Below are 115,343 nucleotides of genomic sequence, written 5' to 3'. Positions count from 1 at the left end.
CGAGGTTCCGTCGCCGGAGCCGCCCGCACCGGAGCCCGAACCTCCGGTCGCGCCCGCGCCCGACCCCGTACCGCCTGCGGCAGCCCCCGAGCCGGACCCCGCACCGGAGCCGGAACCTGAACCTCCGGCCCCGGCCCCGGAGCCCGAGCCGACTCCGCCGCCCGCCGAGCCCACGCCCTCCCCGGAGCCGCCGGAGCCCGAGCCGCCCGCGCCGAGCCCGACGCCGCCCCCGGAGCCCGATCCCCGGCCGGAGCCACCGCCTCCTCCGCCGCCGCCCGCGCCGACCGTCTACCAGGTCAGCGAGCTCCCGCACTCCCTGCTCGGCGACCACACCGAGCCGGAGGTGGTGACGGGGCGGAGCAGCTGGATCTGGCAGCGGTCGAACGTGTCGATCGCCGAGAAGCGGTACGCGCACGGGGTCACTGTGCACGCCCGGTCCTCGGTCACCATCCAGCTGAACCGCCCGTGCACCCGCTACGAGGCGATGGTCGGCGTGGACGACCTGACGATGGGGCTCGGCGCGGTCCGGTTCTCCGTCTACAACGGCGACGGGGCGCGGCTGTGGCGCTCGCCGGTGATGGCGGGCGGGGCGCCTGCCGTCCCGGTCAGCGTCGGGATCGCCGGGCAGTCGTCGATCCGGCTCGTGGTGGAGCCCGAAGGGCCGCTCGGCGGGGTGGCGCTGGCCGACTGGGCGGAGTCCCGTATCAGCTGCGCCTGAGCCCGGTGCCGTGGTGCCGGTGCCCGGTGCCGTGACCGTGGCGTCTGAGCCCGGTCTCGCGGACCCGGTGGCGCGTCACGGCTGTCGCGGGCCCGGTGGTGCGTCAGGGCTGGAGCGTGCGGCGGGACGGGACCACGCCGCCCGCCACCGCGCGCTGGCGCGGCGCCGCCGTGCCCGTCCAGCAGGTGCCCCGGCGGGCCAGCAGCCGGCGCAGCCACAGCTCGGTGGAGGCCAGTTCCGCCAGGCCGTCCAGCGGGAGCGGCTCGCCTTCGGAGGCGGCGCGCAGGGCCTTGCGGACGAGGCGGGCCTCGACCAGGCCCGCGTCGGCGAGGAGCGGTGCGTCGAAGAGGGCCATCAGGTCAGGCAGCGCGGTGCGCAGGCCGGTGCGGGTGACGGCGGTGGAGGTGGCCTGGGACGGGGTGCCCCAGCCGGGCGGCAGGTCGTGGATGCCGGCTCCGCCCAGCACCCGGCGCAGGATCGCGGCGCGGGCGCCGGGCTGGACGCGGAGGGATTCGGGAAGCGCGCGGGCGGCCCGGACGACCTGGTTGTCCAGGAACGGGGCGTGCAGGCGCTGGCTGCGGATCTCGGCCGCCTGCTCCAGGATGCGGTGGTCGGCGGCGGCGCGGGCGAGGGTGGCGCGGGCGCGGGCCTCGCCGGGGCGCTGGACGGAGGTGGGCCGGATCGCCGCTTCCTGGAGGCGAACCGATACTTCGGCGAGCGCCTCTCCGGTCAGCCAGCGGGCCGCAGGGCCCGGGCGCGACCAGGCGAGGGCGGCGAGCGAGGCGTCGGCGGGGGTGGCGAGGTCGGGGGCGTACCGATTGGCGTCGGGGAGGAGTCCGGCGGCGGTCTCCAGGCCGGTGCGGTACGACGTACGGGCCAGTCTTCGGGCGGCGCGGTAGACCGTCAGCGGGACGAACAGCGAGTGCGCCGAGGGGCCTTCGGCCTTGGTGAGCGCGGCGACCGGGCGCAGGAGGTGGCGTCTGCGCCGGTCCATCAGGAGGTCGGCGAGGCGGGCCGGGTGGGCGTCGAGGACCTGCCGGGCGCCGTGGCCCACCAGGTGGTCGGCGCTGCCCGCGGCGAGGCGGCGGCGGTGGCGTTCGGCGACGACGAGCGAGGGGCCCGGTTCGTCGGTGAGCGGTCCGGTCCCCAACGAGGCGTACGGGAGGGCCTCTTCGCCCGCCGCGACGACCACGTGGTGCAGGCGCGGGTTGGCGGCGATGGCGCGGGCGCGCTCCAGCTCGTCCTCGTGGCCGCGGGTGGTGAGGTCGTTGAAGGTGACCGCGAGCAGGCGCTCCCCCGCCCCCGTGCCGTGGCCGAGGAGGGTGCCGGGCAGTCCGGGCAGTCCGGCGGCGAGCAGGGCGAGGGTGGCGGAGGCGCTGCCGCCGGAGAGGTCGGCACCGATTCCGGCCACCGGCGCGCCCCGGGCCGCACGCCGGTCGGCGGGGCCCATGCCGGGGACGGGCCCCGGGTCCTGCGGCACGGTCTCGGGGGCGTGGCGGGGCGCGGTGAGCCGGGCGCGTACGGCTTCGACGAGCGCGTCCCGTACGCCTTCCACCGCGTGCACCGGGTCGGCCTGGGGCGCGGCGACGGCGAGGGAGGCGACGGCCTCGTACCCGGTGATCTCCCGCGAACCCTCCCGCAGGATCAGCGCGTGGCCCGGCGGGACCCGCTTCACCCCCAGGTACGGCGTGCCGTCGCCGAGCGCCTCCGGGCTCTCCGGGCAGGCGAGCAGGGCGGCGAGGTGGCCGATGTCGAGCTGGGCCTCGATCAGGTCGGCGAGCGGCAGGGCGGCGGTGGCGTAGGCGGTGCCGTTGGCCCACGGGGTGTGGAAGACGGGCCGGGCGCCGGCCAGGTCGCCGGCGACGGTGATGCGGCGGCCGATCTGGACGACGGCGGTGTAGCTGCCCGGCCAGGCGGTGAGGTGGCGCATCGCGCCGCCGCGCGCGGCGAGCAGTCCGACGCGCAGCTGTTCGTCGGTGGCCCCGCAGCAGCCGAGGACGGCGAGGCGCGCGGTGGGGGCGCCTTCGGGCGTGGCGACGCCGATGATCCGGATCTCGTCGGGGCGCCAGTCGCCGACCGCCCAGAGCGGATCCGGGTCGCCCCACAGGAGTTGAGAGCCCACCGGATGGACCGTGCGCCCCTCACCGCCGTTGCCGACGGCCCCGACGGTGCCGAAGCTCGCGGCGATACTGCTCCATCCCACCAACCAACGCATCGCCGCCTCCACAGGCTGTGGACAAGCGGCGCACTGTGCTGATCGCATCGCCGCTGCGGGACATGCTGCCACGACAGGGCCGCAGGAGAGGGGGTACGGGCAGCGCACGCCGGATGAGCATGCGCCCCTGGCAAAGGCCGGACACCCGGCTCGCCGTCGCCTTCACCGCATCCCCGGCAACGGAACTGCTGATTCCGGGAGTTAACGCCACGGGCGCGGTCGCCGGTGGCGCGGCATACGCATCGGACTCCACCATCGCCGCCGAAGCCACCGCACGGGGAGAGCGGTTGAAATCCGGCCATAGTCGGACCGTTGGCCAGACCGTCACCGGACGGTCGTTATTCAGCCATTCTCGTCAGGTTCCGCCGCCCGCGCACACCCGTCCGCGCCCCCGCGGCGGACCCTTCCACGCACAGTCCGGGAGGTGGGCCTCACCTCCCGGACCGGTCCGCCGCCCGCGGGGAATGGAGCGGCGGTATCCCCCAGCCCACTGAGTCCAGTGCAGTGAGCCGACCCACGCGGTACCCAGCCAAGCCGCTTCCGTACGGGCCGGGCCAGAGCGCACGGCCGGGCGCACGGCCACACGCCAGGGGCACGGCCCGCTCCGGCACGCGCACCCCCGGAGCGCGGACGCCGCCGCCCGCACGGACAACAATCCCGCCATACGGACGTCTGCCCCTTAACGGTAGGGATGGGGAGAACTACGCTGTGTTTGCTGGTGTTCTCAGCAGGGGGGCATATTCCTCGGGGCTCGGCCACATGCGTGTGCAGGCGGAGTACGGGGGTTCGAACCTGGGGAGCATCGGTACGAATGCCGCGCGCCGTCCTCGGTGACGCGGCGGCTGTCTGTGTGTCGAGGGGTGGCGCATGTCCAGGGAGCAACGCGGGCCGAACGAGAAGCTCGGCACGGTTCTCGCCCTCGCGGGAATCAGTAACGCCGGGCTCGCCCGGCGGGTCAACGACCTCGGAGCACAGCGCGGTCTGACACTTCGCTACGACAAGACCTCGGTGGCCCGGTGGGTCGCCAAGGGGATGGTGCCGCAGGGTGCGGCGCCTCATCTGATCGCGGCGGCGATCGGGGCCAAGCTCGGCCGGCCGGTCCCGCTGCACGAGATCGGTCTCGCCGACGCGGACCCCGCGCCGGAGGTCGGCCTCGCCTTCCCCCGGGACGTGGGCGAGGCGGTCAGGTCGGCGACCGAGCTGTACCGGCTGGATCTGGCCGGGCGCAGGGGCGGCGGCGGGATCTGGCAGTCGCTGGCCGGTTCGTTCGCGGTGAGCGCGTACGCGACCCCCGCGTCCCGCTGGCTGATAACCCCCGCCGATCCGTCGGTCGCCCGCGACCCGACGGCGGCACAGGCGGCGATCCTCGGCGCCCGCAGCGGCGGCCAGGACTCTTCAGCCGCACCCGGTCCGCGCGGACCGCAGGGCGCGCCGGACGGCCGCGGCGCACACAACCCGCACACATCCCCGGGCGCGCCGGGCGGCTCCGGCGCAGGCCCTGGCTCCGGCGCAGGCACGGGCTCCGGTTCCAGCTCCGGTTCCGGTTCCGTGCCCGTGCAGCCCGGCCCGGAGTCCGTCGCGGACGCCTCGCCGCTGCGCGTGGGCCACAGCGACGTCATGAAGCTGCGCGAGGCGGCCCAGGACGCCCGCCGCTGGGACTCCAAGTACGGCGGTGGCGACTGGCGTTCCTCCATGGTCCCGGAGTGCTTACGCGTCGACGCCGCACCTCTGCTCCTCGGCTCGTACACCGACGAGGTGGGCCGCGCGCTGTTCGGCGCGTCGGCGGAGCTGACCCGGCTGGCGGGCTGGATGGCGTTCGACACCGGCCAGCAGGAGGCCGCCCAGCGCTACTACATCCAGGCTCTGCGGCTGGCCCGCGCCGCCGCAGACGTACCCCTCGGCGGCTATGTTCTCGCCTCCATGTCCCTCCAGGCGACCTACCGCGGCTTCGCCGACGAGGGCGTCGATCTCGCGCAGGCCGCCGTGGAGCGCAACCGGGGCCTGGCGACCGCCCGCACCATGAGCTTCTTCCGGCTGGTGGAGGCCCGCGCCCATGCCAAGGCCGGCGACGCACCGGCCGCGGGGGCCGCGCTCAAGGGCGCCGAGAGCTGGCTGGAGCGGTCCCGGTCGGGCGACGCCGACCCGCCCTGGCTCGGGTTCTACAGCTACGACCGGTTCGCCGCCGACGCCGCCGAGTGCTACCGCGACCTGAAGGCCCCGCGCCAGGTGCGGCGCTTCACCGAGCAGGCGCTCTCCCGGCCGACCGACGAGTTCGTCCGCAGCCACGGACTGCGGCTCGTCGTCTCGGCCGTCGCCGAGCTGGAGTCGGGCAACCTGGACGCGGCCTGCGCGGCGGGCACCCGGGCGGTCGAGGTGGCCGGCCGGATCTCCTCGGCACGCACCACTGAGTACGTACGCGACCTGCTCCACCGCCTGGAGCCGTACGGGGACGAGCCGCGCGTCGCCGAGCTGCGGGAGCGGGCCCGCCCGCTGCTGGTGACCCAGGCCTGAGCCGGACGTCCGGAGCCGGGGCGTACCCGAGGTGCGCCACGGCCCGCCCGGGTGTGCGCCAGCTCCTGACCGAATGTGCGCCACGCCCCGCCCGGATCGGGTTTGAGCCCGTTGTCAGTGGGTCAGTGCACTATCGGGGTGGGAGGTGGCGTGATGATGACGCACGCGGCGTACGACTGCGATGTGCTGGTGATCGGCGGCGGGATCGTCGGTCTGTCGACCGCGTATGCGCTGCAGCGGTCCGCGCCGGGCACCCGGGTCACGGTCCTGGAGAAGGAGCACGGCCCGGCCCGCCACCAGACCGGCCGCAACAGCGGAGTGATCCACAGCGGGATCTACTACCGCCCCGGTTCGCTCAAGGCGCGGTACGCGCTGCGCGGCTCCGCCGAGCTGGCCGACTTCTGCGCCGAGCACGGGATCGCCCACGCCACCACCGGCAAGCTGATCGTCGCCACCGACCGCTCCGAGCTGCCCCGGCTGCACAGCCTGGTCCAGCGCGGCCGCGAGCACGGACTGCCGGTGCGGGAGCTGGGCCCGGCGCAGATCGCGGAGTACGAGCCCGAGGTCCGGGGCCTCGCGGCGATCCGGGTCGGCACGACCGGCGTCTGCGACTTCACCGCCGTCGCCACCCGCTTCGCGACCGAGGTCACGGCCGCCGGCGGCATCGTGCGGTACGGGGCGGAGGTCGTGGCGATAGACCGGCGCGCCTGGGGCGTGGCGGTGCGGACGGCGGACGGTCTGGTGGTCCGCGCCCGGACGCTGGTCAACTGCGCGGGACTGCACTGCGACCGGGTGGCCCGGCTGGCGGGTGACGACCCGGAGGTGCGGATCGTGCCGTTCCGGGGCGAGTACTACGAGCTGGCCCGCCCCGAGCTGGTGCGCGGCCTGGTCTACCCGGTGCCGGACCCGGCCTTCCCGTTCCTCGGCGTCCACCTGACCCGGGGCTTCGACGGCACGGTCCACGTCGGCCCGAACGCGGTCCCCGCCCTGGCCCGCGAGGGATACGCCTGGCCGGTGGTGCGCCCCGCCGAACTGCTGTCCACGCTGAGCTGGCCGGGCACCTGGCGGATCGCCCGCAGACACTGGCGGTACGGGGCGGGCGAGGTGCACCGCTCGCTCTCGAAGTCCGCCTTCACCGAGGCCGTCCAACGGCTGCTGCCTGCCGTGCGGGAGGAGGATCTGCGCCCGTCGCCCGCCGGGGTCCGGGCCCAGGCGGTGCTGAAGGACGGCACGCTGGTCGACGACTTCCTGATCCGCGAGGCCCCGCACACCGTGCATGTGCTGAACGCCCCGTCGCCCGCCGCGACGGCGTGCCTGCCGATCGGGCGCGAGGTGGCGCGGCGGGCGCTGCGCCGGGCTCGGGAGACGGGGTGGAGGCCGCCCGCCGTAGAATCGGGTCATTGTGTCTGAGCAGCCCTTGAACCCCACCCCCGCCCCGGCCCCGGCCCCGGCCCCGGAAGAGGCAGCCGAGGCCACCGTGACCGGCTCAGCCCCCGCCGCGACTCCCGAGCCGGCGGCGGCGACCCCTGTGACCGGGTCCGCGACCGGGTCCACCGCCGCCGACGTCACCCCTGAGGAGGCCGCCGCGCTGCGGGCCGCCTCCTTCGAGCGGGCGCGTCGGCTGCGCCAGGAGCCCCGCTTCCCCGGTGGCCCCGCCGCCGACCCGGCCGGCTCGCACCACGAGCGCCGGATCCGCAGCTTCCAGCCGCGCCGCAGCCGGGTCACCACCGGCCAGCAGGAGGCCCTGGAGCGGCTGTGGCCGAAGTGGGGCCTGGACATCGACGGCAAGCGGGTCCTGGATCTGGCCGAGCTGTTCGACGGGCTGCCGGTCGTCCTGGAGATCGGGTTCGGCATGGGCGAGGCCACCGCGCAGATGGCGGCCGAGGACCCGGGCACCGGCATCCTCGCCGTCGACGTCCACACCCCGGGCCAGGGCAACCTGCTGGGCCTGGCGGACAAGGCGGGCTCGACCAACGTACGGGTGGCCAACGGCGACGCGGTGATCCTGCTCCGCGAGATGCTGGCCCCCGAGTCGCTCGACGGCCTGCGGGTCTACTTCCCGGACCCGTGGCCCAAGGCCCGCCACCACAAGCGGCGCCTGATCCAGCCCGAGTTCCTGGACCTGGTGGCCCCGGTGCTCAAGCCCGGCGCGATCGTGCACTGCGCGACCGACTGGGAGCCGTACGCGGAGCAGATGCTGGAGGTGCTGACCGCGCACCCCCGCTTCGCCAACACGGCGGCGGACGGCGGATACGCGCCGCGTCCGGCGTTCCGGCCGCTCACCCGGTTCGAGGGCCAGGGCCTGGACAAGGGCCACGTCGTGCACGACCTGCTGTTCGCCCGGATCTGACACACCGCCCGGGCAGACCGCCGCCGGGTGAGGCGCGTCCCGGTCGAACACCGAACCACCCTGGCCGAGCACTGAACCGTCCTGGCCGAACAGCGAGCCGTCCTGGCCGGATGCACCGTCGCCGGGTGTCAGTGCTCCTCGTTAGGGTCGAGGGGTGTCCGACGGTTCCGTGCAGTACCAGCAGCGGCAGCCGGCGGTCCCGGTCCTCCACGAGCAGCGGCCCGAGGAGGTGTTGGGCGCCGTGCCGGAGCGCGGCCGTTGGCAGTACCGGCCGCGCCGCGTCTCCCTGGTCTGGCGCAGCAAGGTGTTCCGCCTGGGGACCGTGATCGTGGCGCTCGCGCTGTGCGGGCTGGTGATCCTCGCCCTGGTCCGCGAGCAGACGGGCCCGGAGGGGTTCCTCGTCGGCCTCGGCCTGGCGCTGCTGCCGGTACCGCTCCTGATGGCCGCCTTCCGCTGGCTGGACCGGGTCGAGCCGGGCCCCTGGCGGAACCTGATCTTCTGCTTCGCCTGGGGCGCGTGCGCCGCAGCACTCGTCGCGATCATCGCCAACTCGTTCGCCATGCGGTGGATAGCCACCGCGACGGCCGACCCGGCGAGCGCCGACACGCTGGGCGCGACGGTGATCGCCCCGGTCGTGGAGGAGAGCGCCAAGGCCGTCTCGATCCTGCTGATCTTCATCTTCCAAAGGCGGGAGTTCCGGGGCGTGGTCGACGGCATCGTGGTCGCGGGCTTCACCGCGACGGGCTTCGCCTTCACCGAGAACATCCTCTACCTGGGCAACGCGTTCGACGAGGATCAGCAGCTCGGCAGTTCCGGGATCGCCTCGGTGACCGCCGGGACGTTCTTCGTACGGATCGTGATGTCGCCGTTCGCGCATCCGCTGTTCACGGTGCTCACCGGTCTCGGCTTCGGCTTCGCGGCCATCAGCGCCCGCCACCACCGGGTCCGCCGGATCGCCCTGCCCGTGCTCGGCCTGCTGCTGGCGATGGGCCTGCACGCCCTGTGGAACGGCTCTTCGGCCTTCGGCCCGTACGGCTTCTGGGCGATGTACGGGATGGTGATGGTCCCGGTCTTCGCGCTGGTGACCTGGCTGGCGATCTGGTGGCGCCGGCGTGAGCTGCGGACGCTCGCCGCCGAACTGCCCGCGTACGCCACGGCCGGCTGGCTGACCCCGGCCGAGCCGCTGGCCCTCTCCTCGATGCGGACCCGGGGCGTGGCGCGCGATCTGGCCCGCCACTGGCACGGGAAGCAGGACCGGTCGCGGGGCCGGGCGGCGGCGCGCGCGGTGGCGGAGTACGAGTCGTTCGCGACGACCCTGGCCGGCCTGCGCCGCCGCGCCCGCCATGACGCGGTGGGCCCGGACTTCGCCGTCCGGGAGCGGGAGCTGCTGCACCACCTCTGGCAACGCCGCGCCATCGCCGCCCCGGCCCTCACCCACGCGGCCCAGATGACCGGCACCGGCCCGCGCCCACACCCGTACCGACAGCCGGCGCCGTACGGACAGCGACAGGAACACGGATACGGGCAGGGGCAGGCGCAGGCGCAGGGGCAGAGTTACGGGCACGGGCAGGGCTACGGCTACGGCTACGGGCAGGGGCACGGAACCGCGTACGGCAGCCCGCCCCCGCAGCAGCCGTACCCGTACGGCCGACAGAGCCCGTACGGCTCCACCCCGCCTCCCCCGTAAGGCGGTTCAGGCCGACGCCTCCGTCAGGGCCGCCAGCTCCGCCTCCGTCAGCTCCAGGTCCGCGACGGCCAGCAGCGCGGGGAGCTGTTCGACCGTGCGGGCCGAGGCGATCGGGGCCGCGACCGTCGGACGGGCGGCGAGCCAGGCGAGGGCCACCGTCGCGATCTCGGCACCCCGCTCCGTGGCCACCTGGTCGAGGGCGGCCAGCACCGTGCGGCCGCGCTCCGACTCCAGGTGCTCGCCCGCCTTCGCGGAGCGGGCGCTCTCCACGGTGGCGCCGGGGCGGTACTTGCCGGTGAGGAAGCCCGAGGCCAGCGCGTAGTACGGGACGGCGGCGAGGCCGGCGCGGGCGGCGGTCTCCTGGAGCGGGCCCTCATAGGTGGCGCGGGAGACCAGGTTGTAGTGCGGCTGGAGCGCGACGTACCGGGCCAGGCCCTCGCGCTCGGAGAAGTCCAGCGACTCCTGGAGGCGCTCCGGGCTGATGTTGGAGGCGGCGATGTGGCGCACCTTGCCGTCCCTCACCAGCTGGTCGAGGGCGGTGATGATCTCCTCCACCGGGACGGTCTCGTCGTCGAAGTGCGTGTAGTAGAGGTCGATGTGGTCGGTGCCGAGGCGGCGCAGCGACTGCTCGGCCGCGCCCTTGATGGTGGCGGCGGAGAGCCCCTGGAAATCGGGGTGGGCGCCGACCTTGGTGGCCACGACGATGTCGGAACGGTTGGCGCGGGAGGCGAGCCAGGCGCCGATGACGGTCTCCGACTCACCGCCCCGGTTGCCCTCGGCCCAGGCGGAGTAGGCGTCGGCGGTGTCGACGAAGTTGCCGCCGGCCGCGGCGTACGCGTCCAGGACGGCGAAGGACCGGTCCTCGTCGGCGGTCCAGCCGAAGACGTTGCCGCCGAGGGCGAGGGGGAAGACCTGGAGGTCGGAGCTGCCGAGCGTGCGCAGAGAAGTCATGTCGGGGTTCAACGGCAGCGGCGGAGCGGTGTATTCCGTGCCGGGGCCGCGCATTACGTGCCGGAGCCTCGTATTCCATCGCGGAGCCGCGCATTCCGTGCCTGAGCGGCGCATTCCATTCCGGAGCGGCGCATTCCATTCCGGAGCGGCGCATCCCGCGCGCCGGAGCCGCGCATTCCGCACGCCGGAGCCCCATGTTCCACCCCTGGACCCGCCGACCCGCCGGACGGACCGGCCGCCGGACGGACCGGCAGCCCTGACGTCGGGGGGTGAGCGTCAGGGCTGCCGGGGTTTCGGGTCCTACGGGCGCGAGTGCCTCAGACGGAGAGACCCTTGCTGTTCAGCCATGCGACCGGGTTCATCGCCGAGCCGCCCGCGGTGTGGACCTCCAGGTGGAGGTGGACACCGGTCACGTTGCCGGTCGCGCCCATGCGGCCGATGGTCTCGCCGGTGCTGACCTGCTGGCCGACCGAGACGTCGATCGAGGACTGGTGCGCGTACCAGATCTCCGTGCCGTCCTCCAGCTGGAGGACCGTGCGGTAGCCGTACGAACCGGACCAGCCGGCCTCCGTGATGGTGCCGCTGTGCACGGCCTTGAGCGGCGAACCGGCCGCTCCGGCGAAGTCCAGGCCGGTGTGCTGGCCGGAGGACCACATGGCGCCCGACTGGCCGTAGGTCGAGGTGATCGTGTACGAGGAGGCCGGCAGCGTGTAGCTGGCGCGGAGCTTGGCGAGGCGCTCCTCCTCGGCCTTCTTCGCCGCGGCCTCCTCGGCCGCCTTCTTCTCGGCGGCGATCTTGGCCTTGACCTTGGCCTCGGCCTCGTCCTGCTGCTTCTTCGCCTCGGCGGCGGCCTTCTCGGCCGCGGCCTTCTCCTCGGCGGCCTTGGCCTCGGCGTCGGCGTTGGCCTGCTGCTGCTCGGCCTGCTGGAGGATCCGGGCGCGCAGGGCCTCGCCGGCGTCGGTGGTGCCCTGCTCGGCCTCGGCGGTCGTGATGCCGGCGGAGGTGAGCGGAGCGGCGGCGAGGACCGGTGCGTCCTCGGCGTCGTCGGACATGAACGCCCCGACGCCGGGAAGGGACTTGGCGTCGGGGAGGTTGTCCGCGATGGAATCGGGAAGAGAGATGGAGACCGGCGGCTTGCTCTGGGCGGTGGCCATGCCACCCGCACCGACTGCCGCTATGACGCCGACCCCGAGGACGGTGGAGCTACGGGCGAGACCCCGCTGCTTGGACACGCGGTGCTTGCCGCGCACGGGACGGATGGACTCCGCGGTGGGGTTCCACTCCTCCCACGTCCGCTCCGGGCCACCGAGGCCATCGGCAGTGAAGGGTGACGGGGCCTCAGGGGCAGGGTGATTGGACGCCACGTGGGCGCGCTCCTTTCCTTCCTTCTCGCCTACCGGGTTAGCTGACGGGTTCGGAGCAGGAAGGTCTCCTACGGGCCCCTCTGCCTCACGATGGAGACACAGGCGTCCGATTCACCCCATGTAGGTGGTTCCCCGGTTCCCTTGCGGAATTCGGCGCTCGCGCACGGCGCCGTCTCTGACGACGGCTGGGACGACCGCGCTGCGTTATCGAACGTTAATAGACAGACGGGCCCGATTCCAAGCTGTTCCTGTTGATCATTAACGGCTTCGACGGGGACTTACCACCCACAAGCCGCCCGAATCGGACGGCTTGACGACCCCTCGCCCACACCTCTTTTTCTGATGGTGTGTCAACTGTTATGCGGAGCGGTGCTCATCGATTACGCACCGTGTCATCACCCCGGCCGACGATCTTCACCGTCGTCCGCCGCGGCGCCTGGCCCTCCGCCGGCCGGCTGACCGCGAGCAGCGCCATGTCGTCCGTCGACCGGCCGCCGGTGTGCAGCCGTACGTCGTCGGTGAGCGCCGAGAGCAGCTCCTCGGGGCCGGGGAAGATGCGGCCGCGCAGCCGGGCCGCCGGGTCGTAGAAGACGCCGTTCGCGTCGCGCGCCTCGGAGAGGCCGTCCGTGAAGGCGAGCAGCGTCGAACCGGCGGGCAGCTCCCACTCGTCGGACCGGTCCGGCCACACGCCGAGGTCCATCCCCAGCGGCAGCGCGGGCACGCTCGGGGCCAGGACTTCCAGGGCCCCGTCCGCGTGCAGCAGGATCGGCTCGGGATGGCCGCGGTTGACGAGGCGCAGGGAGGCCGAGCCGGGCGGGATCTCGGCCAGGACGGCGGTGATGAACCCCTCCATGGCATCCAGCCCGTACCGCCGCGTCCCCTCCCGCGCGAGCGCCCGCTCCAGCCGCTGCGCCACGCCCTCCAGGGACCGCTCCTGCTCGGCGGCCTCCCGGAACGCGCCGATGATCACCGCCACCGCCTCCACGGCGTCCAGTCCCTTGCCGCGCACGTCGCCGACGACCAGGCGTACACCGTACGGAGTGTCCGCCACCGCGAACAGGTCCCCGCCGACGAACTCGTCCGCCTGCGCCGCCTCGTACCGCGCCGCCACCTGGAGCCCGCCGATCCGCTCCGCCGGCGTCGGCAGTACGGCCCGCATGGCGGTCTCCGCGATGACCCGTGCCGAGGCCAGCTGCTCGTTGCTGCGGCGCACGACCCCGTTGATGACGAGGGCCAGGGCCGCGGCGGTGAGGACCGTGATCATCTCGATGACCGGGACGACCTGCGTGGACGTGCCGTCGGAGATCCGCATCGCGATGACGGAGAGGACCGAGGCCACTCCCGTACGGATGGTGCTGGCGAGCGAGAAGAACGGCGCGGCGATCAGCGGCGCGGCCACGAACAGCGGTACGGCGGTGAAGTTGGGCGGCGCGAGCGAGTCGAAGAGGAGCCCGCCGCCGATCAGCAGCACCGGCAGCAGCCGCACGAACCGCCGCGTCCCGGCGCTCCGCGCCACCACCGGCTTCCCGCGCCCCGTCGAGCCGGGCGCGGCCCGCCCGGGGATCCCGAGGCTCGCCTTCACGAGCCCGCGCCCCTTATCCGCCATCCCCACCACCTGTGCACTCCTGCTGCCCGGTCCGGCCACGGCTGCGGACGGTACCGCGCCCCGCCCAGGCTTCCCGGAGCCGCGCCGTGCGGCGACCCGTCATCGGCCGAATAGGGGGAAGCGGGCCTGGTGCCGAGGCCCTCCGTGGTCAGTCGGAGAGCCGGCGTTCGGCGTAGATCGTCAGTGCATCCCGTACGAAGGCGGCGGTGCCGTCCCCGTAGCGATCGTAGTTCTTTCCGAAGCGGGGATCGGCGACATACATCTCGCCGAGCCCGATGACGTAGGAGCGACCGGGCTCCTTGTCCGCCGCCCGGCCCGCCGCTCGTCCCGCCGCCCGGCCCGGCCCGCCGCCCGACGCGTCGCTCGCCGCCGTGGACGACGACAGCCACGCACAGTGCCGCCGGGCGATCTCCTGAGCCTGCTCACCACCGGCATCGGCCCCGGCCTCCCGGGCCCGTCCCCAGTCCCGCGCGATGGCTTCGTGCTCGGCGAGGAAGGCCTTACGCCCCTCCTCGCCGAGCCCACGCCACCACCGGTCGCCCTCCTCGTACGCCGCGCGCCCCCAGCGCTCGGTCACCTCCCGCTCATGAGCGGTGTGGTCGAACCCGTCGAACACTTCCTCGGCCATGAGTTCCGTCCCCTCCTCCGTCTTGTGGAGAGTGGTCCGCACCGAGGCGATCTGCCGCCCGATGCGCGCCTGCTCCTGTTCGAGCAGCCGCAGATGCGCCCGCAACGCCACACAAGTGTCCTGCTGCCCTTCGAGCACGTCCTTGATCGCGGGCAGCGACAGCCCGAGCTCCCGCAGCAGCAGGATGCGCTGCAGCCGGACGAGGGCGTCCTGGTCGTAGTAGCGGTAGCCGTTGCTCCCGAGCCGGCTCGGCACGAGGAGACCGAGGTCCCCGTAGTGCCGGAGCGTCCGGCTGGTGGTGCCGGCCTTTCTGGCGATTTCCTGGATGGACCACTCCATGCCGGAGACGCTAGATCTTTACGTAACGTCAAGGTCAATCCCGGAAGGGGCCGGGCTCCGGAAACGACTCAGGCCCGGTACGCGATCAGTGATCTGCGTACCGGGCCTGGATCTTCAGTAGCGGGGACAGGATTTGAACCTGCGACCTCTGGGTTATGAGCCCAGCGAGCTACCGAGCTGCTCCACCCCGCGTCGGTGAACACAACTCTACGCCATCGGAGCGGCCGCCCCGACCACACCGCCCGCGGCTCAGCTTGGGTTCATCGGCGGAGGGCCGCTGTCATACCCACCGACGAGACTCTCCTCATGGCCACCAGATCAGACTGGGCTTTGGAGTTGCAGCTCGAAGCTGCGAGAAACCAAGCCACCGTCCCGGAAGTAGCGAACGCCATCGACGCAGCCCTCACCCATACGGGGGGTTTCGGGTCAGGGAACCGTAGAGGGGGCAAACGGCTCATATCTCTGCTGGAAGAGGCTCGGTCGATCGCAGCGCGGGCTGAGCAATGGCAGACCGTACGGCTTCTTCAGGATTCACTCGACTACGCGGAAGGGCGGATCCTCAAGCCTGAATTCGAGGAGAGGTACCGGCTCTTCCAGGATGGTCAGCAACGGAACGACATCCTTCGTGACTATGTGTCGACGACCATATGGGCGGGCAGCAGATTTCTCAGCAGCAAGGGCAAGGAGTTCCTCGACAGCACTCCTGATGCCGGCGCAGCTGACCTGCTGGCCCATCTGCTGTCGCTGGGGCAGGACTCCCTCTTCCTGGAAGCACCGCCGGACCGCCCCGGGCGTTATCGAATTCCTCGCGGCCGATCCGAGATGGCCCTCTGGCTCGAACAGGTCATCAGGCGGGAGCGCATCGATGTCGACGATGCCGCGGCCGAAGCTCAGCGGATCGTCACCTCGCCCGAAGCACTGGCACTTCTGGCAGCCGACGCCGACGGGCAGATGATCTTCAGGGCGGCGGAACTCCAACGCCGCGCCGCCGGCCTGGATCGGCTCCGAGCAGTGGCGGAGGATCGAGCTTCGACCGAGCACGACCTCCAGGCCGCGCTGGAGGGCCAGCACTGGATCTTCGGCGGCCGCTTCGTGGGAGAGGCTGCGCAGCGGAGGCTGGTACCCGGCGACGAGATCGACATTCCCCTTGTCCGCGGCGATGGCAGCCTGCACGTCGTGGAGCTGAAGCGAGCCATGAGTCTGCGTGGACCACTGGTCAAGAAGCATCGCGGCGCCTGGGTTCCCGTCGCGGCGGTACACGATGCCGTTGGCCAGGCAATCAACTACCTCGTCGGCCTCGACGAGAATCGTCAGACGCTCCATCGGGACCTGGGCATCGAGACCCGCCGCGCAAGCGCGGTCGTTCTGATCGGCCATCCCGGCGTACAGCCCGACGTCCCGGAGCCGCAGATCAACGAAGCGCTGAGAACGTTCAACAGCCACATGAGCCGGGTCGAAGTCCTGACCTACAAAGAGTTGATCGACAACGCGGAGCGGTCCCTCGGAACACAGGACGCCGACTCCTCTCCAGCTTCCCGCCATGCGGGAAGCCAGAGAGCGTCGACCGACTGGAGGCTCGACCTCATGAGGCTGCACAGCCCTGTCACGCCTGAGGACCGGTAGAGCAGACCCTCGGAACAGAGCGGGTCAACCGCCCTACGGGACCAAGAATCTGGTCGCCACTGCCTCGTCTGCGCGGCGACCGAGATCCTTCGCGGTGTCGGCCTGCGCGAGCCCGCTGCCAGAAGAGTCACCGGGAGGAGAGACGCCTGGGCGAAGTCGCCTACGCCACGAGCAGGGGCAGCGGCGTGAGCAGGCTCGGGGCAGCTGTCCCGAGCCTGGTGGACGACGGAGTGCCCCTCCGGCCAAGGCCGGAGGGGCACTCCACCGCAGGTCCGAGGGTCGCCCCTCCCCTGCTGTCAGTAGGCCGTGTGGGACTCGAACCCACAACCAACGGATTAAAAGTCCGCTGCTCTGACCAATTGAGCTAACGGCCCCTGCAACATCACCCCCGAGCATAGCCCGCCCGATCCCGGCAGCCGATCCGGTATCGGTGTCGGGCCCTGTCGCGCCCCCGTCCTGTCCGTTTCGCGCCGGTTCACGCTCCGGAAGGCAGCAGGGGAGGCGCAAGGGGAACAGCAACAGGGCCCGTACGTCACCGAGTCGGTTCGGTGGCGTACGGGCCCTGCCGGTCTGTCAGGCGGACCTGCCCGGCCGGGAGTCGGCCGGGGCGGGGTCAGCCGTTGCGCTTCCAGCGCGGCTTGTCGTCGCGGCGGCCGAAGGTGCCGGTGTTGGTGCCGGTGTTGGCGCCGCGGTGGTCGTCACGACGGCCGGTCGGGCGGTCGCTGCCGCCCGAGCGGAAGCCGCCCGCGGGGCGGTCGTCGCGACGGTCACGGTTGAACGGGCGGTCGCTGCCGCCGGAGCGGAAGCCACCTGAGGGGCGCTCGTCACGACGGTCGCGGTTGAACGACGGACGGTCGTTGTCACGGCGCTCGAACGGACGGCCACCACGGTCGTCACGACGGTCGCCACCGGAGCGGAAACCACCCGAGGGGCGGTCGCCGCCGCCGGAGCGGAAGCCACCGGAGGGGCGCTCGTCACGGCGGTCGCGGTTGAACGACGGACGGTCGTTGTCACGGCGCTCGAACGGACGGCCACCACGGTCGTCACGACGGTCGCCACCGGAGCGGAAACCACCCGAGGGGCGGTCGTCACGGCGGAACGACGGGCGGTCGTTGTCCCGGCGCTCGAACGGACGGCCACCACGGTCGTCACGACGGTCGCCACCGGAGCGGAAACCACCGGACGGGCGGTCGTCACGGCGGTCGCTGTTGCCGCGGTAGCCGCCACGGTCGCCACCGCGGTTGTCGCGGCGCTCGTAGTTGCCCCGCTCGTCGCGGCGCTGCTCCTCACGGGCGGCCGGCTGCTCGGGCACGGAGATGGCGGCCACCAGAGCGGCCTCCGCCTCGGCGGTGACCTCGGCCACCGCCGCCTCCGGGTCCTCGCCCCGCTCGCGCGCGGCACGGGCGACCAGGCGGTCGGCCTCCTCGCGGAGCTCGACGGCGCGGCGCTGGACGCGCTCCAGCTGCTTCGTCAGGTCGGCGGCCTCGCGCTCGGCCTGCTTGGCGGCGTTGTTCGCGGAGTCGGCCTGGACCTCGGTGAGCGAACGGGCGCCGGTGATCTCGGCGACCTCCGGCTCGAAGACGCCCGCGCCCTGGACGATGTGGCGCGAGGCGTCGACGCCCGCGTCCTCCATCAGCCGGAAGATCTGGCGGCGCTGGTGCGGCAGCGCCAGCGAGACGACGACACCGGACCGGCCGGCACGCGCGGTACGGCCCGAGCGGTGCAGGTAGTCCTTGTGGTCGCCGGCCGGGTCCACGTTCAGGACCAGGTCGATGCCGTCCACGTGGATACCGCGCGCGGCCACGTCGGTCGCGACGAGCGCGTTGACGTAACCCTTCTTGAAGTCCTCCAGGACCCGCGTACGGGCGCCCTGGGTCATGCCGCCGTGCAGCGCGTCGGCCTTCACGCCGGACTCGATGAGCTGCTCGGCGATGCGGTCGGCGCCCAGCTGGGTGCGGACGAAGATGATGGTGCGGCCCTTGCGGGCGGCGATGGCGGCCGTGACCGGCGCCTTGTCCTTCGGCTTCACGACGAGGACGTGGTGCGACATGGTCGTGACGTTGCCCTGGGCGCTGTCGACCTCGTGCGTCACCGGGTTGGAGAGGTAGCGCTTGACCAGCGTGCCGATCTCGTTCTCCATGGTGGCGGAGAAGAGCATCCGCTGACCGCCGGCCGGGACCTGGTCGAGCAGCTCGGTGACCTCGGGCAGGAAGCCCAGGTCGGACATCTGGTCGGCCTCGTCGAGGACGGCCACCTGGACGTCCTCCAGCGAGCAGGCGCCGCGGTTGATGATGTCGCGCAGTCGGCCCGGGGTGGCGACGAGGACGTCGACACCGCGCTCCAGGGCGTAGATCTGGTTGCCCATCGACGTACCGCCGCAGACGACCTTCATCTTGAGGCCGAGCACGTCGCCGTACGGCTGGAGGGCGTCCGCGACCTGCATCGCGAGCTCACGGGTCGGGGTCAGGATGACCGCGCGGGGCTTCTTCTTCTCGGTGCGGCCACCGGCCAGCGCGGCCAGGGTCGGCAGACCGAAGGAGAGCGTCTTGCCGGAGCCCGTACGGCCACGGCCGAGGATGTCCTTGCCGGCCAGGGCGTCCGGGATGGTCGCGGCCTGGATCGGGAACGGGGTGGTGACGCCGTTCTGCGCGAGCTTGCGGACGATGCCGTCCGGCAGGCCCAGGTCGCCGAAGGTGACGGTCGGCTCGGCGTCGGCCTCGGGGGCCGCGTCAACCTCGGGGGCCGCGTCAGCCTCGGGGGCGGTGTCGGCCTCGGCCTCGGGGGCCGTGTCGGCCTCGTCCGAGTCCGCCGGCTTGTTGTCCTCGGTGATGAAGTCGGCGACGGACTTCTCGGCCGCCTTCTCTGCCACCGGAGCCTGCTCGGCTGCGGCGGCGGCCGCACCCGCCGGGGCCTCGGTCACAGCGGACTCGACGAGCTCGGTGAGCTCGGCGTTGTCGATGTTCTCGGGCATGACGGTGCGGTCAGAACTGGAAATTGACATGCGAAATGCGAAACCTTCCGGAGTCTCGGCACGCGCCCATAACTCCGTGATTCGCAATTTCGACCGCCTCAATGCGGTCCAGCCACGGCAAGGGAGAGTACGCGCCACACGGCGCTCTTCTGTGTCGGCGCCGGGCAATGGGATCAAACGATCTACTACCATACGCACTCTCACCCACCTTGCGCAACTCGGCCCCCTCGCCGCCTCCGCTACACCGGCCTCACCTGCGGAGACGCCTCCGGCGTCCGCAACGGCCGGCTCTCCTCCGCACCGCCCATCGACTGCGTCCGCAGCTGCGCGGCGGGCGAGGCGGAAGGCGGCGGCTCGGCAGGTTCGGTGGGCGCGGGTGGTTCGGGTTCCGGGTCCGGGTCGGGCGCAGGCGGCGGAGCGGGCGGCTCCGGAACGACCGGCGGCGGCTCACCCGGGCCCGGCGCGGACGGCGTCGGGGCCGTCGGGCGGCCGGGGCGGGAGGGCTGCGGGGCGCCGGGCTCGGGGCGCGGGCCGCCGCTCTTCGGCGAGGCCGACGGCGCGGCGCCGGACGCCTTCGGGCTCGGCGTGCCCTTGGGGTTCTTCGGGTCGGCGTCGGCGGCCCCGGCGGTGTCGGAGTCGGAGTGGGTGTGGGCGTCACCGCCGCGGTGGCCGGCGCCGCCGGATCCGGCCACCGTCCCACCGTCCGGCTCGACGGCCCGGCCCTTCGAGCCGGAGGAGCCCGAGCCGGAGGGTCCTGGATCGGCGCCGCCGTCGCCGACGCTCATACAGCCGGTGGACGCGGCGATCGTCAACGCGGTGACGGCTGCCCAGCGGGCAGGAACGGACAACTTGCGCACGGGTGGCACCTCCGGGGCGAGGGGAGCGGGGGCGGAGAAAGGGGCTGGGCGGGGGGAGCCGTACGGCACGGAGTACGGGAGTGCGGAGCACGCACCCCGTACGCGGTGGCGGTTTCCGTGCCCAACTCCCCGTACGCGGTGGCGGTTGTCGTGCCCAACTCCCCGGACCCCGCCGGAGACACGCCCGCAGCGCCTCGGACCGAACCCGGAAGCCCGAAGCCCCGGCGCCACAGGGCCGGCCTCCCTAGGGCCTGTCGTCAAACTGCCGCCTGCCGCGCGACGCCTGGCCCTACCCCGCCCAGCCCCCCACCAGCTCAGCCCCCAGAAACACCGCCCCCAACGCCACCAGCAACGACGCCACCACATTGGCCACGGCCAGGAAAGCCCGGCCCGTCTCGGCCAGGCGCAGGGTCTCGTACGAGAACGTCGAGTACGTCGTCAGCGCCCCGCACAGCCCCGTCGCCAGCAGCGCGTGCACCGGCGAGGAGACCGCGGCCCCGGTCAGGATGCCGAGCAGCAGGCTGCCCGCCGCGTTGGCCGTGAACGTGCCCCACGGGAAGGCGTACGCGACGCCCCGGCCCTGGTGCGCCTGGACCGCCCGGTCCGTCAGGTAGCGCAGCGGCGCGCCGACCGCCCCGCCGGCCACCACCAGCAGCCAGTTCACGCGACCGGACCCCCGTCCCGTACGCCCGGAGCGCCCCGGTCCAGCAGCCGCCTCGTCGCCACCGCCGCCACCCACACCGCCGCCAGCGCCGACACCGCCGTCCCGGCCATGTACGCCACCGCCGCCACCCGCTCCTGACGGACCAGCAGGCCCGAGACATCGGCCGCGTACGTCGAGAAGGTCGTGAACCCGCCGAGTACGCCGACCCCGAGGAACGGCCGGACCAGCGGATGCGTCACCCGGCCGCGCTCCACGGTCAGCACCATCAGGACGCCGATCAGGGCGCAGCCGGTCACGTTGACGACGAACACCGTCCACGGGAAGCGGCCGCCTGCCACCGGCCAGAGGACCAGCGCCCCGTACCGCGCGAGCGCCCCGAGCGCGCCGCCCGCCGCGACCGCTCCCAGCACCAGGGGCTGCGCGGCGGCGGGCGGTCCGGGCTCCGGAAGTTCCTCCGGCGCCTGCTCGCTCACCCGTAACCCAGGGCGTGCAGCCGCTCGTCGTCGATGCCGAAGTGGTGCGCGATCTCGTGGACCACGGTGATCTCGGTCTCGGCCACCACGTCCTCGTGCGTCTCGCACATGCGCAGGGTCGGGCCGCGGTAGATGGTGATCCGGTCCGGCAGCACCCCGGCGTACCACTCGCCGCGGTCGGTGAGCGGCGTGCCCTCGTAGAGCCCGAGCAGGTCCGGGTCGCCGGGCTCCGGCTCGTCCTCGACGAAGACCGCCACGTTGTCCATCAGCCGCATCAGCTCCGGCGGAATCCGGTCAAGTGCCTGGCTCACCAGCTCTTCGAACTGCTCCCGCGTCATCTCCAGCACACCGCCATTGTCACGTACCGGGGCCCGCCACGGGCAGGTGGCGGTGGACCGCGCCCGGCTCTCCGCATGGCCGGGCCCTGACCGGGGCATACGCGCCCAATGGTCCGCGCCCCGTTCCGTGCCGCAGCCGACCGCGTCCGGCACCTCCTCAGCCCGTCCACCCGCCCGAAGCCCGCGTCACGCAAGCCCGCCCCCGGCGACCTGACGGAATCCGGCCATCCCAAGCCGTACGTACGCGCCCTCTCGATGCTCGCCGTCGTCGTGCTCGGGGCGTGGCTCGGGCTGCTCGCCGTCGGGTCCATCCGTACGCCGGTCGGCCCCATGGACACCAACATGACCCTGCGGCCATCCCTCACCGGCGGCAGCAAGATCAACGTGTCGCCGCTCGGCGCGCTGGAGCTGGACTCGCACATCGCGCCGCTCCGCCTCGACGTGGACGTGGACCGCCTCGACCCGGTGCGCTCGCAGGCCCTGGTGGACCAGCCGGAACGGTTCTCCGGCCTCCAGGACGAGGTCACCCGGGACGTCGCCGCCGGCACCCGGGAGCTGGCCGTACGTTCCTGTGTCGCCGTGATCTCCGGCGCGACCGCGCTCGGCCTCGTCGTCTACCGCCGCCCGCGCCGCGCCCTGGCCGCCGGCGGGCTGGCGCTCACCCTGCTGGCCGCGTCGGGCGTCAGCGCGTACGCCACCTGGAACCCGAAGTCCGTCCTGGAGCCCAAGTTCTCCGGCCTGCTCTCCAGCGCCCCGTCCCTCGTCGGCGACGCGCGCTCGATCGTCACCGAGTTCGACATCTACCAGCAGGAGCTGGCCCGCCTGGTCACCAACGTCACCCGGCTGTACGACGCCACCTCCACGCTCCCCGTCTACCAGCCGGACCCCGGCACCATCCGCGCCCTGCACGTCTCCGACATCCACCTGAACCCGGCGGCCTGGCACATCATCGCCTCGCTCGTCGAGCAGTACGAGATCGACGTGATCATCGACTCCGGCGACACCATGGACCACGGCTCGGCGGCGGAGAACGGCTTCCTGGACCCGATCCGGGACCTCGGCGCGCCGTACGTCTGGGTGCGCGGCAACCACGACTCCAAGGTCACGCAGGCGTACCTGGAGAAGTTCCGGAACGTGCGCGTCCTGGACAACGGCCGGGCCGTGAACGTGGCCGGACTCCGCATCGCCGGCACCGGCGACGTCTCCTTCACCCCGGACCGCACCCGGCCGGTCGGCGGCAAGGCGGCCGCCGAGCTGGAGGGCGCGCGCCTGGCGACCTCGCTCCGCGACCAGGAGCAGGCCGGCACCCCGGTCGACATCGCGGTCGCCCACGACCCGGCCACCGCCCGGCAGACCGACGGCACCGTCCCGCTGGTCCTCGCGGGCCACCTCCACAACCGGATCAACAAGCAGCTGAAGCTCGGTACGCGGCTCAAGGTCGAGGGCTCCACGGGCGGCGGCGGGCTGCGCGCGGTGCAGAACGACAAGCCCGAGAAGGTACGCGCCTCGGTGCTCTACCTGGACCGCGAGAGCCGCCGCCTCCAGGCCTGGGACGAGATCACGCTCGGCGGCCTCGGACTGACGACGGCCGAGGTCAGCCGCCATCTCCCGGAGGAGAACCTGAAGGAGGACACCCCCGGCTCCCCCTCCCCCACGCCCTCCCCGACCGGCTCTCCGGGGCGGCCGACGCCCTCGCCGTAAACCGTTTTGGCGATAGCTCCACCCATCCCATATGCTTCTCACGTCCCCGACGCGCTGCAAAGCGAACCGGCGGGCCAATAGCCCTCATCGTCTAGTGGCCCAGGACGCCGCCCTTTCAAGGCGGTAGCACGGGTTCGAATCCCGTTGGGGGCACGTTTCACCGTGTGCGAGACTTGTTTCGCACATTGCTTGGTCCTGTGGAGCAGTTTGGAGTGCTCGCCACCCTGTCAAGGTGGAGGCCGCGGGTTCAAATCCCGTCAGGACCGCTGCAGTCTCTGTGGCTGCGTGGCTGGGTAGCTCAGTTGGTACGAGCGATCGCCTGAAAAGCGATAGGTCGCCGGTTCGATCCCGGCCCCAGCCACCTCTCGAAGGCCCCGTCCGCTGGACGGGGCCTTCGCCGTTCTCACCCCTCCCGGGCCTCCCCGGCCTCCTTCACCGCCGGCTCGCGCCGCCGCCAGGCCCGTACGCCGAGAACCAGCAGCACCACCAGCACCACGGCCCCCAGCAGCACCGCGTCCGGGACGCGCTCGCCGAGCTTCTGCGCCCACTGCTCCACCGCGAACGAGCTGTCGACCCCGAGCAGGCCGGGGAGCGCGGTCGTCCCGTCGTAGACGAGGAAGAGCGCGCCCAGGCCGATGAAGAACAGGCCCGAGAGCAGCGACGTGGTGTGCAGCTGGAACCGGCCGCCGAGCTGGACGGTCCGGCCGCGCAGCCAGGTGCGGCGGCCCAGGTCGAACCGCTCCCAGAGCAGAGCGAGGACGAAGAGCGGTACGGCCATCCCGAGCGCGTAGACCGCCAGCAGCAGGCCGCCGTAGACCGGGCTGCCGCTGACCGCCGCCACGGTGAGGACGCTGCCGAGGATCGGGCCCGCGCAGAAGCCCGCGAGGCCGTAGACCGCGCCCAGCGCGTAGACGGAGAACGCGGTGGTGGGGCGGATGCGGCCGCTGATCTCCGCCATCCGCTTCGACGCGAAGCCCAGGCCGACGATCTGCGCGACGCCGAGCGCGATGATCAGCCAGCCCGCGCCGGTGACCAGCGCGTCGCGGTGGCCGTAGAAGAGCCGGCCCGCGTACGAACCGGCGGCGCCGAGCGGGACGAGGGTGGTGGCGAGACCGGCGTAGAAGATGCCGGTACGGGCCAGCAGGCGCGAGGTGGAGTCGATGGAGTACGCGAAGAAGGCCGGGAGCAGCAGCGCGCTGCACGGGCTGACCAGGGCAAGCAGGCCGCCGAGGAAGGCCGCGAAGTAGCCGATGTCCGGGGTCACTTCGCGGAGTCCTCGGAGCCCGTTGCCGGGTCCTCGGTGGCTCCTGCCCCTGCGGTGGTCCTCGCCTGCTCCGCCGCCGCCTCGATCGCGCGCGTGAACGTCTCCTTCGGCTGCGCTCCAGCGATCGGGCGGCCGTTGACCAGGAACGACGGCGTGGACGTGGCGCCGATCCCGTACGCCTGCTCCTGGTCCTTCGCGACGGCGGCGCGGGCGGCCTCGCCGTCCAGGTCCTTCATGAACCGGGCCAGGTCCTTGACCCCGGCCTCCTGCGCGAGCGCCTTGACCCGGTCTTTGGAGAACCCCTTCTCCTTCGCCCCTTCGGCGTAGGCGGCCGCGTGGAACTCCCAGAAGCGGCCCTGCTGACCCGCCGCCCAGGACCCGCGCGCGGCGTTCTCGGACTCCTCGCCGAAGATCGGGAAGTTGCGCCACTCGATGCGCAGCGTGCCGTCCTCCACGTACTCCTTGATCAGTTCGGGCTCGGTGTCGCGGGCGAACTTGCCGCAGTAGCCGCACTTGAAGTCGGCGTACTCGATCAGCACGACCGGCGCGTCCGCGCGGCCGACCGCCAGCTTGTCGCCGGCGTCGCGGCGGGCCAGCTTCGCGAGCTCCGGGTAGACGCCCGCCTGCGGGTCGGCGGAGACCTCGGCGGCGGGAGCGGTCTGCGTCGCGGGGCTGTCGGGAGCGGTGGCCTTGTAGGAGGCGAAGCCGAGGAGCGCGGCGGCGGTGACGATCACCGCGCCGTAGACGAGAGGCTTCTTCGATCCGGCGGTGGACTTCTTGGGCGTGGGCATGCGGGACTCCGTGCGAAAGGTGAGCGAGAGAGAAGGTGCGGGTCAGGCGGCGGGCCGGCCTACACCCTCAGCACGGAGAGCTCGACGGGGGTCGGAGTGGCGGGGACCGGGGCCCGGACCCGTATCCCCGGCGGCTCCTCGGCGGGCAGCGCGCCCGTCGCGGCGGGCAGGCCCCACGGGGCGAGGCCAGGAGCCTGGTCGTACGCTCCCCGGGCCCGGGCCGGGACGGCGGGCTCGCTGTCGTGGTCGCCGGGCTTCCCGCAGCCGGGGACGCCGGGGTCGGGGGCGGCGGCCGCCCGTACGGCGGTGGCCGGCGTGCCCGCGTCGACAGCCTTCACGGCGGGAGCCGGAGCCGCGGGAGCCGGAGCCGTGGGAGCCGGAGCCGCGAGGGCCGGAGCGGCTGCCCCTGCAGCGACCGCGACGCTCTCAGAGGGTGACGCGTCAGCATAAGAAGGAGCCGCGCCCACCGGTCCGCACAGCAGCCCCAGCACGATCGCGAGCAGCGCCGTCAGGCAGCACCACTGCGTACGGGACACGGGACCGGCACCTTTCGTGCGGGAGGCGGGAGTCGGGGCTGAGCGTTCGACTGCCCGAAATGGTACGTGGCACGTGACGCAGTCCGCCCGAAATGCGGTCGCCACTCCTCAGGCCCGGGTGAGATCCTGGGATCCGTATGTCTACTTCCTTCGCCGATCTCCAGTCCCAGCTCGGACAGCTCTCGCTCCGTGACGCGAACCGGCTCGGCCGGCGCCTCGAAGGAGCGCGCCGCATCCGCAAGCCCGAGGCCCGCCAGTCCGTGCTGGACGAGATCGCGGCCGAGGCGGGCAAGGCGGCCGAACGGCTCGCCACGCGCGCGGCCCGGCTGCCGGCCCTGTCGTACCCGGAAGAGCTGCCGGTCTCCCAGAAGAAGGACGAGATCCTGGAGGCGATACGCGACCACCAGGTCGTGATCGTCGCCGGTGAGACCGGGTCCGGGAAGACCACGCAGATCCCCAAGATCTGTATGGAGCTGGGACGCGGCGTACGGGGCATGATCGGGCACACCCAGCCGCGCAGGATCGCCGCGCGCACGGTCGCGGAGCGCGTCGCGGACGAGCTGAAGACACCGCTCGGCGAGACCGTCGGCTGGAAGGTCCGCTTCACCGACCAGGTGAACCCGGAGTCGACGTATCTGAAGCTGATGACGGACGGCATCCTGCTCGCCGAGATCCAGACGGACCGCGAGCTGCTGGCGTACGACACGATCATCATCGACGAGGCCCACGAGCGGTCGCTGAACATCGACTTCCTGCTCGGCTATCTGGCCCGGCTGCTGCCGAAGCGACCGGATCTGAAGGTCGTCATCACCTCGGCGACCATCGACCCGGAGCGGTTCGCACGCCACTTCGGCGAGGCGCCGATCGTGGAGGTCAGCGGGCGGACGTATCCGGTGGAGGTGCGCTACCGGCCGCTACTCGAAGGGGCCGACGAAGACACAGCGGACTCCGACCGCGACCAGACCACCGCGATCTGCGACGCCGTCGACGAGCTCAGCCACGAGGCCCCCGGTGACGTCCTCGTCTTCCTCTCCGGCGAGCGCGAGATCCGGGACACGGCGGACGCGCTGAACAAGCGGAACCTCAGACACACCGAGATCCTCCCCCTCTACGCGCGCCTCTCGCACGCCGAGCAGCACCGCGTCTTCCAGCGCCATACGGGCCGCCGCATCGTGCTGGCGACGAACGTCGCCGAGACCTCGCTGACCGTTCCCGGCATCAAGTACGTGATCGACCCGGGCAACGCCCGGATCTCCCGCTACAGCCACCGCACCAAGGTCCAGCGGCTGCCGATCGAGCGGATCTCCCAGGCCAGCGCCAACCAGCGCAAGGGCCGCTGCGGCCGTACGTCGGACGGCATCTGCATCCGGCTGTACTCCGAGGACGACTTCGTCACCCGGCCGGAGTTCACCGATCCGGAGATCCTGCGGACCAACCTCGCCTCCGTGATCCTCCAGATGACCGCCGCCGGGCTCGGCGACATCGAGAAGTTCCCGTTCATCGACCCGCCGGACCACCGCAACATCCGCGACGGCGTGCAGCTGCTCCAGGAGCTGGGAGCCCTCGACCCGGCGGAGAAGGATCCGAAGAAGCGGCTGACCCCGCTCGGCCGCAAGCTCTCGCAGCTGCCGGTCGACCCGCGGCTGGCCCGTATGGTCATCGAGGCCGACCGGAACGGCTGCGCGCGAGAGGTCATGGTCATCGCCGCCGCGCTCTCCATCCAGGACCCGCGCGAGCGGCCCTCGGAGAAGCAGACGCAGGCCGACCAGCAGCACGCGCGCTTCAAGGACGAGACCTCCGACTTCCTGGCGTACCTGAACCTCTGGCGCTACGTCCGCGAGCAGCAGAAGGAGCGTGGCTCGTCCTCGTTCCGCCGGATGTGCAAGCAGGAGTATCTGAACTTCCTGCGCATCCGCGAATGGCAGGACATCTACGCGCAGCTGCGTACGGTCGCCAAGCAGATGGGCATCACCGTCGAGGAGCCCAAGGACGAGGCGTCGATTCCCGAGCAGGCGGTGCACACCTCGCTGCTGGCCGGGCTGCTGTCGCACATCGGGCTGAAGGACACCGAGAAGAACGAGTACCTCGGCGCGCGCAGCGCCAAGTTCGCGATCTTCCCGGGCTCGGCGCTGTTCAAGAAGCAGCCGCGGTTCGTGATGTCGGCGGAGCTGGTGGAGACCTCGCGGCTCTGGGCGCGGGTCAACGCCAAGGTCGAGCCCGAGTGGATCGAGCCGCTGGCGCAGCACCTGCTGAAGCGCACCTACAGCGAGCCGCACTGGGAGAAGGACCAGGCCGCGGTGATGGCGTACGAGCGGGTCACGCTCTATGGCGTGCCGATCATCGCCCAGCGCAAGGTCAATTTCGGCCGTATCGACCAGGAGGCCTCGCGGGACCTGTTCATCCGCAACGCGCTGGTCGAGGGCGACTGGCGTACGCACCACCAGTTCTTCCACGACAACCGCAAACTCCTCGGTGAGGTCGAGGAGTTGGAGCACCGCGCGCGGCGCCGGGACATCCTGGTGGACGACGAGACGCTCTTCGACTTCTACGACCAGCGCATTCCGGAGCACATCGTCTCCGGGGCGCACTTCGACTCGTGGTGGAAGAACAAGAAGCGCGAGGAGCCGGACGCGCTCGACTTCGAGCGCTCCATGCTGATCAACGAGAAGGCCGGGGCCGTCACCAAGGACGACTACCCGGACTCCTGGCGGCAGGGGAAGCTCAAGTTCAAGGTGACGTACCAGTTCGAGCCCGGGGCGGACGCGGACGGCGTGACCGTCCACATCCCGCTCCAGGTGCTCAACCAGGTCACGTCCGAGGGCTTCGACTGGCAGATCCCGGGGCTGCGCGAGGAGGTCGTCACCGAGCTGATCCGCTCGCTGCCGAAGCCGATCCGCCGGCACTACGTCCCGGCGCCGAACTACGCCGACAAGTTCCTGGACCGGGCGGTCCCGCTCCAGGAGCCGCTGCCGTTCACGCTGGCCCGTGAGCTCCAGCGGATGGTCGGCGTCCCGGTCACGGCCGACGACTTCGACCTCTCCCGGGTCCCGGACCACCTGAAGATCACGTTCCGGATCGTCGACGAGCGGCGCCGCAAGGTGGCCGAGGACAAGGACCTGGAGGCGCTCAAGCTCCAGCTGCGTCCGAAGGCCCGCCAGGCGCTCTCCAAGGCCGCCGCGGCGACCGCGGGACCGTCCGGCGAGTCCATCGAGCGCTCGGGGCTCACGGACTGGACGATCGGCACGCTGAACAAGGTCTTCGAGACCAGGCGGGCCGGGCAGCCGGTGAAGGCGTACCCCGCCCTCGTCGACCAGGGCGACACCGTCGCCGTACGCCTCTTCGACACCGAGGCCGAGCAGCAGCAGGCGATGTGGCGCGGCACCCGGAAGCTGATCATGCTGAACATCCCGGTGAACCCGGCGAAGTTCGCATCGGACCGGCTGAGCAATCAGCAGAAGCTGGCGCTGTCCCGCAATCCGCACGGCTCGGTGCAGGCCCTCTTCCAGGACTGCGCCACCGCCGCCGCCGACCGGCTGATCGCCGCGTACGGGGGCCCGGCGTGGGACGAGAAGGCGTTCCGGACGCTGTACGACAAGGTGCGCGCGGACCTGGTGGACCTGACCGTCCGGACGATCGACCAGGTGCAGCAGATCCTGGCCGCCTGGCAGGCCTGCGAGCGGCGGCTGAAGTCGACGAACAGCCTGACGCTGGTCGCCAACGTCACCGACGTACGGGAGCAGCTGGCCCGGCTCGTACCGCCCGGCTTCGTCACGGCCACCGGACTGCGGCGGCTGCCCGACCTGATGCGGTACCTGGTGGCGGCGGACCGCCGGCTCCAGCAGATGCCGACGGCCGTCCAGCGGGACACCACCCGGATGGCGAAGGTCCACGAGATGCAGGACGAGTACGCGTGGCTGCTCGAACAGCTCCCGCAGGGACGGCCGGTGGGCCAGGAGGTGCTGGACGTCCGCTGGATGATCGAGGAGCTGCGGGTGAGCTACTTCGCGCACGCGCTGGGCACCGCGTTCCCGGTCTCGGACAAGCGGATCGTGAAGGCGATCGACGCCCTCGCGCCCTGAGGAAGCGGCCCGGGAGGCGGTGACGGTGTCACCACCAGGAGTGAAGTCGACCTGGACCTCCCACCTCCTGTACAGTCTGGTTTCGCAGCAAGCCGCAAGGCAAGCGGCGAAAACCTGGTCCTGTGGAGCAGTTTGGAGTGCTCGCCACCCTGTCAAGGTGGAGGCCGCGGGTTCAAATCCCGTCAGGACCGCAGTGACGAAAGCCCGGATCGTTTCGATCCGGGCTTTCGCGCGTCTTGACGGCGCCTTCCGCCGCCGGTACCCCGTAGAGACGAGGCTGCCCCTGTTTCCCTCGGCGAGGGGCGGCCGGGTCCACCGGGAGGTGGCTCGCATGTCCGCGTCCACGGCACGACACGAGACCCGCGCACTGCTCCGCGCCCATCTGGCGGCCGCCTACGGCTACGGGCACCTCACCCGCCACTGCCCGGTCTGCCACCGGCTGCTGCGCCTCGCCATGGAGCCGGGAGAGGGCGGCGAAGGCGGCGAAGGGACCCGGAAGCCCGGCAGTGCGGCTCCGGAACCTCCGTACGAGCCTCAGGAGCCCCGGAGCCGGTCCGGCGGCCCCACGACCGCGGAGAGCGCCGCCGTACCGCCGGAGAGCACCTCCGTACCGCCGGAGAGATACGAGGACGGGCGCGAGGACGCGAACGAGGCCCGGGCCGGGGACGCCGATGGGGCCGAAAGGCCCTCCACTCCATGACCATCGGCCGGATGATTCCGCGTCCGGACAGTGGCACGCTCGGAGTTGGCAAGCATCAGGCGGTGTGACGGGTGTCACCGAAAGAGTTTTCAGACCGGGGTAGTTTACGCCTCCCCTACAACTGGCGAATTTAATATGTGCAATTGCACTGCCCCGACCCTTCGGCCGGACCGTTCCGTCCGGGGCTGTCCCACCGCGTCCGGGACGCTCACCCACACTCCCGCACAGACCCGCTCACAGACCCACGAACGGCGCGGGGACGGACGGCGCGAGGCCGGCCGGGCGGGCCGCGGAAGGCCCGGAAGCCGACCGACCACCCGGTTATCGCCCACCCGTTGCCGGGTCACCCGCGGGGTGTGGAAGGGGCGTACGGGGGCACGAGAGGCCTCGGTGGTGCGATGCCGGCCCAGGGGTTCCGGGCATAAAAAAGATCGCGCTGGACCCGGCGGAGTCCAGCGCGATCGATGACGACGTACCCGTACAGGCGTCCCGTACATAGGTATGACGCCCGTTGGGGCAGGCGTCCGTCGAGTGGAGCTGTATCGGGGCGGCCTGGGGTTGGGGGACCTGGCGGCTGCCCTGTTGTGATGCGGTGCTGCTACTGCGTTGAGCTGCGGGGCAGGGGTGTGTCAGGCCTCGCTGCGCTGCTGCGGAATACCCGCAAGCAGTGCGCGGACCTCTGCCTCGCGGTACCGGCGGTGTCCACCGAGCGTGCGGATGGACGTGAGCTTGCCAGCCTTGGCCCAACGGGTGACCGTCTTCGGGTCCACGCGGAACATCGTGGCAACCTCAGCCGGGGTCAGCAGCGGCTCGGCATCAGGGGTGCGAGCGGTCATGAGCGGCCTCCTCGGGAGAACCGAACCTTCTCGGTTCTTTCCTCTAAATTCTGCACCTTGACCCGCGTTGCCCGAAATGGCGGACGCGGGCCGAGTCGGTTATAGGACGAACGGCTTGTCCTCGGCACTACAACTACACCATCCGTCCAGCCGCGTCGGCCAAACCGATGGAATTGCCCTCCCAGGTGTTCATCAGCGACGGAAGCCGATGGACCATGCCATAGCGGACAGTCACACCACCGTGACGATCAGTCACAGAGCGATCAGGAGTCGTCAGACCCCCCATAGAGTGCAATGCTGAGTATTCCGCCCTTACTTGGACGGAAGGAGCCCTCCCCGGACTCCTTGTCCTATTTTGGCACGAGGAGTAGGGATGGACGCAAGGGCCCCGTTAGTGCTATCCATCACGCTTGAGGCAAAGGCCCGGTTCGGGACGTAGGTCCTGGGTCGAGAGGCGTACTCCTCCGCCCTACCCACCACACGTGTCCCACGGGACGCAGGTTCACGGCCCGTCAACTCCCTCCTCCTTCCCGCACTCCGCCCGGTCCGGCCGTCCTTCCGCCGGTCCATCCGGCCCTCCGGTCCGTCCTGGATGAAGGATGCCCCGGTTCCATCCCGTTGATGCCGCTGTGGGTCTTTTCACGTCAATTGGTGAACTGGCGATCACGCACGGCCCGCCACCGCTCCGCAAGCCGCGCGTACGCCTCCCCGGCACCCTCGGCGTCACCGTTCCCGAGCGCGGCGAGCCCTTCCGCCACATCCGCCGCCGACCGGTCCGCCGCGAGCTGCCCGGCCGGGAGCGCGTGCACCAGGCCCCCGTAGTCCAGCTCCACGAGCGAGCGCGGGTGGAACTCCTCCAGCCAGCGCCCCACCTCCACCAGCCCCTCGGTGAGCGGCCCGTCGGCGACGTTCTCCCGCAGCGTCCGCAGCCCCCGCGCCAGCCGGCGCCGGGCCTCCACCATCGGCGTCCGGTAGCGCAGCACCGGCTCCCCGCCCGCGCCGTCCGCCGCCACGTACTCCCGCTCCTCGTCCCGGAAGAGGACGAACCACCGCACCGGCACCTGCCACACCGTCGTCCGGATCCACGGCCGCGCGTCCGGGTTCCGGCGCAGCCAGCGCTCGTGGTCCGCCCGCGCCTGACCCCGCACCACCTCGGGCAGCAGCGCCTCCAGCACGTTGGCCGGAAACATCCCCTCCCGCGCGCCCGCCCCCTCCAGCTCCTCCAGCGCCAGCCACCCGCGCAGCCGGGTCCGCCACGGGCAGACGCACACCACCCCGTCCACCTCCGCCACGAACGCGTCACCGCTCTCGTGCACCGGCACCCCGACCGGCGGCGTCGGCACCAAGTCGGCCAACGCGCGGCGCAGTTCGTCCTGGGCGGTCGGGAGCACCGGGCGCTCCGCGTAACGGGCCCAGTGACTGCGCTCGGGCTCCGCGAAGGCGGCGAGCGGCTCGTACACCCGGAGGTAGGACGTGTAAGGGACGAACACCGAAGACACCACCGACATGCAGCGCATCGTGCCACGCGCGTACACCCCCTTGGGGTGATCCTCGGCACGGGGGCAGATCCGCGCCGCCGGAGGACTTACGCTCTTGCCCATCGGACCGGCCGTGCCGGCCGGACCGTGGCCTGTCCGACGACAGGTCCCGGGGCTCTCCCCACCCCTAGGAGGGCCTCCCGCCGCTTCGTACTTGGGAGTCACCACAGTGACCGATGTGACTAACGGCGTCCTGCACACCCTGTTCCACTCGGATCAGGGGGGCCACGAGCAAGTCGTGATCTGCCAGGACCGTGCCACCGGCCTCAAGGCCGTCATCGCCCTCCACAACACCGCCCTCGGCCCCGGCCTCGGCGGCACCCGCTTCTACCCGTACGCGACCGAGGCCGAGGCCGTCGCCGACGCGCTGAACCTGTCGCGCGGGATGTCGTACAAGAACGCCCTCGCCGGGCTCGACCACGGCGGCGGCAAGGCCGTCATCATCGGCGACCCCGAGAAGATCAAGACCGAGGAACTCCTCCTGGCCTACGGCCGGTTCGTCGACTCGCTCGGCGGCCGGTACGTCACGGCCTGCGATGTCGGCACCTATGTCGCCGACATGGACGTCGTGGCCCGGGAGTGCCGCTGGACCACCGGCCGCTCCCCGGAGAACGGCGGCGCCGGCGACTCCTCCGTCCTCACCGCGTTCGGCGTCTTCCAGGGCATGCGGGCCTCGGCCCAGCACCTGTGGGGCGACCCGACGCTGCGCGGCCGCAAGGTCGGCGTCGCCGGGGTCGGCAAGGTGGGCCACCACCTGGTCGAGCACCTGCTCTCCGACGGGGCCGAGGTCCTGATCACCGATGTCCGCGAGGAGTCGGTGCGCCGCATCACCGATCTGCACCCCGAGGTCACCGTGGTGGCCGACACCGAGACCCTGATCCGCACCGAGGGCCTCGACGTCTACGCGCCCTGCGCGCTCGGCGGCGCGCTGAACGACGCGACCGTGCCGGTACTCACGGCGAAGGTGGTCTGCGGCGCGGCCAACAACCAGCTGGCTCACCCGGGCGTCGAGAAGGACCTGGCCGACCGGTCGGTTCTCTACGCCCCCGACTACGTGGTCAACGCCGGTGGCGTGATCCAGGTCGCCGACGAGCTGCACGGGTTCGACTTCGACCGGTGCAAGGCGAAGGCCACGAAGATCTTCGACACCACGCTGGAAATATTCGCACGTGCGAAGGCTGACGGCATTCCGCCGGCCGCGGCGGCCGACCGGATCGCCGAGCAGCGGATGGCCGAGGCGCGCACCCGCTGACGCGCCCGCGCACGGCCCGGCGGTAGGCGGAGACCCGCGAGGCGCCGACGGGAGACCCTCGGAACACCGGCGGGAGACAAGACTCACGCCGGCCGGCGGGTCGTGCGCGCAGAAGAGGTTAAAATCGCAGTTGACCAGCGGGGACGGGGCTCCCCACTGGTCTGCACCGGGGCGCAAGACGCGGGCGGCGTACCGTATGGCCACGGAAGCAGGTACCGTTAAAGCCCTACGGGCGCGGTCTCTCTGTCGAGAGTCCGTCCTGAAACATGAACGCGTGTCAAGACTCTGGGGCCGTCGAGCCCCGTCACCGAGGGGGTCGAGCCATGGGGCGCGGCCGGGCAAAGGCCAAGCAGACCAAGGTCGCCCGCCAGCTGAAGTACAGCAGCGGCGGGACGGACCTGTCGCGTCTGGCCAATGAGCTGGGCGCATCGCCTTCGAGTCAGCCACCGAACGCCGAGCCGTTCGAGGACGACGACGAGGAAGATGACCCGTACGCACAGTACGCGGATCGCTACAACCAGGACGATGACGAGGATCAGGACGATCAGTCCGGTCCGTCGTCACAGCGCCGCGGCGCTTGACCTCGCGCTGACACATCAACCCGGTCCGGGCCTGCCCCGAGCCGGGTTCTGTGTGTCCTGACCCGGATCAGGACACACGCGGGTGTGTCCTGACGGTCGGCCCCGATGTGCGGTGCGCCGGGCGGGGAGACCGGCGCACTCACCGTACGTACGGTTCAGCGTGCGTAGCTGCCGGTCAGCTCGGCGCCCGTGGTGTGGTCACCGCGGCCGGTGATCTCACCCGCGACCCAGGAGTCGACGCCACGGTCGGCCAGGGTCGTCAGCGCGGCGTCCACCGAGTCGGCCGGGACGATCGCGATCATGCCGACGCCCATGTTCAGCGTCTTCTCCAGCTCCAGCTGCTCGACCTGACCGGCCTTGCCGACGAGGTCGAAGACCGCGCCCGGCGTCCAGGTGGAGCGGTCCACGGTGGCGTGCAGCCCGTCCGGGATGACCCGGGCCAGGTTGTTCGCGAGGCCGCCGCCGGTGACGTGGCTGAAGCCGTGGACCTCGGTGGTGCGGGTGAGCGCCAGGCAGTCCAGCGAGTAGATCCGGGTCGGCTCCAGGAGCTCCTCGCCGAGCGTCCGGCCGAACTCCGCGATCTCGCGGTCCAGGGTCCAGCCGGCCCGGTCGAAGACCACGTGGCGGACGAGCGAGTACCCGTTCGAGTGAAGACCGGAGGACGCCATCGCGATCACGGCGTCGCCCTCGCGGATCCGGTCCGGGCCGAGCAGCCGGTCCGCCTCCACCACGCCCGTACCGGCGCCGGCGACGTCGAAGTCGTCCGGGCCGAGCAGGCCCGGGTGCTCGGCGGTCTCGCCGCCGACCAGCGCGCAGCCCGCGAGCACACAGCCCTCGGCGATGCCCTTCACGATCGCCGCGACACGCTCGGGGTGCACCTTGCCGACGCAGATGTAGTCGGTCATGAAGAGCGGCTCGGCACCGCAGACCACGAGGTCGTCCACGACCATGCCGACGAGGTCGTGGCCGATGGTGTCGTACACGCCCATCTGACGCGCCAGGTCCACCTTGGTGCCGACGCCGTCGGTGGCCGAGGCGAGGAGCGGACGCTCGTACCTCTTGAGCGCCGAGGCGTCGAAGAGGCCGGCGAAGCCGCCGAGCCCGCCGAGTCCGGCGACCTCGGGACGCTGGGTCTTCTTCACCCACTCCTTCATCAGCTCGACGGCGCGGTCACCGGCTTCGATGTCGACGCCGGCGGCCGCGTAGGAAGCACCTGTTGTCTCAGACATGGCCTGGGATCTTTCGTGTGGAGAAACGGGGCTGGTGGGAGAGGCGGCGGCGCGTCCGGGTCACGGACGGCGCAGCGCGTCGGCCGCGGCGGTGGCTGCGGGCCCTGCCGCCAGCTCGGTCTCCAGCAGCTGCTTGCCGAGCAGCTCCGGGTCCGGGAGCTCCATCGGGTACTCACCGTCGAAGCAGGCGCGGCACAGGTTGGGCTTGTCGATCGTGGTCGCCTCGATCATGGAGTCGATCGAGATGTACGACAGCGAGTCGGCCCCCATCGACGTGCAGATCTCGTCCACGGTCATGCCGTTGGCGATCAGCTCGGCGCGGGTCGCGAAGTCGATGCCGAAGAAGCAGGGCCACTTCACCGGCGGCGAGGAGATCCGGATGTGGATCTCGGCGGCCCCGGCCTCGCGGAGCATCCGGACCAGCGCGCGCTGGGTGTTGCCGCGGACGATCGAGTCGTCGACGACCACCAGGCGCTTGCCCTTGATGACTTCCTTCAGCGGGTTCAGCTTGAGCCGGATACCGAGCTGGCGGATGGTCTGCGAGGGCTGGATGAAGGTCCGGCCGACGTAGGCGTTCTTCACCAGTCCGGCGCCGAACGGGATCCCGCTGGCCTCCGCGTACCCGATCGCGGCGGGAGTGCCGGATTCCGGGGTCGCTATGACCAGATCCGCCTCGACGGGCGCCTCGGCGGCCAGCTTGCGGCCCATCTCCACCCGGGAGAGGTACACGTTCCGCCCGGCGATGTCGGTGTCGGGACGGGCCAGGTAGACGTACTCGAAGACACAGCCCTTGGGCTTCGCTTCTGCGAATCGGGAGGTGCGCAGGCCGTTCTCGTCGATGGCGACGAGCTCACCCGGCTCGATCTCGCGTACGTAGCTGGCACCGCAGATGTCGAGCGCGGCGGACTCCGAGGCGACCACCCAGCCGCGCTCCAGGCGGCCGAGCACCAGCGGGCGGATGCCCTGCGGGTCACGGGCGGCGTAGAGGGTGTGCTCGTCCATGAAGACGAGCGAGAACGCGCCCTTGACGTCGGGGAGCACCTTGGCGGCGGCTTCCTCGATGGTCAGCGGCTTGTCGTCCTCGTCGCGCTGCCCGGCGAGCAGCGCGGTCACCAGGTCGGTGTCGTTGGTCGCGGCGACCTGGGTGGCGCGGCCGTCCTTGCGCGGGAGGTCGGCGACCATCTCCGCGAGCTGGGCCGTGTTGACCAGGTTCCCGTTGTGACCGAGGGCGATCGAGCCGTGCGCGGTGGCACGGAACGTCGGCTGCGCGTTCTCCCACACCGAGGCACCGGTGGTGGAGTAGCGGGCATGACCGACCGCGATATGGCCCTGGAGGGAACCCAGAGACGTTTCGTCGAAGACCTGCGAGACCAGTCCCATGTCCTTGAAGACCAGGATCTGGGACCCGTTGCTCACTGCGATGCCCGCGGATTCCTGTCCGCGGTGCTGCAGGGCATACAGTCCGAAATAGGTGAGCTTGGCGACCTCTTCACCCGGAGCCCAGACACCGAAGACGCCACAAGCGTCCTGGGGGCCTTTCTCTCCGGGGAGCAGGTCGTGGTTGAGTCGTCCATCACCACGGGGCACGGCACCGAGTGTAGGCGAGATCGACCACTGGTCCGAATTGGGGACCGGTGGGCGGAGGCGGCACGGAACACGGGGAACGGCTGCGGCCACCGCGGCGGGCGGGTGATTCGCGGGACTTCGAGCGGTGACGCTGTGTGACGTACGGGTGGGGCCGGCGGGGACCGAGGGCCGGCCCGAAGGCTCACTGCCGGGTCGCGAGGGCGGTTACCGGCCGGTAATGGCCGTACGGAACGGCCCGGCCACGGCCGGCCGGCCGTGGCGCTCGGTGAACCCGGCCCGAACCCGCCACGGCCGTCGGCCGAACGCTCGTTTCGTGGTGAGACTCACACCAGCGGCCGGGATTCAGCCAGGCTGCTCCTGGTCGCCTTCCCTCTGCTGCCCCCGGTCACCCCTCGCCCTTCGCCGGAGCGGCCGTCGCGCCGAGGCCCTTGCCGTCGTCGGCCGTGATGGTGAGCGTGGAGCCCTTGATCGTGTACGTCGCCGGGCCGTCCAGGGCCGCGAGGACCGCGCGCTCCGTCGCCATCTCCGCCTCCGGACACATCTTCCGGGTACCGGCCGGCGGGCTGAAGGTGATCGTGGAGCCCTTGACCGTCGCCTTGCCGTGGAAGGAGTTGCAGCCGGAGTTGCCGTGGACGGTGCCGTCCTCGCCGAAGGTCAGGTACGGCACCCGCTCCTTCGGGAGGTCGGCGGGCACGGACATCGCCGTCTCGCCGCTGAGCAGGGTGTTCACCGCCCACCGCGTGCCGACCAGCTCGGCCGGCTTCTCCTCGCTGAGCGCGATCGTGTCGCCGCCCTCGGTGGTGAGGGTCAGCTTCTCGCCGCTGAGCTTCGCGGTGAGCTCGCCCTCGAGGGCGGCGACGGCGGCCTTCTCGAACCTGTCGACGCCCTCCCCGCAGGCCATCGTCGTGGAGACGGTCCGGCTCACGGTGATCCGGTCGCCCTCCACGCGGGCCTCGCCGCCGATGCGGTTGCAGCCGAAGTCGGCTTTGACCCGGCCCTTCGGGTCGATCTCCAGCCGGGAGCCATCCGGGGCCCCGGTCCTCTTCCCGTCGACGGTCAGGGACTCCACGTTCCACGCGACCCCGGTGACCGGCACATCGCTCTGCACGGTGTCCCCGCCGTCCCCGCCACCGCCGCCGGAACCGGAACCCGGTTCCGTACCGCAGGCTGCGAGGGTGAGGAGGGCCAGGACGCTGACGCTGACTGCCATACGTTGTGTGTGCATGGCGATGGGACGGAACGGCCCCCCGATCCGGTTCCGTCGCCTCCGGTTCTGTCGCCTCCGGTTCCGTCGCGTGCGCTACGAGGCGGCTCAGCCCATCAGCGGCAGCAGCTCCGCCAGGTCGGCGCGCTCGCCACTCGCGCTGACCTCGGCGTCCGCCAGGGCCCGCGCCCACTCCGTACGGCCGGTGGCGAGCCGGATCCAGGTCAGCGCGCCGGTCTCCACGACGTTGGGCGGAGTGCCGCGGGTGTGCTTGGGGCCGCCGATGCACTGGACCACCGCGAACGGCGGGACGCGCACCTCGACCGAACCGCCGGGCGCACGGTCCGCGAGCGCGTCCGCCAGCAGCCGGACGCAGGCGGCCAGCGCCTGCCGGTCGTACGGGATCTCCAGGCCGAGCGCCTCGTTCAGGTCGTCCGTGTGGACGGTCAGCTCGACGGCCCGGGTGACCAGGAAGTCGGCCAGCCGCATGGAGCCGACCCGGGTCGGCAGCAGCCGGTCGCCGGTGCCGGAGGCCGGGACGTCCGCGCGGTAGGCCGCCTCCACCTCCTCGTACAGCGCGGCGAGGTCGGGGCGGCCGGTCGCCAGCTCCTCGACGTCCTCGGCGATCCGGGCGGCGTACGCGGCGGTGGCGGGCGGCCACTGGAGGAGCGTGAGCGCGGGCTTGGGTCCGGGCGGCTCCGGCAGGGCCAGGGACCGGCTCACGCTGCCGAGGACCATCGCCATGTGCGCGGCGAGCTCCCGCACCGTCCAGTCGCCGAGCCGGGTCGGACGGGCGAGTTGCTCGGGCGTCAACTGACGGACGGCGTCGTGGACATGGGCGAACTGGGCGAGGACCGCGGTCCGGGTCCTGAGGTGGTCGTAGGCGCGCGGACGCTTCTTGGCCGGAGGCATGGGGCCGAGATTAACCGGCCGCACCGACATCGGCGCCGACGGTGAAGGTCTCGCCGCCTGCCGGGACTCCGACGCCTCGCCAGGTGAACGGGACACCCCGGGCGGCGTCGAGGTCCGGGCCGTCCATCAGCTGGAGGTGGAGGTGCGGTTCGGAGCTGTTCCCGGAGTTCCCCACGCGCCCGATCTCCTGCCCGGCCCGGACGGTGTCGCCGGCCTTCACGAGGAGCGAGCCGCGCCGGACGTGGGCGTAGGCCGCGTACGTACCGTCGCCGAGGTCCAGGATCACGTGGTTGCCGAAGACGCGGTGCACGCCGAGGATCGAGCGGATGGCGCCTTCGACGAGCATCAGATAGGCGAGGGCGGGCAGCGAGTTGCGGCTCAGGTGGTCGCGCTGGCCGTCGCTCGCCCGGACGACCGTGGCGTCGGCCACCGCGAGCAGCGGGACGCCGAAGGCCGGGAAGGCGCGGTTGCGGCGGAAGACCGGCCAGACCCAGCGGAACAGCGGGCGGTCCGTGAGCTCGTCACCGGTCCCGGGCTCGGCCACGATGTCGATCGCGTACGTCTGCCCGTAGACGTGCGTCCCATGGCTCGGCACCTTGTCGGCCGGGCTGTTCAGGGCCGTCCAGCGGCCGGTCACCGGCGGGACGACCTCCACCGGGTCGCGCGGCTCGCCCCGGGGTGCGGCGGCGCGGGTCTGGAGGGCGCTGGTCGTCAGCATGAGCACGGCCACGACGGCCGCGGGCAGGAACGTGGTCGTCCACCCGGGTCCGGGCAGATCCGTGAGGAAGTCGGCGATCACCAGCGCGATCAGGACCACCCAGGACAGCCGCAGGGCGATCGCGAGGACAGTGCGGACGGACATGTTTCCCCCTGTTGGTGGCTGTTCGTTCCCGTGGGCGTCGGCTCTACGGCCGCGCCGCCGTCAGCACCACCAGCAGCGGCACCACCCGCGCGGCCGGCACCTCGTACCGGCCGCGGCCGGTCGTGTGCAGCCAGCCCGTGCCGGTCAGCTGGCGCAGGTGGTGGTAGATCTGGCCGGTGGTGCCGACGCCGTCGAGCGCGGCCAGTTCGGCGGCGGTACGGCGGCCGCCGAGGATCTCGCGGAGCAGGCGCAGCCGTACCGGATGGCCGAGCGCGGCGAGTGAGTCCGCCGTGGCCGCTCCGCCGTCACCGTCCTCGCCCTCCTCTTCGAGGAGGGCACCGGTGAGGGCTCCGTACTGCCACTCGTAACGCTCGCCGGTCGGCAGCCGGACCGCTCCGGTGAAGAGCACCCCGCCGTCGGCTCCGGCCTCTCCGACACCCGCGAGCTGCTGTTTCAGCCCGTCCAGCGCCCAGAAGTCGCCGTCGCCGAGGCGCGGCGACTCATGGTCCTGCCGCTCCAGCGCGGTGAGCCGCCGCTCCAGCTCGGCGACCCGCTGCTCCAGGTCCTGCTCCATGACACCAACCTTACGTAATTACGTAATTTCCATCAAGGGGTGCGTGCGGGAAAGCCGAAGCCCCCGCCCGGATGACCCGGACGGGGGCTCGAACGACACGCGGGCTCAGGCGAGCAGCGCCGGGATCGTCGCCTCGTGGGCCGTACGGAGCTCGCTCAGCGGGATGCTGAACTCGCCCTGGATCTCGATCTTTTCGCCGTCGACGACACCGATGCGGGCGACGGGCAGACCGCGTGCGCCGCACATGTCGGTGAAGCGGAGCTCCTCGCTGCGCGGCACGGCGACGACCGCGCGGCCGGCCGACTCGGAGAAGAGGAACGTGAAGGCGTCCAGGCCGTCCGGCACGACCAGCCGGGCACCCTTCCCGCCGCGCAGGCAGGACTCGGTGACGGCCTGGATCAGGCCGCCGTCGGACAGGTCGTGCGCGGCGTCGATCATGCCGTCGCGCGAGGCGGAGATGAGGATCTCCGCGAGCAGCTTCTCGCGGCCGAGGTCCACCTTGGGCGGCAGGCCGCCGAGGTGGTTGTGGACGACCTCGGACCAGGCCGAGCCGCCGAACTCCTCAGCCGTGTCGCCGAGCAGGTAGAGGAGCTGGCCCTCTTCCGCGAACGCGACGGGCGTACGCCGGTTCACGTCGTCGATCACGCCGAGCACGGCCACGACCGGCGTCGGGTGGATCGCGGTCTCGCCGGTCTGGTTGTAGAGCGAGACGTTGCCGCCGGTGACCGGGGTGCCCAGCTCCAGGCAGCCGTCCGCGAGACCGCGCGTGGCCTCGGCGAACTGCCACATGACGTCCGGGTCCTCGGGGGAGCCGAAGTTGAGGCAGTTGGAGATGGCCAGCGGCTTGGCGCCGGAGGCGGCGACGTTGCGGTAGGACTCCGCGAGCGCGAGCTGCGCGCCGGTGTACGGGTCGAGCTTGGCGTACCGGCCGTTGCCGTCGGTCGCCATCGCCACCCCGAGGTTGGAGTCGGCGTCGATGCGGACCATGCCGGCGTCCTCGGGCATCGCCAGCACGGTGTTGCCCTGCACGAAGCGGTCGTACTGGTCGGTGATCCACGCCTTGGAGGCCTGGTTCGGCGAGGCGACCAGCTTCAGGACCTGCTCACGCAGCTCGGCCGCGTTCGCCGGACGGGCCAGCTTGCCCGCGTCGTCCGCCTGGAGCGCGTCCTGCCAGGACGGGCGGGCGAACGGGCGGTGGTAGACCGGGCCGTCGTGGGCGACCGAGCGCGGGGGTACGTCGACGATCTGCTCGCCGTGCCAGAAGATCTCCAGCTGGGAGCCGTCGGTCACCTCACCGATGACGGTGGCGATGACGTCCCACTTCTCGCAGATCTCCAGGAAGCGGTCCACGTACCGCGGCTCGACGATCGCGCACATGCGCTCCTGCGACTCGCTCATGAGGATCTCCTCGGGCGAGAGCGAGGAGTCGCGCAGCGGCACGGTGTCCAGCTCGACGCGCATCCCGCCGGAACCGGCCGAGGCCAGCTCGCTGGTGGCGCAGGAGAGCCCGGCGCCGCCGAGGTCCTGGATGCCCGCGACGAGCTTCTCCTTGAAGATCTCCAGGGTGCACTCGATGAGGAGCTTCTCCTGGAACGGGTCGCCGACCTGGACCGCCGGGCGCTTGGCCGGGCCGGTCGACTCGAAAGTCTCGCTCGCCAGCACGGAGACGCCGCCGATGCCGTCGCCGCCGGTACGGGCGCCGTACAGGATGACCTTGTTCCCGGGGCCGGACGCCTTCGCGAGGTGGATGTCCTCGTGCTTCATCACGCCGATACAGCCTGCGTTGACCAGCGGGTTGCCCTGGTAGCAGGCGTCGAAGACGACCTCGCCGCCGATGTTCGGCAGGCCCAGGCAGTTGCCGTAACCGCCGATCCCCGCGACGACGCCCGGCAGGACACGCTTGGTGTCGGGGTGGTCGGCGGCGCCGAAGCGCAGCGGGTCCACGACCGCGACCGGGCGGGCGCCCATCGCGAGGATGTCGCGGACGATGCCACCGATACCGGTGGCCGCGCCCTGGTAGGGCTCGATGTACGAGGGGTGGTTGTGGGACTCGACCTTGAAGGTGACCGCGTACCCCTGGCCGACGTCCACGACGCCGGCGTTCTCACCGATGCCGACGAGCATCGCGTCGTTGACCGGGACCTTCTCGCTGAACTGCTTGAGGTGGACCTTGCTGCTCTTGTACGAGCAGTGCTCCGACCACATCACCGAGTACATGGCGAGCTCGGCGCCGGTGGGACGACGGCCCAGGATCTCCCGGATCCGGGCGTACTCGTCCTCCTTGAGGCCCAGTTCCTTCCAGGGCTGCCCGGCGTCCGGGGTCTCGGCCGCGTGCTTGACCGTATCCAGGCTCATGCGTTGACCAGCTTCTTGATGATCGAGGTGAAGAAACCGAGGCCGTCGGTGCGGCCGGTGCCGACGAGCGGCTCGACGGCGTGCTCCGGGTGCGGCATCAGACCGACGATGTTGCCCGCCGCGTTGGTGATGCCCGCGATGTCACGGAGCGAGCCGTTGGGGTTGCCGTCCAGGTAGCGGAAGGCGACCCGACCCTCGGCCTCCAGCTCGTCGAGCGTGTGCTCGTCGGCGGTGTACCGGCCGTCCATGTTCTTGAGCGGGACCTGGATCTCCTGGCCGGCGCTGTAGTCCGAGGTCCAGGCGGTCTCCGCGTTCTCCACCCGCAGCTTCTGGTCACGGCAGATGAAGTGGAGGTGGTTGTTGCGCAGCATCGCACCGGGCAGCAGGTGCGCCTCGGTCAGGATCTGGAAGCCGTTGCAGATGCCCAGGACCGGCATACCGGCCTTCGCCTGCTCGATGAGCGGCTCCATCACCGGCGAGAACCGCGAGATCGCACCGGCCCGGAGGTAGTCCCCGTAGGAGAAACCGCCGGCCAGGACGACCGCGTCGACCTGGTGCAGGTCCTTGTCGCGGTGCCACAGCGATACGGGCTCCGCGCCCGCGATCCGCACGGCCCGCAGCGCGTCCTGATCGTCCAGGGTGCCGGGAAAAGTGACGACGCCGATACGGGTGGTCACTTCTCCTCCTCCACCTTCACGACGAAGTCCTCGATGACGGTGTTGGCGAGGAAGGTCTCGGCCATCTCGTGAATACGGGCGAGGGCGGCGTCGTCCACCGGCCCCGCGACCTCCAGCTCGAAACGCTTTCCCTGACGAACGTCCGCGATTCCCTCAAAGCCCAGACGCGGCAGCGCACGCTGCACCGCCTGTCCCTGCGGGTCGAGGATCTCCGGCTTGAGCATGACGTCGACTACGACGCGTGCCACTGGCACTCCCGGTGTGGTGGTGTGGTGCGGCTGTCTCTCCGGGGGGTTCCCCAGACCCCCGCGGGTCCACTCAGCGTACCTGGCCGAAAATTCTACGCGGGTAGATATCGGGTGGAAACGGATGGCGGGCGCGGACGCCGCCGTCTCGGCGCAGATCACACCGCGATATCGGCCGCGACAACATGCGGGAAAAGTCCTGGGAAAAAATCATGCCCGGATTGCGTGCGGACACGCGGAAGTAATTGGCTGGGCTTCACAATGCGGTACCGACCGCTGTACAAATGATTACCGGGGAAAGCAGCATTGCTCCGGAACACCGAACGACCGGAACAACCCGGAATACACCGGAACAGTCGACATCAGTCGATCCGTATCCGCATCCGCCTGACAGCCGGAAGGCCGGCGCATCGGCGCACGCACGACGCGCCGACGCCGTAGGAAAGGACCGATATCCGTGGCTCAGCGCGTAGTGGTTACGCTCTCCGACGACATCGACGGGGGAACAGCGGCGGAAACGGTCACCTTCGCCCTGGACGGGAAGACGTACGAGATCGACCTCAATCCCGCCAACGCGAAGAAACTGCGCAAGGCCCTGGCCCCTTACATGGCTGCCGGCCGAAAGCAGACAAATGCTGGCAAGCACGGCAGGACCCCCGCGTCGTACCACCACACCTCCCTCGCCCCGGACCCCGCGGCCGTCCGCGCCTGGGCCCGCTCGCACCGGATGGAGGTGCCGGCCCGCGGCCGGATCCCGAAGAAGGTGTACGAGGCGTTCGACGCGGCGGGCTGAGCCGGGGGCGTGAGCGTCCGTCGCCGCTCGGCGGACGCTCCGTCAGGCGGGTTGCGGGCGGGGTGCGCAGGGGCGGAGCCGGGCCCCGGGGAGCCGGCCGGCCCCCCGGTCCGGGAGACCCGCCGGGAGCCGACTTGCGCGACACCCCCGCAGGTCGGCTAGAGTCTGGAGCACGCCGAGGGGCGAGGCCGGAAGGCCGGATCCCGAGCCGCGTGCGGGTGTAGTTCAGTAGTAGAACATCCCCCTTCCAGGGGGAAGGCGCAGTGTGCAATTCCTGTCACCCGCTCTGCACGACTCTTCGGACCACTCTGTTGGATCAGGTAGAGTAGTGCTCGCTCCACCGGTGAAAGCCGAGTGGCTGCACTGCGGACGTAGCTCAGTTGGTAGAGCGCAACCTTGCCAAGGTTGAGGTCGCCAGTTCGAACCTGGTCGTCCGCTCCGGAAACAAAGGCCCTGATCGAAATCGATCAGGGCCTTTGTCGTGTCCGTCTCCGCGCCCATGACGTTTGTCATGCGCAGTGGTGACAGCGCACACGGCTCGCGGGCCCGCTCCGGCGGAAAGCTTGAAGCATGACCAGCCAAGACTTTCTCAGCGACCGAACGACAGGTGGCCCGGCAGACGCGGAGACGGTGATCGCGGCGGACGGCGTCCGCCGCAGCTACAAGGACGGCTTCGAGGCCGTCTCCGGCGTCTCCTTCTCCGTGGCCCGCGGCGAGCTGTTCGCCCTGCTCGGGACGAACGGCGCGGGCAAGACCTCCACCGTGGAGCTCCTCGAAGGCCTGGCGCTCCCGACCTCCGGGACCATCAAGGTCCTCGGCCACGACCCGTACCGCGAACGCGCCGCCGTCCGGCCCCGGACCGGTGTGATGCTCCAGGAGGGCGGCTTCCCCTCCGACCTCACCGTCCTGGAGACCGCGCGGATGTGGTCGGCCTGCACCACCGGCGCGCGGCCCGCCACCGAGGCCCTGGAGATGGTCGGCCTCACGAGCCGCGCCGGGGTGCGGGTCAAGCAGCTGTCCGGCGGGGAGAAGCGCCGCCTGGACCTGGCGCTGGCCCTGACCTCGCGGCCCGAGGTGCTCTTCCTGGACGAGCCGACGACGGGGCTGGACGCGGAGGGGCGGCGGGACACCTGGGACCTCATCCGGGCGCTCCGGGACGGCGGCACGACCGTACTCCTGACCACGCACTACCTGGAGGAGGCCGAGGCGCTCGCGGACCGGTTGGCGATCATGCACCAGGGGCAGATCGTGACGGCCGGGACGACCGCCGAGGTCACCGCGTCGCAGCCGGCCAGGATCCGGTTCACGCTGCCCGACGGCGTACCGGCAGGGCACCTTCCGCTCTCGCTGCGGGCGGCGGCGGAGGGGCAGCGCATCGAGATCCGTACCTCCGGGCTCCAGGAGTCGCTGCACGAACTCCTCGGCTGGGCCCGGGAGTCGGGCGTCCAGCTGCTCGGGCTCGACGCGCGCTCCGCCTCGCTGGAGGAGGCGTTCCTCCAGATCGCGAACACGCAGCTCCGCTCCCGCGCCGACGATCCGCGCCGGGCGGGGACCAAGCCCACGGACGACACGACGAAGAAGGTGACGGCATGACCACGCCCACCGCCCTGACGGCCCCCGGCCGCTCCCCCTCCAAGGCCTCCGCCTCGGCACGGCGGCTCACCGCACTCGCCCGCGCCGAGCTGGTGCTGCTGATCCGCAACCGGTCCGCGATCTTCCTGGCCCTGGTGCTGCCGGTCGTGATGATCTTCTCGATCCGGGCCTCGCTCCAGCAGATCGACCTCGCCGGCACCGGCCTCTCCATCGCGGGCGCCGCCCTCACCGGCGGCATCGGCATCGTGCTGGTCCAGGTCGTCTACATGAACCTCGTCACCGGTTACGTCACCCGCCGCGAGGAACTCGTCCTCAAGCGGCTGCGCACCGGCGAGATCACCGACCGCGAGATCCTCACCGCCACCGCTCTGCCCTCCGTCGCGCTGGCGCTCCTCCAGTGCGTGCTGCTGGTCGCCGCCGGCGCGATCGCCTTCGACCTGAGCGCGCCGGAGCGGCCCGAGCTGTTCCTGGTGGGGCTGGTGGTGGGCCTGGTGATGATGTCCGGACTGGCCGCCGCGACCTCCGCGATGACCCGGACGGTCCAGACCTCGCAGCTCACCACGTTGCCGCTGTTCTTCGTCTCGCTCTTCGGCTCCGGGATCTTCGTCCCGCTGGACGTCTTCCCGGACGGTCTGGCCTCGGCGTTCGAACTGCTGCCGCTGACCGGTGTGATGACGCTCATCCGGCACGGCTGGCTCGGCGGTGTCGAAGGCGGCGACCTGCTCACGGCCACCGTGGCGGCGCTGGCCTGGACCGGGTTCGCGGTGTTTGCTGTGCAGCGGTGGTTCCGCTGGGACCCGCGCGGCTGACGACGCCGGCGGTCAGGGCCACGGGGACGACATGAAGGGGCTGGACGAGGTGATCGGTCGAGTACGGGGCTTGCGGCGCGGCTGGAACGAGCGGACCAAGCTCCAGCGCATCGACCTCTACACCCGCCTCACGCTCTGCGCGCTGCCGTGGGTCTTCCTCGTGACCTGGGGCCTGCTCCCGCTCGGCAAGGCCTTCGGCCAGGGCCCGCTGCCGGCCTCCCTGGCGGCGGCGTTCCTCGCGGTGAACGCCGCCCAGTGCGTGCTGAGCAACCGGAACGTGGGCCCCGCCTTCGCCCACTACCGGGGCGTGGAGCCGTTCCCGCTGCGGCGGCTGCGGCTCCCCGGGGCGCTGCTGGCGGTGCTGACCGGCCTGCTGGTGGCCCTCGCGGCGGTGGGCGGTGTCGAGGACGCGGGGCTGAGCCTGCTGGTGCTGGACCTGCCCCTGGCGTTCGTGACGCCGTACGTGCTCCTCGTCCCGGTCCGGACGTACCTGCTCCGCTGCGCGGTCTGCGCGGTGGCGGTGGTGGCGCTGCTGGGGGCCGTCGGGGTACCCGGCCGCACGCTGTTCGGGTCGGCCGTCTCGCTGCTCGTCGGCACCCTGCTGGTGCTCATCTCGACCCGGCCGAGCGCCTGGAGCCTGTCCGTGATGTGGCAGGCGGAGGAGGCCCGGGACATGCAGGCCCGCCTCGCGGTGGCGGAGGAGCGGCTGCGGTTCGGCCGGGACATGCACGACGTGCTGGGCCGGAACCTGGCGGTGATCGCGCTGAAGAGCGAGCTGGCCGTGGAACTGGCCCAGCGCGGGAACGCGAGCGCCGTGGACCAGATGGTCGAGGTGCAGCGGATCGCCCGCGCCTCCCAGCAGGAGGTACGTGATGTCGTACGGGGCTACCGCGAGGCCGACCTGCCCACCGAACTGCTCGGCGCCAAGGGCGTGCTGGAGGCCGCCGGGATCACCTGCACGGTGGAGGGCGCCGAAGGGCCGGCGGGGATCGGGGCGCCCCCGGCCGTCCAGGCGGCCCTCGGCTGGGTGGTCCGTGAGGCCGCGACCAACGTCCTGCGCCACGGTGATCCCCGGGTCTGCGTGATCCGGCTCCGGACGGTGGCGGGTTCGGTGGTGCTGGAGGTCGAGAACGACGGGGCGGGCGCGGCCGCTCCGGGTGAGGGCGGCTCGGGGCTGGCCGGGCTGCGGGAGCGGCTGGCGGCGCTGGGCGGGTCGCTGGAGGCCGGGGCGGCCGGGGACGGCCTGTTCCGGGTCACGGCGACGGTCCCGCTGACGGCTCCCCGTAACCGCTCCGAGGCCGCTGCTTCGGACGAACGCTCCGCTTCTTCGGACGAACGATGACCACCGAGGGGAACATGACCACCGAAGGCTCCGCGATGACCACCGAGGACTCCGCCGGCCGGCCCCTGCGGGTGCTGCTCGCCGACGACGAGCACCTGATCCGGGGTGCACTGGCCGCGCTGCTCGCGCTGGAGGACGACCTGGTGGTGGTCGCGGAGGCGGCGAGCGGTCCCGAGGCGCTCGCGATGGCCCTCGCACACCGGCCCGATGTCGCCGTCCTGGACCTCCAGATGCCGGGCGCGGACGGTGTGAAGGTCGCCACATCGCTCCGCAGCGAACTGCCCGCCTGCCGCACCATGATCGTGACCAGCCACGGCCGGCCGGGCCATCTGAAGCGCGCGCTGGCCGCCGGCGTACGCGGGTTCGTGCCGAAGACCGTCAGCGCCCGCCGGCTCGCCGAGATCATCCGTACCGTCCACGCCGGAAACCGATATGTGGACCCGGAGTTGGCGGCCGACGCGATCTCCGCCGGAGACTCGCCGCTGACCGTCCGGGAGGCCGAGGTCCTCGAACTGGCGGCGGACGGGGCGCCGGTCGCGGAGATCGCGGAGCGGGCCTCGCTCTCGCAGGGGACGGTCCGCAACTACCTCTCCTCGGCCGCCTCCAAGATCGGTGCGGAGAACCGGCACACGGCGGTGCGTCTCGCGCGGGAGCGGGGTTGGGTATAGTGAGCATCGCGCTTCGGCGCAGCGCGGACGTAGCTCAGTTGGTAGAGCGCAACCTTGCCAAGGTTGAGGTCGCCAGTTCGAACCTGGTCGTCCGCTCCAGATGATCAGAAGGCCCCGGTCGGTAGCGACCGGGGCCTTCTGCGTATCGCCTACTGCCTGCTTCCTACGACCAGTTGGAGCCGGTCAGGACCTCGTACGCCTCGATGTACCTGGCGCGGGTCGCGTCCACGATCTCCTGCGGCAGCGCCGGCGGCGGCTGCTCGCTCGCGCGGTCCCAGCCGGAGGCCGGCGAGGTCAGCCAGTCCCGGACGAACTGCTTGTCGTACGAGGGCTGCGCGCGGCCCGGCTTCCAGGTGGCGGCGGGCCAGAAGCGCGAGGAGTCGGGCGTCAGCACCTCGTCGGCGATGATCAGCCGCTCGGTCCCATCCTCGGTGGTCTCAAAGCCGAACTCGAACTTCGTGTCGGCGAGGACGATCCCGCGCTGGTGCGCGATGTCCCGGGCCCGCCGGTAGAGGTCGAGCGTGGTCCGCCGCAGCTCGGCGGCGGTCTCCACGCCGACCTCGCGGGCGATCTCCTCGTAGCTGACGTTCTCGTCGTGGTCGCCGACGGCCGCCTTGGTGGCCGGGGTGAAGATCGGGCCGGGCAGCTCGGAGCCGTCGACCAGGCCCTCGGGAAGGCCGATGCCGCAGACCGTACGGGAGTCGTTGTACTCGACGAGCCCGGAGCCGGTCAGATAGCCGCGGGCCACGCACTCGACCTGGACCATGCGCAGCGACGTGCAGATGAGCGTGCGGCCTTCCCAGTCCGCCGGGGCGCCGGGCGGCAGCTCGGTGGAGAGGACGTGGTTGGGCACCAGGTCGGCGAGCTGGTCGAACCACCAGAGCGAGAGCTTGGTGAGGACGCGGCCCTTGTCGGGGATCTCGGAGGGCAGGACCCAGTCGAACGCGGAGATGCGGTCGCTGGCGACCATGACGAGGTCGCCCGCCTCGTTCCGGTACAGGTCACGCACCTTGCCGGTGTGCAGGTGGGTGAGGCCCGGAACCTGCACGGGCTCGGGCTTTTCTACAAAACCGGACACGGTGCCTCCGCGTAGATTGATCCAGGAGCGGTTCCGATTGTCCCGTACGGAGAGGCCGGAGCGCGCGCGGGGCCCGGCCCGGTGTTTTCCGCCCTGGACGGACCCGGTCAGTCGCGCTTGCAGATCCGGTCGAGGAGGTTGGCCGTCGCCTGCTGGATCCGGGAGTCGGTGTGGCCCGGGCGGTCCAGGGCCGGGGACCAGGCGAAGGTGCCGGAGGCGAAGACCAGCGCGCCGGAGGGGGCCTGGTAGAGCGAGGTCTCCTGGTGGCGGGTGGCGCCTTCGGAGTCCTGGTACGGCGAGTGGGCGAGCAGGATCCGGTTGTCGTGCTCCGGCAGGCTCGTCCGGGGGAAGTAGCGGTCGGCCTCACCGGCGACCAGGCCCGGGATCTCGTCGCCGTCAGCCGCGTCCGTGGCGTCCCAGAGCCAGTGCTCGGCGTTGCGCACGACCAGCGGGCCGGCCTCGGGGACGCGGCCCGCGTACTGGATGCCCAGCAGCTGCTGCTCGGGCCGGTCCACCTCGCGCCAGAGCGCGGACTTGCCCGGGCCTCGGCGCTTGCGGCAGGTCAGCAGGCGGTCGGGGATGCCGGAGGCGGAGGGGGCGAGGCCCACCTGCCAGTACATGGTGTTGGCGGAGAGGAAGACGAGCGAGGTGCCCACGTCACGGGCGCGCTCGGCGGCCCGGCGCATGGGCAGCGACCAGTACTCGTCGTGGCCGGGGAAGACCAGGCCCCGGTAGCGGCTGGGGTCGATGCGGCCGGCGTGCAGGTCGCGGGCGTCGGCGTAGGCGAGGTCGTAGCCGTACCGCTCGGCCCAGCGGATGAAGTCGTACGCGTGTCCCACGTGCAGCGGCAGGCCCGCTCCGGCGTACGGGCGGTCGAAGGAGATCGTGACGGCGGCGTCCTCCTCGCCGAGCAGCCGGCCCTTCTCGTCCCACGCGTGGTAGAGGCTGGCGCCGGTGCGGCCGTCCTCCGGATAGAGGTTGTACGCCTGCCAGGTGATGTCCGGGAGCAGGAGCAGCAGGTCGGCGGGGTGGTCGTGGCGGACGGTGAACGGGATGTGCGAGCGGTATCCGTCGGCGGTCGTCAGGACCGCCACATACGCGCCGACCGACCAGTAGCTCGGGATCTGGAGCCGCCAGGACATCCACCAGTGGTGGCAGGAGACGGTCCGGTCGGCTGCGAGCGGCGGCGGCTGGACGATGCCGGAAAGGCGCGGGCTGGTGGTGATCTTGGCCGCGCCGTCGCCGCCGTAGTGACCGATCCGGTAGACGTCCACGGAGAACTGCTGCGGCGGGTCGACGGTGATGTGGAAGTCGACGGCCTCGCCGGGGGCCGCCGCCCCGGGCGAGACGAAGCCCTTGATCTGGCGGTGCACGTCGTCGGCCGGGCGGGTTCCGCCGCCGGTGGAGCGGCCGAGATCCGCGTACCAGGGGACGACCTGGCCGGTGTCGTCGAAGTAGTTCTCACTGCCGCGCAGCCAGGGCAGCGGGCCCTGTCCGAAGGGGTCGCTCACCGCGTGCGCAAGGGCGCCCGACTCCCACCGGCGAATCTGCTCCGCCCCCATGCCGCGCCCCTCCCTCAGGTCCCCCGGACAACTCCGGCGCGCACGATGTCAGCGCCGATCCCCAGCACATCACATAACGCACGCACTCCGTCACCCTTCGTCGCGAATTGACGTGAACGGAACCTTTCCTTCCGGCCGCTGTCCGCTGGTCGTCCCAGGGATCACACCAGGCGTACGGGCTTGTCGGAGCGGACGCCCACATCGGCCAGCCAGGAGCGCAGTGGGTCCGGGTCCCCGTCCTCGACGAGGCTGAGGACCGGCACGGCGAGGTCCGCCCGGCGTTCACCGTCGACGAGGAGCGCGGGGCCGTCCAGCCAGTCGAGGCCGGGGGCCGCGCCCGCCGTGTCCACGGCCGCGCAGCAGACCATGGCGGCGACGTGGTCGGCGAGCAGCTCCGTGCCCGTACGCGGCGGCTGGAGCGGGAAGAGGGGCAGCGGGTCGGGGCCCCAGAGGTCGAGCGGGTCCGCGCCGGTGCCGGAGGCCGGCTGCTGGGCCGGTCCTGGCGCCGGGGCCTGGGCGTCATCGCGGGCGACCGCCGCCCCGATACCGGCCGCGAGCTCCTCGCCGGGTCCGCCGGGACCGGCCAGATGTTCCATGACGCGGGCCAGCGTCGGCACCGCCGGATCGGCCGTGGAGGCCGGCGGTACGCCCATGGCGTCGAGCACCCGGTGCAGCCGGGCCGCCTCCGTACGCCACTTCCGGTCGACGACCTCGTCCGGATACTGCTGCCAGTCCACCGGCGCCCAGTCCGGACCGCTCTCCGCCGGGCCGCCGTGGAAGAGGCGGGCGGCGAGCAGCGATGTGGCCTCGTCGGCGACGCCGGGCTCCTCCAGCAGGTCGCAGGCGGGCCGCTCGCCGAGGCGCGAGGTGAAGCCGTCGGCCAGCCGGTCCCGGCGGGAGAGCTCGGTGAGGGCGGAGACCACGCCGGCGTCCAGCCGGGAGGGCCAGCGGCCCATCCGCCAGGCGGGCAGCGCGACCCGGGTCAGCAGCCGGTCCCAGCCGGCATAGGCGAGGCCGACCTGCTCCTGGGCGGCGATGCGGAGAGCGTAGTCGACGTCCTGAGCGCGCATGGAGGCCGTGACGGCCACGCACCGCTCCATCTCGGCGGCGTGCTCCCGGCAGGCGCGCAGCAGCAGCCGGGCGACCCAGCCGGTGAAGGCGGCCGGGACGGCGCGGAAGGCTCCTCGGCCGGGGGCGGCTCCGTCGGCCACCGCGGCGTCCAGACCGCGGACGAAGCGGCGGGCGGCGGCTATGTCGGGGTGGGCGGACGCGTCGGTGCCCGCCACGACGGGGGCGAGGACGGCGCGGAGCTCGGCGACCCGCATCCACCAGAGGAAGGGGGAGCCGATCACGAGGACGGGAGCGGTGTTCCTGGCCTCGTTCCCGGCCTCCGGCGTCGCTTCTCCGCTGATGCTGCTGCCGGTGCTGTCACTGCTGCTGCCGGTGCTGTCGCTTCTGCTGCCGGTGGTGCTGCCGGTGCTTCGGTGGGCGCGGTGGGTGCGGTCCTCCAGCCAGCTGTCGCAGTCCGGGGTCAGCGCTATGGCGGAGGGCGCGGGGACGCCGAGCCGGTCGGCCAGGTCGCGGACCAGCCGGTAGAGGTCCGGAGCCCCTTCCTCCGGCACGGGGACGGTCGGGCTCACGGCGGGCCGGGCCCGTGCGACGGAGACCGCGACGGCGGCGGCCGCCAGCAGCACCACGACGGCGACACCGAGCACCGCCCAGCGCACCCCGTCCCAGACGGGCCCGCCGAGGTGCCCTTGGGCGCCCGCGGCGAACAGCACGACCGCCACGGCCGCAGGCGTGATCACCACGGCCAGTGTTCTGCTGCGGATCCGCAGCAGGGCGAGCGCCCGGGCCTGTGCGGCCCGTGCACCCAGCTCCTCACCCACGTCGATACCGGACACGGCCGGATGTCACCCCCTCTGCCCCGCGACGGTTGCTCACTCCCCCACTGTGGCACCCGTCACTGACATCGCAATGCCGGTGGGCCAAGTGCCGGAACGCTTGCGCCGCACCCTAGTTGGGGTCCCGGCGGGCGTCATCCGTCTGGCCCAGTCGTCACCCGATGGAATGGCTTTGGGCAAAGCTGCTGACGTGTCCTCGTCCATAGGGCAGGGCTGCTGCTCTCTCCCCCGCACGGGACGGCCCCTCGCGCCTGCCCCGCGTACGTCGGTGGCGTTCGGGGGCGGCGCGAGGGGCCGGGTGGAGCGGGCGGACCGGCGGAGTCAGCCTCCGGCGGCCTTCAGGGCGATGTCCGTCCGGTGCTGGGAGCCGTCGAGGCGGATGCGGCCGAGGGCGGTGTAGGCGCGCTCACGGGCCGCTGCGAGGTCCTTGCCGGTCGCGGTCACCGAGAGGACCCGGCCGCCCGCGCTCACGACCGCGCCGCCTTCCGCGCGGGTCCCGGCGTGCAGGACGTACGCATCCGGCGCATCCTGCGCCGCGACCTCCGCGAGCCCGTCGATCGGGTCGCCGGTGCGCGGGGTGTCCGGGTAGTTGTGCGAGGCGATCACGACGGTGACGGCCGCGTCGTCGTGCCAGGTGAGCGGCGGGAGGACGTCCAGGGTGCCGTTGGCGGAGGCGAGCAGGACACCGGCCAGCGGCGTACGGAGCCGGGCCAGGACCACCTGGGTCTCCGGGTCGCCGAAGCGGGCGTTGAACTCGATGACCCGCACGCCGCGCGAGGTGATCGCGAGGCCCGCGTAGAGCAGCCCGGAGAAGGGCGTGCCCCGGCGGCGGAGCTCGTCGACGGTCGGCTGGAGGACGGTTTCGAGGACCTCGTCGACCAGCTTGGGGTCGGCCCACGGGAGCGGGGAGTAGGCGCCCATGCCGCCGGTGTTCGGGCCCGCGTCGCCGTCGAGCGCGCGCTTGAAGTCCTGGGCGGGCTGGAGCGGCAGCACGGTGGTGCCGTCGGTGATGGCGAAGAGGCTGACCTCGGGGCCGTCGAGGAACTCCTCGATGACCACGCGGTCGCAGGAGAGCGCGTGGTCGCGGGCGGCGGCGAGGTCGTCGGTGACCACGACGCCCTTGCCCGCCGCGAGGCCGTCGTCCTTGACGACGTACGGAGCTCCGAAGGCGTCGAGGGCCTCGTCGATCTCCGCGGGCGTGGTGCAGACGTAGCTGCGGGCGGTGGGGACACCGGCCCCGGCCATGACGTCCTTGGCGAACGCCTTGGAGCCTTCCAGCTGGGCGGCTTCGCCGGAGGGGCCGAAGCACGGGATGCCGGCCGCGCGCACGGCGTCGGCGACCCCGGCGACGAGCGGCGCCTCCGGGCCGACGACCACCAGCCCGGCGCCCAGCTCGGTCGCGAGGCGCGCGACGGCGTCACCGTCGAGCGCGTCGACCGGGTGCAGTTCGGCCACCTCTGCGATGCCGGCGTTGCCGGGGGCGCAGTACAGAGCGGTGACATCGGGGTCGAGGGACAGAGAGCGGCACAGGGCGTGTTCGCGGGCGCCGCCGCCGATGACGAGGACCTTCACGGGGTGCAGCCTAGCCGCCGGGGCCGGGGGGCCCGGACGGCCGCCGGTCCGTGGACGGCCTCGCCCGCACGGGGAAGCCGGGCCGCCGCCTTCCTGCTCCCCGCCTCACTCCTCCCCGCCTCACTCCTCGCCGCCTCCCTGCTCGTTGCCTCACTGCTCGTTGGTGAACTCCTCCACCACGGTGGCGCCCAGCTCGCGGACGATCAGCTCATGGCCGGAGAGGGCGGAGTCGACGAGATCCGGATCGTCGGCCTCCGCGAAGTCGTCCTCGGGTGCGACGGAGCGCGGCGGCTCGGAGGCGTACCCGCCGCGGGAGGGCTCGGGGGCGGAGGGAGCGGCGCTCCGGGCGGGCGGGGCGTGCTGGGGCTGGTGCTGCTGTTGCGGCTGCTGTGGCGAGGACGGGGCGGCGGGCTGCGGGGACTGGTGCTGCTGGGGGGCGTGCGCCGGGGTGCCTTCGTACGCCGTCGGGGTCGGGGCGGAGGGTGAGGGCGTCGGGGCGGGCGTGTACTGCGGGGCGGGGCGTCCGGCGCCGGGGGGCGGGAGGGCCGCGCCGCCGCCGGAGGTGTCGACGACCGCTTCGACCCGCCACTGGGCGTTGAACCGCTCGGCGAGCGCCTGCTTGAGGACTTCCTCGCTGCCGCTGCTGGCGAAGTTGTCCCGGGCTCCGGCGTTGATGAAGCCGAGCTGGAGGGTGGTCCCGTCGAACCCGCTCACCTGGGCGTTCTGGCTGAGCAGGATCCAGGTGAAGCGGCGCTTGTTCTTGACCGCCTCCAGGATGTCGGGCCACATGCTCTGGACCTGGCCGGCGCCTTGGGCCATGCCCTGGCCGCCCGGCTGCGGGGCGGCGGGCGCGGAGGGGGCCGCCGGGGTGGGCGCGGCCGGTGCGGGTGCGGCGGGCGGCGGGGTGGCGGGGCCGCTACCGGGGGCGGACGCGGTGGGCCAGCCGCCGGGGCGCCGGGCCTGCTCGCCACCGGCGGCGGTGGGCCAGGACCCGGGCCGCGGGGCGGGAGCTTCGGCGGGGGGCTGCGGGGCGGCGGGTTCGGGGGCGGCGGGTGGTGCGTAGGCGGCGGGCGCGGGGGCCGGCGCCTCGCCTCGTACGGCGGCACGGGCGGCGTCCGGACCGGCGGGGGCCACGGGTGCGGCCTGCGGGACGTGGGCGTCGGGCCCGGGGACGTACCCCATCGGCATCGTGGCGGCGGGCGGCGCCGCGAACGAGGCGGCAGCGGCGGCGGACGCACCGCGCTCCAGCCGGTCGAGCCGCGCCTGCATCGACCGCTCGTCGTCGAAGGCGGCCGGAAGCAGGACCCGGGCGCAGATCAGCTCCACCTGAAGGCGCGGCGAGGTGGCACCGCGCATCTCGGTGAGCCCGTCGTTGACCAGGTCGGCGGCGCGGCTCAGCTCGGCGGCACCGAAGACGGAGGCCTGGTCCTGCATGCGCTCGACGACATCGGCGGGGGCGTCGATGAGCCCCTTCTCCCCGGCGTCGGGCACGGCGGCGAGGATCACCAGGTCGCGCAGCCGCTCCAGCAGATCGGCCACGAACCGCCGGGGGTCGTTGCCGCCCTCGATGACCCGGTCCACGACCTCGAAGGCGGCGGCGCCGTCACCGGCGGCGAAGGCGTCGATGATCGAGTCGAGCAGCGAGCCGTCGGTGTACCCGAGGAGCGAGGTGGCCATGGCGTATGTCACACCGTCGTCGCCCGCACCGGCCAGCAGCTGGTCCATGACGGACATGGAGTCACGCACGGACCCGGCCCCGGCGCGCACGACGAGCGGCAGGACCCCGTCCGCGACGGCGCTGTTCTCCCTCCCACAGACATCGGCGAGATAGCTGCGCAGGGTCCCCGGAGGAACGAGCCGGAACGGGTAGTGGTGCGTACGCGACCGGATCGTCCCGATGACCTTCTCGGGCTCGGTGGTCGCGAAGATGAACTTGAGGTGCTCCGGCGGCTCCTCGACCACCTTCAGCAGGGCGTTGAACCCCGCCGGGGTGACCATGTGGGCCTCGTCGATGATGTAGATCTTGTAACGACTGGAGGCGGGCCCGAAGAACGCCTTCTCGCGCAGATCACGGGCGTCGTCCACACCACCGTGGGAGGCGGCGTCGATCTCGATGACATCGATGGACCCCGGCCCGTTCCGCGCGAGGTCCTGGCAGGACTGGCACTCCCCGCACGGGGTCGGCGTGGGCCCCTGCTCGCAGTTCAGACAGCGGGCGAGGATGCGCGCACTGGTCGTCTTTCCACAGCCGCGCGGCCCGCTGAACAGGTACGCGTGATTGACCCGGTTGTTCCGCAGGGCCTGCTGGAGCGGGTCAGTGACATGCTCCTGACCGATGACCTCGGCGAACGACTCGGGGCGGTAGCGGCGGTACAGCGCAAGGGACGACACATCTACGAGGTTATCGGGGCGCACCGACAACCGATCCCACACGGCCCGAACGCGGGCTCCGGCCGGGACTCCGTACCCGGCAGATCCCACGGGCCCACGGAACGCAAGGGCCCCCCACGCACCCGCCAGAGCCGACCTACCCTTGCTGCCTTCCGGCCCTGGGGGAGTTCAGTCAGATAGCGCCACGTGAGGGGCTGACGCCCACCTTAGCGGATCCCCACCCCCTCCGGTCCACCCACCCGTCCACCCACCCGCCCCGCCGGACGACCTGCACGGCCCTTCCGGACGATCTTCGGCGAACGTGTTCGCGAGCACCCTCCAACGTCTTGTATTGTTTGCGGCGGAGGATTCGCCTAGTGGCCTAGGGCGCACGCTTGGAAAGCGTGTTGGGGGCAACCCCTCACGAGTTCGAATCTCGTATCCTCCGCCATTGCTCTCACCGGGCAATACGTTGAAGGGCCCCGCAGCTTGCTGCGGGGCCCTTCGACGTTGGTGGTCTCAGTTTTGGTCTCAGTTGCTGCGAGGTGACGCATCGGCTCGGTTGCTGGTCCGCTCTCCTCCGCCGTGCACCCCCTCAAGGCCGACGAGCCAGAGCTCGCTCTCGTTGATCATGGGTACGAGTGGATGCCGATCCCGCGAGGTCCACGAGCCTCATGCTCCGCAGACGAAACAGATCACTCCGTTGAGCGCGAGCGACCCTGTGGATAACTCTCGTGGCCGAAATCCTCCCTAGTAGTGTCAAGACGTGGCCACTCCCCTGTTCTTCGACACCGCCCTCCGCACCCTCCCCTCAGTCCCCGAGGAGGCCGTGGAGCACGGCGAGGTGTTCACCCGGCGTTGGGTCGTCGATCTGATCCTCGACCTCGTGGGATACACCTCTGACAAAGCCCTCTGCGACCTGAAGCTCGTGGAGCCGGCCTGCGGGTCAGGAGCCTTTCTAGGAGCCGTGGCTTCGCGGATCAGCGCATCCTGCCGCGAGCAGAACCGTCCCATCAGTGACGCAAGCCATGCCGTGCGTGCGCTCGATCTGCTGGAGCGCAACGTCCGCAGGAGCCGCGAAGTCGTCGAGCAGCACTTGGTCGACGATGGCTGGAACCCCACAGATGCCCAGCAGGTGGCGGCGGCTTGGGTCGAGCAGGGTGACTACCTACTCCAGCCCGAAGGGACCCAGCACGCGGACTACGTGGTCGGCAACCCGCCCTACATCCGCCTGGAGGACGTCCCGGCGGACAGGATGGCTGTCTATCGTCACGCGTGTCCCACCATGGGCGGCCGCGCAGACATCTACGTCGGCTTCTTCGAAGTCGCCCTTCGAAGTCTCGGGGCAGGCGGACAGCTGGGTTTCATCTGCGCGGACCGTTGGATGCGCAATCAGTACGGCCGGCAGTTGCGCCATCTGGTGACCAAGAGCTTCAGCATGGACCTGGCTCTGGTCATGCACGATGCGGACGCCTTCGACGACCAGGTCTCCGCCTACCCCGCCATCACGCTGATCAGCAAGCGGCCCCAGGGCACCGCTGTGGCAGCGGACACCACGCGAGCCTTCGGTGCTCCTGAGGCCACCGCCTTCGCACGCTGGTACGCGACTGACCAGACAGAGTCGGTCACGACACCAGCGTTCCAGGCCGCTCGGATGCCGCACTGGTTCCCGGACGAGGACTCCTGGCCGAGTGCTTCACCTGCACGACTGGCAGTCCTCGAGGAACTGACAGAGCGCTTCGACCTGCTTGAGAGCAAGAAGTCCGGTACCCGAGTCGGCATCGGCATCGCCACGGGAGCGGACAAGGTCTTCCTCACCGACGACGGCACGTTGATCGAAGACGACCGGCTCCTGCCGATGGCCATGGTCCGCGACACCACGAGCGGCACGCTCAACTGGAACGGCACCTACCTGGTCAACCCCTGGACGGCCAACGGCGATCTGGTCGACCTCGCCGCGTATCCCCGGCTTGCCAAGTATCTCGACGAACACGGAGCCGCGTTGCGCAAGCGCTACGTGGCGGTCAAGCAGCCACACCGCTGGTACAAGACCATCGACAAGGTCGACCACGCGCTGACTCGGCGGCCCAAGCTGCTGCTCCCGGACATGAAGCTGACGATCCATCCGGTACTCGACGAGGGCGGACTGTACCCTCACCACAACCTGTACTTCATCGTCTCGGATGTCTGGGACATGCGCGTACTGGGTGGTCTGCTGCTCTCCAAAGTCGCAGAAGCCTTCGTGGAGGCGTACGCAGTCAAGATGCGAGGGGGGACCCTCCGCTTCCAGGCTCAGTACCTCCGCAAGATCCGCGTACCTGACCCTGCAGCGATCAGCGAGCGGGACCGAGAAGCCCTGTCGGCAGCTTTCGACAAGCGAGACGTGAGGGCTGCCACGGAGGCCGCCCTGCGCGTCTACGGACTTGCCGAGCTTCCTGACTAGGAGAACAGATCTTGACGGTCACCCGCCAGGACTTCGAGGACGCGATAGCGACCTACTGGGGCGCCAAGCAGTTGCAGCGGGAGCAGTCCGCGATCAAGGCTGCGGTCGGCGCCGGCACAGCCGGATCCGTACGCGGTGGCAAACACTTTGATGCGATCGCGATCCTCCTGTCCAAGTTCTTCCTCGAAGCGGGCTACCCGCCCGAGAGCATCCGGGTCACCAAGAAGCAAGGTCTGGAACTCCCTGGTTACTACCGCCCCCAGAAGCAGTGGGACCTCGTAGTGGTTCACGAGGGTGTGCTGGTTGCGGCGTGCGAGCTGAAGGCACTCGGCGGGCCGTCGTTCGGAAATAACTACAACAACCGGGTTGAGGAAGCGCTCGGCAGCGCGGTGGATCTGCGACGGGCCGCCTTGGCTGAGCTGTATCCGAAGGAGAAGCCCTGGCTCGGTTACTTCTTCATCATGGAGGACGGCAGCGGATCGCGGAGGCCGGTCAGCATCGCGGAGGGCGCGCTGCCTGCCGATTCAATCTGGCACGGCACTTCGTATCAAGGCCGATTCGGGATCTTCTGTGAGCGCCTTGTGGCCGAGCAGCTGTACGACGCCGCTTGCTATGTCACATCCTCAGCCGAGGACCCCAAGCCCGTCGAACTGGTGAACAGCCTTGACTGGCGGCACTTCTCGGCTGCCATAAACGCCCGCCTCACGTATCTGAAGGAGCTCGGGCTTCCCTGCTAGGAAAGACGAGCGGTGCCCCGACCGATCTGGTCGAGGCACCGCATTCGGCCCCCACCCTCGATCTTGCGTGACGGTCCGCCGCGGAGCCGGTCGGCCGTTTTCGTGTGGTGGGTAGAGGGTGGGCAGGTCGGGGGCCCAAATATCCTCTCGGGGTGGCGCAGGGTTCCACTGCTCCGGGGTGGTGAGGGGCTCTCGTGGGAACGGGGAGACCTTCTGGTCACCCGGGGCTCGGTAGGAGTGCGAGCCGTTCGAGGGCGTCGGTAATCACGGGGGTCCAGAGCCAGTCCTAACGGGGGACGGGGGTGTGCGTGCACTTCGTCTCACGGCGAGCCGCCGACGGGGCCGCCGGGAGCACCGGGGGCCGTCCCTCCGGCCGGGGGAGCGGGCACGGGTGGGGGTGGCATGGCGCGGCGCGGGCGCGGGAGGAGGCGGCGGGCGCGGCCTCGGGGGCGAAGGTGCGCTTCCACGGCGGCCATGTATCGCTCGCGGACATCCGCCAGCGCCCGCAGGTCGATGACCGACGTCGGGATCACCATCGCCGTGTCATCCGCCGCCGGGGCCGAGCGCCAAGCATCCTTCATGCTCTGCCCGGCCACCGTTCGCGTACGGGCGACGAGTTCGTCATACGCGGCGCCAACCTCCGGAGTCTCGAAACGGACCCACGCCTCGTGCCAGGTCAGCCTGGACTGGATCTCCCGCAGCTGCTCCGACAGACGGACCCGCTCCTCGGCGGCGGCGTCCGCGCGGCGGCGACGCACGGCGTAGGCCATCTCCGCGTACTGGATGCTCACTTCATACGCGCTCGCGAACAGTTCCTGCTTCCGCTCACGCAGCTGGGCGCGGCGGATGATCCACGCCTGGACGCCGAGGACGAGGCCGGTCACGAGTGCGGCGAGAACGGCGGCGTAGGGGCCGAATGCCTTGATCGCGTCAGCCAATGATCTGGTCCTGTTCGTCGAGCCCCGGCGAACCGTGGCCGTGGGGTGCTTCGAAGCCCGGCCAGATGCTAGTGGCGCGATAGGCGGACTCCCAGCGGAGATGGCGGACGATGATTGCGATGAGGAGCCGCCCGCCGTCACCGGTCGACCAGCGGCGCGAGGGGGCGTCCTTCGGGTACCAGAGGCAAAGGGAACCGTCGGGGTTGCGGTGGGCGGGGCAGTCGGGTCCGCGTGCGTGGACGCGGGGGAATTCCGGATCGCCGGGAGCGAAGACAATGCGGAGACTGTGTGAGGGCAGGATCTGCACGTGCGGGTAGACCTGGACGGTGAAACCGGACGCGAAGTCGGCGGGCCTGTCCACCTCGCGCACGTCGAGCCCCGTTGAGCGCATCCCGGTCAACAGCTTGGCGCGGGCCATGGGACGGGCGAACCAAGTACGGCGCGCGGGACGCCGGTCACCGCTCAACGGCCGCGCCCTCCCCCCACGAACGCGTCTTCGGGAGGAGCAGGCTCGCGCCGGCGAGACCGAGGCTGGCGGTGGTGCTCAGGGGAGTAGAGGCGGCGGAGAAGGCGCGTTCGCGTTCACGCATCGTCTTGGGGAAGAGCTGCTCCAAGACCTCCGCCACCGTGTCGATGTCGTCGGGGTCAGCTATGGCCTTCGCGAGCTTGTCGGCGGCGACCCGCAGCCGCCGCTCGGCGTCCGCTTCGGGGATCAGCGGCTTGAGGTCTGGCGAGACGGAGCGCGGATCCATGGTCGGCTCGCCGCGCTGGAGACGCAGGGCGGCCTCCAGCAGCACCGTGTGGACGGCGCTGACGAGGCCCATTCTCGGCTCAACGAACTCGTAAGCCCAGACGGAGAGTTGGTGTGAGGAGAAGCCCGGCTTCGCGGCCTGAGCATTCCACGCCTTGAGGATGCGGATGGCGCGGCGTCGGGTGCGCCGCAGGGCGTCGGCGCCGGACGTCAGCAGCTCTACGTGGCCCTGAGGGTCGCTCGCACTCCATGCCTTTGCGGAGCCCGGGGCCTGCTCCAGGTCGGGGATCCACAGCCCGCGCCTATCACGGCGGCGCAGCGCCACGATGAGATCGACCGTGACATCCGTGCCGTTGACCGGGGCGCCGAAGTGAATCTTGAGGCCCCGCCGGGACGTGCACACCCGCGCCTTGGGGTAGAACGGGGTGCGCTCTGGGTCGCGGAGCTTCGGGCCGATGAACGCGACAAGTTCGTCGGTGATGGTGTGTGGAGCCTCCCCTTCTCCGTCAGGACCAAGCTCCGGGTGCTGGACACGGTCCAGGATGATCCCGCCGTCCCCATCGCTGACGGCTCCCGCGTGCGGCTGAATGTGGGTGCGAACGGGGATCGAACCCGAGCTGTACGACGTACGGCCCTCGGGGTGCTGCTCGGCCAACCTGCGCGCTAGCACCAGACGTTCGCGCGTCGCCGCGAGGACGTCGGGATCTACGTTGATCAGAGTGAGCAGGTCGTCGAACTGATTGTGCAGATGTGCCATGACCGTTCCTTGCGGGCGGAGGTGCGGTGCGTGGACAGACAGCCGGCACGGGTGTGTACCGTGCTCCAAGTCTGACGCACGCCACTGACAACGCCCCCGTTCTGAGCGGGAGTCACAGCCCAGCGCGGCTCGGTCGATAAGACGGTCACCGAGGTCAAGCACCGGCACCGCCAGGTCTCACGACTCCCCAGAGTCATCGGGTTCTTCCTTGCCCTGGGTCAGGATCCGGCCTCCGACGAAGACCACAGCCAGAGCCAGCCCGGAACCGACACCGACCATGACCTTCTTCAGTAGACCGTCCACGTGGCGCTTGTGCTCAGAGTCCTTCTGAGAAGCAAGTCTTCCCGTTTCCTGGATGAGTTCGAGGAGGTGCTTCCTCTGTTCCCAGGTCAGGTCGCCTCTGTGGAGTTCTCGCTCGAAGATCACCCGGTTCTCCCGGAGGGCCTGGTAGACCTGATCCAGGCTATGCCTGCCGTCCGCGAGAGTGGCCTCGTGGGCCTTCTCGATGGCTCCGAAGGCATCCGTGGCGAACTTCCTGAACTCGGGGAACTGTTCGACGATCTTCATGGCCACTTCGGTGTCCATGTCAGGCATCATGGCCGCGAACTTGACCGCTTTCTCCTTGGAGAGATGCCTCCAGGTGTCGATCCCGAGCGCGCGCATGATCTCGGCTTCGTTCTTGTACTTCATGCCGTGGGGCCTCCATCGCTCTCCTTCGCAGCGCGTTCTTCCGCGCTGCGGGCCGCTAACTCTGCCCATCGCCGTGCGTGGCGGGATTACGCGCCCGGTCCACAGCCTGTGCGCACGCCTCCCCGTAGGCCGACGAGACCGCGTTCTCGTCCGTGCCACGCACGTGGGCCTCGATCTCCTGGCCTGGCCGACGAGAAGTGTGCCAGCGGACTGGCAGGTCCGTGTACAGATCGGGCTCGAAGTCCCAGGCCCATGTTGACCATCGGGCAGGACTCCCGACGTTGAGCCGTTCACCTCCCGTCAGGAACACGGCACGAGCGTGGTGCACCATTCGGCGGTCGGGAACCTCATGGCGGATGAGCTGGGCTCCACCTCCCGCCTCGGCCTCCCAGTGTTCCCGCCCCATCTCCTCGACCTGTGCCGCCTGGCCTGGCCGGTCCTCGCTCCACTGGGCAATCACTTGCTCCGCGTGCTCGCGGGCGGCGAAGGCCAGGCGTCGGCCGCCAAGGTCAGCGAGGTAGACAGCTGAGTCGACCGAGGCAGGGCCGCAGCGCACGGCGGCACGGGAGCCAACCTCCTCCGCGGCGTCCGCAGGCACGGCCCAGAGCAGGGCTCCGACCTTGGCAGCAGTCTGCTGCAGGACGGGGCCGGTCATGTGCTGGTAGCGGCGGCGCATCCGTGCGGACTTGCCGGGCTCCCAGCCCATGATGCTGTCGACGACGGCGTCGGAGATCCCGAGGATGAGCAGGACCGTGGCCGCCGTGTGGCGGGCGTCGTGAAGGCGGCCGTCGCGAACCCCCGCAGCCTTCAGCAGGTCCTTCCACCGGTGGAAGTCGGTGTTCGGGTTCAGGGGTTCGCCGACCGGCGAGGTGAAGACGTACTCCTTCTCCGTCCAGAGGTCACGAGCGAGAGCGCGCTCTCGGCCCTGCCCCTCCTTGTGCCGGCGGAGCAGGGTCATCAGCTCGTCAGGAACGCCGATTGGCCGCTGGCCGGCCCGTGACTTCACGTTCTTGGTCTCGCGCCGGACGTTGATCTTCTGCGGGCAGAAGCCGGGCTTGCGACCGCAGCGGTTCCCACATCCGTGCTCGTAGCGGGGCCGCAGGCGGCCTCGGCGGACGCGGATGACTCCGAGTTCGAAGTCGACGTCGGTCCACTGCATGCCGAGGACCTCGCCCTGACGGAGGCCGAGTGCCAAGGCAATGACCCAGCGGGCCGTATTGCGGTGCTTTCCCGCCTCCGCCAAGAGGCGCTGGACCTCCTCGACCGAATACGGCTCGACTTCGTCCTCTTCGAGCCGTGGGGCCTTCGCGATCGTGGCCGGGTTGCGGGTGAGATGGCCACGGCGCACGGCCTCGTTGAGAGCGGTACGGAGGGTGCGGTGTACCTGGTGGGCGGTGCCTGCGGCGCTGCCGGTCTCCTGCATCTTCTTGTAGAAGCGCTCCAGGTGTTCCGGCTCCAGCTTCTCAAGGCGGTGGGCACCCAGGCCGGGGACGAGGTGGTGATTCACCGCGACGCGGTAGCCGTCGATGGTGTTCTCGGAGACGTTCGGCGCGGCAATGTTCTCGGCCCAGTGGGTAAGCCAGGTCTCCAGCGTCCAGCTCTGTCCGGCCTTGCGGACCGAACCCTTGTCTCGTTGCCGCTCCAGCTCCCGTACGACCTTGGTGACCTCGGCTCGGGTCTTGCGGCTGACGTGACGGCGGTCGGGCTTGCCGTCGTCCTTCACGCCGACGGTGACACGGCCGTGCCAGCGCCCGTCCTTGCCGAGATAGATGCTGGAGGCTCCGTTGGGCTGACGGCTATTCGCCGTCGCGCCCCGCGTCATGCTGCGGTCCCGAAGTCGCTGGCCGTGAGGCGCCGAGCCAGGAAGTCGTTCACCGCCTCTGCTGGGATGCGGCGCAAGCTGCCGATCTTGACCGAGGCGATCTCGCCGGAGGTGACGTACTCGTACAGCTTCGTGCGGCCGATGCCGATCCGTCGCGCGGCCTCGGCGACGGTGAGGGCGACAAGGGTGGTTTCGTCTTGGGCGGGCCTACGTTCGGAGATCAGGTTCCGCAGGTCGTCCTCGGGGACGTCCAGCAGGTCGGCTATCAGGGCAAGCGGAAGTTCGCTTCGGTGCAAGGGAGGGTCCTCTCCTGGCAGGCCACGGGACGGCGAATCCCGGTAGGCCGACAAGTCGTTCAGGGATGGGCGTGAAGAGAAGGAACCGGAGACGGCAGGCCCTCGCTGTTCGTAGCAGCGAGGGGCCGAGTCAGCTCTGTTCGGACGGCGCGTCCATGCGCTCGCCGAGATAGCTGCGAAGCCGAGTTGGCGCTCCGAGGTGGTGATGGAACTCGCCGTTCGAGGCGATGGTCAGCTCGTGGGTCAGCAGAGCCTTGACCATGTCTTCCTGGTTGGGATTGGCGTCCGTGTACGCCGCGAGTTCGTCCTGGATCCGGCGCATGTCCTTGCCCAGGGTCCGCCATTCCTTCCATCTCGCGACGTAGTCGCCGACGAGACGACGGACCAGCGGGTTGGCTAGCTGGCCGGGGGGGCTGGTCAGCTCGTCGAAGGTCAGGTCGAAGACCTTGCAGAAGCCGAGCGCCTCATCGAGGTTGACCCGGCGGCGGGGCTTGCCGCTCTCGATGCGCCAGATCGCGGACTGGTTGACCGGGTGGCCGGCATCAGCCATCCGCTCGGCGAGCGTGACAGTGCTCCACCCGCGTGCCTCGCGTTCGAGCTTGATGCGCTCCGCGACATGCTCCTCGGCCGGCGGCCGGTCCGGCCCCGCTCGGGAGGCGCCTTCGTCACTGCTCATCACTGCACCTCCTTGCTGGGGCCCGACGGACAGCCGGGGCGATGGTGAAAACTAAACACCATTCCGGAGCCAAATGCAACCGTTGCGCTTCCGAAAACGTCAGGTACTGTAGACGTCCGCCCTCGAACGGCGGTGAACGCAAAAAGCCCCCGACGCTACGAACGTCGGGGGCCGAGCACGAACTCTCGTAGCCGCCCATCCCTGAACGATTGACCCGCGTGGCCTGGGATTCGCCGTCCCGTACGGCCCGCAAGTTGAGGAGCTCAATGTCCAGTATGGACGAACCCCGGCCGACCGCGCCACACCTCGCGGGAACCGGCCGCCAGCCCACGGCCGGCGACCTCACCGCGGTTCCGCCGCACGACGTCGACGCCGAGGCCGCCGTGCTGGGGGCCTGCATGCACAAGGGCGCGGTGATCGACGAAGTACGCCTGCTGCTCGACGCAGCCGATTTCTACCGCCCCGCGCACGAGACGGTCTGGCGTGCAATCCTCGCCCTGCACAGCGAGGACAAGCCGACCGACCCCATCGTCCTGTCGCACCAGCTGCGCACCCAGGACGACCTGGAACGGGTCGGCGGTGTGGTGTACGTCCACCAGCTCGCCGACGCCGTGCCATCCGCCAGCAGCGCCGCCTACTACGCGGGCATCGTGCGCACGATGGCCGACCTCAGGCGTCTGCGCGCCTCCGGCATCCGGACCGCTCAGCAGGCGATGGAGCCGGGCGCCGATCCGGATGCCATCCGCAGCGAGGTGGAGGCAGAGGTCCAGGCGGAGCGCGAGCGTGCGCTGGCCTCGGGACAGGGCCGACTCTCCCGGTTCATCACCGACGGATGGCGGTTCGTCACCGAGACCGGCACTGACACCGAACCTCTCTGGGGCACTCGGGAGCAGACGGCCTGGTCGTCGGGAGAGAGCCTGATGATCGTCGGAGCGCCGGGAGTCGGGAAGACCACGCTGGCCCACCAGGTGATCCTCGCTCGTCTGGGCCTGTCGGACAGCGTCCTGGACATGCCGGTCGCACCGAGCCGGCGAGTGCTCTACCTCGCACTGGACCGGTACAAGCAGATCGCCCGCGCCATGGCCCGCAGCGTCGGGCCCGAGCATGAGCAGCGCTTGCGCGACGGGCTCGCCGTCTGGCAGGGCCCCCTGCCCGCCAGTCTGGACAAGGAGCCCGACCTCCTCGCCGACCTCGCCGCAGCCCACCAGGCCGACACCATCGTGATCGACAGCCTCAAGGACGCGGTAAGCACCTTGGTCGACGACGCCCTCGGCGTCGCCTACAACAACGCCCGCCAGCGAGCTATCCGCAACGGCGTCGAGATCATGGAACTCCACCATCAGCGCAAGGCCACCGAGGGCGCTCCACGCGCCCAGAAGCCCACCCTGGACCGCGTCTACGGCTCCACGTGGATCACCTCCGGCGCAGGCAGCGTCCTCTTCATCGCCGGGGAGGCCGGCGACCTCGCCGTCACCCTGCACCACCTCAAAACCCCCACCGGCGAGATCGGCCCCCTCCAGGTCATCCACGACCACGAACGCGGCATCTCGACGCTCGACCCCGCCCTCGACCCGGTCGCCATCCTGCGACAGCGCCCCGACGGCCTGACCGTGCGCGAACTCGCCATGATCCAAAGCGGCCAGAACAACCCCGAGCGCTCGGCCACCGAGAAAGCCAGGCGCACCCTGGACCGACTCGTCAGGGCCGGACTCGCAGGCAAGGCCGAAGGCACCGCAGGCGGCACCGGAGGCGGCCAGCAAGCCCGCTACCGCGCCTCAGTCCGCCATATCGGCGCCGTCTCCTGACCTGATCGCCGAACGCCGGGACCGTACACGAGGGCGTACACGCACCCCTCCCCCGCGCACCGGCCCACGCCTCGCCGCAGGCGTACACGCCAAGAACGAAACCCCAGGTCAGACGATCACGCGATCGTTCACGCCGTACACGCACACCAGCGTTCACGCGTGAGCCCCCCTTTAGAAGGGGGCTCGCGTGTACGCCCCCTTGCGTGAACGCCGTGATCGCCTCCGCAGAACCACCCCGGAGAACCCGCATGACCACACCCGCCACGCCTCATGACACCACCCAGCAGGGCAACGCGATGCCCCACGCCGAGCACGTCCAGGACGTGAAGCCACAAGCAACGGCCCACCATGCGGCCGAGCGGTACGCCCTCGCCGCAGCCGGAACCGTCATCATCGCCCTCACCGCCGGCGGCTTCTGGCTCTCCTACGCACACCTCGCCCAAGTCGCCGGGCAGCATGGCCTGGGAAGCTCCCCTGCCCGGCAATGGGCCTGGCCCGCGACCCTGGACGCCTTCATCGTCGCGGGCGAACTGCTCATGCTCCGCGCCGGCCTCCGCCGAGTGACCGACTGGTGGGCGGTCACCCTGACCGCTACCGGGTCGGTCGGATCCATTGCGCTCAACGTGGCCGGTGTCAGCGGCACGGGGAACGCGAGCGTCGTGCCCTTGCTCGACTACGTGGTCGCGGCGGTTCCCCCGACCGCAGCCCTGCTGGCCTTCGGCGTGCTGATGCGGCAGATCCACCAGCTGGTCGACCGGCCCCTCGACCGTCCGGCACTCAATTCCGCCGAGGCACCGGAACCGCGGGCCACACCATCCGAACGCATCGCCAATCCGCAGGCAACCGACTCCAGCCGAACGCCGCCGCCCCGGATTTCAGAAGGCCAGCCGCGTGGTGGGCGTCCGGTCAGCGCGACGGTCGAAGAACTGGTTGAGATCGGACGGATCGCCGCGGCCGAGAAGCGCAAGCTCACACGGGACATCGTGCAACAGGCCATACGTACCAAGGGACATACGGTCGGCGGCCAGAGGCTGACCGAAGTCATGGAAGTTCTCCGGTCGGAACCCGGCTTCGGTCGGAACGTCGGCTGATCGGCCGCCATCCCGGTGGCCGGAACTCCTACGCCCACCGGCCAAGCGGTCCCCGCCTCTCCGCCGCCGTCACTCATCCACACCCCCGCAGTCGTAGCCGTGGCCTCCGCACGCCACCACCCGGCCCACACCTTCCGGAGAGCTATCCGTGACCCACGACCCGAACCACACTGACGGCTCGATCGATGGGCCGCCGACACTGACGAAGTCGCCTACGCTGACTGAACGTTTGCGGCGGGCGTTCGGACGGACGGCTCCTGGCGGAGCCAGTAGTACCCCGAGTCCGACTCATGGCCGTTCTTCGGGGATCTCCGCCCCGGGGGTGGCGGAGACAGCCCAGCGCCAGGGGGCGCCGGGCCGGGAGGTCGGGGCCGAGGGCGGCCCCGACCAGGACGTGCTCCGTACCGTCCAGCAGCAGATCCTCCACCCCACGCCCACCGCCGAGCGCGATGTGCAGAGCGTCCAGTCGGCAATCCGCCGCTTCACCGGCACCAAGCGAACCGTCCGCGTCGGCCCGCTGCGCTTCACCGACGACGAGCACGCCGCCCTCCAGGAGGCCGCCGCCGAGCACGGCTACAAGGGCGAATCCGGCTTCGCCGCCGACATCGTCCTCGCCTTCGTCGACGGCCGCTTCACCGCGAACCTTCCCCTGTCCGAGGACCGCCGCCGCACCCACATGTTCCGCGCCCAGGTGCTGCGCGAGCTCAACCGCATCGGCGTCAACGTCAACCAGATCGCCCGCGCCCTCAAGAGCGACTTCACCCCGCCCGACATACGTCACCGTCTTGACGAGCTGCACCACCTGCTCGCCCTGATCGCCGAGGCCCTGCGCCGGCCCACTGACCCGACGGAGGTCTGACCGGATGATCGCCGCCATCAAACCGACCGGATCCAACACCCGCGGCCTGCTCGCCTACCTCTACGGCCCCGGCCGGCACGACGAACACCTCGACCCGCACCTGGTGACCGGATTCGCCATGCTCGGCATGCCCGACCCCGGACGCGACGAGAACTCCACCCTCACCGAACTCGGCCGTCACCTCGACGAGCCCGTACACCTACGGAACAGCGAGTTCGGCAAGCCCGTCACCGACCACGTCTGGCACTGCCCCGTCCGCGCCGCACCCGAAGACCACCATCTCTCCGACACCGAGTGGGGCGAGATCGCCCAGCGCATCGTCCAGGCCGCCGGCATCGCCCCCGAAGGTGACGATCTGGCCTGCCGCTGGATCGCCGTACGCCACGCCGACGACCACATCCACATCCTCGCCACCACCGTCCGCGAAGACGGCCGACGCCCCAAACTCCACGACAGCGGCATCCGCGTCGGCGACGCATGCCGCCAGATAGAGAAGGACTACGGGCTGCGCCGCCTGAAGAAGGGCGACCGCACCGCCGCCCGGCGCCCCACCCAGGCCGAGATGCACAAGGCCGAACGCCTCGGCTGGGAGCAGACCAGCCGCCAGTGGCTCCAGGACCGCATCCGCGCCGCCATCCCCCACGCCACCAGCGCAGAGGAACTCCTCGCCTACCTCGAAGCCGACAACATCCTGATCAAGCCCCGCCGCGGCCCCTCCGGAGACCTCCTCGGCTACGCCGTCGGCCGCCCCGGCGACCTCAACAAGGACGGCGAACAGATCTACCACCCCGGCGGGAAGATCGCCCCCGACCTCACCCTGCCCAAGCTCAAGGCCCGCCTGGAAACCAGCGCACCCGAGGAACACCCCACAGCCCGCCGCGACCGACCCACCACCCCCTGGCATCAGGCCACCGAAGCCCTCGACACCCTCCACACCGACACCACCAACGCGAGCGCCGACGAGGACGCGCGGACACAGGCGAACATCAGCGCTCTGGGCGAACTGCTCGAAGCCACCGCCCAAGCAGCACCCGCCGACCACCGTGCTCAACTGTGCGCAGCAAGTGCGGCATTCGCCCGGGCACAGCGGTCACAGATCCGGGCCGAGGACCGTGCCGCCCACACCCTGCGGACCGCGGCCCGCGACATCGCGCACACCGCCACCGGCCCCGACGGCAGCGCTCTCGCAGCCCTGACCGCTGCACTGCTCTGGGCTGCCATCCTCGCTGCACGCTGGCACGAGGCCAAGGGCCACGCACACCAGGCCGACGCTGCCCGCCAAGCCGTCCAACACCTCCAGTCGGCAGCCGACGCCGCGCTCGCTCCGACGCTCACCGCACTCGAAGCCCGGCGCCCCAGTCAAGGGACCCGCCGCACTCTTGCCAACGACGTACGCGCAGCCATCCCCGAACACGCCGAGCGGATCCTCGCCGACGCGGGCTGGCCCGCCCTCGCCACCGTCCTCGCCAACGCCGAAGCCAGCGGCCACAAACCCCACCAGCTCCTCAAGGAAGCAGCAGCCCAACGTGAACTGACCACAACCCGCCAACCGGCCCGCGTCCTGATCACCCGCATCCAGCACACCAGCCGCAACCCCGCACCCAACCGCCGCGCCGAAGCAGCCCGCCGCCGCTCGACCCTGGGCCTCGCGCCCAGCGGACAGCAGGTCCGAAACCCCCAGCCCACCACGGCACCCGCGACCGCCACCGAGCAACGCCACCGAAGGCGCTGACAGCACAGAAAGCCCACGGCAGCCACCCCGCCCCACTAAGGAGATCCCTTATGTCTGCATCCGCCCCTCGCCCCCACGTCATGGCCCTGCTGTTCGACACGGACTTCAACCGACCGTCGGGTACCCGCGCCTTCCGCCACCTCGACGGACGCCCCTTCACCGAGGAGGAGCAGGCCCTCGCCGATGACGCCACCCTCGAAGAACTCCAGGCCGCCGGCGTCCACGTCCACAACTCCGAGGCCGGAGCTAAGGCCAAGGCCGCCGCGCACCACATGGCTGAGCTTCTGTTCAAGTACGTCCTCCCGCACGGTGAAGCCCTCATCCCCTTCATGACCCACGAGGACATGCTCGAGTACGGCCGGTTGGACAGCATCATCGCTGCGGGTGCCGGGCCTCTCCGCCCGCACAAGGACTGAGCACACAGGCACGGCACCAGCTACAAGCACCGGCAGCCGGTGGTCGGGAGAGCCTCCCGCCACCGGCCGCACCCCGTCGTCTGGTCTGCCTGCCACAGCGCGACCTCGATCCTCGACCGCCCTCGGCCAGCTCCACACTCATCCGGCTCCACGCACAAGCAGGAGAACCGGATCCTTCGAACCGAGCAGTCAACTTGAGGCGTTCACGGACTTCCGGACTGCGTGACGCTCCGAGCGAGTTGACCCACGACGTTCAAAACGCCCTGCCCGAAGCTGGTCGGAGCGATCAGCACGCCGAACACCAGCACCACGATCACGGTCAGCTTCTCGTCTGACCGGCTTCGGGCCTGGGTGCGTCGACGTAGTCGCAGGACGATGATGACAGCCAGTAGGACCGCCACGTTGATGGTCAGAATCACCCTGCCAGCCCTCCTGTCAGGCAACACATCGGGCATCCCAGCCTTCCTGCATGGTCGGAGCTGGTCGAGGAAATGGTTCGGTTACGAGTAGTTGGCAACAAAACGCCCACCCTGGGCTTGATTTGCCCGGCACCTGTCAGGCCATCGGGCAGGTGCATCCCCGCATCCCACGAGTCAGGACAGGGCAGTCGGCCGGCGTGGCGGTGGGATGCGGTCGAGCAGGTCCCACAAGGGGCGGGATCCTGCGGCCCAGTCGCCGAGCACCCGTCGGTCGACGAGGTGAATTCGGTGCTGCTTACCCCAGGGGATCGCTTTGGAGGAGAAGCGGCCGTTGGTGAGGACGACCGCGATGTCCGCTCCGTGGATCTGCCGTGCGGTGCCGTTGACCTGTTGCAGCACCCCAACGCCGACAGCAGAACCGCGGTCCCCATCCCGGCGGTGCTTGCACTGGATCGCCCAGACGCGACCGGCGGGGTCGATGGCGCGTACATCGCAAGCGTTGTCGCCAGCACCGCCGAGCTGCTCGGCCTTGCAGCCATCGCGGCGCATCAGGTCCCGTACGGCGAACTCGAACGCGCGGTGATCCAGTGCGTCGAGCTCGGCAATCCGCAGCCGCAAGGCTTGGGCGCGTACGCGTGCCCACGCTGCCCGCTGCTGCACCTTCTGGTACCAGAGGCCACCCGCAGCCGAAGCGGCCACGGCGACGATGACGAGGACCCACCAGTGCATGAGCAGCCACTGCACGACGGCGGCGACCAGGCCGACCGCCACGACCACACCCACGACCAGGGCGACCTGCTCGTCCTGCTTCTTGGATCGGCGGACCGGTCGGCGTCGGGCAGAGCGCCGTATCGGGCGGCGGCTCATCGAGTCCCGCCCAACTGCGCCGAGGTGGAGGATGCGGACAGGTGCGCCGTTAACGCGGCACCGTCTGCCGCAGCTGATCCCGCATGCCACCGTGACTGCGCCCACGCCGGAACGTCACCCCGAACGTCGTCCGCAAGCTGAACCGCCATGAAGGAATTCCCCCTCTGTCCACGGCCGTTGGTGCATCCCCGCGCCGGTCGTATGACAGCACGCACCACCGACAGCATGTAAGAAGTCGATCACCGGGAGTGATGGGTTTTCGGTCAGAAGAACCCCGCACCCCGTCCCTCGCTCGTCGTTCGACCTGTGCGTTTACGGCTCGACCTACCAGCTTCAGCCGTTTCGAGGCTTGGGTCGAGAACGATCGCTGCACGCAACTGCTATGCCGCCAGTGCCGAGCGCGTCGCCTCCCCCTCTCCCTCGATGAGGCGAGCGATCTCCGGCCATGGAGCGCGCAAGGCACCGAAGAGCGACCAGTAGTCGTAGGCGGCTCGAACCATGGCGCTGACGCCGAGGCGGGTGGCTTCGGGATCGATGGCGCCTATGACGCGCCGTGTGATTCCGCCGGCACCCCGGGCTGCGGGGGCGATCCCGTGGCCGAGGAGGAGTGTGGCGGTACGGATGGCATCCAGCGTCGGTGGTGTCGCCATCTGTGCGAAGCGCCCAAAGATCAGGGGGCGCCAGCTCGCCCTGGTGCGCGCCCAGGCCAGGCGTTCCAGCCCAGTGCCGAGGTCAACGGCCATCCCTTCCGGGTGATCCGTGTTCCACAGGAGGACGATGTCGCCGAGGGTGAGGTCCAGGTGGCGGAAGCGCAGTGTGATGCCTTCGACCTGCCGTCGGCGCCACGGGGCGAGCGTTCCGTAGATGCTCAAGTGCCGTGCGTGGAAGCCGAGTTGGGAGAGGACGGTCAGCCAGCCGTCGAGGATGGCGCCGTACTCGTCGAGGCCGCCTATGGGTTGGACTCGGGAGACGTTGACGAAGGAGGTCAGGAAGCCTTCCATCAACTGGCCTTCCGCGTCCCGTTGCCCGGTGAAGCGGACGACCGGCTGCGGGATGAATCCGCTTCGATACGTGCGGGGTTGGCCGTCCTTGAGGACCGGGTCCAGCGCCTGGACAGCGGAGATCGTCAGTTCGGTCTCCCTGCCCCACCGGAGTGGGAGGCAGGCGTCACGTGGGGCGCCGTCCCGCGCGAAGCCGGCTTCCAGGGAGTCGAGGATCTCCCTCCACGTGGGTGATCTGCGTGGCGGCTGGTAGGGGCTTCTCCGGTGCGGGTGAAGAATCTCGATGTGGGGGCCGTCGGCGGTGAACTCCCAGTGGGGGCCTAACGTGGCGCTCAGTACGCCGGGTATCCGCTGGGCCAGGTCGTCTCCGACGGTGCCGGCAGAGCGGGTCAGCACGATCGGGCCGACATCACCTGGAAGTGGCGCGCCGGGTCGAAGCGCTGCATTCCGATCGCCTGGACGCGCTGGTGGTCGAGGCTTTCCGCCTGCTCGATCGCCTCGGCGAGCCTTCGTGCCGCGGTCTCGTCCTCCTCCCTGGGGTCGACGACCGCAACCGCGCCCGTCTCGTCGCACAGGGCGGCGTGGGCGCAGGTTCCTTCGCGCCAGGTCAGGGCGGCCATGGGGGTGCCGGCGCGGAGGGATTCGCCGAAGACCGCGGCACCGGCTTCCACGTACGTGCGGGCGTACGTGTAGACGAAGACCGAGGCGTCGGCGATGGCAGCGGCCTTGGCGGGACCGCCGAGTTCGCCGATCCACTTCACGTGGTCGGCGCTGAAGAGCCGTTCGTGGCGTCGCACGTACGCCTCGTCGAAGACGGGGCCGACGATCCGAATGCGGCGCCCAAGGATCTGGGCCGCCCGCACGGCGATGTGCGGTGCCTTCTCCTCGTCGATCCGGCCGAGCCAGACGAGATCGGTGCCCGCGGTGGCCGGCGGCTCCTCCTCGTCGAGGCCGAGATGGACGGCGAGCTCAGGGATCGGCCGGTGATCGGCGTACCGTTCGATCATCTCGGGCGAGTAGCAGTAGAGCCGCGACCGCTGACCGTCGAAGGCGGTGGCGGTGTGCTGGAAGACGGGCGAGTGCTGGAAGGTGGCAACGTCGCAGTCCAGCTCGTTCCAGGTGCGCGTCCACGCGGGAAGCGACGGGTACTCGTGGCCGACGACCAGGAGGTCGTACCCCGTATCGCGCAGCTCGCGCTCGGCGAGCGATCCGGTGGAGATGTCCTCCAGGCGGACCGGCTTGCGGACCCAGTCGTGTTCCAGGTCCGTGAGCCAGCCCGGCCCGAGGAGGTGTACGTCGGCGCCTACGGCACGGGCGCCTACGGCGACCGCCCACAGCCATCGTTCGATCCCGCCGTAACCGGCGGGCGGAAAGGCGTAGCTACCAGGGAAGTCGCAGACGCCGACGAGCACGTTATGCCTCCGGTGTTCCGTCCGCCGAGATCCGGCGGAAGCCGAGGTACGGGAAGAGAGATTCGGGAAGGACGATCGAGCCGTCCTGCTGCTGGCACTGCTCCAGGAGCGCAGCCAGGGTGCGGCCGATGGGCAGGCCGGAACCGTTGAGGGTGGCGACGAGCTTAGGCTTGCCGTCCTCGCCTCGGGTTCGGATGTTCGCCCGGCGGGCCTGGAAGGTGCCGAAGTTGGAGACCGAGGAGATCTCGCGGTACGTGTTCTGGCTCGGGATCCAGACCTCAATGTCGTACGTGAGCTGGGCGGAGAAGCCCGTGTCGCCGGCGGGCAGCTTGATGACCCGGTAGGCGAGGCCGAGCTCCTTGAGGCACGCCTCAGCGTGGCCGACCAACGTCTCCAGCTCGGCGTCCGCCGTCTCCGGGTCGACGATCTTGACCATCTCGACCTTGGCGAACTGGTGCTGGCGGATCAGACCGCGGGTGTCACGCCCGTACGAGCCGGCTTCAGACCGGAAGCACGGGGTGTGCGCGGTGAACGCGAGCGGCAGCTCGGCGGGCGGGATGATCTCGTCGGCGTAGAGGTTGGTCAGCGGGACCTCGGCCGTCGGGATGAGGAAGAGCTCGCGGTCGGCGACACCGGTCTTGAACAGGTCCTCCTCGAACTTCGGAAGCTGGCCGGTGCCGGTCATGGTCTTGCGGGTGACCAGGTAGGGGACCGCGTACTCGGTGTACCCGTGACGACGGGTGTGGATGTCGAGGAAGAGCGTGGCCAGGGCCCGCTCCAGAGCGGCACCGGCGCCGCGGGAGACCGCGAAGCGCGGGCCGGACAGCTTCGTCGCACGGCCGAAGTCGAGGATGCCCGTGGCCTCTCCGAGATCAACGTGGTCCTTCGGCTCGAACGAAAACGCGGGAGGCGTGCCGACGCGCCGGATCTCGATGGCGAACTCCTCGGAGTCGCCATCAGGCGCGGAGTCGTCCGGCAGGTTCGGGATGCTCAGGAGCAGATCACGGAGCTGGGCCTGGATCTCTTCCTGCCCTGCTTCGATGTCGCGGACCTGCTCCTTGATCTCGCGGGCGCGCTCCTTCAGCTTGGTGATGTCGCCGCCCTGCTTGGCCGTCTGCTGAACCTCACTCGCCACCCGCTTGGACTCGGCCCGCAGCTCATCGGCCGAGCGGATGTTCTGGTTGCGACGAGACTGGAGGGACTCCAGCTCGGACAGGTCCAGGGAGTAACCGCGACGAGCGAGCCGACGAACCGCTTCGGCACCCATTTCAATCAGGGCGCGGGCATCATGCATGAGGAAGATCCTTCTGTTCCGGCGAGTGGTGGGATACGGGATCGACGGTAGCAACCGCGGCCCCTTCGCCGATCCGCATTACCTCCCTGTCACAGGAGCCGACCGCGCGATCGAGAACGCCAGTTTCAAGATCGTTCATCAGGGCCCCGATGAATTCCGGCAACTCGTCATCGGGGATGGCGACGGGCTCGATGTACGGGGCTTCCGGGAAGAAGAGGGGCATGGCCCCGCCAGGAGTCCGTTCGCGTTGCCACAGGAGCACGGAGACCAGCAGGCCGTGGGCCACCAGGACGCGGGGGCCGGGGTGCTCCAGGGCGGCGAGCACCCCGGTGAGCGTCCTGCGGATGCCCTCGCGTTGCGACTCACTGCCACCGGGCGGACGCTCGTGGGCCCCGTGCCCGTCGAGCCAGACGGCGTATTCCAGGAATGGGTTTCCCTCGAATTCCCCGTAGTCGAGTTCGTTCAGCCGCGCATCGGTGATCAGTTCCGGTCCGGGGACTCCCATCAGTAGGTTGGCGGTCTGCTGGGCGCGGGGAAACTCGCTGGCCAGCCACGTCTTCACGCTGTGGAGGGGAACGCTGCTCCAGCCCTTGCTCAGCGACCGACGGCCGTCCTCGCTCAAGCGGATGGGCTTGGTCGGGTCGCCGTTGACGAGGTAGCGCCGGCTGTAATTCGTCTGCCCGTGACGGAGGACGTAGGTCGTCATGATCGGTTCCTTGGGGTTGGCGCCGATAGCCATGCGAGGACGTCGGCCATCCTCGCTGCGCGCGGATCACCGGATTCGAGGTAGAAGAGCAGGCCATCCAGGGCCAGGGCTCGACACCACGGCGCCAGGACGGGTACGGGGATACGGGAGATCCGGGCGGCAGTGGCCAAGCGGGCGTCCGTGCCGTGTCCAAGGTCGTAGTACACGGTCCAGAAGGCCCAGTCGAAGACCGCGTCGCCCACCATCGGGAGGGGGTCGATCAGGCGAGGGTGGCCCAACCAGTCGAAGAGCACGTTCTCGCGGTAGAGATCCGCGTGCAGGACCGTCGCCCGACCGCCGTCCTCCTCCAGGGTCACGAGGGCCGGGAGAGCCGCGTCGACATGCTCCTGCCACTGGCCGGAATCGACCGATTCCAGACGGCGGCGCACCCTCGGACGTACCTCCTGATGCAGGTACGAGGTCAGGGCAGGAAGCTCACGCGGACGGCGCTGGCGCCGGCCGATGGTGTGGAGGCCCTGGAGGGCGGCGGCCACGGTCTGCAGCTCCCGGGGCGGCAGCTCGCAGCCGCCGGAGCGGCCCCCGACCATCTCCAGGGCCGCCACGGCCAGGTCGTCCGCCGCCTCGACGACCCCTGCCGTCGGCCCGCCCGCCCACAGGCGTAAAGCGGTGACCTCGTTGCGGAACCGGGTGGGATCGGCCCACGCCTTGAGAAGCAGCGGACGACCTTCGAGGGTTCCGGCCGTGACGACCACGGAGGCATGCCCGGCGTCGTGGTACGCCCCGAGCGTGAGCTTCCAGCGCTCCGCAGCCTCCTCCATCAAGGTGGGCACAGCATCGAGCCACCCGGAGACTTCGAGGCCGTAGTGCGTGATCAGCCGGCGCCGACATTCCGGGGAGACCTCTCCGAGCGTCCGCTTCTTCATCAGCTCAGCACGATCCCGTCGGAGACCAGCTCGTCGGTGAGCGCCGGGAACTCGCCCAGCGCCTCCGTCACCAGCGCCTGCACCTTGTCCACCTCGGCGTCCAGAGACGACAGACGGACGAGGACTCGCCACGGCTGGTCGAGGCGCTGCCCGGTGGTGCTCACGAGGTGGACCTCGGCGTGCCCTCCCGTCGCCTCGTGGAGCCGCTGGGCGAGCCGTCGTGCGGCGATGTTGTAGAGCTTGCCCACGTGGTAGACGGGGTTCTTGCCGTTGGCGCCCTCCAGGTTCATCGGCCGCAGGGGCGTGATGAGGCCGTTGACACGGTTGCCGCGGCCGACGACGCCCTCGTCACCGGACTCGATCGAGCTCCCGGTGTAGGTGAGGTACAGCTCGTCCTTCTCCGGCACGTCGCGCGCGTTGAGCCGGAAGCTCGCCTCGGCGCCGGGCAGGTGGAGGCCGGCGAGCCGGTAGCACTCGGCCAGGACGCTCTCGGTGTTCTGGACGTACTCCGCACGGCTCGCGACGAGCCGGGACTTCTGCGGCACACAGAGCACGACATCCGCCCGCTCCCCGTCCCAGTAGCCCATGAGCTTCACGTCCGACCCACACCAGGCGTGGGAGAGGGTGAAGTCGCTCTCCCCGGAGAAGTGGTCGACCAGATCCCGCACGAAGGACTCGAAGACGTTCTCCGGCGCCCAGCCGGTGCCCAGCGACGTGTCGTTGGAGAGCCGCACCCGCCGCTCCCGCAGGTCGTCGATCGACCGCGGGTTGAACCATCGCGTCCGGTCGGGCACCTCGTCGCCCGTGAGGACGGCACCGGGACTGGAGTTGCTGGTGATGTTGAAGGTGATGTCGAGGTGGTCGGAGACCTCCGGGAGCCGGCGGGCGAAGAACGCCCGCACCTCGGCCTCCACGATCTCCTCGACGGGGATCCGCTCACCGCCACACATGGGCGCGGCACGGCCGTTGACGAGTACCCGGACCGGGGCGGTCATGCGGCCGGCGCCGTACCGGACCTCGCTCGCTCCGCCCAAGAGGGCGAGCTTGTCGAAGTTGTGGTGCAGGACCGCGCCGAAGCGCTGCACGGTGTAGGCGCTGTACGCGCGGGACAGTCGCTCGGCCAGCTGATCGGCGAGGGTGTCCGGATGGCCGAGGCCCTTGCGCTCCACGATGGTCGTGGCGTCCGGGGCGGGCCCGCCCGTCTCGATGACGAGGTAGCTGTTGTCGAGGGTCGTGCTCGTGCGAAGCATCACGAACTCCCGTTCAGGGTGGACAGAAGGGGATGAGCGCAGGCGCAGAACGCCTGGACGAGCGGTCAGTGCCGTGTGTGGTGACGAGGTCGATGTCCTCGGTCCGTGGATGCCATCTTCCCGGCCCTCCAGGTCCTATTCGAGGGCTCTGACAGGTCATCAAGAGGACTTCCATAGGGCTTTGTTGGGCGTCCGTGGATGATTTTGCGCCGCGGCGGGGACATCGCATGTCACGCTCTGACGAGAACTCGTCCCCGGAGGAGATCCATGTCCCGTCCCGCTGGCAACACCCGACTCAAGTCCGCCCGTCTGGCGGCCGGATACAACTCACAACAGGCTCTGGCCGATGCCATCACCAAGACGGCACCCAAGCTGGGCATCAGGGGGCTCGCTGTTGGCGTGCGTCAGATCCGACGCTGGGAGTCCGCCACACCGCCCTGGCCTCAGCCTGACGTCCACCGAGTTCTGACCCACCTCCTGGGCCAGAGCATGGAGGACTTGGGATTCACCCCACCCTGGGGAAATGAGAGCCGCCACGCGGGCTCGACGGTCCGCAACACCCCTCATGCGCCTCTGAAGGGAGCGCGGCTGGCTAACGTCCCCGCCCAGGCCGGGCTCGCGACGCAGCCAGTCACAGTGGGCAAGGACTTCGAGGCCGTCACTCGTTCTCACCGGCACCTCTACTGGTCCGTAGCGCCCGCCGTACTGCACCCCGCAGTGCTGGAGCACGCCCGTCTGGGATGCGCTCTCCTACCGGAGACGGCGAACCCTGCTCGCCAGACCCTGGCCGGCGCCCTTGCCGAGTCCTATCTACTGGCCGGACGCATCGAGTTCTTCGACCTACGCCAGCCCGACCAAGCCTCGGAAACCCTCTTGCGTGCCCTGCAAGCGGCGGGCGAAGCCGACGACCCCGTCCTGGGATCGGCCATCCTCGCGCACATGGCCTTTATCCCCGGCTGGACCGATGACCGGGAAGCGGCGATCGAGCGCATGATGGCCGCCCGCACCTACGCTCGACGCGGAGACGCCTCCGCGGAGCACTGGGCATGGCTGGATGCAGTCGAGGCGGAATGCGAGACCCGATGCGGCGACCCTCGCGCTGCGCTCCGCCTGATCGGACACGCCGAGGACGCCCTTTCCGCGGGCTCCGAGCACCCCACCCCTGAGTGGCTGGACTGGTTCAGCCCAGTGCGCCTGTCCGCGTTCAAAGGGAACACGCAGCTGAAGGCCGGCCACATGCCACAAGCCCGCCAGACTCTTCAGGAGGTTCTCGACGACCTGCCGCCCGAGTCGGACAAGCAGCGCACGGTCGTCCTCGGTGATCTCGCCGCAGTCGAAGCCGCGGACGGCCACCCGGAGGCGGCATGCCGGTACGCCGTACAAGCCCTCGACCAGCTCGCCATCACTTGGTACGCCACGGGCATGGAGCGTATCCGCGAGGTCCGACGCACGCTCGCCCCATGGCAGAACGAGCAGTGCGTCCGAGACCTCGACGATCGTCTCTACGACTGGGGAACGACTGTCAGCGCTCTCCAGCGTTGAACTTGGCGATCTTCTCAGGCAGCTCCGCGAGCGAGTCGATGCGCATCGTGGTGATCGAGTCCGCATCCGGGTCACGTTGCTGAATCGTGCCCCAGGGCCCACGCCGAATCAGAGCTGTCAGAAGCCCGGCCTGCACGGCCGGACGGATGTCGTTGTCGAGCCGGTCCCCGACGTACAGGATCTCGCCCGGCTCGGCAGGCGTCGCCTCGATGACGTGGTCGAAGAACTCCACGTCCGGCTTCGACGCCCCCCAGTCATCACTGGTGGCGATCAGGTCGGACGGAAGGTCCAGCCCGCGGAGCAGGCCGCCCGCACGCACGGTCTGGTTCCCGGCGATGCCCACCCACAGGCCGGCCTCTCGCAGCGCAGCCAGCGTGGGGCGCACATCGGAGTAGAGGTCGTCCTCGCCGAACCATTCCGGCTTCCCGGCCGCCGCGCGCTTCTCGCGCTCTTCGGTCAGGTCGAACCCCGGGCGGAACTCCTGGAACGTCTCGCGGTAGTCGCGCCCCTGCGCGATGACCGCCCCGAACATAGCCGCGAAGGTATGCCGCGGCACCTCCAGCCAGTCCGCCCAGGTCCCGTACTCCCGGGTCTCGTCGACAAGACACTCACCCACGTCGAACACCACCGCACGAATCATGCTCCGCAGGTTAGACGGTGCAGCACCTGGAGTAGACAGCCCTGTCGGACCGCGGCTGAATATCCACCCCGTCCCTGACCTGATCAGGTCATATCGCCCGCGGTGTCCGTGGTATGGCTCACCATGGGTGGACGTGCTGTGATCAACGTGGGGGAAGAACCGTGATCGTCGAAGAGCCACGTTCAGGGCTGCCCATCGAGTTCCTGCGTGCCATCGCCGCGCAGTCCGGGCCGGATTCACCGCCCGTCGGCATGGCGGTGGCCCGAGCACACGAGCTACCTGAGGGAAGCGCGCGCGACGACCTCCTGCTCGCGCTTCTTCTTGGGGCGCTCAGTGCCTCCGCTCCTGAATGGATGCTCAGCGCCGCGATCGACAGTGACCTTCGACAGGAGGCCGCCTCCTACGCGAGCTATTCGATGCTTCTGTCCGCCGCGGCGCTCGGCCATCCTTCATGCCCGGACGAACTGCGCGCGGAGACGCTGCGCCGCTGCTCCGTAGCCCAACTCGGCGCACTCGGCCGACGGGACCGCGGGGCGACACTGACGGCGGCGGTTGTCACCGAGCTGCGCCGGCGTGGACCGCACGGCCAGCCGATGACGCCGGCGCTGCTTGAAGATCCCGGCACGGCACAAGTCATCCTCCGTGAGCCGAAGCTCGACGACTCGGTCTTCGCCGCCGCTCTTGGCCTGCTGCCAGTACTTCCCTCCTCCCCACGGCTGGACGAGGGGGACGGCGATGTCATTGCCCGATTCGACGCGTACATGGCCACCTTGGACGCGGGCAGCTCGATGTGGGAGGCGATCACGCGAGTCCATATCGACCGTCATCGTCAGTTGATCGAGTGGGCGCAGGGCACGCGAGCGAGCCACTACATCCGGAAGCACTTGCTCGGCACCATCCCTTGGGATGTCGAGGGCTCCCTCCTCGAAGAGATCGCCGTTCGCGACCTTGCGGACTTCCCTCGCGCCTCCCTGATCACGCGCATCAGTCGGCTACTCCGTGATGGCGCCTCGGAGGCGGATGTGCGCTCGCGGTTTGCCGGTGAGTTCGCATCCCTGTCCCCGAAGGAGCGCCGCCACGTCGAGGAGTTCTTCGACGAGTCCCCTGAAGTCCGCTCCGCGGGGCTGCGGGCCGCAGTCCTTTGGGTGGAGTCCAGGGCCGACACCTCCTGGCGCCACATCCTCACCCCGTCCGACGCCAAGGACCGATTCGGCCGCGCGCACACCTGGCGCGCGCTGCAGGAACTGCTGGTGACGCTCGGAGAGCGTTTCGCGACAGTAGCCGAAGAGGCTCTGGATCTCTGGGAAACCGACCCTGACCCCGGCCGACGGACTCCCCGCGATTTGCGATGGCTGCATTCCATGCTCCTTCACCTCCCTCATGTGACGAACGAGGTGAAGGACAAGGCTCGTGCTGTCCTACGGCATGCGAGACCACAGCCTCGTCGAAGCTGGGAGGTCACTGACCTCGCCACAGATCAGCACGATCGCGAGTTTGCCGATCTTCGCACTGCCATCGACCGGATCCTCGGGGACCCGACGACAGCTGCCCGCAGTTCGGCGCTCGGCGATCCACAGCAGGTCACCGTACGAGATCTGGCAACCGCTTCCGACGAAGTGCTGGACGACTATCTCTCCCGCCACGCCGGAATCGATGAGCTCGTCGAGACTGCGCTGCTGTCGTTCGTCAGTCGCGACAGCTACCGGCCGAAGCTCGGTTTCTCCGACGTGCTGGGACGGCACTCTTCACCACAGGAGGCGCTGCTCCAGGTCACCGCTGGCCTGCGTAAGCGCCTCGGGGGCGGCCCTCACCTCCGCGAGGCGTGGGTTCGGCAAGTGCTCAGACTCCCCGAGTGCGATACGAAACTCATCTGCGCGCTGCCCGCTTGGGCCGCATTGACCGTCGGTGGTCCCGAACACGGCACGGCTCACGCCGCGGTGGCGTCAGTCGTCACGGCCGCGCTCGGCGAAGACGAGGAAGCCTGGGCGCGTTTCGCCACCAGCCCTGCCTCCTACTCCGGGCCGACTGCCTGGCTGCGCCTGGGCGACATCCTCACCGCCGCGAAGGAGGGCACCGCGTGGCCGAAGCCTCCGAGCGGCCGGTGATCCCCCAGCCCCCGAGTGCGCGACGACAACACGGCGGCCATGGCTCAAAACACCAGAGCAGCGGTCTAACCCACGAGGGCGTGTCGGCTCCTGCATTCTGGCCGACAGCGGGTCCGGCTCCCCCAGAAGGCGCAGTCGGAAGTTCACGTCGTGGATTTGCTCGGCTGGCGAAGGCGGGAACATCGCCATTCTGCTTGTAGGCCCTCGGCGTGACCGGTACGACGGTCACCATGTACCGATGGTCGCCGCTCAACGATCGACAGCTGGCCTTGCTCACCCGCATCGGAGAGAGAACGGATCCCATCACCTCGGCGAGCCCGGAACTTGCCCACACCGCCCGTGCACTCCAGGGCCGGGGCCTCATCACCATGCCCAGGCATGGTGGGAAGTGGCGGGCGGAGATCACCGACGACGGTCACTTCTACCTGGAACACGGCCACCACCCGGACCGGCCCGAGCCAGCCCCGCGCAAGCAACGATCGGCAACCGCCGAGCCGACACCGGAGGCTGCGGCACCTCCCCGTCGGCGGGCGACGCCCCCGCCCGAGGCGAAGCCAGCGCCAGCACGCCCGGCGAAGCCGCCACGGCAGTCGCCGGCGGAAATCGGCGCGGCTTTGATCGCGGAGGTGCAGAAGGCCGGTCGGTTCCTTCGGATCCCGGACCCGAGCAACGAGGAGCGGGCCCGCTATCGCCGGGCGTTCGACGCCGCGCGGCAGTGTGCACCAGAGGGCTACCACCTGAAGTACAGCGGCCGGGCGAAGGGAGACTTCTTCCTCGGCCTGCTGCGAGTGACGGGTGAAGACGACACCGAATGGAACAGGATCCGCCTGGCACGCAGCCGCGTGATCACCGACGTCGAGGACGTGATCGCGGCGGTCACAGCGGATCACAGCGCCTTCGAGATCTCGGACGAGGTCCTCCCACGGGTGTTTTCTCTCCTTCGACTCCTCGCCGAGCAGGCCCTCGCGCGGCACGGCGATATCGCGGTGTCGAAGAAGCGTAGGCAGGTACGGCCGCTGCTCACGGTCCACGGCAGGACGTACGAGATCAGCTTCAAGGAACGGCAGAAGCAGGTCCGGTACGTGCCCACGCAGCCGGGCCGGCGGACGTACGAATGGCAGCGGGTCACCCCGGCCCACCGGCTCGAACCGTCCGGCGAGCTGGAGCTGCAGGTGGCCCAGCAATCGGGGTACAGCTACGGCTATCGCTACGGCTGGACGAAGGAGTGGTCCGACACCGCCAAGAAGCCGTTGGAGGACCAGATCGACGCCGTCCTCCGAGCGCTGAAGGCCCGCGCGGAGGAAGAGGAGCAGGCCCGGCTGACGCGGGAGGCGGAACAGCAGCGTCAGCGCGAGGAGCGGGAACGGCAGGAGGAGGAACGCCGCCTGCGAGAGGCCCAGGAAGAAGAGGAGCACCGCCGGCGGAAGGCGGGGAAGAAGGAGCGCACGCGGCGGGAGTGGGAAGCGGCGATCAGCGTCGCGACGATCAAGGCAGTGGACGCTGTACGGGTCGACCGGTTAGGCACCGCCCTGGCGCAGTGGCGGGCCGCAGGGGAGATGCGGGCCTTCTGCTCCGCGCTCGACGAGGCTGCCTCCACCTCGGACGACGCCCACGAAGACGAGCGGCTTCGCGAGTGGTCAGCGTGGGGGAAGGCGGAGGCTGACCGGCTCGACCCGACCGTGGCCGGCAGGAGCCTGACCGGCCACAGCCTCCACGCGGAACCCACGGACGACCAGCTACGGCCCTTCCTCGACGGATGGCACCCGCAGCGGCCAGAGAAAGAGAAGCCACCAAAGCAGGAAGAACCCAAGGCGGAGGCCGAACCGCCCAAGCCGGAGCCGGAGCGGTGGCGCGGCTTCACCGACGAACGTCTGGACCAAGGCTGGAGATATGGACCCCAAGGTCGCGCTCAATGGTGGAGGCGATGACGCCGTGCCCGCGGTCACGTAGGGCCTTCACCGACTTCTCCACGAGCTTCCCGAGCCGGACGACCTCCTCCCGCAGGGCGACCAGCTCGTCGTAACGCTCGGCCTTGTCCTGACCACACCACTCCCGGACGGTCCGCAGGACGGCCGCTTCCGCGTCCAGCTTGCGGTCGTCCCGGCGGCTGTAGGAGTACCAGGAGGACTGAGTGCGCTCCTGATCGATGGCCTGCTGCCTGCGGTCCACCTCCGGAATGATGTCCTCGGCAAGACGGCCGGCCACGAGGCGCGCGATGCGCTCGGTGACCGGCCACCCGGCCAGACACCTGCCGTGTCGGTTCTCGTAGATCATCGGATCGCCTCGCAGCTCCGCGGGATCCATCCCGGCAAGGGGAGCGCTGCCGTCGAGACTGCCCATCTCCAGAATCCCCGCGTCCGCGACACTGCGCCGCAGCCGCAGCTTGCTCTTCGGACGGACGAACCCGAGGATCAACCGCGCGGCCTCGAAGTCGGCACTCCCCCGCACGTGCCGCGACGCCTCGGCCAGAGCGAGCTCGCTCACGTCGTCCGCATGGAATGCCTCGACGTCCTCCCAGCGCGCCACGAGGGAAGCCACGTCGACCCACTCCTGCAGTCCGGCGTCGTCACCGTCGAGGAACCGCACGTGGAGCCAATCAGCCCGGCCACGACCGCCTACCCGTACGACCTCGACCCGACGAACCGAGCCGCCCAGTTCCTTCGGCCTCGCTCGGTAGGCCCAGTGCTCACCCATCTCCATGGGTCCATTGAGCCAGGTCTGTTGATCCACCTGCCCGGCGATTGCCAAAACCAGCAGATTCCCCAGGCCGTTCATCGCGCCGAGTGACAGCAGCGAAGTGAGCGCTCAGGCCGGCTTTCCCCCCGATCCGAGTTGACCATCAGCGGTCAGGTGCTCGCTGGCCTATTCGCGTCCGAGCTGGTAGAGAGACGAAGGATCTTGTCCCAGGTGACCACTAGCCCCGCCGCGGCGGCCGTGGCCAGGGCGACGCCCATAGCTGACGAAGCCAGGGCAAAGACGATGCCGGCGAGACACAAGGTGAACGCAGATCCCCGCAGCACCTGCTGCCGCCATGCTCTGCGCTCGCGGTGACTGTGCAACAGCCCGTCGGCGGATACGTCCCCAGGTGCGAGATCTTGCAGCTGGCCGCTGGAGAGCACTTTCAGGATTCGCTCCACTTCGAGCAGAGCACGCTTCGCACCATCGATCCGATCAAGCTCAACCCCGTCCCGAAGCTCACGCACGAGGGCAGCGGCTGCTGCGAACCGAGCCACGACCTGGGGCATGGGGTTACGGCCGTCAGGAAGCGCACGTTGCACGGCATACCTCTCCAGCGCGATGGCGAAGTCTTCCAACGCTTGCACTGCCGCAACGTGCGGAGAGTTGAAGGGCGATGCCGTCGGAGGCTCCTTCCCCGTTACCTCCAGAGGCTGGAGAAGTGCCTCATAGGCCCTACGCACCGTGACCGTCATGGCCTCGGTTGTCCACCGTTGCATGCCTTGGTTCGCGACAAGCGAGGCGATCACAGCAGTGATCAACATGGGCGTCACCAAGACCCCCAAGGCAACGGCGTCGCGCCAGACGTGCCAGCTTGTGCGTTGGATGGCTGCGGCAAGGGCGCCACCCGCTGAGACGGACATCGCGACGGGGACGACCATCTTGAGGGCGAGTGCCCTCCGGGACGCCTGATACAGGACGTCTTCGCGCTGCAAGTAGTCCAGCGTCGGACGGTCTGGACGCGTCGCCAAGGAGCTGTCGCGGACCTGGCGCACCAGGTGAGCGCGGCGCCGTCTCGCGCGTGTCCGCGCGTGAGCCCAGCAGATCCGTTCCAGGAGCGTTCTGTTACGTCGGCGCTGCGACGTTGCCGTCATAGTCAGGGCCCATATCGACATTGTCCAAGCGGCGAAGATGAGCGCCCCAAACTCGGCTTTCGACACGTCCTCCCCCTCCGGAACATCGTGGGGCACAGCCCCATCACATGCCCCTATGCCCTGGAGAGGTTCACCAACGCCTCACTGTCAGTACGAAACCATGTGCGAGCCGAGTACCGTCGATCTGGCCGTCGCGGGCCCGTGACCAGCTACAGAATCAGGCTGCCGATCTGGCAGACGACCCAGCTTCGTGGTCTCAGTTCTGGTCTCATTCGCCGCCGTCCGGCCCCGTCCGGACGGGGCCATCCTGAACGCTCCGCACCAGGTCAGGACGGGTGCGACCCCCGCCGGACCTCCGTACGAACATTTGGAAAGCGTGTTGGGGGCAACCCCTCACGAGTTCGAATCTCGTATCCTCCGCCATTGCTCTCACCGGGCAATACGTCGAAGGCCCCCGCAGCTCGCTGCGGGGGCCTTCGCGGTTGACGGGTACGGAAGTTGCCGCGATCAGGCGGTGGTCTCCGCCGGCTTCGCGTGGGCGAAGCCTCGGTGGTGCCAGACCAGGCCTCCGGCCGGGCGGCCCAGGCAGTCGGACGCGGTGACTCGGCCCACCAGGATCGAGTGGTCGCCCGCCTCGATGACGTCGTAGCGGGTGCAGGTCAACCGCAGAGCGCAGTCGGCCAGTTGCGGCGCTTGGTGTGAGGTCGGGCCGGAGGCGAGGGGAACGTTCTCGAAGCGCTGGTCGGTCGGGCCCGCGAACCGCTTCGCCAGTGCCTCGTTCTCCGGGCCGAGCAGATGGAGGGTGAAGGCGTCCGCCGAGACGAGCACGTCGTGGGTGCGGGAGTTCCGGTCCAGGCAGACCAGCAGCAGCGGTGGGTCCAGGGAGAGTGAGGAGACCGCGCTGGCCGTGAGGCCCCGGGGGGTGCCCGTCGCGTCGTAGCAGGTCACCACCGTGACAGGGGCCGCGAGGGAGGCCATGGCGGAGCGGAACTCGTCGGCCGCTATGTCGCCGGACGCCGGCGGGCCCGGGACCGCGGGCCCCTCCGCCGGTGAACCGCTCCGTGTCGTGGGGCCGAGCCGGGCCGACCGGGTGCCGGCGGACGCGGTCAGCAGGGAGGTGGCGTTCATCGGGTCGCTCCTTCCAGTTCCCGGACCGGTTCGGGGGCCGGGGCCTCCTCCGCGGGGAGGTCGGGCGCGGGCGGGCCGGTCAGCCAGCGGCCCGAGGGCTCGCCGAGTGTGCCCCGCTCCAGGTCCCAGGCGACGTGCCCGCCGCGTACGACGGTGGTGAACCGGCCGGTGAACATCCAGCCCTCGTACGCCGACCAGCCGCACAGCGACTCGACGTGGGACGCCGAGAGCTGCCAGCGGGCGGCCGGGTCCAGGAGGGCCAGGTCCGCGTCGGAGCCGACCGTCAGCCGGCCCTTCCCGGCCAGGCCGAACAGGTCCGCCGGACCCGTTCCCATCAGCCGGGCCAGGTGGACGGCGGCGGCGTCGGGGGCGATGCCTCGCGCGAGCATGCCCGTCCAGACCGACACGGCCAGTTCCTGGACGCCGGGGAGGCCGGGAGGCGCCTCGGCCGGAGGCCGGTTCTTCTCCTCGACGGTGTGCGGGGCGTGATCACTGCCGATCGTGGAGGCCTCGCCGCCGAGCACGGCCTGCCAGAGCCGGTCCCGGTCCCGGGGAGCGCGGATCGCCGGAGAGAGCCGGGTTCGGGGACCGCGCAGGGCGGTGTCGTGGTCGGTGAACGCGAGGTGGTGTCCGGTGACCTCGAAGCTGATCGGCAGCCCCTCGGCCGCGGCGGCGACGAGCAGGTCGGTCTCCTCGGCGGACGACACGTGCAGGATGTGCGTCTTCGTGCCGTACGTGCGGACCAGCTGGACGACCTTGGCGACCGCGACGATCGCTCCGGAGCGCGGCCGGTGGGGCTCATAGGCGTCGTACGACTCGGGATCACCGGCGCGGGAGTCGAGCAGGTCGAAGACGTGCTGGTCCTCGGCGTGCAGCACGAGGCGCACCCCGCCCCGCGCGGCGGCGGCGAAGGCCGCCTCCAGCTGGTGCGCCTCACGGAACACCACGGGTGCGGTGTGGTGGCCCGCCATGAACGCCTTGGCGGAGGTCGCCACCTCCGGGGCAAGGTCGGCGAGCACCTCCGGGTGGTCGGGGTCGGCTCCCATGTGGAAGCGGTGGTCCACGTAGGAGCGGCCCGCGATCTGCGCCGCCTTCGCCCGCAGGGTCGCCGCGTCGAGCGACGGCGGGCGCGTGTTGGGCATGTCCATCACCGTCGTCACGCCGCCGGCGAGCGCGGCCCGACTGCCGTTCTCCCAGGTCTCCTTGTGTTCCAGACCAGGCGTGCGGAAGTGCACATGGGAGTCGATGAGGCCCGGCAGGACGTACCGGCCCGCGGCGGGCAGACGGGGCCCGGCCGGCAGCGGAGCGCCCGGTGCGACGATCGCGGCGACCCGGCCGTCGCGGACGACGACGCTGCCTTCGATCACTCCCTCGGGAGTGACCAGGCGGCCTCCTTCCACCACCAGGTCGGCCGGGGAGGAGTCGGGGGATATGGGGGAGGGGGAGGTCATCGGGTCCACGGCAGGCTCACCAGTTCCTTGCAGAGGTCGTTGGTCGGTCCCATCAGGGCGACGGCCCGGGCGTCGCGCCCGAACCGGTTGATCGGATGCGTCTCCACGTAGCCGGCCGATCCCAGGAAGCGGGCCACGTCGGCCACCACCCGCTCCGCCGCCTGGGAAGCGGCCAGCTTGGAGTGGAGCGTGGTCATGCCGGGGTCGGCGGAGCTGCGGCGGGCGGCCCGCTCCACCACCGCGCGGGCGGTCTCGACCTCGGTGGCCAGGTCCACCAGTCGGTGGCGTACCGCCTGGTGGGCGTAGAGCCCCCGGCGGCCGGCATGGGCGTGGGCAGCGTCGAGCGCGGCCTGCGCGATGCCCACGGCGACGGCCCCGAGCGAGGCGCCGCTGTCGCGGACCCGGGCGATGATCGACGCCGCGACGCCCGTCGCGCCGAGGCGGGCGGAGTCCGGCACGACGCACTCCCGTACCGAGACGAACCCGGTGGCGGAGCCGCGCATCCCGGTCAGCCGCATCGAGGTGTCGGGCACGAGCCCCGGGTGTTCGCCCGGGACCAGGAAGAACGTCTGCCCGGCGGACCCGTACCCGGTGTCCCGCGAGGAGGCCGCTGCCGGGGCCTCGTCCGGCGTCTGGGCCAGGACGAGGTAGACGTCCGCCAGGCCCGCGCTGGTGGTGAAGGACTTGGCGCCGTCCAGGAGCCAGTCCCCCTCGGGGGTGCGGTGTGCCCGGGTCGCGAGGTTCTTCTTGTCGGCGCCGGCCCCGCTCTCCGACCAGGCGGACGCGGCCAGCCACCGGCCGTCGGCCAGCCTGGGCAGCACCTCCCGGTGCTGGGCGGGCGAGCCGTTCTCGACGATGCGGCTGGTCACGGCGCAGTGCTGGAACAACATGATCGCCGCTGACGCGTTCACCGACGCGACCTGCTCCACACAGGTGTTGAGCGCCACCGCGTCGGCGCCCGCACCGCCGTAGCACTTCGGTACGACCAGGGCCAGCAGCCCGCTCTCGCGGAGCACCGCGACGGCTTCGCGGTCCGGCTCCCCGGTGGCGTCGGCCGCCTCGGCGCAGGCCGCCAGTCGTTCCAGGGTCGGCGGCGTGGGAAGTACGGGAGCGGGGCGCGTGGTGACGTCGCGGGCAGATCGGCGGTGGTCGCCGTGGAACACATCCAGGGCGAAGGGGTCGGGCGTCACCCCGCGGCCGATGTCGTCGCGTACGGCGGTCAGGCTGTCAGCGGAACCCACGGGTTCTCCTCGGATAGGGGGGCGGCGGGGGGACGCGGGGCGTTCGTGGACCGGGGGCGCGCCAGCGGTCCCCGGTACTCGACCTGCTTCTCGGCGACCGACACCCAGGCGAGCTCGCGCCGTCCGTCGGGGCCGGACGTCGAGTGGGCGGCCACCCGGACGCAGCCGCCCGGGGTGCGGATCTGCAGCAGGGCGTCGGGGTCGCGGGCCGAGCTCCCGGCCAGCGACCACGGCACGGTGCCGGTGATGCCGGCGGCGGCGCCCAGGCAGATCGCACCGGTCAGCGCGACCGTGGGATGCCAGGAGGGGACCGAGACGGCGCGTACGTACAGGCCGCCGCCCTCCTGCGGGAGCACGGCCGCGATCTTGGGGAAGGCGCCGAAGGTATCCCAGCCCTGCGAGGTGCAGACCGCGATCCGCAGCCGGGTCATGGTGTCGAACAGGCCGGGCGTGTCGCCGAAGAGGGCGTCCGGCCCGTCGACACCGAGGTGCGAGGCGTCGACGAAGGCGTACGGATTGCCCATCGACACCAGGGAGACGGGCACGGACCGGCCCTCGAAGGGGACGTACGTCACCGGCTCTCCCGTCATCAGGAGCTCGGGCAGCTCCAGCGGCGGTGAGCAGAGGAAGTGCGCCGTGAACCGGGTGCCGCCGCCGGAGGTCTCCTCGGCCTCGCACACCACGTTGTCGCCGTTGTTGAGGACGTTGACCCGGACCCGGCACCCCGGCACCAGCGGCTGGATCATGCCGGTGCGGGCGGCCGCCTCGACGGCGGCCAGGATCGAGTGGCCGCAGGAGCCGCGGAGGTCGAAGCTGTCGTGGCTCTGCGGCAGGGACTGGACGAACCGGTAGTCCAGGTCGAAGAGCGGGTGCCGGGAGGGGCTCACGATGGCGTTCTTGAGCACGTCGGCCGAGCCCTGCCGGGTCAGGTCGGCCCGCAGGTCGGCCAGTGCGCTCAGCAGCTGGGGATCGGACTCCGGGAGGTCGCGGCCGTCCAGCACCACGGTGGGGCAGGGCGCTCCGGCCGCCTTGACCAGGGAGGCGATCATCCGGCCATCACCGCCAGCTCGCGGGTCTGCCGGGTCGCCCCGGCGGACGTGCCGAAGAACTCGCTGCGCCACATCTGATGCGACATCAGGGCCCACAGGGCCAGCGAAGTGCCGTCCGACGGCCGGGCCTCCTGCTCGGCGAACAAGGCGTCGACCACCTCGTACCGCAGCCGCCCGTCAGCGCGCAGGGCCTGCGCGGACAGGACGTCGCGGGCCATCGCCCACAGCCGCTGCCCCGGGGCCAGCATCGCCGTGATCGGCAGGGTGAAGGGCTGCTTGGGCCGGTTCAGGACGCTGTCCGGCAGGAGCCCCTCGGCCGCCCGGTACAGCGCGCGCTTGACGCCGACGCCGGGAACGGTGCGGTGCTGGTCGGGCAGGGACGCCGCGAAGCGCACCACGCTGGGCTGGCAGAACGGGAGCCGGGCCTCCACCGAGCTGGCCATCGAGAGGTGATCGACGCGGCGGAGGTGGTATGCGGGCAGCCGGTACCGCTGTTCGATGCTGGTGATGCGCTGGAGCCGGCTGCCCTCGCCGTGGGCGAGGACGTCGGTGAGACCGGGCGGCAGCGGGGACGCGCCGGGGGCGTGGACCCGGGCGGCGTACTCGGAGGTGTACAGCTGCCGGCGCAGGGAGTCCGGCACCGCGGCCAGGTGGTCGAGGTAGGGGCCCGCCCAGTCGGCCCCCTCGGGTGCGGCGAGCGCCTGGGTCATGCGGCTGTAGCCGCCGAAGAGTTCGTCGGCCGCGTCCCCGGTGAGGGCCACCTTGAACCCGGCGTCCCGGACCGCCCGGAACAGCGAGAAGGTGGAGAGCGTGATCGGGTCGGCGTTGGGCTGGCCGAGGTGGCGTACGACGTCGCCCATCAGGTCGGGGAAGGTGGCCGGATCGATCTCCACCTGGTGGTGCACCGTGCCGGTGTGCCGGGACACCTCCGAGGCGAAGGCCCTCTCGTCGCCCGGCCAGTTGCCCGTGTAGGCGATGTTGAACGTGTGCAGCGCCTCGCTGGAGCCGCGGTCGAACAGGATGCGGGCCGCGAGCGCGGTGACCAGACTGGAGTCGAGGCCGCCGGAGGTGATGGCGGCGACCGGCGCGTCGGCGATGAGCAGCCGGGAGACCTCGCGGGACAGCAGCTCCCGCAGCGACTCGCCCGCCCGGGACAGGCTTCGCTCCTCGTCGACCGGAGGAGCCGACTCGTACCCCATGCGCCGGGAGGCGAGGCGCAGACCGCCCTCGCGGCTGACGACCGCGGTGGTGGCGGGCGGCAGGACGTCGATGCCCTCGAACATGGTCCGCTGGCCGAAGGGGGTCTTGGCGGACAGGTAGGTGTGCAGGCCCAGTTCGTCCTCGTAGGGACGCACGGCGTCGAAGCCGAGGAGGGCGGGCAGCTCCGAGGCGAAGTGGAACCGGCCGCTGCGCTCCTCCCAGTGGTAGTAGAGCGGCTTCATGCCGGAGGCGTCGGTGGCGATCACCAGACGCGGTTCCCGGCGCAGGTCCATCACGGCCACGGAGAACATGCCGTCGAGGTGCTCGGCGAAGCGGTCGCCGTACGTGAGGTAGAGCGCGGGGAGAATCGATCCGTCGCAGCGGTCCTCGAAGTGGAAGCCCTGGCGGAGGAGTTCGGTGCGCAACCGGTCGTGGTTGTAGATCTCGCCGTTGAAGACGACGGTGATGTCGCCCAGGCGGTAGGGCTGGTCCCCGCCTTCGGGGTCGATGATCGAGAGTCGGTTGTTGCCGAGGGCCCAGCCGGACTGCCGGGCGAAGGACTGGGCGTCGGGGCCGCCGTGGTGCTGGAGGGCGGCGACCCGGCGCATCTCGTCGTCGGTGGTGCGGGCGTGGAAGGATCCGTGGATACGGCACATGGCTCAGATCACCTGACGTCGGAGGAGAGGCCGGCGGCCGAGTAGAGCGCCGGATCGAACGGGCTGGGGCCCCCGCAGGTCACGAAGCGCCGGGCGTCGGGCCCGGTGTGGGGGTTTCGGGCGCCGTGCAGAACACCCGGCGCGGCGTACAGGACGTCCCCGGCGGCGACATCGATCCAGCGGTCGCGCAGGTACATCTGGCCGATGCCCTCGAAGGCGATGAACGCCTCGCCGCTGTCGGGGTGCAGGTGGACGTTGAAGGTCTGGCCCGGCTGCTGGATGCCGCAGTGCAGGCAGAGCTGGCTGCTGCCGTTGCCGGGCCAGAAGACGAAGTTCATGGTGGCGCGGTCGGTGTCGGGGGCTATCTGGCCGGTGCCGCCGAACCCGCGCAGCTGGGTGGTCTCGTCCCACAGCGTGGAGAACGGCTCGGGGTCGGTGCCGGGCCGGCGCCCTGCCGTGAGGCGGGTGCGCCAGATGTAGACGGTGAGTCCGTCCTGGTCGGCCGTGAGGCTCAGGGCCTGGCCCGTGGGGGCGTACGCGGCGTGGGACCGTTCGACGCGGCGGTCGCGGGAGCCGACCGTGGCCGTCCCCCGGCCGTCGAAGACGACCGCGGTGTTCTCCTCCTCGATGCTCGACTCGGGGCTGAAGGACTCGCCCGGGGCGATCCGGACGACGTGCAGCGTGACGTGGGTGGAGCCGACGGCGGGGCTCACCGGGGTGGCGACTTCGGTGAGCCGGCCGGCCAGCGGGGTGAAGACGAAGTCTCCGGTGGGGATGATCCGTGCGTCCCCGAGGGAGGGAGCGGTGGGAGACGGCGAGGCGGTGGTGCGCGTCATACGAGGTGCTCCTTGAGGAGGGAGGGCAGACGCCTGGGGCGGGTGAGGCGGGCGGGTCCTGATGGCGCCTTGTGGTGAAAGGCTCGCGTCGACCGGTCCCGTCGCTCTCCCGCCTCGCTACCGGGCCCCGGGAGGTGGCCGGGAACCGATCCGTAATCCGGCCACCTCCGGGAACGGTCAGCAGGCTCCACGGCGGCTCGTCGCGCCATGACGCAACGAGCCGGGGCCGGCGCGGCCCCTGGAAAGGGTGTCCGCGCCGGCCCCGGCTCGTTGAGACCTGGCCGCGCTGTGGCGGTGCTGTGCTGTGCCGTGACTGTGGCTGCTGTGCTGTGCTGTGCTGTGGCTGTGGCTGTGCTGTTCCGGCCCTGGCGGTGCCGTTCCGTTGTACGGCGGTACTACGGGCGGCTCTTCTCCGGGACACGGTCGGGTGCGACCGGTGACGTCGGCTTGGGCTTCCCGGACCGGGACAGGGACGAGATCCGGCCTTCCGCCAAGGCGAGCGCGGCGATGACGAGGACCCCGCCCACCGGTACGTTCCAGGTCAGCGGTTCGCCCAGGGCGAGCACGCCGACGACCACGGAGAACACCGGTACGAGGTAGTTCACGCCGGAAGCGGTGGTCGGACCGGCGTCCGCGATCAGGCGGTTGAGCAGCGCGAAGGCGATACCGGTGGAGGCCGCTCCGAGGACCAGGAGGGAGAGCAGCGGCTTGGCGGTGAGATCCCCGTGCAGGCTCCAGCCGGTCACGAAGGTGGTGAGCACCACCGTGATGACGGAGGCCGCGCCCAGCTGAGCCGCGGTCACGGAGAGCGCGGGCAGCTTGTGGGGACCGATGAAGCGGCGGATGTACACGAAGCTGACGGCGTAACTCGCGGCGGCCCCGACGCAGGCGAGCTGGCCGCCGATCGAGCCGAAGCCGTCGGTGTTCCACGGCCCCACCACGACGATCAGTCCGACGAACCCGCCGACGATGCCGGCCACCTTACGGCGCGTCGGCTTCTCCTCGGAGAGCGCGAGCGCGGCGACGCCCATGGTGATGAGCGGGGTGGCTCCCTGGATCACGCCGGCGATGGTCGCGGTGGTGTGCTGCTCGCCGATGGCGAAGAGCGTGAAGGGGATGACGTTGCCGAAGACGGAGGCCACGGCGATGTGCCCCCAGAGCGGGCGCCCCGGCAGGCGAAGGCGCTTCAGGGCGAGGATGGCGAAGACGACGAGTGCGCCGACGACCAGGCGGCCGGAGGCGAGCTGAAGGGGCGCGAACGCCTCCAGTGACATCTTGATGAAGGCGAAGCTGCAGCCCCACAGGGCGGCCAGCAGACCGAAGCGGCCCCAGTTGGCGACGTTCATGCGGTTGATCTCCTCGGAAGAGATGGAGAGGTTGGGGGGGGGACGGGCGGGCAGGTGCGCCCCGGCGTTCAGTGGTGGTGGTGCGGGGCGGAGTGTGCGTCGGCGGGACCGTGGTGGTGATGGTGGTCGGGGCCGTGGTGGTGATCGTGGCCGGGGCCGTCGCCGTGGGTGTGCCGGTGCGGGTGGTCGTGGTCCGTGTCCGGGGCGTCGACCTCGAACTGGTCGTACTTCTCCATCAGCGCGACCATCTCCTCGCGGGAGGGGCGGTTGCCGTTGGCGAGCAGGGCGGCCAGGCCCTCGAAGTAGCCCTCACGGTGTTCGGCCGGTGTGAAGATGATCAGCATCTCCACGAGCGAGTCGCTCTCGTTGCGGAAGCCGTGCACCGCGTTCTCCGGAACGTGCAGGAAGTCCCCGGCCCGGGCGGTGCGCCAGCCGGTGCCGTCGTGCAGCCGGACCTCGCCCGTGAGGACGTAGAAGGACTCGGAGATCTTGGAGTGGTAGTGCGGGTCCGCCCCGCCGGCCCCCGGCAGCATCGAGTGGTGGAAGAGCCCGAAGCGCCCGTTGGTGGTTTCCGCGAGGGCTATGAAGCGGGTGGTCGTGGCGGTCCCGATCTCGGCCTTCACCGCGTCGGCGTAGGCCCGGAACATCGCGTGGCTCATGCCTGGTCCTCCCACATGCTCAGGTAGCGCTCGCCGGTGTCCGGCAGGAGGGTCACCACGATGCCGTCGGAGAGCTCCGGCCTGCTGGCGACGCGCTCACTGGCGTACGCGGCGGCACCGGACGAGACGCCGGTGAAGAGGCCCTGACCGGTCGCCAGCCGGCGCGCGGTGAGCAGTGCGTCCTCGTCGGAGACCGTCACGACCTCGTCGATGAGGGAGACGTCGGTCGTTTCGGCGACGAAGCCGCCGTTGAGCCCGGGGATGCGGTGCTGGCCCGCGTATCCCTGGGAGAGGATGGGCGACTTCTCCGGCTCGACGGCTATCACGCGTACGTCGGGGTCGTGCTCCTTGAGAACGCGGGCGACGCCGGTGAGGGTGCCGCCGGTGCCCACCCCGCACACGAACGCCGCGATGCGGCGGCCGAGGGAGGACACGGCTGCCTGGATCTCCGGCCCCGTGGTCTCGTAGTGGGCCCGTACGTTGTCGAGGTTCTCGTGCTGGCAGGGGAACCAGGAGCCCGGAGTGGCCGCGTGCAGCCGCTCGGCCTCGGCGATCGCGCCCGGGTAGCCGAGCGAACTCGGCGTCTGGACGATCTCGGCCCCGAACGCGCGCAGCAGCCTGACCCGCTCGGCCGTGGCGTTGTCCGGCAGCACGATCACGCAGCGGTAGCCGCGGGAGGCGGCGAACGCGGCCAGGGAGATTCCGGTGTTCCCGGAGGTCGCCTCGATGACCGTGCCGCCGGGCCGGAGCGCGCCGCGTCCCTCGGCGGCACGCAGCATGTACAGGGCGGCGCGGTCCTTGCTGGAGGACATCGGGTTGGCGGACTCCAGCTTCGCCAGGACCCGGGCGCCCGGCGCCAGATCGCGCAGTCGCAGTTCCAGCAGCGGTGTGGAACCGACGAGGTCCTCGATGCGTGAGGCGACGGCGGGGCGGGCGGGGGCGACCGAGGTGAGCGGGGCGTGCGCGGTGGTGGTCATGGCTGCATCTCTCGCAATCGGGGAAGTCGGGGGCGGGAGGTCCTGGGGGTCGCCGGGAACCGGCGGAGGCGGGTCACCAGGAACCGGCGGAGGCGATGACGGTGAAGACGTCCTCCATGAGCTCCGGCCGCCGGCCGGGCTCCTTGATGACGGCGGTGGGCGCGAGCACTCGGGCGCCGCCCGGGACGTTCTTGTTGACCAGGGCCTGGGCGCCGATGACCGCCCGGTCCCCCACCGTCACCGGCCCGAGGACGGTGGCGTTGGCGCCGAGGATGACGCCGCTGCCGACGACGGGGTGGCGGCGGTCGCCCTCGGGGCGCTTGTTGTCGCTCCACCAGCCGACCGCGCCCAGGGTGACCTGGTGATACATGGTCACGTCGTCGCCGACGACGGCGGTCTCCCCGACCACGACCCCGGCGCCGTGGTCGATGAAGACCCTGCGGCCGAGCACGGCCCCGGGGTGGATCTCCACGGCTGTCACCCGGCGGGCCCACCGGGCCAGCAGCCTGGCCGGGATGCGCATGCCGCGACCGTGCATACGGTGAGCGATGCGGTGCGCCCACAGTGCGGTGAGCGCGGGGTGGAGGATCGCTTCCTTCCGGCCCCGTACGGAGGGGTCGCGGGTCACGACGACGGCAAGGTCCTCGCGCAGCACCGCGAACAGGCGGGGAGTGGTGGACGCCGGGGTGGCCGCCGGCTCCTCGGACTCACCAGTGCGCGCGGAGGCGGCGCCGGGTGCGGGGCCGAGGGCCGGATTCGATTCCGGTTTCGTCGGACTGAGCAGGCTCATCGTGGCTCCAGGGGCGGGGTGGGCCTCATGACTGGAGCAGAGCGTGCCCGGTGGCCTTCCCGCTGGAGTCCCGCCGCGTTCCCACCCGGCGGGAGCGTCTCGGGCCGGTGCGGAACAAGGGGGGAACAGCGCGGGAAACATTCAGGAACGTCCCGGCGCACACTCGCCGGAGCGCCACGTGTCCGTCCGTCGGACAGCCGGCCCGTTTCCGCGCCGACGGACACCGAGGTCCCGCGTCGCTTCCCACACCGCCCCGAACAGAAGGAGTTTCCCGTGCCTGTGATTTCCGTTGACTGGTGGAAAGGGAACGATCGTGCACAGCGCCAGGAGCTGGTCGAGGAACTGACCGCATGCGTGTCCCGGATAGCCGGATGCCCGGAGGAGGCCGTCACCGTCATCGTGCGGGATGTGGAGACCGACCACTGGGGAAAGGGCGGCGTGCTCGCCGACGCTCTCGTCGTGGGCTCGTCCTCCCGGCCCGGCCCGCAGGACACCGGAGGACAGCAGCCATGACGGCGTCAGCCGGATCCGGCGCCGCCGATCCCCGGTGTCTTCTCCTCGTCGCTCCGTCGCCCCGGCTGGCGGCTGCGGCGACGGAGGCCGGCTTCCGTGTCGTCACGGTCGCCGACACGGCCGGATTCACGGACGAGGATCTCCGCGCCCACCTCAGGAACACCGTGCTCACCCACCAGGTGGACAGGCTGGTCGCCTGCGGAGAGGCGAGCACCCATCCCGCCGTTCTGGAGACGGCCGAGGAGCTGGGGGTGTCGCCGAATCCCGCCTCCGCCTCACGGCTGCTCGCGGATGCCGCCGAGGTCAGGAACCTGTTGAACCGCAGCGGCCCTGCTTGGCAGGCACTGGCGCTGCCGGACGAGACGGAGAAGAGGCCGCCGCTGCGCGATGTCGGGTACGGGGTGGAGACCCTCACGGTCGAGGGGATGCACCGGGTCACCGGCATCGTGGAATTCCGCTTCGGAGACGGCAGTGCGACGACGCTGGGCGCAGACCTGGCCGTCCACACCTTCCCCGCCCCGATCACCGCCGCGGAGGAAGCGGAGATCAGAGCTCTGGCCACAGGCCTCCTCGACCTGGTCGGTTACGAGTTCGGGTACGCGTTCATCCGCGTCGCCCGCACCGAACAAGGACTACGCCTCATGGACGCGGTGCCCCGGCAGGCGAGTTGGCCCGTCTCCCGGCTGATCGAACTGACCACGGGACTGGTCGCGGAGCGGGAACTGATCCGTGCCCTGTCGGGCAAGCCCCTGAAGGCAGCGATGCCGGTGGGGTGTGCGGCCGCTCTTCCGCTGTCCGATCCGCCCGGAGCACCCGGGCGGATCACGGCACCCACGGATGTACGGGAGGCGCGGGACGGGTACGTCCTCCTGACCGCACTCACCCCCGCCGAACTCGCCGCCCGCACGGCGGCCGTGCGCGGCTGTCCCGCCTGATCCGTACCTCGCTCGATGGAAGGGCCCACCGGTGTCATCGGTGGGCCCTTTCGCGTACGTGTCCCCCGCCGCGACGCCCCGGCACTCGCCTCCTTCGCCCGTGTGCAGGGATTCCCGTCACGTTCCCGGTCGGTGTGTGACGGTTGGTAGCGGAAGTGGAACGCTCTGGGAGCGGTGCCCGCGAAAGTCATTCCCATCAGCAGGAACGCCCCGGCAAGACCACTCCAGAAGGCGGTAGACCATGCGGAACTCGGTGTCGACGATGGTGGGAATCCTTACGGCCGCCGTTCTCCTGAGCGGAGGCGCCGCTGCTTCGGCGGTGGCGGCGGACAACGGCCTTTCCGCCCTGTCGGCCACCGCACGCTCCGCGGTGCACGGTGGATCGGACAGCGGTGAAGGCCCCAACACCACGCCGGCACAGCCCGGCACCGGCGAAGGCCCCAACGCCACCCTCGCCTCGGACGGCACCGGCGAAGGCCCCAACACCACTCTCGCCTCGGACGGCACCGGCGAGGGCCCCAACCTCACCCCCGCCTCGGACGGCACCGGCGAAGGCCCCAACACCACTCTCGCCTGGGACGGCACCGGCGAGGGCCCCAACGCCACCCCCGCCTCCGACGGCACGGGCGAAGGCCCCAACCTCACCCCCGCCTCCGACGGCACCGGCGAAGGCCCCAACACCACCCCCGCACAGCCCGGCACCGGCGAAGGGCCGAACGCGACGTCCGTTGTCCCGCTCCGTGACGCCTTCCCGCTCATCACGGTCTGATCCGCCTGGCTCCCGCTCCCGTCGCCCACGGCGCGGGAGCGTTCTGCTGCCGGCGGGACGGCCCTCACGCGGCCTGGGACGTCGGGACTCCCATGGCGTCGAAGGCCCGGCGGGCCGACTCCCGGTGGGCCGAAGCCGCTCCCCGCTCCCCCAGATGCTCCAGGGCGTCGGCCATACCGGCCAGCGCGCGGGCCTCCTCGGCGCGGTAGCCGATGCGCGAGGCGGCGTCATGAGCCCGCGCGTGGAGTTCCAGGGCCGCTGAATACCGGCCGTTACGCGTGTGGAACCGGCCGATGACGTTGCCGACAGCGGCCTCACGCATGGGGACACCACTGACATCACCGAGGCTCAGGGCCGCCTCCACCCACGCTGCGGCCTGGGCACTCTCGCCGAGTCGGTCGGCGGCTTCGGCGGAGAGAGCGAGGACCAGCGACAGGTCGGCGGGCGACATGACGTCCCCGGCCAGTTTGCGGGCCCGGGCCAGGAGCTCCGCGGCTTCGGCGATCTCGCCCAGACCGATCCTCGCCACGGCCAGGTCGGTCAGCCCTTCGACCTCCTTGTCGACCGAACCGATGGAGCGGGAAAGGGCGACGGAACGGGTGGCTGCCTCCACCGCCTCCGGGTACCGCCCCCATTCGGCGTACAGGCTGCTGAGGTTGGTCAGGGATTCGGCCTCGGCACGTTCCGCACCCAGCTGCCGCTTGATCTCGATGGACTGCCGTAGTCGCGGCAGCGCCTCGTCGTACCGTCCCAAGGTGCTGAGCAGGAGCCCGAGGACGCCGGTGTCCTTCGCTTCGCCGCGCCGGTCGTCGAGACGGATGGCCAGGGCCAACGCCTCCTCCGACATCTCGATGCCCTCGGTGAGGCGCCCGAGCTTCCAGCAGGCCACCGCGAGATTGGAGAGGCTGAGCCGCAGCAGAGCGTCGTCGCCCAGCCGACGGGAGGCGGCGACCGCGACACGGGCCAACTCCCTGAACTCCTCCAGCCGACCGCGCAGGTCGAGAGGGAAGACGACGTTGGCAGCCAACAGCCCCACGTGCCGGTCCATCCCCCAGCGGTCGGCCAGCGATACGGCGGCCAGCAGCGAGTCCTGTTCGCGCTCCAGCCAGTCGCGGGCCTGCTCGACGGTGTCCAGCGCCGGGAGTTCGGCGGATGACGTCGGGTGTTCGGAACGGTCTATCCCGGCCCGCCCGGGGAACAGCAGGTCACAGGCCACGTCGGTCGCGGCAAGCGCGAAGTCGAGCAGTCGGCCCACGGCGTGCCTGATCTGGTCGTCTCCGTCGGCCGCGGGGCGCTGCTCCTCATCGGCCCGCGATGGCCTACGGGCGCCGCCGCGCGAGAGGTTCTGCGCGAAGCTCCGGACCAGGTCGTGAAAGGCGTAGCGACCGCTCTCGTGCTGCTGGAGCAAGTGCATGTCGAGGAGGTACTCCAGGATCTCTTCCGCCTCCCGCGCGCTGATTCCCAGCAGGGCTCCGGCGGCGTAGGTGTTGATCTCGTCTCCCGGGTACTGGCCGAGGAACCGGAACGCCTCACGGGTCTCGGAGGCCAGGCCCTCGTAGGAGAGCCGTAGCGTCACTTCGACGCTGCGCTCACCCGAGTTGAGTTCCGCCAGCCGGTGGGCGTCGTCCCGGAGCCGGTCGACCAGGTAACGGACGGTCCAGCGGGGCCGCTTGCGCAACCGGGCGGCCGCGATGCGCAGGGCGAGCGGAAGGTGACCGCAGAGCTCCGCGAGCTGGGCAACGGCCTCCGGCTCGTTCTCCGCGCGCGTCCGGCCGAGTACGCCCTCGACGAGGGCGACGCTGTCGCTCGGCGGCATGACCCCCAGGGACACGGTATGAGCTGCGTCGAGGTCCACGAGCAACGAGCGGCTCGTGACGAGGACGAGCGTTTCGGTGGGGGAGGTGAGAAGCGGTCTGACCTGCGAATCGTCGACGACGTTGTCGAGCAGCAGAAGCATCCGATGCGTGCTCATCGTGCGCCGCCAGAGCGCGATGCGGCCGTCCGCGTCGTCCGGGATCCGGTCTCCGGGCACCCCGAGCATGCGCAGGAGAGCCTCAGCCGCCGCACCGGCGCTCAGCGGCCGGCCGTCAGGAGTGAACCCGCGGAGATCGATGTAGAGCTGGGCGTCGGGGTAGCTCTCCGCCAGCTGATGCGCCGCGCGCACGGCCAGCGAGGTCTTGCCGCTTCCGCCCATGCCGTCGATCGCGACGATCAACGGCCCGGAGCCCGGGGCCTCCTCCACGAATCCGAGCAGATCGCTGACCTCCTCCTCCCGTCCCGTGAAGTCGCGCAGATCGTAAGGAAGGGTGGACGGCTTGCTCTCCGGAGTGAAAGGGACAGCGACGGGCACTTGCGGAGCGGCGAGTTCCGGACTGTTACGGAGGACGGCGTTGTGCAGCTCCGACAGTGCGTCGCCGGGACCGATGCCGAGTTCGTCGATCAGGAAGTCCCGGACCTTGGCGTACTCCTCCAGCGCGTCCGCCTGTCGTCCGGAACGGAAGAGGGCGAGCATGAGCTGGCCACGCAGAGTTTCACGCAACGGATGCGCATCGATGAATTCCCGCAATTCACCGATGAGTTCGCTGTCCTCACCGGTGGCGAGCCTGAGGTCGAAAAGCTGCTCCACGGCTGTGAGACGGCGTTCCTCCAACGCGGCGGAGGCCGCGGACAGAACCGATCCACCGGTGCCGGCGAGCAATGGGCCCCGCCATAGGGCCAGGGCCTCGCGAAGGGTCGTCATGGCATAGGCGCTCTGTCCGGCGACAGTGGCTGTTCTGGCCTGGTTCAATCCTTCGGTGAATCTGCCGAGGTCCACCTGCGCGGGCGTGGTGAGGGCTCGGTAGCCCGGCCCCTCCGTGACGATCAGATCCCGTCCGCCCGGAATGCGCTGTCGTAGCTCCGCGACGGCCTTGCGCACCTGATGGGCGGCAGTGGCGGGTGCGTTCTCGTCCCAGGCGGCTTCCACCAGGCGGAAGACGGGGAGTACACGCTGAGGCTCCAGCAGAAGCGTGACGAGAACCTTTTCGTGCACAGGTCCGCCGACCCGGATTCGGTCGGTCCCGTCCCAGCATTCGAACGAGCCCAGAATTCGGAACTGCACTCTGTGTGTCTCCGCGACCTCGTCCATGATGCTTCCTCCTCCAGCGGCCATGGAGCGGCTTCCGCCACCACCCACGCATAGCCGATGCTCCGCGTTCCTGCCGTCCAGATGAGTCTTCGCACAGCCATCTCATCAGGGCCCCGTATCAGGCGGCAAGATGGCACTCGGCCGTATCACCTGACGGTCTGCTTCGGCCGACACGAAGGGTAAGCCGTCGGACCCGCGAAAGCGGTTCGGCCGAGTGCCCGAACGGGCCCTGACCGCATACGCGGCACCGGCCGGCCGTAGGACCCCGAAGGCGGCCGCGAACCGAACGGCTTCCCGGAGGCCGACCACGTCGGACCGCCTCACGCCTGCCGGTCAGCGTGCCTCGTCACCGTATTTCCGGAATGACGACCGGGACCGGACCGGCGTCGGCCCGGATCCCCGCGCACCACGCGGCGCTGCCCGATGCGGTCTCCGAACAGTCGTCACTTTTCGGACACACTGCGCCACTCGGGTGTCCGGAGACAACCCGGTGGGCCCGTGCGACCTCTCACAGTCCGGACACAGCGTCGCCACAGGTGAGTTGGGGCCGTGCTGCTCGTCCACGTTCCGTTACGCACCCGGAAGCCGGAAGTACGAGGAATGATGACCAGATTCCAGCAGGGCCGCACCAACCGCCTCACCCGCCCCTCCATCGCCGTCGCCGCGGCCATCGCCGTGACGGCGGGTGTCGTCGCCGCCGCGCCCGACGCCAAGACCGCGCAGCCGGGGCCGAAGCTCAGCCTGATCGCCGCCTCCACCTCGGTGACGCTCGACTCGTGGAAGGACGATCCCGGGGTCTACCTCGATCTCGGGACCTACCTCACCTCCGAGAACGGGGCCTTCGAGCTCAAGGTGACCCGTAAGTCCTACAAGGATCCGGTCGTCGCCTCGCAGATCATCCGGAACGGGAAGAAGACCACCACGAAGGCGCTCCCCGCGGGGCTGGTGAAGGACTTCACCGGGCTGCCCGGCTTCCTGCAGGTCAACGTCGTCGACACGGCCGGGAAAGCGGTGCTGAAGAAGACCGAGCCCTTCTGTCCCAACAACGCCTCCGGACGCGTGCGGCCCGGCGCTCCCGCCAAGTCGAAGTATCCGCAGAGCTGTCCCGCCAACCCCTTCACCCTCGGCTCCGTCTGGGGCGTGGAGAACGGGTGGGCGGCCAACACCTATGCCGGGTACTACTCCGCGCCGGTCCAGCTGGCCGCCGGGAAGTACACCGCCAAGGTCTCCGTGACCAAGAAGTACCGCGACCTCTTCGGGATCGCCGACAAGCCGCAGAGCGTCAAGGTCACTGTGCGCGAGCGCAGTTGGGACGGGGAGGAAGGTGGTGGTGGTGGTGGTGCCGCCGCCAAGGTCGCCTCCAGCTCCCTGCACTCCGGGCACTCCGGGCACTCCGGGCACTCCGGGCACGCACCCGCATCCTCCGCCCCCTCCGCCCACGCAGGACACGGCGCCCCCGCCCGTACCGACGCCCCCGCCGGCCCGACTAGCGGTGCCGGAGCCACGTACAACGTCGGTCACGGGCCCTACCCGCCCGCGCCGCCCGCCCTCCCCTGGGCGCTCAAGAAGCAGACCGCCGAGCGCCAGGGCTTCTCCGCCGCTCGCGTCGGGGACCGGGCCGGGCAGACCGACGGGTCGCGGCAGGCTCCCGCCGTGCAGCCCAACGCCAAGCGGCCCACCGGCAAGGCCTCCGTGCCCAACGTGCCCAAGCCCGACCTGCGCTCGCTGCCCGCGTACGGGATCACCGTCAGCGACGGTTACGAGGACGTGCCCGGCAAGGACTACCTCGCCTTCAGCGCCAACGTGTGGAACGCCGGGCCGGCCAAGCTCGTCGTCGACGGGTTCCGGTCGCCGGGCAAGGAGCTGATGGACGCCTACCAGTACTTCTACGACGCCAAGGGCAAGCAGGTCGGCTACACCCCGACCGGCACCATGGAGTGGGACCCGCGCCCCGGCCACGAGCACTGGCACTTCACGGACTTCGCCAGCTACCGGCTGCTGAAGGCCGACAAGAAGGAGACCGTGCGCAGCGGCAAGGAGGCGTTCTGCCTGGCCAACACCGACGCCGTCGACTACACGGTCAAGAACGCCAACTGGCACCCGGAGAACACCGACCTGTCCACGGCGTGCGGCGAGGAGAACTCGATCTCCGTCCGCGAGGTGCTCGACGTCGGCTCCGGTGACACCTACACCCAGGACCTGCCCGGCCAGTCCTTCGACATCACCAACCTGCCGAACGGCACGTACTACATCCAGGTCCTCGCCAACCCGGAGAACCGGCTCAAGGAGACCAACCACAAGAACAACAGCGCGCTGCGGAAGGTCGTCCTCGGCGGGAAGAAGGGCGCCCGGACCGTGAAGGTTCCCGCCCATCATCTGGTGAACGCCAATTGATCACCGCCGTCCCGGCCTCGCGTCACGGGGCTGCCTGACACCTCGCTCGTGCCGTCGGCCCCGGAGCCTGTCCCCGGGGCCGACGGCACGAGCCGTTCAGCCCGCCTCCCCCGCCGCCCGCCGCTCCGTGATCCGCCCCGTCGCGTCCGCGTCCAGGTGGGCCGTCCCCTCCGTGCCGCTCACCGTGACCCGGACCCGGGGCCCGACCGCCGTACCCGCTGCCGGCACCACGTCGATGCGCCAGCTCTCGGGGTCGCGGACGCCCAGGGTGGTGCGGGCGTCGCGGACCAGGCCGGGGAAGAGTTCGTACGGGAGGGACGCGAGGTGCACCGTCTCGGCGGGCGGGAGGGCGGAGTCGCCGCGTACCGCCATGCGGTGGTCCTCGATGGTGAGTGCGGTGACGTACGCGCTGCCCACCCGGGCCTCCAGCTCCATCGCGGTCACCCGCATCCGCCCGAAGGTGAGCAGCGAGGAGGAGGGCCCGGGGACGGTGGTGGAGGTGGAGAACGTACGGGAGACGGAGGAGGACGAGGAGGATCGCTCCGCCGGACCCTCCGACGCGAACAACTCCCCCCGGAAGAGCAGCACCACCAGCCCGGCCCCCGCCAGCAACCCGACCACCACCAGCAGGCACCACGCCCCCGCGCCCCCGTCCGGGTCCCTCACCAGGGTGGACTCGGGCACGGAGTCGATCTCCGCCTCCTCGGCCCGGCGGCTCCACTCCGGGGTCGGCCGGGTGACGATCCGCACGTCCCAGGGCTTCTCCGGGTGGTACTCCACGACTGCGATCCCGCGCGGCCGGTAGGCGGGGATGTCGACCAGGTTGACGGACTGGCTGATCTTCACGCGGTACGCCGGCCGGCCGTCCTCCGGCTCCGGTGCCACGGTCAGCCGGAACGTCACCGGCACGTCGGCCGTTTCGCCGCCCGTGGCCCGCAGATCCTCGATCCGGGCCAGGGCGGTCCTGCGGGCCGGTGGCTCGTCGGGCCCCGCGCTCCGCCGCCCGCCGAGGAAGGCGAGCAGGATCAGGAGGGCCAGGACCCCGCCCCCGGTGGCGAGGACGGGCACGTCCTTGAGGATCACGCCGACGGCGAGAGCGGCGAGCGCCGCACCGGTCACGCCGGAGAGGACCGTCAGCCGCAGAGCGGCGAGGATCCGGCTCACGCCCGAACGGGCCTCCTGAGAAAGCTCGTTGATCTCATCCGAACCCGGCCCCTGCCCCGTCGTCCCCACGACCGTGATTGTGCCGGTCGGGAGGACAACGGGGCAGGGGCCGGAAGAAGAACGGGAGGAGTGGGTGTCAGTCCTCGCCCTCCAGGTTGCCCTCGGTCTCCAGGTACACCTGGCGCAGCGCCTCCAGCACCGCCGGGTCCGGCTTGGCCCACATGCCGCGCGACTCGGCCTCCAGCAGGCGCTCCGCGATGCCGTGCAGAGCCCAGGGGTTGGCCTCCTGGAGGAACTGCTTGTTCTCCGGGTCGAGCACGTACGTCTCGGTGAGCTTGTCGTACATCCAGTCCGCGACGACGCCGGTCGTGGCGTCGTAGCCGAAGAGGTAGTCGACGGTGGCCGCCAGCTCGAACGCGCCCTTGTAGCCGTGGCGGCGCATCGCCTCGATCCACTTCGGGTTGACGACCCGGGCACGGAAGACGCGGGAGGTCTCCTCGACGAGCGTGCGCGTGCGGACGGTCTCGGGGCGGGTGGAGTCCCCGATGTACGCCTCCGGGGCCTTGCCCTTGAGCGCGCGCACGGTGGCCACCATGCCGCCGTGGTACTGGAAGTAGTCGTCCGAGTCCGCGATGTCGTGCTCGCGGGTGTCGGTGTTCTTCGCGGCGACCTCGATGCGCTTGTACGCCGTCTCCATCTCCTCGCGGGCCGGGCGGCCGTCGAGCTCGCGGCCGTAGGCGTAACCGCCCCAGACCGTGTAGACCTCGGCGAGGTCGGCGTCGGTGCGCCAGTCGCGGGAGTCGATGAGCTGGAGGAGGCCGGCGCCGTACGTGCCGGGGCGCGAGCCGAAGATCCTTGTGGTGGCCCGGCGTTCGTCGCCGTGCTCGGCCAGGTCGGCCTGGGCGTGGGCCCGTACGTAGTTCTGCTCGGCCGGTTCGTCGAGCGAGGCGGCCAGCCGTACGGCGTCGTCGAGCAGCCCGATCGTGTGCGGGAACGCGTCCCGGAAGAAGCCGGAGATGCGGAGCGTCACGTCGATGCGCGGACGGCCCAACTCGGCGTACGGGATGGGCTCCAGGCCCGTCACGCGGCGCGAGGCGTCGTCCCAGACGGGCCGGATGCCGAGCAGCGCGAAGGCCTCCGCGATGTCGTCGCCCGCCGTGCGCATCGCGCTGGTGCCCCAGAGCGAGAGGCCGACGGAGGTGGGCCAGTCGCCGTTGTCGGTGCGGTAGCGGGTCAGGAGCGAGTCCGCCAAGGCCTGGCCGGTCTCCCACGCCAGCTTGGAGGGGACCGCCTTCGGGTCGACCGAGTAGAAGTTGCGGCCGGTCGGGAGGACGTTGACCAGGCCGCGGAGCGGGGATCCGGAGGGGCCTGCGGGGACGAAGCCGCCGTTCAACGCGTGGACGGCGTGCGTGAGTTCGTCGGTCGTCGCCGCCATGCGCGGGACCACCTCGGTGGCCGCGAAGGTGAGGATGTCGGCTACCGCGTCCGGCAGGCCTGCGGCGGCCCCAGCCACTGCGGCCGGGTCCCAGTCCGCGTCGTCCATCGCCTGGACCAGGGCGCGCGCCTGCTCCTCGATCGCGTCCGCGTCGGTGCGGGTGGCGGCCGACTCGTCGAGCCCGAGCGCTTCGCGGAGGCCGGGGAGGGATGCCGTACCGCCCCAGATCTGGCGGGCGCGCAGGACGGCGAGCACCAGGTTGACCCGGTCGTTCCCGGCGGGCGGGTTGCCGAGGACGTGCAGGCCGTCGCGGATCTGGACGTCCTTGATCTCGCAGAGCCAGCCGTCCAGATGCATGATGAAGTCGTCGAAGCCCTCGTCCTCCGGGCGGTCCGCCACACCGAGGTCGTGGTCGAGCTTCGCGGCCTGGATCAGCGTCCAGATCTGCGCGCGGATCGCGGGCAGCTTGGACGGGTCCATCGCGGCGATCTGGGCGTGCTCGTCGAGGAGTTGCTCCAGGCGCGCGATGTCGCCGTAGCTGTCGGCGCGGGCCATCGGCGGGACCAGGTGGTCGATCAGCGTGGCGTGGACGCGGCGCTTGGCCTGCGTACCCTCGCCCGGGTCGTTCACCAGGAACGGGTAGACGAGCGGCAGATCACCGAGGGCCGCGTCGGGGCCGCACGCGGCCGACAGGCCCGCGTTCTTGCCGGGCAGCCACTCCAGGTTGCCGTGCTTGCCGAGGTGGATCATCGCGTCCGCGCCGAAGCCGTTGTCCTCGGCGGAGGCGGCGATCCAGCGGTAGGCGGCCAAGTAGTGGTGGGACGGCGGGAGATCGGGGTCGTGGTAGATCGCGATCGGGTTCTCGCCGAAGCCGCGCGGCGGCTGGATGAGGATGAGGAGGTTGCCGCGCCGCAGAGCGGCCAGGACGATGTCGCCCTCCGGGTTGGCGGACCGGTCCACGAACATCTCGCCGGGCGCCGGGCCCCAGTGCTCCTCCACCGACTCCCTCAGTTCCTGCGGGAGTTGGGCGAACCAGCGGCGGTAGTCGGCGGCCGGGATCCGGACCGGGTTCTTCGCCAGCTGCTCCTCGGTCAGCCACTCCTGGTCGTGGCCGCCCGCCTCGATCAGCGCGTAGATCAGCTCGTCGCCGTCGCCGGAGACCAGCCCCGGGATGTCGGTCTCGGGCCCGAAGTCGTACCCCTCGGCGCGCAGCCGCCGCAGCAGCGCCACGGCACTGGCGGGCGTGTCCAGGCCGACCGCGTTGCCGATGCGGGAGTGCTTGGTCGGGTAGGCGGAGAGGACCAGCGCGATGCGCTTCTCCGCGTTGGGGATCGAGCGCAGCTTCGCGTGCCGTACGGCGATCCCGGCGACGCGGGCCGCGCGCTCGGCGTCGGCGACGTACGCCGGGAGCCCGTCCTCGTCGATCTCCTTGAAGGAGAAGGGGACGGTGATCAGGCGGCCGTCGAACTCCGGCACCGCGATCTGGGTGGCCGCGTCCAGCGGCGAGACGCCCTCGTCGTTCTCCTCCCACGCGGCGCGCGGGCTGGTGAGGCAGAGCGCCTGGAGGATCGGCACGTCGAGCTGGGTCAGCGCGCCCGCGTCCCACGACTCGTCGTCGCCTCCGGCCGAGGCCTCGGCGGGCTTGGTGCCGCCCGCCGCGAGGACGGTGGTGACGATGGCGTCGGCGGCGCGGAGCTGGTCGATCAGCTCGCTCTCCGGCGTACGGAGAGACGCGACGTACAGCGGAAGCGGCCGGGCCCCGGCGTCCTCCACCGCCGTGCACAGCGCCTCCACGAACGCGGTGTTCCCGCTCATGTGGTGCGCGCGGTAGTAGAGGACGGCGACCGTCGGCGCCCCCGCGTCCACCGCACGGGCCTCCCGCTCCAGCGCTCCCCACGCCGGGGCCGGGGCGGGCGGCTCGAAGCCGTGGCCGGTCAGCAGCACGGTGTCGGAGAGGAACCGGGCCAGCTGCTCCAGGTTGGCGGGCCCGCCGTGCGCGAGGTAGGCGTGCGCCTCGGCGGCTATCCCGATCGGCACGGTGGAGGCGGCCATCAGCTGCGCGTCCGGAGCCTGCTCACCGGTCAGCACGACGACCGGCCGCCCGGTGGCCAGCACCGCGTCGAGCCCTTCCTGCCACGCGCGTACGCCGCCGAGGAGGCGTACGACGACGAGGTCGACGCCGTCCAGCAGCGCCGGGAGCCCGGCCAGGTCGACGCGGGAGGGGTTGGCGTACCGGTAGCTGACCGGCCCCTCGGAAGCGCGGGCGCTCAGGAGGTCGGTGTCGGACGTCGACAGGAGCAGGATCATGCTGCGTCAGGCCTTCCTCGGGGTGTCCACGCCCCGGGCGGTGTCGGAGGGTCTCCCCGGTCGGCCCGGCGATGACCGGGCACTCGGAGAAGGGAGTTCCTGACTCGCCCGGCCGGTGGTGGCGGCCGGGCTCACAGTGGCGGGACCGCGCCGGAATCTCACCGGGCTTCCTCCCCTGTCGCCGTCTGGCGATGGCGGCCTGAACGGACCACCGCCTGCATCCTAAGCGGCGGGGGTGGGGGCGGGGCAGGGGGCGGGGGTGCGGTGGTGATCACTGTTCGGGGGATGGGGCACGTGCGAGGCGGCGGCTGTCCGGCGGGACGTGGTGGGGCTGTCCGGCAGGACGTGGTGGGGCTGTCCCGCAGGACGTGGTGGGGCTGTCCGGCAGGACGTGGTGGGGCTGTCCCGCAGGACACGGTGGGGCTGTCCCGCAGGACACGGTGGGGCTGTCCCGCAGGACACGGTGGGGCTGTCCGGCAGGACACGGGGGGCTGTCCCGCAGGTCACAGCTCCGACCCGGCCGTCGGGACCGGCCCGGTCGGTATGCTCGCCGCCATGCCCGATTCCGCCCCCTCGCCCCTTTCCGTGGGCGGCGTCCCCTCCCGCGCCGGCGGCGACGCCTGCCCGGGAACGCTGCGGCTGCACCGGGCGGACGACGGTGCGCTGGCCCGTGTACGCATACCCGGCGGCGTTCTCGCCCCCGGCCAGGCGGACGCGCTCCTGGCGGCGGCCGAGCGGTTCGGCGACGGTGACCTGCATCTCACCTCGCGCGGCAACGTACAGCTGCGCGGCCTCGGTACGGAGTGCGGCGGCGCGCTGGCGGCGCTGCTCACGGACGCCGGCCTTCTGCCGTCCGCCGCGCACGAGCGGGCCCGCAACATCGTGGCCTCGCCGTCGGCGGGCCTGGACGGTTCGCCGTCGCTGACGGTCTGGCTGAGGGAGCTGGACCGGCTGGTGTGCGGTTCGCCCGCCGCCGCCGCGCTCTCCGGCCGCTTCCTCTTCGCGCTGGACGACGGCCGCGGTGACGTGGACGCGCTGGGAGCGGACGTGACGGTCATCGCCGAAGGCAGCTCGGCCGCTCTGCTGCGGATCGGCGCGGAGGACGAGGTGTTCCGGATCCCGGCCGCCGAGGCCCCGCGCGCCGCGCTCCGGGGGACCGAGGCGTTCCTCCGCGCGGCCTCCGGTTCCGGCGCCTGGCGCGTGAAGGACCTGCCCGACGACGTACGGGTCGAACTGGTCCGGGCCATCGGCTCGGCGGCGGGTCCGGCCGAGCGCCGCCCCCGCCCCCGTACGGCAACGCCCCCCGTCCCCGGCCCGCTCGGCTCCACGGCCGCGCTCGGCATCGACGTACCTCTGGGCCGCCTCACCCCGGCCCAGTGGCGGCTGCTCACCGACACGGCCAGGCGCTACGGCACCGACGCCGCCAGGCACTCCGGCACCGACACCACCAGGCACTCCGGCGGCGAACTGCGGCTCACCCCGTGGCGCGGAGTCGTCATCCCCTTCGGAGCCGGCGAGGCCGAAGCGGCGGACGCACTCCGCAGGCTCTCCGCATCCGGCCTGATCACCGCCCCCGACTCCCCGTGGACCGGCGTGGGCGCCTGCATCGGCCACCCGGGCTGCGCGAAGTCGCTCTCCGACGTACGGGCCGAAGCGGGGGCCGCTGTCGGGGCGCCCGGGCGGCTACCTGTGTACTGGTCCGGGTGCGAACGCCGCTGCGGCCACCCCCACGGGGAGTGGATCGACGTGGTCGCCACGCCGGACGGGCACCGGATCTCGCACGTCCGGGGTGAGCGGCGGGACGCACCGACGACCGTACGGAACGACCCGGCGCGGCTGGCGGCAGCGGTGGCCGGGGCCCGCGCCTGAACACCCCTCCTTGATCAGCTCACGGCAGAAGAAAGCGACAGCACTGTGCACCAGTACGAGAAGGACGGACCGGCGATCTACCGCCAGTCCTTCGCCACCATCCGCGCGGAGGCGGATCTGGCCGGGCTGCCCGCCGACGTCAGCCAGGTCGCCGTCCGGATGATCCACGCGTGCGGCATGGTCGACCTCGTGACGGACCTCGCCTTCTCGCCGAACGCCGTGGCCGACGCCCGCGCCGCTCTGCGCGCCGGCGCACCGATCCTCTGCGATGTGGCGATGGTGGCCAGCGGGGTCACCCGCAAGCGGCTCCCCGCGAACAACGACGTGGTGTGCACGCTCTCCGACCCGTCCGTGCCCGAGCTGGCCGCGAAGATGGGGACGACCCGGAGCGCGGCGGCGCTGGAGCTGTGGCGGGACCGGATGGAGGGTGCGGTGGTCGCGGTCGGCAACGCGCCGACGGCCCTGTTCCGGCTGCTGGAGATGATCGAGGAAGGCGCCCCGCGCCCGGCCGCCGTCATCGGCGTCCCGGTCGGCTTCGTCGGCGCGATGGAGTCCAAGGAGGCGCTGGCCGAGCACGCGTCGGGCC

General features: G+C 70.9%; 92 protein-coding genes, 10 tRNA genes, 1 other RNA gene and 2 riboswitches (2 of these 105 cut by a window edge). Of the genes, 40 read left to right on the top strand and 63 right to left on the bottom strand.

What is annotated here, in order from left to right; all coding sequences use genetic code 11:
• Positions 1-718, top strand: the end of a protein-coding gene (locus tag ACQP09_RS18495; RefSeq protein ID WP_433401031.1) for a sigma-70 family RNA polymerase sigma factor. The gene continues 1,397 nt to the left of window position 1, outside the view; the window shows 718 of its 2,115 coding nt (coding positions 1,398-2,115); its start codon lies off the left edge, out of view; its stop codon occupies positions 716-718.
• Between the two features lie 103 nt (positions 719-821).
• Here ACQP09_RS18495 and ACQP09_RS18490 read toward each other — a convergent pair whose 3' ends face one another.
• Positions 822-2,933 carry an asparagine synthase-related protein gene (locus ACQP09_RS18490; RefSeq protein WP_433401028.1) on the bottom strand — a complete coding sequence of 704 codons (2,112 nt, stop codon included), beginning with the start codon at positions 2,931-2,933 and terminating at the stop codon, positions 822-824.
• Between the two features lie 867 nt (positions 2,934-3,800).
• Between ACQP09_RS18490 and ACQP09_RS18485 the strand changes: the two genes are divergently transcribed.
• The 4 genes from ACQP09_RS18485 (at position 3,801) to ACQP09_RS18470 (ending at position 9,481) form a co-directional block, all read left to right on the top strand.
• A complete protein-coding gene (locus ACQP09_RS18485) occupies positions 3,801-5,444 on the top strand; it encodes a sporulation protein (RefSeq protein WP_433401025.1) in 1,644 nt (547 codons plus the stop codon).
• Positions 5,445-5,597: 153 nt separating this feature from the next.
• On the top strand, positions 5,598-6,854 hold the full coding sequence (gene lhgO, locus ACQP09_RS18480; RefSeq protein ID WP_433401022.1) for an L-2-hydroxyglutarate oxidase: 1,257 nt from the start codon (positions 5,598-5,600) through the stop codon (positions 6,852-6,854).
• Positions 6,847-7,794: a tRNA (guanosine(46)-N7)-methyltransferase TrmB gene (trmB, locus tag ACQP09_RS18475; protein WP_433401019.1), complete on the top strand. Its 948-nt coding sequence runs from the start codon at positions 6,847-6,849 to the stop codon at positions 7,792-7,794. Before lhgO ends, trmB begins: the two co-directional genes overlap by 8 nt.
• A 154-nt stretch (positions 7,795-7,948) precedes the next feature.
• On the top strand, positions 7,949-9,481 hold the full coding sequence (locus ACQP09_RS18470; protein WP_433401016.1) for a PrsW family intramembrane metalloprotease: 1,533 nt from the start codon (positions 7,949-7,951) through the stop codon (positions 9,479-9,481).
• A 6-nt stretch (positions 9,482-9,487) separates the two neighbouring features.
• Here the strand turns inward: ACQP09_RS18470 and ACQP09_RS18465 are convergent, their stop codons facing one another.
• The 5 genes from ACQP09_RS18465 to ACQP09_RS18445 form a co-directional block, all read right to left on the bottom strand.
• Positions 9,488-10,432 (bottom strand): aldo/keto reductase, encoded by a 945-nt coding sequence (locus ACQP09_RS18465; RefSeq protein WP_433401013.1) that lies wholly within the window; start codon positions 10,430-10,432, stop codon positions 9,488-9,490.
• Positions 10,433-10,749: 317 nt separating this feature from the next.
• The gene (locus tag ACQP09_RS18460) at positions 10,750-11,796 is read right to left on the bottom strand and encodes a M23 family metallopeptidase (RefSeq protein ID WP_433401010.1); all 1,047 of its coding nucleotides are present in this window, start codon (positions 11,794-11,796) and stop codon (positions 10,750-10,752) included.
• An 11-nt stretch (positions 11,797-11,807) separates the two neighbouring features.
• Positions 11,808-11,962, bottom strand: a riboswitch (cyclic di-AMP (ydaO/yuaA leader).
• Positions 11,963-12,169: 207 nt separating this feature from the next.
• Positions 12,170-13,402 carry a PP2C family protein-serine/threonine phosphatase gene (locus ACQP09_RS18455; RefSeq protein WP_433401007.1) on the bottom strand — a complete coding sequence of 411 codons (1,233 nt, stop codon included), beginning with the start codon at positions 13,400-13,402 and terminating at the stop codon, positions 12,170-12,172.
• Between the two features lie 148 nt (positions 13,403-13,550).
• Entirely contained in the window at positions 13,551-14,369 is an 819-nt protein-coding gene (locus tag ACQP09_RS18450) for a MerR family transcriptional regulator (protein WP_433401004.1), read from the bottom strand.
• Between the two features lie 118 nt (positions 14,370-14,487).
• Positions 14,488-14,561, bottom strand: a tRNA-Met gene (locus ACQP09_RS18445).
• A gap of 114 nt (positions 14,562-14,675) precedes the next feature.
• On the opposite strand from ACQP09_RS18445, the gene ACQP09_RS18440 reads away from it, so the two are divergent.
• Entirely contained in the window at positions 14,676-15,992 is a 1,317-nt protein-coding gene (locus tag ACQP09_RS18440; protein ID WP_433401001.1) for a Shedu anti-phage system protein SduA domain-containing protein, read from the top strand.
• Positions 15,993-16,292: 300 nt separating this feature from the next.
• Here ACQP09_RS18440 and ACQP09_RS18435 read toward each other — a convergent pair.
• From ACQP09_RS18435 to ACQP09_RS18410, 6 genes are all read right to left on the bottom strand, one after another.
• Positions 16,293-16,366 (bottom strand) — tRNA-Lys (locus ACQP09_RS18435).
• A gap of 239 nt (positions 16,367-16,605) precedes the next feature.
• On the bottom strand, positions 16,606-18,963 hold the full coding sequence (locus tag ACQP09_RS18430) for a DEAD/DEAH box helicase (protein WP_433406647.1): 2,358 nt from the start codon (positions 18,961-18,963) through the stop codon (positions 16,606-16,608).
• A gap of 239 nt (positions 18,964-19,202) precedes the next feature.
• Entirely contained in the window at positions 19,203-19,820 is a 618-nt protein-coding gene (locus ACQP09_RS18425; protein WP_433400998.1) for a hypothetical protein, read from the bottom strand.
• Between the two features lie 289 nt (positions 19,821-20,109).
• Positions 20,110-20,484, bottom strand: coding sequence for a fluoride efflux transporter CrcB (crcB, locus tag ACQP09_RS18420; RefSeq protein WP_433400995.1), 375 nt, complete (start codon positions 20,482-20,484; stop codon positions 20,110-20,112).
• A complete protein-coding gene (locus ACQP09_RS18415; RefSeq protein ID WP_432149277.1) occupies positions 20,481-20,957 on the bottom strand; it encodes a FluC/FEX family fluoride channel in 477 nt (158 codons plus the stop codon). Before ACQP09_RS18415 ends, crcB begins: the two co-directional genes overlap by 4 nt.
• Complete coding sequence (locus ACQP09_RS18410) at positions 20,954-21,304, bottom strand: metallopeptidase family protein (RefSeq protein ID WP_015610126.1); 351 nt, start codon at positions 21,302-21,304, stop codon at positions 20,954-20,956. The genes ACQP09_RS18415 and ACQP09_RS18410 overlap by 4 nt, the downstream gene beginning before the upstream one ends.
• A 99-nt stretch (positions 21,305-21,403) precedes the next feature.
• Here ACQP09_RS18410 and ACQP09_RS18405 point away from each other — a divergent pair, with 99 nt between their 5' ends.
• The 4 genes from ACQP09_RS18405 to ACQP09_RS18390 all read left to right on the top strand — a co-directional run bounded on the left by ACQP09_RS18405 (position 21,404) and on the right by ACQP09_RS18390 (position 23,357).
• Complete coding sequence (locus tag ACQP09_RS18405) at positions 21,404-22,996, top strand: metallophosphoesterase family protein (protein WP_433400992.1); 1,593 nt, start codon at positions 21,404-21,406, stop codon at positions 22,994-22,996.
• An 80-nt stretch (positions 22,997-23,076) separates the two neighbouring features.
• A tRNA-Glu gene (locus ACQP09_RS18400) sits at positions 23,077-23,149 on the top strand.
• A gap of 38 nt (positions 23,150-23,187) precedes the next feature.
• Positions 23,188-23,262: transfer RNA gene (locus tag ACQP09_RS18395), tRNA-Asp, on the top strand.
• 21 nt (positions 23,263-23,283) lie between these two features.
• Positions 23,284-23,357: transfer RNA gene (locus ACQP09_RS18390), tRNA-Phe, on the top strand.
• A 42-nt stretch (positions 23,358-23,399) separates the two neighbouring features.
• Here the strand turns inward: ACQP09_RS18390 and ACQP09_RS18385 are convergent.
• The 3 genes from ACQP09_RS18385 to ACQP09_RS18375 are packed head-to-tail and all read right to left on the bottom strand — an operon-like array spanning position 23,400 to position 25,587.
• Complete coding sequence (locus tag ACQP09_RS18385) at positions 23,400-24,260, bottom strand: cytochrome c biogenesis CcdA family protein (RefSeq protein WP_433400989.1); 861 nt, start codon at positions 24,258-24,260, stop codon at positions 23,400-23,402.
• The gene (locus tag ACQP09_RS18380) at positions 24,257-25,051 is read right to left on the bottom strand and encodes a DsbA family protein (protein WP_433400986.1); all 795 of its coding nucleotides are present in this window, start codon (positions 25,049-25,051) and stop codon (positions 24,257-24,259) included. Before ACQP09_RS18380 ends, ACQP09_RS18385 begins: the two co-directional genes overlap by 4 nt.
• 59 nt (positions 25,052-25,110) lie before the next feature.
• Positions 25,111-25,587 carry a hypothetical protein gene (locus tag ACQP09_RS18375; protein WP_433400983.1) on the bottom strand — a complete coding sequence of 159 codons (477 nt, stop codon included), beginning with the start codon at positions 25,585-25,587 and terminating at the stop codon, positions 25,111-25,113.
• Between the two features lie 137 nt (positions 25,588-25,724).
• On the opposite strand from ACQP09_RS18375, the gene hrpA reads away from it, so the two are divergent.
• From hrpA to ACQP09_RS18360, 3 genes are all read left to right on the top strand, one after another.
• The gene (hrpA, locus tag ACQP09_RS18370; RefSeq protein ID WP_433400980.1) at positions 25,725-29,666 is read left to right on the top strand and encodes an ATP-dependent RNA helicase HrpA; all 3,942 of its coding nucleotides are present in this window, start codon (positions 25,725-25,727) and stop codon (positions 29,664-29,666) included.
• Positions 29,667-29,782: 116 nt separating this feature from the next.
• A tRNA-Asp gene (locus tag ACQP09_RS18365) sits at positions 29,783-29,857 on the top strand.
• A 140-nt stretch (positions 29,858-29,997) separates the two neighbouring features.
• Positions 29,998-30,366, top strand: coding sequence for a DUF6274 family protein (locus ACQP09_RS18360; RefSeq protein WP_433400977.1), 369 nt, complete (start codon positions 29,998-30,000; stop codon positions 30,364-30,366).
• Positions 30,367-30,995: 629 nt separating this feature from the next.
• Here the strand turns inward: ACQP09_RS18360 and bldC are convergent.
• Both bldC and ACQP09_RS18350 read right to left on the bottom strand, forming a co-directional pair.
• On the bottom strand, positions 30,996-31,202 hold the full coding sequence (gene bldC / locus ACQP09_RS18355) for a developmental transcriptional regulator BldC (RefSeq protein WP_003949541.1): 207 nt from the start codon (positions 31,200-31,202) through the stop codon (positions 30,996-30,998).
• A gap of 644 nt (positions 31,203-31,846) precedes the next feature.
• The gene (locus ACQP09_RS18350) at positions 31,847-32,710 is read right to left on the bottom strand and encodes a hypothetical protein (RefSeq protein ID WP_432149284.1); all 864 of its coding nucleotides are present in this window, start codon (positions 32,708-32,710) and stop codon (positions 31,847-31,849) included.
• A 199-nt stretch (positions 32,711-32,909) separates the two neighbouring features.
• Between ACQP09_RS18350 and ACQP09_RS18345 the strand changes: the two genes are divergently transcribed.
• A complete protein-coding gene (locus ACQP09_RS18345) occupies positions 32,910-33,992 on the top strand; it encodes a Leu/Phe/Val dehydrogenase (RefSeq protein ID WP_433400971.1) in 1,083 nt (360 codons plus the stop codon).
• A gap of 323 nt (positions 33,993-34,315) precedes the next feature.
• Entirely contained in the window at positions 34,316-34,573 is a 258-nt protein-coding gene (locus tag ACQP09_RS18340) for a DUF3073 domain-containing protein (protein WP_007447468.1), read from the top strand.
• A gap of 155 nt (positions 34,574-34,728) precedes the next feature.
• Here ACQP09_RS18340 and purM read toward each other — a convergent pair whose 3' ends face one another.
• The 9 genes from purM to purS form a co-directional block, all read right to left on the bottom strand.
• Entirely contained in the window at positions 34,729-35,802 is a 1,074-nt protein-coding gene (gene purM / locus ACQP09_RS18335) for a phosphoribosylformylglycinamidine cyclo-ligase (protein WP_433400967.1), read from the bottom strand.
• Between the two features lie 60 nt (positions 35,803-35,862).
• Positions 35,863-37,389 carry an amidophosphoribosyltransferase gene (gene purF, locus ACQP09_RS18330; RefSeq protein WP_003968043.1) on the bottom strand — a complete coding sequence of 509 codons (1,527 nt, stop codon included), beginning with the start codon at positions 37,387-37,389 and terminating at the stop codon, positions 35,863-35,865.
• Between the two features lie 385 nt (positions 37,390-37,774).
• Positions 37,775-38,614, bottom strand: coding sequence for an META domain-containing protein (locus ACQP09_RS18325; RefSeq protein ID WP_433400963.1), 840 nt, complete (start codon positions 38,612-38,614; stop codon positions 37,775-37,777).
• A gap of 87 nt (positions 38,615-38,701) precedes the next feature.
• Positions 38,702-39,505: a sterol carrier family protein gene (locus ACQP09_RS18320; protein ID WP_433400960.1), complete on the bottom strand. Its 804-nt coding sequence runs from the start codon at positions 39,503-39,505 to the stop codon at positions 38,702-38,704.
• A gap of 10 nt (positions 39,506-39,515) precedes the next feature.
• Positions 39,516-40,367 (bottom strand): M23 family metallopeptidase, encoded by an 852-nt coding sequence (locus ACQP09_RS18315; RefSeq protein WP_433400957.1) that lies wholly within the window; start codon positions 40,365-40,367, stop codon positions 39,516-39,518.
• Between the two features lie 43 nt (positions 40,368-40,410).
• On the bottom strand, positions 40,411-40,941 hold the full coding sequence (locus ACQP09_RS18310) for an ArsR/SmtB family transcription factor (protein WP_433400954.1): 531 nt from the start codon (positions 40,939-40,941) through the stop codon (positions 40,411-40,413).
• 105 nt (positions 40,942-41,046) lie between these two features.
• Complete coding sequence (purL, locus tag ACQP09_RS18305; protein WP_433400951.1) at positions 41,047-43,296, bottom strand: phosphoribosylformylglycinamidine synthase subunit PurL; 2,250 nt, start codon at positions 43,294-43,296, stop codon at positions 41,047-41,049.
• Positions 43,293-43,973: a phosphoribosylformylglycinamidine synthase subunit PurQ gene (gene purQ / locus ACQP09_RS18300; protein WP_404060869.1), complete on the bottom strand. Its 681-nt coding sequence runs from the start codon at positions 43,971-43,973 to the stop codon at positions 43,293-43,295. Before purQ ends, purL begins: the two co-directional genes overlap by 4 nt.
• Positions 43,970-44,221 carry a phosphoribosylformylglycinamidine synthase subunit PurS gene (purS, locus tag ACQP09_RS18295; RefSeq protein WP_356753779.1) on the bottom strand — a complete coding sequence of 84 codons (252 nt, stop codon included), beginning with the start codon at positions 44,219-44,221 and terminating at the stop codon, positions 43,970-43,972. Before purS ends, purQ begins: the two co-directional genes overlap by 4 nt.
• Before the next feature lie 454 nt (positions 44,222-44,675).
• Here purS and ACQP09_RS18290 point away from each other — a divergent pair, with 454 nt between their 5' ends.
• The 8 genes from ACQP09_RS18290 to ACQP09_RS18255 all read left to right on the top strand — a co-directional run bounded on the left by ACQP09_RS18290 (position 44,676) and on the right by ACQP09_RS18255 (position 49,522).
• Positions 44,676-45,011: a histone-like nucleoid-structuring protein Lsr2 gene (locus ACQP09_RS18290; protein ID WP_432149293.1), complete on the top strand. Its 336-nt coding sequence runs from the start codon at positions 44,676-44,678 to the stop codon at positions 45,009-45,011.
• A gap of 214 nt (positions 45,012-45,225) precedes the next feature.
• Positions 45,226-45,297 (top strand) — tRNA-Gly (locus ACQP09_RS18285).
• Positions 45,298-45,376: 79 nt separating this feature from the next.
• A tRNA-Gly gene (locus tag ACQP09_RS18280) sits at positions 45,377-45,449 on the top strand.
• 132 nt (positions 45,450-45,581) lie between these two features.
• On the top strand, positions 45,582-46,604 hold the full coding sequence (locus tag ACQP09_RS18275; RefSeq protein WP_433400946.1) for an ABC transporter ATP-binding protein: 1,023 nt from the start codon (positions 45,582-45,584) through the stop codon (positions 46,602-46,604).
• A complete protein-coding gene (locus tag ACQP09_RS18270) occupies positions 46,601-47,413 on the top strand; it encodes an ABC transporter permease (protein WP_432149295.1) in 813 nt (270 codons plus the stop codon). The genes ACQP09_RS18275 and ACQP09_RS18270 overlap by 4 nt, the downstream gene beginning before the upstream one ends.
• Before the next feature lie 31 nt (positions 47,414-47,444).
• Positions 47,445-48,755, top strand: a complete 1,311-nt coding sequence (locus ACQP09_RS18265) for a sensor histidine kinase (protein ID WP_433400943.1) — start codon at positions 47,445-47,447, stop codon at positions 48,753-48,755.
• Between the two features lie 14 nt (positions 48,756-48,769).
• A complete protein-coding gene (locus tag ACQP09_RS18260) occupies positions 48,770-49,423 on the top strand; it encodes a response regulator (RefSeq protein WP_433406646.1) in 654 nt (217 codons plus the stop codon).
• A gap of 23 nt (positions 49,424-49,446) precedes the next feature.
• Positions 49,447-49,522 (top strand) — tRNA-Gly (locus ACQP09_RS18255).
• A 64-nt stretch (positions 49,523-49,586) separates the two neighbouring features.
• On the opposite strand, the gene ACQP09_RS18250 is transcribed toward ACQP09_RS18255, so the two are convergent.
• The 6 genes from ACQP09_RS18250 to ffs form a co-directional block, all read right to left on the bottom strand.
• A complete protein-coding gene (locus ACQP09_RS18250) occupies positions 49,587-50,501 on the bottom strand; it encodes a phosphoribosylaminoimidazolesuccinocarboxamide synthase (RefSeq protein ID WP_433400940.1) in 915 nt (304 codons plus the stop codon).
• A 107-nt stretch (positions 50,502-50,608) separates the two neighbouring features.
• Positions 50,609-52,063, bottom strand: coding sequence for a N,N-dimethylformamidase beta subunit family domain-containing protein (locus ACQP09_RS18245; RefSeq protein WP_404060888.1), 1,455 nt, complete (start codon positions 52,061-52,063; stop codon positions 50,609-50,611).
• A 161-nt stretch (positions 52,064-52,224) separates the two neighbouring features.
• Positions 52,225-53,967: a hypothetical protein gene (locus ACQP09_RS18240; RefSeq protein WP_433400938.1), complete on the bottom strand. Its 1,743-nt coding sequence runs from the start codon at positions 53,965-53,967 to the stop codon at positions 52,225-52,227.
• 321 nt (positions 53,968-54,288) lie between these two features.
• The gene (gene purD / locus ACQP09_RS18235) at positions 54,289-55,539 is read right to left on the bottom strand and encodes a phosphoribosylamine--glycine ligase (protein ID WP_433400935.1); all 1,251 of its coding nucleotides are present in this window, start codon (positions 55,537-55,539) and stop codon (positions 54,289-54,291) included.
• A gap of 150 nt (positions 55,540-55,689) precedes the next feature.
• Positions 55,690-57,930, bottom strand: a complete 2,241-nt coding sequence (locus ACQP09_RS18230) for a DNA polymerase III subunit gamma and tau (RefSeq protein ID WP_433400932.1) — start codon at positions 57,928-57,930, stop codon at positions 55,690-55,692.
• 103 nt (positions 57,931-58,033) lie between these two features.
• An RNA gene (gene ffs / locus ACQP09_RS18225) (signal recognition particle sRNA small type) lies at positions 58,034-58,128 on the bottom strand.
• 144 nt (positions 58,129-58,272) lie between these two features.
• Here ffs and ACQP09_RS18220 point away from each other — a divergent pair.
• From ACQP09_RS18220 to ACQP09_RS18210, 3 genes are all read left to right on the top strand, one after another.
• Positions 58,273-58,360 (top strand) — tRNA-Ser (locus ACQP09_RS18220).
• Positions 58,361-58,675: 315 nt separating this feature from the next.
• The gene (locus ACQP09_RS18215) at positions 58,676-60,352 is read left to right on the top strand and encodes an Eco57I restriction-modification methylase domain-containing protein (protein ID WP_433400929.1); all 1,677 of its coding nucleotides are present in this window, start codon (positions 58,676-58,678) and stop codon (positions 60,350-60,352) included.
• An 11-nt stretch (positions 60,353-60,363) separates the two neighbouring features.
• Positions 60,364-61,089, top strand: a complete 726-nt coding sequence (locus tag ACQP09_RS18210; protein ID WP_433400926.1) for a PaeR7I family type II restriction endonuclease — start codon at positions 60,364-60,366, stop codon at positions 61,087-61,089.
• 320 nt (positions 61,090-61,409) lie between these two features.
• Here ACQP09_RS18210 and ACQP09_RS18205 read toward each other — a convergent pair whose 3' ends face one another.
• The 7 genes from ACQP09_RS18205 to ACQP09_RS18175 all read right to left on the bottom strand — a co-directional run bounded on the left by ACQP09_RS18205 (position 61,410) and on the right by ACQP09_RS18175 (position 67,019).
• The gene (locus ACQP09_RS18205; RefSeq protein WP_433400924.1) at positions 61,410-62,027 is read right to left on the bottom strand and encodes a hypothetical protein; all 618 of its coding nucleotides are present in this window, start codon (positions 62,025-62,027) and stop codon (positions 61,410-61,412) included.
• Positions 62,020-62,445 carry a hypothetical protein gene (locus ACQP09_RS18200; protein WP_433400921.1) on the bottom strand — a complete coding sequence of 142 codons (426 nt, stop codon included), beginning with the start codon at positions 62,443-62,445 and terminating at the stop codon, positions 62,020-62,022. Before ACQP09_RS18200 ends, ACQP09_RS18205 begins: the two co-directional genes overlap by 8 nt.
• A gap of 37 nt (positions 62,446-62,482) precedes the next feature.
• A complete protein-coding gene (locus tag ACQP09_RS18195) occupies positions 62,483-63,535 on the bottom strand; it encodes a hypothetical protein (RefSeq protein WP_433400918.1) in 1,053 nt (350 codons plus the stop codon).
• Between the two features lie 177 nt (positions 63,536-63,712).
• Complete coding sequence (locus ACQP09_RS18190) at positions 63,713-64,225, bottom strand: hypothetical protein (protein WP_433400915.1); 513 nt, start codon at positions 64,223-64,225, stop codon at positions 63,713-63,715.
• Between the two features lie 55 nt (positions 64,226-64,280).
• Entirely contained in the window at positions 64,281-66,047 is a 1,767-nt protein-coding gene (locus ACQP09_RS18185) for a tyrosine-type recombinase/integrase (RefSeq protein ID WP_433400912.1), read from the bottom strand.
• Complete coding sequence (locus ACQP09_RS18180; RefSeq protein ID WP_355287965.1) at positions 66,044-66,343, bottom strand: helix-turn-helix domain-containing protein; 300 nt, start codon at positions 66,341-66,343, stop codon at positions 66,044-66,046. The genes ACQP09_RS18185 and ACQP09_RS18180 overlap by 4 nt, the downstream gene beginning before the upstream one ends.
• 130 nt (positions 66,344-66,473) lie before the next feature.
• Positions 66,474-67,019 carry a helix-turn-helix transcriptional regulator gene (locus ACQP09_RS18175; RefSeq protein WP_433400909.1) on the bottom strand — a complete coding sequence of 182 codons (546 nt, stop codon included), beginning with the start codon at positions 67,017-67,019 and terminating at the stop codon, positions 66,474-66,476.
• Positions 67,020-67,294: 275 nt separating this feature from the next.
• On the opposite strand from ACQP09_RS18175, the gene ACQP09_RS18170 reads away from it, so the two are divergent.
• The 5 genes from ACQP09_RS18170 (at position 67,295) to ACQP09_RS18150 (ending at position 72,922) form a co-directional block, all read left to right on the top strand.
• Entirely contained in the window at positions 67,295-68,824 is a 1,530-nt protein-coding gene (locus ACQP09_RS18170; protein ID WP_433406645.1) for a DnaB-like helicase N-terminal domain-containing protein, read from the top strand.
• 248 nt (positions 68,825-69,072) lie between these two features.
• Complete coding sequence (locus ACQP09_RS18165; protein ID WP_433400907.1) at positions 69,073-69,915, top strand: DUF2637 domain-containing protein; 843 nt, start codon at positions 69,073-69,075, stop codon at positions 69,913-69,915.
• Positions 69,916-70,237: 322 nt separating this feature from the next.
• Positions 70,238-70,774 carry a MobC family plasmid mobilization relaxosome protein gene (locus tag ACQP09_RS18160; protein WP_433400904.1) on the top strand — a complete coding sequence of 179 codons (537 nt, stop codon included), beginning with the start codon at positions 70,238-70,240 and terminating at the stop codon, positions 70,772-70,774.
• Positions 70,775-70,778: 4 nt separating this feature from the next.
• Positions 70,779-72,506 carry a relaxase/mobilization nuclease domain-containing protein gene (locus ACQP09_RS18155; protein ID WP_433400901.1) on the top strand — a complete coding sequence of 576 codons (1,728 nt, stop codon included), beginning with the start codon at positions 70,779-70,781 and terminating at the stop codon, positions 72,504-72,506.
• Between the two features lie 50 nt (positions 72,507-72,556).
• Positions 72,557-72,922 (top strand): hypothetical protein, encoded by a 366-nt coding sequence (locus ACQP09_RS18150; RefSeq protein ID WP_433400899.1) that lies wholly within the window; start codon positions 72,557-72,559, stop codon positions 72,920-72,922.
• Positions 72,923-73,125: 203 nt separating this feature from the next.
• On the opposite strand, the gene ACQP09_RS18145 is transcribed toward ACQP09_RS18150, so the two are convergent.
• From ACQP09_RS18145 to ACQP09_RS18110, 8 genes are all read right to left on the bottom strand, one after another.
• The gene (locus ACQP09_RS18145) at positions 73,126-73,338 is read right to left on the bottom strand and encodes a hypothetical protein (RefSeq protein WP_433406644.1); all 213 of its coding nucleotides are present in this window, start codon (positions 73,336-73,338) and stop codon (positions 73,126-73,128) included.
• A 177-nt stretch (positions 73,339-73,515) separates the two neighbouring features.
• A complete protein-coding gene (locus ACQP09_RS18140) occupies positions 73,516-74,124 on the bottom strand; it encodes a restriction endonuclease (protein WP_433400898.1) in 609 nt (202 codons plus the stop codon).
• A gap of 464 nt (positions 74,125-74,588) precedes the next feature.
• Complete coding sequence (locus ACQP09_RS18135) at positions 74,589-75,605, bottom strand: hypothetical protein (protein WP_433400895.1); 1,017 nt, start codon at positions 75,603-75,605, stop codon at positions 74,589-74,591.
• Positions 75,599-76,621, bottom strand: a complete 1,023-nt coding sequence (locus tag ACQP09_RS18130) for a glycosyltransferase (protein WP_433400893.1) — start codon at positions 76,619-76,621, stop codon at positions 75,599-75,601. Before ACQP09_RS18130 ends, ACQP09_RS18135 begins: the two co-directional genes overlap by 7 nt.
• 1 nt (position 76,622) lies before the next feature.
• Entirely contained in the window at positions 76,623-77,915 is a 1,293-nt protein-coding gene (gene serS / locus ACQP09_RS18125; RefSeq protein WP_433400890.1) for a serine--tRNA ligase, read from the bottom strand.
• Positions 77,908-78,621, bottom strand: coding sequence for a histidine phosphatase family protein (locus ACQP09_RS18120; protein ID WP_433400887.1), 714 nt, complete (start codon positions 78,619-78,621; stop codon positions 77,908-77,910). Before ACQP09_RS18120 ends, serS begins: the two co-directional genes overlap by 8 nt.
• Positions 78,618-79,544: an aminoglycoside phosphotransferase family protein gene (locus tag ACQP09_RS18115; RefSeq protein WP_433400884.1), complete on the bottom strand. Its 927-nt coding sequence runs from the start codon at positions 79,542-79,544 to the stop codon at positions 78,618-78,620. Before ACQP09_RS18115 ends, ACQP09_RS18120 begins: the two co-directional genes overlap by 4 nt.
• On the bottom strand, positions 79,544-80,794 hold the full coding sequence (locus ACQP09_RS18110; RefSeq protein ID WP_433400881.1) for a methionine adenosyltransferase: 1,251 nt from the start codon (positions 80,792-80,794) through the stop codon (positions 79,544-79,546). Before ACQP09_RS18110 ends, ACQP09_RS18115 begins: the two co-directional genes overlap by 1 nt.
• A gap of 267 nt (positions 80,795-81,061) precedes the next feature.
• Between ACQP09_RS18110 and ACQP09_RS18105 the strand changes: the two genes are divergently transcribed.
• On the top strand, positions 81,062-82,336 hold the full coding sequence (locus ACQP09_RS18105; protein WP_433400879.1) for a transcriptional regulator: 1,275 nt from the start codon (positions 81,062-81,064) through the stop codon (positions 82,334-82,336).
• Here the strand turns inward: ACQP09_RS18105 and ACQP09_RS18100 are convergent.
• Positions 82,317-82,976, bottom strand: a complete 660-nt coding sequence (locus tag ACQP09_RS18100) for an HAD family hydrolase (RefSeq protein ID WP_433400877.1) — start codon at positions 82,974-82,976, stop codon at positions 82,317-82,319. The genes ACQP09_RS18105 and ACQP09_RS18100 overlap by 20 nt on opposite strands.
• 161 nt (positions 82,977-83,137) lie before the next feature.
• On the opposite strand from ACQP09_RS18100, the gene ACQP09_RS18095 reads away from it, so the two are divergent.
• Together ACQP09_RS18095 and ACQP09_RS18090 are read left to right on the top strand one after the other, a co-directional pair.
• Positions 83,138-85,081: a hypothetical protein gene (locus ACQP09_RS18095; RefSeq protein ID WP_433400874.1), complete on the top strand. Its 1,944-nt coding sequence runs from the start codon at positions 83,138-83,140 to the stop codon at positions 85,079-85,081.
• Positions 85,082-85,449: 368 nt separating this feature from the next.
• Positions 85,450-87,009 (top strand): hypothetical protein, encoded by a 1,560-nt coding sequence (locus tag ACQP09_RS18090; protein WP_433400871.1) that lies wholly within the window; start codon positions 85,450-85,452, stop codon positions 87,007-87,009.
• On the opposite strand, the gene ACQP09_RS18085 is transcribed toward ACQP09_RS18090, so the two are convergent.
• The 12 genes from ACQP09_RS18085 to epsC all read right to left on the bottom strand — a co-directional run bounded on the left by ACQP09_RS18085 (position 86,939) and on the right by epsC (position 100,244).
• Complete coding sequence (locus tag ACQP09_RS18085; RefSeq protein WP_433406642.1) at positions 86,939-87,781, bottom strand: PE-PGRS family protein; 843 nt, start codon at positions 87,779-87,781, stop codon at positions 86,939-86,941. The genes ACQP09_RS18090 and ACQP09_RS18085 overlap by 71 nt on opposite strands.
• A gap of 146 nt (positions 87,782-87,927) precedes the next feature.
• Positions 87,928-88,752 carry a hypothetical protein gene (locus ACQP09_RS18080; RefSeq protein WP_433400868.1) on the bottom strand — a complete coding sequence of 275 codons (825 nt, stop codon included), beginning with the start codon at positions 88,750-88,752 and terminating at the stop codon, positions 87,928-87,930.
• 666 nt (positions 88,753-89,418) lie between these two features.
• Complete coding sequence (locus ACQP09_RS18075; protein ID WP_433400866.1) at positions 89,419-90,039, bottom strand: flavin reductase family protein; 621 nt, start codon at positions 90,037-90,039, stop codon at positions 89,419-89,421.
• The gene (locus tag ACQP09_RS18070; protein ID WP_433400863.1) at positions 90,036-91,490 is read right to left on the bottom strand and encodes a dihydroorotase; all 1,455 of its coding nucleotides are present in this window, start codon (positions 91,488-91,490) and stop codon (positions 90,036-90,038) included. The genes ACQP09_RS18075 and ACQP09_RS18070 overlap by 4 nt, the downstream gene beginning before the upstream one ends.
• Positions 91,487-92,731 (bottom strand): acyl-CoA dehydrogenase family protein, encoded by a 1,245-nt coding sequence (locus ACQP09_RS18065; protein WP_433400860.1) that lies wholly within the window; start codon positions 92,729-92,731, stop codon positions 91,487-91,489. Before ACQP09_RS18065 ends, ACQP09_RS18070 begins: the two co-directional genes overlap by 4 nt.
• The gene (locus ACQP09_RS18060; protein WP_433400857.1) at positions 92,710-93,780 is read right to left on the bottom strand and encodes a PrpF domain-containing protein; all 1,071 of its coding nucleotides are present in this window, start codon (positions 93,778-93,780) and stop codon (positions 92,710-92,712) included. The genes ACQP09_RS18065 and ACQP09_RS18060 overlap by 22 nt, the downstream gene beginning before the upstream one ends.
• Positions 93,777-95,636: an asparagine synthase (glutamine-hydrolyzing) gene (gene asnB, locus ACQP09_RS18055; RefSeq protein WP_433400854.1), complete on the bottom strand. Its 1,860-nt coding sequence runs from the start codon at positions 95,634-95,636 to the stop codon at positions 93,777-93,779. The genes ACQP09_RS18060 and asnB overlap by 4 nt, the downstream gene beginning before the upstream one ends.
• 8 nt (positions 95,637-95,644) lie before the next feature.
• A complete protein-coding gene (locus tag ACQP09_RS18050) occupies positions 95,645-96,472 on the bottom strand; it encodes a cupin domain-containing protein (protein ID WP_433400851.1) in 828 nt (275 codons plus the stop codon).
• A gap of 395 nt (positions 96,473-96,867) precedes the next feature.
• Complete coding sequence (locus tag ACQP09_RS18045; RefSeq protein ID WP_433400848.1) at positions 96,868-97,818, bottom strand: DMT family transporter; 951 nt, start codon at positions 97,816-97,818, stop codon at positions 96,868-96,870.
• A 68-nt stretch (positions 97,819-97,886) separates the two neighbouring features.
• On the bottom strand, positions 97,887-98,477 hold the full coding sequence (locus tag ACQP09_RS18040; protein ID WP_433400845.1) for a cupin domain-containing protein: 591 nt from the start codon (positions 98,475-98,477) through the stop codon (positions 97,887-97,889).
• Positions 98,474-99,454 carry a PLP-dependent cysteine synthase family protein gene (locus ACQP09_RS18035; RefSeq protein ID WP_433400842.1) on the bottom strand — a complete coding sequence of 327 codons (981 nt, stop codon included), beginning with the start codon at positions 99,452-99,454 and terminating at the stop codon, positions 98,474-98,476. The genes ACQP09_RS18040 and ACQP09_RS18035 overlap by 4 nt, the downstream gene beginning before the upstream one ends.
• 73 nt (positions 99,455-99,527) lie before the next feature.
• Positions 99,528-100,244 (bottom strand): serine O-acetyltransferase EpsC, encoded by a 717-nt coding sequence (gene epsC / locus ACQP09_RS18030; RefSeq protein WP_433400839.1) that lies wholly within the window; start codon positions 100,242-100,244, stop codon positions 99,528-99,530.
• A gap of 273 nt (positions 100,245-100,517) precedes the next feature.
• Between epsC and ACQP09_RS18025 the strand changes: the two genes are divergently transcribed.
• The 3 genes from ACQP09_RS18025 (at position 100,518) to ACQP09_RS18015 (ending at position 102,461) form a co-directional block, all read left to right on the top strand.
• Positions 100,518-100,757 (top strand): tautomerase family protein, encoded by a 240-nt coding sequence (locus tag ACQP09_RS18025; protein WP_432149311.1) that lies wholly within the window; start codon positions 100,518-100,520, stop codon positions 100,755-100,757.
• Complete coding sequence (locus ACQP09_RS18020) at positions 100,754-101,692, top strand: hypothetical protein (protein ID WP_433400836.1); 939 nt, start codon at positions 100,754-100,756, stop codon at positions 101,690-101,692. The genes ACQP09_RS18025 and ACQP09_RS18020 overlap by 4 nt, the downstream gene beginning before the upstream one ends.
• Positions 101,693-101,954: 262 nt before the next feature.
• Positions 101,955-102,461 (top strand): hypothetical protein, encoded by a 507-nt coding sequence (locus tag ACQP09_RS18015; RefSeq protein WP_433400833.1) that lies wholly within the window; start codon positions 101,955-101,957, stop codon positions 102,459-102,461.
• A 64-nt stretch (positions 102,462-102,525) separates the two neighbouring features.
• On the opposite strand, the gene ACQP09_RS18010 is transcribed toward ACQP09_RS18015, so the two are convergent.
• Positions 102,526-105,588: an AfsR/SARP family transcriptional regulator gene (locus tag ACQP09_RS18010; RefSeq protein WP_433400830.1), complete on the bottom strand. Its 3,063-nt coding sequence runs from the start codon at positions 105,586-105,588 to the stop codon at positions 102,526-102,528.
• Positions 105,589-106,188: 600 nt separating this feature from the next.
• On the opposite strand from ACQP09_RS18010, the gene ACQP09_RS18005 reads away from it, so the two are divergent.
• Complete coding sequence (locus ACQP09_RS18005; protein WP_433400827.1) at positions 106,189-107,982, top strand: lysyl oxidase family protein; 1,794 nt, start codon at positions 106,189-106,191, stop codon at positions 107,980-107,982.
• Between the two features lie 96 nt (positions 107,983-108,078).
• Here the strand turns inward: ACQP09_RS18005 and ACQP09_RS18000 are convergent, their stop codons facing one another.
• Positions 108,079-109,146 carry a hypothetical protein gene (locus tag ACQP09_RS18000; RefSeq protein WP_433400824.1) on the bottom strand — a complete coding sequence of 356 codons (1,068 nt, stop codon included), beginning with the start codon at positions 109,144-109,146 and terminating at the stop codon, positions 108,079-108,081.
• Positions 109,147-109,282: 136 nt separating this feature from the next.
• Positions 109,283-112,888, bottom strand: a complete 3,606-nt coding sequence (gene cobN, locus ACQP09_RS17995; protein WP_433400821.1) for a cobaltochelatase subunit CobN — start codon at positions 112,886-112,888, stop codon at positions 109,283-109,285.
• 93 nt (positions 112,889-112,981) lie between these two features.
• A riboswitch (cobalamin riboswitch) is annotated at positions 112,982-113,061 on the bottom strand.
• 370 nt (positions 113,062-113,431) lie between these two features.
• Between cobN and ACQP09_RS17990 the strand changes: the two genes are divergently transcribed.
• Together ACQP09_RS17990 and ACQP09_RS17985 are read left to right on the top strand one after the other, a co-directional pair.
• Positions 113,432-114,757 (top strand): cobalamin biosynthesis protein CobG, encoded by a 1,326-nt coding sequence (locus tag ACQP09_RS17990; RefSeq protein WP_433400818.1) that lies wholly within the window; start codon positions 113,432-113,434, stop codon positions 114,755-114,757.
• A gap of 45 nt (positions 114,758-114,802) precedes the next feature.
• Positions 114,803-115,343, top strand: the 5' portion of a protein-coding gene (locus ACQP09_RS17985) for a precorrin-8X methylmutase (RefSeq protein WP_433400815.1). Its footprint extends 86 nt past the window's final position; only the first 541 of its 627 coding nucleotides appear in the window; it begins with the start codon at positions 114,803-114,805; its stop codon lies beyond the right edge, outside the window.

Origin of the sequence: Streptomyces sp. CA-146814 (assembly GCF_050942385.1) — a bacterium.
Classification (GTDB): domain Bacteria; phylum Actinomycetota; class Actinomycetes; order Streptomycetales; family Streptomycetaceae; genus Streptomyces.
This window is presented reverse-complemented; position numbering and strand designations above follow the sequence as displayed.

What these genes read in the sequence shown, in the direction of transcription:
- purM (WP_433400967.1), bottom strand. Translation starts at nt 35,802, where the DNA reads ATGTCTGAGACAACAGGTGCTTCCTACGCGGCCGCCGGCGTCGACATC.
- ACQP09_RS18110 (WP_433400881.1), bottom strand. Translation starts at nt 80,794, where the DNA reads ATGCTTCGCACGAGCACGACCCTCGACAACAGCTACCTCGTCATCGAG.
- ACQP09_RS18035 (WP_433400842.1), bottom strand. Translation starts at nt 99,454, where the DNA reads ATGACCACCACCGCGCACGCCCCGCTCACCTCGGTCGCCCCCGCCCGC.
- ACQP09_RS18005 (WP_433400827.1), top strand. Translation starts at nt 106,189, where the DNA reads ATGATGACCAGATTCCAGCAGGGCCGCACCAACCGCCTCACCCGCCCC.
- ACQP09_RS18120 (WP_433400887.1), bottom strand. Translation starts at nt 78,621, where the DNA reads ATGACGACCTACGTCCTCCGTCACGGGCAGACGAATTACAGCCGGCGC.
- ACQP09_RS18185 (WP_433400912.1), bottom strand. Translation starts at nt 66,047, where the DNA reads ATGACGCGGGGCGCGACGGCGAATAGCCGTCAGCCCAACGGAGCCTCC.
- ACQP09_RS18245 (WP_404060888.1), bottom strand. Translation starts at nt 52,063, where the DNA reads ATGGGGGCGGAGCAGATTCGCCGGTGGGAGTCGGGCGCCCTTGCGCAC.
- ACQP09_RS18040 (WP_433400845.1), bottom strand. Translation starts at nt 98,477, where the DNA reads ATGAGCCACGCGATGTTCCGGGCCTACGCCGACGCGGTGAAGGCCGAG.
- ACQP09_RS18165 (WP_433400907.1), top strand. Translation starts at nt 69,073, where the DNA reads ATGACCACACCCGCCACGCCTCATGACACCACCCAGCAGGGCAACGCG.
- ACQP09_RS18150 (WP_433400899.1), top strand. Translation starts at nt 72,557, where the DNA reads ATGTCTGCATCCGCCCCTCGCCCCCACGTCATGGCCCTGCTGTTCGAC.
- purL (WP_433400951.1), bottom strand. Translation starts at nt 43,296, where the DNA reads ATGAGCCTGGATACGGTCAAGCACGCGGCCGAGACCCCGGACGCCGGG.
- ACQP09_RS18315 (WP_433400957.1), bottom strand. Translation starts at nt 40,367, where the DNA reads ATGTCCGTCCGCACTGTCCTCGCGATCGCCCTGCGGCTGTCCTGGGTG.
- ACQP09_RS18360 (WP_433400977.1), top strand. Translation starts at nt 29,998, where the DNA reads ATGTCCGCGTCCACGGCACGACACGAGACCCGCGCACTGCTCCGCGCC.
- ACQP09_RS18455 (WP_433401007.1), bottom strand. Translation starts at nt 13,402, where the DNA reads ATGGCGGATAAGGGGCGCGGGCTCGTGAAGGCGAGCCTCGGGATCCCC.
- ACQP09_RS18085 (WP_433406642.1), bottom strand. Translation starts at nt 87,781, where the DNA reads ATGGAGATGGGTGAGCACTGGGCCTACCGAGCGAGGCCGAAGGAACTG.
- ACQP09_RS18200 (WP_433400921.1), bottom strand. Translation starts at nt 62,445, where the DNA reads ATGGCCCGCGCCAAGCTGTTGACCGGGATGCGCTCAACGGGGCTCGAC.
- ACQP09_RS18320 (WP_433400960.1), bottom strand. Translation starts at nt 39,505, where the DNA reads ATGCCTCCGGCCAAGAAGCGTCCGCGCGCCTACGACCACCTCAGGACC.
- ACQP09_RS18075 (WP_433400866.1), bottom strand. Translation starts at nt 90,039, where the DNA reads ATGAACGCCACCTCCCTGCTGACCGCGTCCGCCGGCACCCGGTCGGCC.
- ACQP09_RS18405 (WP_433400992.1), top strand. Translation starts at nt 21,404, where the DNA reads ATGGTCCGCGCCCCGTTCCGTGCCGCAGCCGACCGCGTCCGGCACCTC.
- ACQP09_RS18100 (WP_433400877.1), bottom strand. Translation starts at nt 82,976, where the DNA reads ATGATTCGTGCGGTGGTGTTCGACGTGGGTGAGTGTCTTGTCGACGAG.
- ACQP09_RS18175 (WP_433400909.1), bottom strand. Translation starts at nt 67,019, where the DNA reads ATGAGCAGTGACGAAGGCGCCTCCCGAGCGGGGCCGGACCGGCCGCCG.
- epsC (WP_433400839.1), bottom strand. Translation starts at nt 100,244, where the DNA reads ATGAGCCTGCTCAGTCCGACGAAACCGGAATCGAATCCGGCCCTCGGC.
- ACQP09_RS18380 (WP_433400986.1), bottom strand. Translation starts at nt 25,051, where the DNA reads ATGCCCACGCCCAAGAAGTCCACCGCCGGATCGAAGAAGCCTCTCGTC.
- ACQP09_RS18440 (WP_433401001.1), top strand. Translation starts at nt 14,676, where the DNA reads ATGGCCACCAGATCAGACTGGGCTTTGGAGTTGCAGCTCGAAGCTGCG.
- asnB (WP_433400854.1), bottom strand. Translation starts at nt 95,636, where the DNA reads ATGTGCCGTATCCACGGATCCTTCCACGCCCGCACCACCGACGACGAG.
- ACQP09_RS18490 (WP_433401028.1), bottom strand. Translation starts at nt 2,933, where the DNA reads ATGCGTTGGTTGGTGGGATGGAGCAGTATCGCCGCGAGCTTCGGCACC.
- ACQP09_RS18115 (WP_433400884.1), bottom strand. Translation starts at nt 79,544, where the DNA reads ATGAAGAAGCGGACGCTCGGAGAGGTCTCCCCGGAATGTCGGCGCCGG.
- cobN (WP_433400821.1), bottom strand. Translation starts at nt 112,888, where the DNA reads ATGATCCTGCTCCTGTCGACGTCCGACACCGACCTCCTGAGCGCCCGC.
- ACQP09_RS18465 (WP_433401013.1), bottom strand. Translation starts at nt 10,432, where the DNA reads ATGACTTCTCTGCGCACGCTCGGCAGCTCCGACCTCCAGGTCTTCCCC.
- ACQP09_RS18020 (WP_433400836.1), top strand. Translation starts at nt 100,754, where the DNA reads ATGACGGCGTCAGCCGGATCCGGCGCCGCCGATCCCCGGTGTCTTCTC.
- ACQP09_RS18190 (WP_433400915.1), bottom strand. Translation starts at nt 64,225, where the DNA reads ATGAAGTACAAGAACGAAGCCGAGATCATGCGCGCGCTCGGGATCGAC.
- ACQP09_RS18325 (WP_433400963.1), bottom strand. Translation starts at nt 38,614, where the DNA reads ATGCACACACAACGTATGGCAGTCAGCGTCAGCGTCCTGGCCCTCCTC.
- bldC (WP_003949541.1), bottom strand. Translation starts at nt 31,202, where the DNA reads ATGACCGCTCGCACCCCTGATGCCGAGCCGCTGCTGACCCCGGCTGAG.
- ACQP09_RS18050 (WP_433400851.1), bottom strand. Translation starts at nt 96,472, where the DNA reads ATGACGCGCACCACCGCCTCGCCGTCTCCCACCGCTCCCTCCCTCGGG.
- ACQP09_RS18045 (WP_433400848.1), bottom strand. Translation starts at nt 97,818, where the DNA reads ATGAACGTCGCCAACTGGGGCCGCTTCGGTCTGCTGGCCGCCCTGTGG.
- ACQP09_RS18015 (WP_433400833.1), top strand. Translation starts at nt 101,955, where the DNA reads ATGGTGGGAATCCTTACGGCCGCCGTTCTCCTGAGCGGAGGCGCCGCT.
- ACQP09_RS18450 (WP_433401004.1), bottom strand. Translation starts at nt 14,369, where the DNA reads ATGGAGTGGTCCATCCAGGAAATCGCCAGAAAGGCCGGCACCACCAGC.
- ACQP09_RS18310 (WP_433400954.1), bottom strand. Translation starts at nt 40,941, where the DNA reads ATGGAGCAGGACCTGGAGCAGCGGGTCGCCGAGCTGGAGCGGCGGCTC.
- ACQP09_RS18265 (WP_433400943.1), top strand. Translation starts at nt 47,445, where the DNA reads ATGAAGGGGCTGGACGAGGTGATCGGTCGAGTACGGGGCTTGCGGCGC.
- ACQP09_RS18070 (WP_433400863.1), bottom strand. Translation starts at nt 91,490, where the DNA reads ATGACCTCCCCCTCCCCCATATCCCCCGACTCCTCCCCGGCCGACCTG.
- ACQP09_RS18010 (WP_433400830.1), bottom strand. Translation starts at nt 105,588, where the DNA reads ATGGACGAGGTCGCGGAGACACACAGAGTGCAGTTCCGAATTCTGGGC.
- ACQP09_RS17990 (WP_433400818.1), top strand. Translation starts at nt 113,432, where the DNA reads ATGCTCGCCGCCATGCCCGATTCCGCCCCCTCGCCCCTTTCCGTGGGC.
- hrpA (WP_433400980.1), top strand. Translation starts at nt 25,725, where the DNA reads ATGTCTACTTCCTTCGCCGATCTCCAGTCCCAGCTCGGACAGCTCTCG.
- ACQP09_RS18485 (WP_433401025.1), top strand. Translation starts at nt 3,801, where the DNA reads ATGTCCAGGGAGCAACGCGGGCCGAACGAGAAGCTCGGCACGGTTCTC.
- ACQP09_RS18430 (WP_433406647.1), bottom strand. Translation starts at nt 18,963, where the DNA reads ATGCCCGAGAACATCGACAACGCCGAGCTCACCGAGCTCGTCGAGTCC.
- lhgO (WP_433401022.1), top strand. Translation starts at nt 5,598, where the DNA reads ATGATGACGCACGCGGCGTACGACTGCGATGTGCTGGTGATCGGCGGC.
- ACQP09_RS18170 (WP_433406645.1), top strand. Translation starts at nt 67,295, where the DNA reads ATGGACGAACCCCGGCCGACCGCGCCACACCTCGCGGGAACCGGCCGC.
- ACQP09_RS18060 (WP_433400857.1), bottom strand. Translation starts at nt 93,780, where the DNA reads ATGATCGCCTCCCTGGTCAAGGCGGCCGGAGCGCCCTGCCCCACCGTG.
- ACQP09_RS18340 (WP_007447468.1), top strand. Translation starts at nt 34,316, where the DNA reads ATGGGGCGCGGCCGGGCAAAGGCCAAGCAGACCAAGGTCGCCCGCCAG.
- ACQP09_RS18275 (WP_433400946.1), top strand. Translation starts at nt 45,582, where the DNA reads ATGACCAGCCAAGACTTTCTCAGCGACCGAACGACAGGTGGCCCGGCA.
- ACQP09_RS18155 (WP_433400901.1), top strand. Translation starts at nt 70,779, where the DNA reads ATGATCGCCGCCATCAAACCGACCGGATCCAACACCCGCGGCCTGCTC.
- ACQP09_RS18260 (WP_433406646.1), top strand. Translation starts at nt 48,770, where the DNA reads ATGACCACCGAAGGCTCCGCGATGACCACCGAGGACTCCGCCGGCCGG.
- ACQP09_RS18350 (WP_432149284.1), bottom strand. Translation starts at nt 32,710, where the DNA reads ATGTCGGTGGTGTCTTCGGTGTTCGTCCCTTACACGTCCTACCTCCGG.
- ACQP09_RS18195 (WP_433400918.1), bottom strand. Translation starts at nt 63,535, where the DNA reads ATGGCACATCTGCACAATCAGTTCGACGACCTGCTCACTCTGATCAAC.
- ACQP09_RS18090 (WP_433400871.1), top strand. Translation starts at nt 85,450, where the DNA reads ATGCCCAGGCATGGTGGGAAGTGGCGGGCGGAGATCACCGACGACGGT.
- serS (WP_433400890.1), bottom strand. Translation starts at nt 77,915, where the DNA reads ATGCATGATGCCCGCGCCCTGATTGAAATGGGTGCCGAAGCGGTTCGT.
- ACQP09_RS18105 (WP_433400879.1), top strand. Translation starts at nt 81,062, where the DNA reads ATGTCCCGTCCCGCTGGCAACACCCGACTCAAGTCCGCCCGTCTGGCG.
- ACQP09_RS18270 (WP_432149295.1), top strand. Translation starts at nt 46,601, where the DNA reads ATGACCACGCCCACCGCCCTGACGGCCCCCGGCCGCTCCCCCTCCAAG.